The 115,343-nt window shown below is 46.3% G+C and carries 91 protein-coding genes, 3 pseudogenes and 1 riboswitch (2 of these 95 running past the window's edge); of the genes and pseudogenes, 51 read left to right on the top strand and 43 right to left on the bottom strand.

Features of this window, described 5'->3' with window-relative positions:
* Together SO_RS18835 and metF are read left to right on the top strand one after the other, a co-directional pair.
* Positions 1-917 carry the 3' portion of a bifunctional aspartate kinase/homoserine dehydrogenase II gene (locus tag SO_RS18835; protein ID WP_011073768.1) on the top strand. It extends 1,477 nt beyond the left edge of the window, so only the last 917 of its 2,394 coding nucleotides appear in the window; its start codon lies off the left edge, out of view; its stop codon occupies positions 915-917.
* Between the two features lie 236 nt (positions 918-1,153).
* Positions 1,154-2,047, top strand: coding sequence for a methylenetetrahydrofolate reductase (gene metF, locus SO_RS18830; protein WP_011073767.1), 894 nt, complete (start codon positions 1,154-1,156; stop codon positions 2,045-2,047).
* A gap of 48 nt (positions 2,048-2,095) precedes the next feature.
* Here metF and SO_RS18825 read toward each other — a convergent pair whose 3' ends face one another.
* Positions 2,096-4,000: a methyl-accepting chemotaxis protein gene (locus tag SO_RS18825; protein ID WP_011073766.1), complete on the bottom strand. Its 1,905-nt coding sequence runs from the start codon at positions 3,998-4,000 to the stop codon at positions 2,096-2,098.
* 219 nt (positions 4,001-4,219) lie between these two features.
* Here SO_RS18825 and slyA point away from each other — a divergent pair, with 219 nt between their 5' ends.
* The 5 genes from slyA (at position 4,220) to SO_RS18800 (ending at position 8,984) form a co-directional block, all read left to right on the top strand.
* The gene (gene slyA, locus SO_RS18820) at positions 4,220-4,693 is read left to right on the top strand and encodes a transcriptional regulator SlyA (RefSeq protein ID WP_011073765.1); all 474 of its coding nucleotides are present in this window, start codon (positions 4,220-4,222) and stop codon (positions 4,691-4,693) included.
* 8 nt (positions 4,694-4,701) lie between these two features.
* Positions 4,702-5,775: an HlyD family secretion protein gene (locus tag SO_RS18815; protein WP_011073764.1), complete on the top strand. Its 1,074-nt coding sequence runs from the start codon at positions 4,702-4,704 to the stop codon at positions 5,773-5,775.
* Between the two features lie 16 nt (positions 5,776-5,791).
* A complete protein-coding gene (locus SO_RS18810) occupies positions 5,792-6,820 on the top strand; it encodes a DUF2955 domain-containing protein (RefSeq protein ID WP_011073763.1) in 1,029 nt (342 codons plus the stop codon).
* A 471-nt stretch (positions 6,821-7,291) separates the two neighbouring features.
* Entirely contained in the window at positions 7,292-7,918 is a 627-nt protein-coding gene (locus tag SO_RS18805; RefSeq protein ID WP_011073762.1) for a c-type cytochrome, read from the top strand.
* 10 nt (positions 7,919-7,928) lie between these two features.
* Positions 7,929-8,984, top strand: a complete 1,056-nt coding sequence (locus SO_RS18800) for a c-type cytochrome (protein ID WP_011073761.1) — start codon at positions 7,929-7,931, stop codon at positions 8,982-8,984.
* A 725-nt stretch (positions 8,985-9,709) separates the two neighbouring features.
* On the opposite strand, the gene SO_RS18795 is transcribed toward SO_RS18800, so the two are convergent.
* Together SO_RS18795 and SO_RS18790 are read right to left on the bottom strand one after the other, a co-directional pair.
* Entirely contained in the window at positions 9,710-10,216 is a 507-nt protein-coding gene (locus tag SO_RS18795) for a hypothetical protein (RefSeq protein ID WP_011073760.1), read from the bottom strand.
* Positions 10,217-10,361: 145 nt separating this feature from the next.
* Entirely contained in the window at positions 10,362-10,733 is a 372-nt protein-coding gene (locus tag SO_RS18790; protein WP_011073759.1) for a hypothetical protein, read from the bottom strand.
* Between the two features lie 740 nt (positions 10,734-11,473).
* Here SO_RS18790 and SO_RS18785 point away from each other — a divergent pair.
* A complete protein-coding gene (locus tag SO_RS18785; protein ID WP_011073758.1) occupies positions 11,474-11,833 on the top strand; it encodes a cysteine-rich CWC family protein in 360 nt (119 codons plus the stop codon).
* A 7-nt stretch (positions 11,834-11,840) separates the two neighbouring features.
* On the opposite strand, the gene SO_RS18780 is transcribed toward SO_RS18785, so the two are convergent.
* On the bottom strand, positions 11,841-12,950 hold the full coding sequence (locus tag SO_RS18780) for an energy transducer TonB (protein ID WP_011073757.1): 1,110 nt from the start codon (positions 12,948-12,950) through the stop codon (positions 11,841-11,843).
* 159 nt (positions 12,951-13,109) lie between these two features.
* The gene (locus SO_RS18775; protein WP_011073756.1) at positions 13,110-13,934 is read right to left on the bottom strand and encodes a hydratase; all 825 of its coding nucleotides are present in this window, start codon (positions 13,932-13,934) and stop codon (positions 13,110-13,112) included.
* 318 nt (positions 13,935-14,252) lie between these two features.
* On the opposite strand from SO_RS18775, the gene SO_RS18770 reads away from it, so the two are divergent.
* Positions 14,253-15,227: a DMT family transporter gene (locus tag SO_RS18770; RefSeq protein ID WP_011073755.1), complete on the top strand. Its 975-nt coding sequence runs from the start codon at positions 14,253-14,255 to the stop codon at positions 15,225-15,227.
* A gap of 23 nt (positions 15,228-15,250) precedes the next feature.
* Complete coding sequence (locus SO_RS18765) at positions 15,251-15,859, top strand: HAD family hydrolase (protein ID WP_011073754.1); 609 nt, start codon at positions 15,251-15,253, stop codon at positions 15,857-15,859.
* Positions 15,860-15,915: 56 nt separating this feature from the next.
* Here the strand turns inward: SO_RS18765 and SO_RS18760 are convergent, their stop codons facing one another.
* The 8 genes from SO_RS18760 to uvrA form a co-directional block, all read right to left on the bottom strand.
* Positions 15,916-16,440, bottom strand: a complete 525-nt coding sequence (locus SO_RS18760) for a hypothetical protein (protein ID WP_238560507.1) — start codon at positions 16,438-16,440, stop codon at positions 15,916-15,918.
* 162 nt (positions 16,441-16,602) lie between these two features.
* Positions 16,603-17,082 carry a hypothetical protein gene (locus tag SO_RS18755; RefSeq protein WP_164925778.1) on the bottom strand — a complete coding sequence of 160 codons (480 nt, stop codon included), beginning with the start codon at positions 17,080-17,082 and terminating at the stop codon, positions 16,603-16,605.
* A gap of 4 nt (positions 17,083-17,086) precedes the next feature.
* Positions 17,087-17,629: a hypothetical protein gene (locus SO_RS18750; protein ID WP_238560506.1), complete on the bottom strand. Its 543-nt coding sequence runs from the start codon at positions 17,627-17,629 to the stop codon at positions 17,087-17,089.
* A gap of 129 nt (positions 17,630-17,758) precedes the next feature.
* A complete protein-coding gene (locus SO_RS18745; protein WP_011073750.1) occupies positions 17,759-18,118 on the bottom strand; it encodes a hypothetical protein in 360 nt (119 codons plus the stop codon).
* 186 nt (positions 18,119-18,304) lie between these two features.
* The gene (locus SO_RS18740; RefSeq protein ID WP_011073749.1) at positions 18,305-20,176 is read right to left on the bottom strand and encodes a DEAD/DEAH box helicase; all 1,872 of its coding nucleotides are present in this window, start codon (positions 20,174-20,176) and stop codon (positions 18,305-18,307) included.
* A gap of 196 nt (positions 20,177-20,372) precedes the next feature.
* Positions 20,373-21,416 (bottom strand): M28 family peptidase, encoded by a 1,044-nt coding sequence (locus SO_RS18735; RefSeq protein WP_011073748.1) that lies wholly within the window; start codon positions 21,414-21,416, stop codon positions 20,373-20,375.
* 61 nt (positions 21,417-21,477) lie between these two features.
* Complete coding sequence (locus tag SO_RS18730; RefSeq protein WP_011073747.1) at positions 21,478-21,819, bottom strand: hypothetical protein; 342 nt, start codon at positions 21,817-21,819, stop codon at positions 21,478-21,480.
* Between the two features lie 74 nt (positions 21,820-21,893).
* Positions 21,894-24,746, bottom strand: a complete 2,853-nt coding sequence (uvrA, locus tag SO_RS18725; protein WP_011073746.1) for an excinuclease ABC subunit UvrA — start codon at positions 24,744-24,746, stop codon at positions 21,894-21,896.
* Positions 24,747-25,140: 394 nt separating this feature from the next.
* Between uvrA and SO_RS18720 the strand changes: the two genes are divergently transcribed.
* The 3 genes from SO_RS18720 to SO_RS18710 all read left to right on the top strand — a co-directional run bounded on the left by SO_RS18720 (position 25,141) and on the right by SO_RS18710 (position 27,859).
* Positions 25,141-26,508: an MFS transporter gene (locus tag SO_RS18720; RefSeq protein ID WP_011073745.1), complete on the top strand. Its 1,368-nt coding sequence runs from the start codon at positions 25,141-25,143 to the stop codon at positions 26,506-26,508.
* Between the two features lie 108 nt (positions 26,509-26,616).
* On the top strand, positions 26,617-27,333 hold the full coding sequence (ssb, locus tag SO_RS18715; protein WP_011073744.1) for a single-stranded DNA-binding protein: 717 nt from the start codon (positions 26,617-26,619) through the stop codon (positions 27,331-27,333).
* Positions 27,334-27,454: 121 nt separating this feature from the next.
* Entirely contained in the window at positions 27,455-27,859 is a 405-nt protein-coding gene (locus tag SO_RS18710; RefSeq protein WP_164925777.1) for a hypothetical protein, read from the top strand.
* 192 nt (positions 27,860-28,051) lie between these two features.
* Here SO_RS18710 and SO_RS18705 read toward each other — a convergent pair whose 3' ends face one another.
* Positions 28,052-32,494, bottom strand: a complete 4,443-nt coding sequence (locus SO_RS18705) for a choice-of-anchor U domain-containing protein (RefSeq protein ID WP_164925776.1) — start codon at positions 32,492-32,494, stop codon at positions 28,052-28,054.
* A 21-nt stretch (positions 32,495-32,515) separates the two neighbouring features.
* Positions 32,516-33,718 carry an IS256-like element ISSod4 family transposase gene (locus SO_RS18700; protein ID WP_005054087.1) on the bottom strand — a complete coding sequence of 401 codons (1,203 nt, stop codon included), beginning with the start codon at positions 33,716-33,718 and terminating at the stop codon, positions 32,516-32,518.
* Positions 33,719-35,053: 1,335 nt separating this feature from the next.
* Between SO_RS18700 and SO_RS18695 the strand changes: the two genes are divergently transcribed.
* The 3 genes from SO_RS18695 to yidZ all read left to right on the top strand — a co-directional run bounded on the left by SO_RS18695 (position 35,054) and on the right by yidZ (position 40,234).
* Positions 35,054-37,885: a M16 family metallopeptidase gene (locus tag SO_RS18695; RefSeq protein WP_011073743.1), complete on the top strand. Its 2,832-nt coding sequence runs from the start codon at positions 35,054-35,056 to the stop codon at positions 37,883-37,885.
* A gap of 218 nt (positions 37,886-38,103) precedes the next feature.
* Positions 38,104-39,294: an MFS transporter gene (locus SO_RS18690; RefSeq protein WP_011073742.1), complete on the top strand. Its 1,191-nt coding sequence runs from the start codon at positions 38,104-38,106 to the stop codon at positions 39,292-39,294.
* Entirely contained in the window at positions 39,269-40,234 is a 966-nt protein-coding gene (yidZ, locus tag SO_RS18685) for an HTH-type transcriptional regulator YidZ (protein WP_011073741.1), read from the top strand. The genes SO_RS18690 and yidZ overlap by 26 nt, the downstream gene beginning before the upstream one ends.
* Positions 40,235-40,251: 17 nt before the next feature.
* On the opposite strand, the gene SO_RS18680 is transcribed toward yidZ, so the two are convergent.
* A complete protein-coding gene (locus tag SO_RS18680) occupies positions 40,252-42,975 on the bottom strand; it encodes a DEAD/DEAH box helicase (protein ID WP_011073740.1) in 2,724 nt (907 codons plus the stop codon).
* A gap of 369 nt (positions 42,976-43,344) precedes the next feature.
* On the opposite strand from SO_RS18680, the gene SO_RS18675 reads away from it, so the two are divergent.
* Positions 43,345-44,715: a DUF4397 domain-containing protein gene (locus SO_RS18675; RefSeq protein ID WP_011073739.1), complete on the top strand. Its 1,371-nt coding sequence runs from the start codon at positions 43,345-43,347 to the stop codon at positions 44,713-44,715.
* Positions 44,716-44,964: 249 nt separating this feature from the next.
* On the opposite strand, the gene SO_RS18670 is transcribed toward SO_RS18675, so the two are convergent.
* Positions 44,965-46,398: a LysM peptidoglycan-binding domain-containing protein gene (locus SO_RS18670; RefSeq protein WP_011073738.1), complete on the bottom strand. Its 1,434-nt coding sequence runs from the start codon at positions 46,396-46,398 to the stop codon at positions 44,965-44,967.
* 348 nt (positions 46,399-46,746) lie between these two features.
* Here SO_RS18670 and SO_RS18665 point away from each other — a divergent pair, with 348 nt between their 5' ends.
* The 6 genes from SO_RS18665 (at position 46,747) to SO_RS18640 (ending at position 55,861) form a co-directional block, all read left to right on the top strand.
* Complete coding sequence (locus tag SO_RS18665; protein ID WP_011073737.1) at positions 46,747-48,090, top strand: leucine-rich repeat-containing protein kinase family protein; 1,344 nt, start codon at positions 46,747-46,749, stop codon at positions 48,088-48,090.
* Positions 48,091-48,363: 273 nt separating this feature from the next.
* Entirely contained in the window at positions 48,364-49,671 is a 1,308-nt protein-coding gene (locus SO_RS18660) for an efflux RND transporter periplasmic adaptor subunit (protein ID WP_011073736.1), read from the top strand.
* Positions 49,671-52,742, top strand: a complete 3,072-nt coding sequence (locus tag SO_RS18655; RefSeq protein ID WP_011073735.1) for an efflux RND transporter permease subunit — start codon at positions 49,671-49,673, stop codon at positions 52,740-52,742. The genes SO_RS18660 and SO_RS18655 overlap by 1 nt, the downstream gene beginning before the upstream one ends.
* 114 nt (positions 52,743-52,856) lie before the next feature.
* Complete coding sequence (locus SO_RS18650) at positions 52,857-54,680, top strand: tetratricopeptide repeat protein (RefSeq protein WP_011073734.1); 1,824 nt, start codon at positions 52,857-52,859, stop codon at positions 54,678-54,680.
* A 118-nt stretch (positions 54,681-54,798) separates the two neighbouring features.
* Entirely contained in the window at positions 54,799-55,029 is a 231-nt protein-coding gene (locus tag SO_RS18645; protein ID WP_011073733.1) for a hypothetical protein, read from the top strand.
* A gap of 130 nt (positions 55,030-55,159) precedes the next feature.
* Complete coding sequence (locus SO_RS18640) at positions 55,160-55,861, top strand: DUF3581 domain-containing protein (protein WP_011073732.1); 702 nt, start codon at positions 55,160-55,162, stop codon at positions 55,859-55,861.
* An 83-nt stretch (positions 55,862-55,944) separates the two neighbouring features.
* On the opposite strand, the gene SO_RS23050 is transcribed toward SO_RS18640, so the two are convergent.
* A complete protein-coding gene (locus SO_RS23050; protein ID WP_238560505.1) occupies positions 55,945-56,088 on the bottom strand; it encodes a hypothetical protein in 144 nt (47 codons plus the stop codon).
* Between the two features lie 293 nt (positions 56,089-56,381).
* On the opposite strand from SO_RS23050, the gene SO_RS18635 reads away from it, so the two are divergent.
* The 5 genes from SO_RS18635 to SO_RS18615 all read left to right on the top strand — a co-directional run bounded on the left by SO_RS18635 (position 56,382) and on the right by SO_RS18615 (position 64,455).
* Complete coding sequence (locus tag SO_RS18635) at positions 56,382-60,053, top strand: ATP-binding protein (RefSeq protein WP_011073731.1); 3,672 nt, start codon at positions 56,382-56,384, stop codon at positions 60,051-60,053.
* 8 nt (positions 60,054-60,061) lie between these two features.
* The gene (locus SO_RS18630; RefSeq protein WP_037422308.1) at positions 60,062-60,715 is read left to right on the top strand and encodes a condensin complex protein MksE; all 654 of its coding nucleotides are present in this window, start codon (positions 60,062-60,064) and stop codon (positions 60,713-60,715) included.
* Between the two features lie 42 nt (positions 60,716-60,757).
* Positions 60,758-61,978 carry a hypothetical protein gene (locus tag SO_RS18625; RefSeq protein WP_011073729.1) on the top strand — a complete coding sequence of 407 codons (1,221 nt, stop codon included), beginning with the start codon at positions 60,758-60,760 and terminating at the stop codon, positions 61,976-61,978.
* Positions 61,966-62,838 carry a DUF7281 domain-containing protein gene (locus SO_RS18620; protein WP_011073728.1) on the top strand — a complete coding sequence of 291 codons (873 nt, stop codon included), beginning with the start codon at positions 61,966-61,968 and terminating at the stop codon, positions 62,836-62,838. Before SO_RS18625 ends, SO_RS18620 begins: the two co-directional genes overlap by 13 nt.
* A 390-nt stretch (positions 62,839-63,228) precedes the next feature.
* On the top strand, positions 63,229-64,455 hold the full coding sequence (locus SO_RS18615) for a dicarboxylate/amino acid:cation symporter (RefSeq protein ID WP_011073727.1): 1,227 nt from the start codon (positions 63,229-63,231) through the stop codon (positions 64,453-64,455).
* A 244-nt stretch (positions 64,456-64,699) separates the two neighbouring features.
* Here the strand turns inward: SO_RS18615 and SO_RS18610 are convergent, their stop codons facing one another.
* On the bottom strand, positions 64,700-65,773 hold the full coding sequence (locus SO_RS18610) for an HD-GYP domain-containing protein (RefSeq protein ID WP_011073726.1): 1,074 nt from the start codon (positions 65,771-65,773) through the stop codon (positions 64,700-64,702).
* A gap of 308 nt (positions 65,774-66,081) precedes the next feature.
* Between SO_RS18610 and SO_RS18605 the strand changes: the two genes are divergently transcribed.
* Both SO_RS18605 and SO_RS18600 read left to right on the top strand, forming a co-directional pair.
* Positions 66,082-71,070: an ATP-binding protein gene (locus SO_RS18605; protein WP_164925775.1), complete on the top strand. Its 4,989-nt coding sequence runs from the start codon at positions 66,082-66,084 to the stop codon at positions 71,068-71,070.
* 3 nt (positions 71,071-71,073) lie between these two features.
* Entirely contained in the window at positions 71,074-71,763 is a 690-nt protein-coding gene (locus tag SO_RS18600) for a response regulator (protein ID WP_164925774.1), read from the top strand.
* Here the strand turns inward: SO_RS18600 and SO_RS18595 are convergent.
* Positions 71,758-72,972, bottom strand: a complete 1,215-nt coding sequence (locus tag SO_RS18595; RefSeq protein WP_011070548.1) for an IS4-like element ISSod3 family transposase — start codon at positions 72,970-72,972, stop codon at positions 71,758-71,760. The genes SO_RS18600 and SO_RS18595 overlap by 6 nt on opposite strands.
* A gap of 75 nt (positions 72,973-73,047) precedes the next feature.
* Between SO_RS18595 and SO_RS18590 the strand changes: the two genes are divergently transcribed.
* The gene (locus SO_RS18590) at positions 73,048-73,980 is read left to right on the top strand and encodes a hybrid sensor histidine kinase/response regulator (RefSeq protein ID WP_164925773.1); all 933 of its coding nucleotides are present in this window, start codon (positions 73,048-73,050) and stop codon (positions 73,978-73,980) included.
* A gap of 130 nt (positions 73,981-74,110) precedes the next feature.
* Here the strand turns inward: SO_RS18590 and SO_RS18585 are convergent, their stop codons facing one another.
* Positions 74,111-74,599, bottom strand: coding sequence for a TIGR00645 family protein (locus tag SO_RS18585; RefSeq protein ID WP_011073724.1), 489 nt, complete (start codon positions 74,597-74,599; stop codon positions 74,111-74,113).
* Positions 74,600-75,125: 526 nt separating this feature from the next.
* Between SO_RS18585 and SO_RS18580 the strand changes: the two genes are divergently transcribed.
* From SO_RS18580 to SO_RS18570, 3 genes are all read left to right on the top strand, one after another.
* Complete coding sequence (locus tag SO_RS18580) at positions 75,126-75,695, top strand: DUF7010 family protein (RefSeq protein ID WP_011073723.1); 570 nt, start codon at positions 75,126-75,128, stop codon at positions 75,693-75,695.
* Positions 75,696-76,333: 638 nt separating this feature from the next.
* Positions 76,334-77,479 (top strand): hypothetical protein, encoded by a 1,146-nt coding sequence (locus SO_RS18575; protein ID WP_164925772.1) that lies wholly within the window; start codon positions 76,334-76,336, stop codon positions 77,477-77,479.
* Positions 77,479-78,528 carry a hypothetical protein gene (locus SO_RS18570; RefSeq protein ID WP_011073721.1) on the top strand — a complete coding sequence of 350 codons (1,050 nt, stop codon included), beginning with the start codon at positions 77,479-77,481 and terminating at the stop codon, positions 78,526-78,528. The genes SO_RS18575 and SO_RS18570 overlap by 1 nt, the downstream gene beginning before the upstream one ends.
* A gap of 628 nt (positions 78,529-79,156) precedes the next feature.
* Here SO_RS18570 and SO_RS18565 read toward each other — a convergent pair.
* A complete protein-coding gene (locus tag SO_RS18565) occupies positions 79,157-80,134 on the bottom strand; it encodes a class 1 fructose-bisphosphatase (RefSeq protein WP_011073720.1) in 978 nt (325 codons plus the stop codon).
* A 297-nt stretch (positions 80,135-80,431) separates the two neighbouring features.
* On the opposite strand from SO_RS18565, the gene SO_RS18560 reads away from it, so the two are divergent.
* Positions 80,432-82,723: a S9 family peptidase gene (locus tag SO_RS18560; RefSeq protein WP_011073719.1), complete on the top strand. Its 2,292-nt coding sequence runs from the start codon at positions 80,432-80,434 to the stop codon at positions 82,721-82,723.
* A gap of 312 nt (positions 82,724-83,035) precedes the next feature.
* On the opposite strand, the gene arcA is transcribed toward SO_RS18560, so the two are convergent.
* Positions 83,036-83,752, bottom strand: a complete 717-nt coding sequence (gene arcA / locus SO_RS18555; protein ID WP_007644695.1) for a two-component system response regulator ArcA — start codon at positions 83,750-83,752, stop codon at positions 83,036-83,038.
* Positions 83,753-84,334: 582 nt separating this feature from the next.
* Here arcA and SO_RS18550 point away from each other — a divergent pair.
* The 3 genes from SO_RS18550 to SO_RS18540 all read left to right on the top strand — a co-directional run bounded on the left by SO_RS18550 (position 84,335) and on the right by SO_RS18540 (position 87,810).
* Entirely contained in the window at positions 84,335-84,769 is a 435-nt protein-coding gene (locus tag SO_RS18550; protein WP_011073718.1) for a DUF3293 domain-containing protein, read from the top strand.
* A gap of 250 nt (positions 84,770-85,019) precedes the next feature.
* Positions 85,020-85,194: riboswitch (Lysine riboswitch) on the top strand.
* Positions 85,195-85,337: 143 nt separating this feature from the next.
* Complete coding sequence (gene lysC, locus SO_RS18545; RefSeq protein WP_011073717.1) at positions 85,338-86,693, top strand: lysine-sensitive aspartokinase 3; 1,356 nt, start codon at positions 85,338-85,340, stop codon at positions 86,691-86,693.
* Position 86,694: 1 nt separating this feature from the next.
* Entirely contained in the window at positions 86,695-87,810 is a 1,116-nt protein-coding gene (locus tag SO_RS18540; protein ID WP_011073716.1) for a succinylglutamate desuccinylase/aspartoacylase family protein, read from the top strand.
* A gap of 68 nt (positions 87,811-87,878) precedes the next feature.
* On the opposite strand, the gene SO_RS18535 is transcribed toward SO_RS18540, so the two are convergent.
* Complete coding sequence (locus tag SO_RS18535) at positions 87,879-88,844, bottom strand: zinc transporter ZntB (protein WP_011073715.1); 966 nt, start codon at positions 88,842-88,844, stop codon at positions 87,879-87,881.
* Positions 88,845-89,023: 179 nt separating this feature from the next.
* On the opposite strand from SO_RS18535, the gene SO_RS18530 reads away from it, so the two are divergent.
* Positions 89,024-89,398 carry a YacL family protein gene (locus tag SO_RS18530; protein WP_011073714.1) on the top strand — a complete coding sequence of 125 codons (375 nt, stop codon included), beginning with the start codon at positions 89,024-89,026 and terminating at the stop codon, positions 89,396-89,398.
* A gap of 89 nt (positions 89,399-89,487) precedes the next feature.
* Here SO_RS18530 and SO_RS18525 read toward each other — a convergent pair whose 3' ends face one another.
* Entirely contained in the window at positions 89,488-90,117 is a 630-nt protein-coding gene (locus tag SO_RS18525; RefSeq protein ID WP_011073713.1) for a response regulator, read from the bottom strand.
* Positions 90,110-91,906, bottom strand: coding sequence for a nitrate/nitrite two-component system sensor histidine kinase NarQ (narQ, locus tag SO_RS18520; RefSeq protein WP_011073712.1), 1,797 nt, complete (start codon positions 91,904-91,906; stop codon positions 90,110-90,112). The genes SO_RS18525 and narQ overlap by 8 nt, the downstream gene beginning before the upstream one ends.
* Positions 91,907-92,145: 239 nt before the next feature.
* On the opposite strand from narQ, the gene nrfA reads away from it, so the two are divergent.
* On the top strand, positions 92,146-93,549 hold the full coding sequence (gene nrfA, locus SO_RS18515; RefSeq protein ID WP_011073711.1) for an ammonia-forming nitrite reductase cytochrome c552 subunit: 1,404 nt from the start codon (positions 92,146-92,148) through the stop codon (positions 93,547-93,549).
* A gap of 165 nt (positions 93,550-93,714) precedes the next feature.
* Here the strand turns inward: nrfA and SO_RS18510 are convergent.
* The 3 pseudogenes from SO_RS18510 to SO_RS18500 form a co-directional block, all read right to left on the bottom strand.
* Positions 93,715-93,921, bottom strand: a pseudogene (locus SO_RS18510) (EAL domain-containing protein); the annotation flags it as partial.
* A 281-nt stretch (positions 93,922-94,202) separates the two neighbouring features.
* A pseudogene (locus SO_RS18505) lies at positions 94,203-95,156 on the bottom strand (putative bifunctional diguanylate cyclase/phosphodiesterase); the annotation flags it as partial.
* A 281-nt stretch (positions 95,157-95,437) separates the two neighbouring features.
* A pseudogene (locus SO_RS18500) lies at positions 95,438-96,178 on the bottom strand (GAF domain-containing protein); the annotation flags it as partial.
* A gap of 510 nt (positions 96,179-96,688) precedes the next feature.
* Between SO_RS18500 and SO_RS18495 the strand changes: the two are divergent.
* Positions 96,689-97,453: a phosphatase PAP2 family protein gene (locus SO_RS18495; RefSeq protein WP_011073710.1), complete on the top strand. Its 765-nt coding sequence runs from the start codon at positions 96,689-96,691 to the stop codon at positions 97,451-97,453.
* A 22-nt stretch (positions 97,454-97,475) separates the two neighbouring features.
* Here the strand turns inward: SO_RS18495 and SO_RS18490 are convergent, their stop codons facing one another.
* Complete coding sequence (locus SO_RS18490; protein WP_011073709.1) at positions 97,476-98,024, bottom strand: DUF2799 domain-containing protein; 549 nt, start codon at positions 98,022-98,024, stop codon at positions 97,476-97,478.
* 486 nt (positions 98,025-98,510) lie between these two features.
* Between SO_RS18490 and SO_RS18485 the strand changes: the two genes are divergently transcribed.
* The gene (locus tag SO_RS18485; RefSeq protein ID WP_011073708.1) at positions 98,511-99,368 is read left to right on the top strand and encodes a PA4780 family RIO1-like protein kinase; all 858 of its coding nucleotides are present in this window, start codon (positions 98,511-98,513) and stop codon (positions 99,366-99,368) included.
* A gap of 646 nt (positions 99,369-100,014) precedes the next feature.
* Here the strand turns inward: SO_RS18485 and SO_RS18480 are convergent.
* Positions 100,015-100,248 carry a transposase gene (locus SO_RS18480; RefSeq protein ID WP_011073707.1) on the bottom strand — a complete coding sequence of 78 codons (234 nt, stop codon included), beginning with the start codon at positions 100,246-100,248 and terminating at the stop codon, positions 100,015-100,017.
* 669 nt (positions 100,249-100,917) lie between these two features.
* Between SO_RS18480 and SO_RS18475 the strand changes: the two genes are divergently transcribed.
* Both SO_RS18475 and SO_RS18470 read left to right on the top strand, forming a co-directional pair.
* Positions 100,918-101,604 carry a YiaD family glycine zipper/OmpA-like lipoprotein gene (locus SO_RS18475; protein ID WP_011073706.1) on the top strand — a complete coding sequence of 229 codons (687 nt, stop codon included), beginning with the start codon at positions 100,918-100,920 and terminating at the stop codon, positions 101,602-101,604.
* Positions 101,605-101,825: 221 nt separating this feature from the next.
* Positions 101,826-102,656: a molybdate ABC transporter substrate-binding protein gene (locus tag SO_RS18470; RefSeq protein WP_011073705.1), complete on the top strand. Its 831-nt coding sequence runs from the start codon at positions 101,826-101,828 to the stop codon at positions 102,654-102,656.
* 82 nt (positions 102,657-102,738) lie between these two features.
* On the opposite strand, the gene mgtE is transcribed toward SO_RS18470, so the two are convergent.
* The 12 genes from mgtE to SO_RS18410 all read right to left on the bottom strand — a co-directional run bounded on the left by mgtE (position 102,739) and on the right by SO_RS18410 (position 111,433).
* Complete coding sequence (gene mgtE, locus SO_RS18465) at positions 102,739-104,103, bottom strand: magnesium transporter (RefSeq protein ID WP_011073704.1); 1,365 nt, start codon at positions 104,101-104,103, stop codon at positions 102,739-102,741.
* Positions 104,104-104,299: 196 nt separating this feature from the next.
* Positions 104,300-104,575: an HPr family phosphocarrier protein gene (locus SO_RS18460; RefSeq protein ID WP_011073703.1), complete on the bottom strand. Its 276-nt coding sequence runs from the start codon at positions 104,573-104,575 to the stop codon at positions 104,300-104,302.
* On the bottom strand, positions 104,562-105,416 hold the full coding sequence (rapZ, locus tag SO_RS18455; RefSeq protein WP_011073702.1) for an RNase adapter RapZ: 855 nt from the start codon (positions 105,414-105,416) through the stop codon (positions 104,562-104,564). The genes SO_RS18460 and rapZ overlap by 14 nt, the downstream gene beginning before the upstream one ends.
* Complete coding sequence (gene ptsN, locus SO_RS18450) at positions 105,413-105,856, bottom strand: PTS IIA-like nitrogen regulatory protein PtsN (protein ID WP_011073701.1); 444 nt, start codon at positions 105,854-105,856, stop codon at positions 105,413-105,415. Before ptsN ends, rapZ begins: the two co-directional genes overlap by 4 nt.
* A gap of 2 nt (positions 105,857-105,858) precedes the next feature.
* Positions 105,859-106,146: a ribosome hibernation promoting factor gene (hpf, locus tag SO_RS18445; RefSeq protein ID WP_011073700.1), complete on the bottom strand. Its 288-nt coding sequence runs from the start codon at positions 106,144-106,146 to the stop codon at positions 105,859-105,861.
* Between the two features lie 28 nt (positions 106,147-106,174).
* Positions 106,175-107,650, bottom strand: coding sequence for an RNA polymerase factor sigma-54 (locus SO_RS18440; RefSeq protein ID WP_011073699.1), 1,476 nt, complete (start codon positions 107,648-107,650; stop codon positions 106,175-106,177).
* Positions 107,651-107,756: 106 nt separating this feature from the next.
* The gene (lptB, locus tag SO_RS18435; protein WP_011073698.1) at positions 107,757-108,488 is read right to left on the bottom strand and encodes an LPS export ABC transporter ATP-binding protein; all 732 of its coding nucleotides are present in this window, start codon (positions 108,486-108,488) and stop codon (positions 107,757-107,759) included.
* Positions 108,485-109,036, bottom strand: coding sequence for a lipopolysaccharide transport periplasmic protein LptA (gene lptA, locus SO_RS18430; protein WP_011073697.1), 552 nt, complete (start codon positions 109,034-109,036; stop codon positions 108,485-108,487). The genes lptB and lptA overlap by 4 nt, the downstream gene beginning before the upstream one ends.
* Positions 109,023-109,583 (bottom strand): LPS export ABC transporter periplasmic protein LptC, encoded by a 561-nt coding sequence (gene lptC, locus SO_RS18425; RefSeq protein ID WP_011073696.1) that lies wholly within the window; start codon positions 109,581-109,583, stop codon positions 109,023-109,025. Before lptC ends, lptA begins: the two co-directional genes overlap by 14 nt.
* Positions 109,580-110,131: a 3-deoxy-manno-octulosonate-8-phosphatase KdsC gene (gene kdsC / locus SO_RS18420; RefSeq protein ID WP_011073695.1), complete on the bottom strand. Its 552-nt coding sequence runs from the start codon at positions 110,129-110,131 to the stop codon at positions 109,580-109,582. The genes lptC and kdsC overlap by 4 nt, the downstream gene beginning before the upstream one ends.
* On the bottom strand, positions 110,131-111,108 hold the full coding sequence (locus SO_RS18415) for a KpsF/GutQ family sugar-phosphate isomerase (RefSeq protein ID WP_011073694.1): 978 nt from the start codon (positions 111,106-111,108) through the stop codon (positions 110,131-110,133). Before SO_RS18415 ends, kdsC begins: the two co-directional genes overlap by 1 nt.
* Positions 111,109-111,232: 124 nt before the next feature.
* The gene (locus SO_RS18410; protein ID WP_164925771.1) at positions 111,233-111,433 is read right to left on the bottom strand and encodes a hypothetical protein; all 201 of its coding nucleotides are present in this window, start codon (positions 111,431-111,433) and stop codon (positions 111,233-111,235) included.
* Positions 111,434-111,687: 254 nt separating this feature from the next.
* Between SO_RS18410 and mlaF the strand changes: the two genes are divergently transcribed.
* The 7 genes in view from mlaF to murA are tightly spaced (at most 56 nt apart) and all read left to right on the top strand, a layout consistent with a single transcriptional unit that may run on beyond the window.
* Positions 111,688-112,506, top strand: a complete 819-nt coding sequence (gene mlaF / locus SO_RS18405) for a phospholipid ABC transporter ATP-binding protein MlaF (RefSeq protein WP_011073693.1) — start codon at positions 111,688-111,690, stop codon at positions 112,504-112,506.
* Positions 112,503-113,288 carry a lipid asymmetry maintenance ABC transporter permease subunit MlaE gene (mlaE, locus tag SO_RS18400; protein WP_011073692.1) on the top strand — a complete coding sequence of 262 codons (786 nt, stop codon included), beginning with the start codon at positions 112,503-112,505 and terminating at the stop codon, positions 113,286-113,288. Before mlaF ends, mlaE begins: the two co-directional genes overlap by 4 nt.
* 56 nt (positions 113,289-113,344) lie before the next feature.
* On the top strand, positions 113,345-113,818 hold the full coding sequence (gene mlaD, locus SO_RS18395; protein WP_011073691.1) for an outer membrane lipid asymmetry maintenance protein MlaD: 474 nt from the start codon (positions 113,345-113,347) through the stop codon (positions 113,816-113,818).
* Positions 113,819-113,829: 11 nt separating this feature from the next.
* Positions 113,830-114,483: an MlaC/ttg2D family ABC transporter substrate-binding protein gene (locus SO_RS18390; protein ID WP_011073690.1), complete on the top strand. Its 654-nt coding sequence runs from the start codon at positions 113,830-113,832 to the stop codon at positions 114,481-114,483.
* 5 nt (positions 114,484-114,488) lie between these two features.
* Positions 114,489-114,773 carry an STAS domain-containing protein gene (locus tag SO_RS18385; RefSeq protein WP_011073689.1) on the top strand — a complete coding sequence of 95 codons (285 nt, stop codon included), beginning with the start codon at positions 114,489-114,491 and terminating at the stop codon, positions 114,771-114,773.
* Positions 114,774-114,789: 16 nt separating this feature from the next.
* Positions 114,790-115,041 (top strand): BolA family protein, encoded by a 252-nt coding sequence (locus SO_RS18380; RefSeq protein WP_011073688.1) that lies wholly within the window; start codon positions 114,790-114,792, stop codon positions 115,039-115,041.
* Between the two features lie 12 nt (positions 115,042-115,053).
* Positions 115,054-115,343 carry the start of a UDP-N-acetylglucosamine 1-carboxyvinyltransferase gene (murA, locus tag SO_RS18375; RefSeq protein ID WP_011073687.1) on the top strand. The gene runs 970 nt beyond the window's last position, so only the first 290 of its 1,260 coding nucleotides appear in the window; its start codon is at positions 115,054-115,056; its stop codon lies off the right edge, out of view.

Genomic DNA, 115,343 nt, shown 5'->3' with positions numbered 1-115,343 from the left:
TACAAAGCTGGCAGCAAGAATTCGATAACGAAGCAACACCTTGGCAGTATGAGCATCTATTTGAACAGTTAGAACAACTTAACTGTGATGAACTGATTGCATTAGATATCAGCGCCAGCGCCAGTTTAACTCTGCAATACCCAGAGTTTTTCGAGCGTGGCATCCATATGGTCAGCGCGAACAAACTGGCGGGTTCAGGCCCACTGCCGTTCTACCGCGAGCTGAAGGAACAACTCGGTTATCGCCGTTTATTCTGGCGCTATAACGCCAGTTGCGGCGCGGGCTTACCTATTCAGCACGCCTTAAACGATCTGCGTAACAGTGGCGATAGTGTTGAAGCTGTTGGCGGGATTTTCTCTGGCACTCTTTGCTGGTTGTTTGAGAAATACGATACCAGCAAACCCTTCTCGGAATTAGTGATTGAAGCGCGTGGTTTAGGGATTACCGAACCCGATCCTCGCGACGATCTTTCTGGCCGCGATATGCAGCGCAAGTTGCTGATTTTAGCCCGTGAAATCGGCCTAGAAATCGAGCTTGAGGATATTGAGCTGCGCTCCTTAGTGCCTGCTCATTTAGCGGATATTCCGCTGGAGCAATTCCTTGCCCGTATCGGTGAGCTGGATGATGAATTATTGCAGCAATATGGCGCAGCGGCGGAACAAAACAAGGTGCTGAGATATGTCGCTTCCTTGGATAATAGCGGCGCAGTCCTCAAAGCCGAGGTGGGATTACAGTGGATTGATGCGAGCCACCCCTACGCCAACCTCACGCCCGGAGACAATGTGTTTGTGATCCGCTCAGCCTTCTATCAAGGTAATCCTTTGATCATTCGTGGGCCGGGTGCGGGCCGTGAAGTGACGGCAGCAGCGGTACAATCGGATCTAACACAGATCTGCCGCGATCTTCTGCAAGAATAGATTTAAATTCAAAAGCTTAAAGGACTCATTTGAGTCCTTTTTTATTGTCTAGAATAAATAGACTCATCTATGGGGCAGAAATTACCACAAATGGGGATTTTTTGGCTTGACTTAACGGCCAGTTTCTCTAGTATATGGACATATAGACGTCCAAACGTCCATATGGGTTAAACTACTGCATTAATAGTCGTACCAGTCGCGATAAGTGTCGCACTCGGGCGGTTGAGGAAATACACATGGCTTTTCATCACGCACAACATTCGCATTCGCTAAACCAAAGTTTGTCTGAACTTAATGGCGATATTAATGTTTCTTTTGAGTTTTTCCCGCCATCAACCCCTGAAATGGAACAGATCCTGTGGAACTCTATCCGTCGTTTAGAGCCGCTAAACCCTAAATTTGTCTCAGTAACCTATGGGGCAAACTCGGGCGTTCGTGACCGCACCCACGGCGTGATTGAGCGTATTCAACAAGAGACTAACTTAGTCGCCGCGCCGCATTTAACCTTAGTTGATGCGAGTGATGAAGAGTTGTTAGAGCTGGCAAAGCATTACTGGAAATCGGGTATTCGCGACATAGTGGCGCTGCGTGGTGACTTACCTGCGGGTAGCCCAAAACCGACTCGCTTTGCGGTGGATTTAGTGCGCCTGCTGCGCTCTGTGGCTGACTTTGATATTTCGGTAGCCGCTTACCCAGAAGTGCACCCAGATGCGGCTAACGCTCAGGCGGATTTGATTAACCTCAAGCGTAAAATCGATGCTGGTGCGAGCCGCGCCATTACCCAGTTTTTCTTCGATGTGGAATCTTACCTGCGTTTTCGCGACCGCTGCGTTGCGGCGGGGATTGATGTCGAAATCGTTCCCGGCATTCTGCCCGTGACTAACTTTACCCAGTTAAAGCGTTTTGCGGGTATGACCAATGTGAGCTTACCAAGCTGGTTACATAAGCAGTTTGATGGCCTTGAAAATGATGCCGGAACCCGTCAGCTGGTGGGCGCTAACGTGGCGATTGATATGGTGAAAGTGTTGTCCCGCGAAGGGGTGAAGGATTTCCACTTTTACACTTTAAACCGTGCGGAATTGACCTATGCGATTTGCCATACCCTAGGGGTTCGTCCAAAGGCGGTATAACGTTAACAGCATAAAAAAACGCCGCTATTTAGCGGCGTTTTGTTTTGCTTAAATCCTAAACTGAGCGAGGAGTGTGGTTAAGCGCATCGACAGCTGTGCTAACTCGTCTCCCGCCCGCGCCGTTTGCACGGCACTCTCGGTGGCATTGATCGTAATATCATTAATATTATTGACGTTTTTATTGATTTCCGCCGACACAGCACATTGCTCGTTGGCGGCGCTAGCGATTTGAATGTTCATTTGGCTAATGGTGGACACTGCTTGGGTAATGGCTTCGAGCGCTTCACCCGCCTCGTGTACCAGCGAAACACAGTTTTGCGTGGTGGCGGTACTGGTATTCATGGTGCTGACGGTCGATTTGGCGCTATGTTGCAAGGCTTCAATCATTTGCTGAATTTCGCTGGTTGAAGCTTGAGTGCGGCTGGCGAGCGTACGTACTTCATCTGCCACCACCGCAAAACCGCGGCCTTGTTCACCCGCACGGGCAGCTTCAATGGCGGCATTGAGGGCGAGCAAATTGGTTTGATCGGCAATATTACGGATAACGACTAATACCGAGTCAATCTGCGCGGTATTGCGTTCAAGTTCGTTGATGGCTTTAGCTGCATGGGCTATTTCATCCGCCAGCAGACTAATGGTCGAAATGACCTTTTCAACCAGCAACTTACCATGTTCAGTTGACTCGCTGGCGTGGGTTGCAGCGTCAGCGGCATCAGTCGCATTGTGGGCAACTTCTTGTACTGTTGCCGCCATTTCATTCATCGCGGTGGCGACTTGTTCGGTCTCAAGGTGTTGCCGTTTCGCCATTTGCTGAGTTTCATTCGTAATGGCGGACATTTCTTCGGCCGATGTCGCCAGTAAGCTGGTGGAGTCAGAGACTTGAGCAACAGTCGCGTGGATCTTTTCTGCAAAACGGTTAAAGGCGAGTGCAAGCTGCGCGATTTCGTCTTTACTCTTCACTTCAATCCGGCGCGTTAAATCGCCTTCACCTTCGGCAATGTCATTGAGCGCATTGGTTGTTTCGGCAATCGGGCGGGTAATGCTCTTGGCGATAAACCAAGCAATGGCGGTGCCAATTAAGAAGGCAATAAAGCCTATCATGATGAGTTTAAAGCGAATATCGGACATAGCTTGTTCAGAGTGGCTTCTGTCCAGTGCAATATCCAGCACACCAAAGGTTTTGCCCGAGTAGTCTTGCATCCCATGGCGATATAGGGCGTAGCTCTTGCCGTCTAAATCGATGGTGCGAATCACTTCAGTACCTTGCATCACCTTGTTGAGTTCGCTTGAGGCGCTGGTGTCGGTGGTAAAGGTGCCACCAAAGGGGACAAAGTTACCGTCCTTAGGCAGCAAAAGGGTTATTTCTGCTTGGTAAGCATTTTTAAAGTTGTCGAAGAAGGGCTGGCCAAATGACATGCCAAACTCGACCGAACCCGTATGTTGCCCTTGGTAATTCATCGGCACGAGACCGCGGATGCCTAAGCCTTCAACCCCGTATTCTAAGCCGCTGAGTGGTTGTTTTTGGGTGTTGGTTTCGACAATGGTTTTACGGATCGCGGTGAGGTCATCGCCAAATTTTTCAGGGCGATGTAAGCGCAAAAATGAGGTGGCGGGCGGGGTGTGAAACTGAAATTGCTGCACCGCAAAATCTTGTTTAAGGCGCATAAATAGTGGTTGAGTGCGTTGTAAGAGGGCTTCACGGTCGCGCTCGGCAAAATTGCTTTGGATCTCAGGTGTGAGTGAGATTAAAGTTGCCATCGCCTGTGCTCTTTGTCCCGATGAGACGATATTCGCTACGGCGGTTTCGTATAGCTTATGTAATTCCCGTTGTTCAGACTCCCTTATTTGGCGACTGAATTCCGATAGCACCAGCGGCATGATAAAGCTCATCACCGCAAATAGCAGTAGGCTGATGCCTAACACTATCCGAGTGCTAATGTTTAAATTCTTCACAGTAAACCTCCCAGTATCCGTATGTCTGTCTGAATATCTTTTTGAATATTATAGAGATACCAGTTTTTATATTTGCGAGCGGGTGAACCTTTTTCAGTTGTTTTTCGGCTTTTTGCGGATTTCGTGGCAGCGTGCACAGATCTTTTGGGAGCAGAAAATATTTACTTAGCCTGCTAACTATGTATAATGCTTAGCAGGCTAAGTAAATGGATAAGCATCATGTATAAAGAACTCGAGCGGTTAAAGGAGTTATCCCTTGCGGAACACTTAGGCCGCCTGCACCGATTGTGGCGTACCGTGGCAGATGTTGAATTAGCCCCACTTGGGTTAACCCATCCTCGCTGGACCGCATTGTGGAAGTTATTGCGTCTGGGCGATAACGTGAGCCAAAAGGTGTTGGCGGATGCGCTGGAAATTGAATTGGCTTCTTTAATGCGCACCTTAGGGCAGTTAGAGGAACAAGGTTTAGTCGAGCGTCATTGTTGCACTAAAGACAAGCGCGCCAGAATCGTCTCGCTAACGCCCGCGGGAAAGGATGTATTAAAGCAAGTCGAAGCGCGGATTATCCGTGTGCGCGGTGAATTATTAGCGGGCATTAGCGCCACTGAGCTTGGCGAGTTTGAACGCATCATTAGCCTAATTAGTGAAAACGCCTTGGCCAAGTTGGCCAACAGCACAGATATTCTTGAGTGAGAAATAAGATGACACCGGATCAACAATTTGCCCGTTTGGTCAAAATCGCCATGCTCGGTTTTGTGGCCGTATTTGGCTATTTTATGTTTGCCGACACTATGATGCCATTAACCCCGCAGGCTATGGCCACCCGCGTAGTGACTAAGGTGACTCCGCAGATCAGCGGCAAGATCCAAAGCATTAATGTGAACAATAACCAAGTGGTCGCCAAAGGCGATTTACTGTTTCAAGTCGACCCAGCGCCCTTTGAATTAGCCGTATCGCATGCCAAATTGGCCCTAGAACAAGTGCGCCAAGATAATGCGGAGCTTGATGCTTCTCTTTTAGCCGCTAAGGCAGAAGTCAATGCGAGTGCGACGACTGCCCAGCAAAAACGCCGTGAGGCCAAACGTTTAGATGCACTTTATGTGACTCATGGGGTTTCGCAGCAACTGCGCGATCAAGCCGATAGTGATGCGGCCGCCGCCGAGGCGAATTTGTTAGCTGCGAATGCTCGCCTTGAAAAGCTTAAAGTGAGCCGTGGTTTCTATGGCGAAGATAACCTTAGAGTTCGCCAAGCGATGAATGCGTTAGCGCAAGCTGAGCTGAATCTGTCTTACACCCAAATCCGTGCCGACCAAGATGGGGTGGTGACCAACCTGCAACTTGAAGTGGGCAGTTTTGCCGCTGTGGGCCAACCACTACTCGCTTTAGTTTCTGATAAATTGGATATTATTGCCGATTTTCGCGAAAAAACCTTACGGGGTGTGAATGCCGCTTATCCCGCATTAATCGCCTTCGATGGTGAGCCGGGCCGCTTGTATCACGCCCAAGTGAGTAGTGTCGATGCAGGGGTGAGTGCGGGGCAGTTTGATGCCAATGGCCGTTTAGCCGCGCCGCAGGAGTCAGATCGCTGGGTGCGTGATGCGCAGCGCTTAAGACTGCACTTAGTGTTAGATGACAGCAAGTCAGGCAACAGTGCAATGAATAACCTACCCGCAGGGGCACGCGCCACAGTGCAATTACTGCCTGACAATACCCTGTTTAATCTGCTTGCCAAGGTGCAGATTAAGGTTATCAGCCTGCTTCACTATATCTATTAATATCAAGGCAATTTGCATGTTGTTACGCCACAATCCATTAACTGCCAATGATTTACGCCAGTGCTTACGCATTGCCACAGGCGGTACCATTGGCTTTACCCTCTGTAAGCTATTTGGTTGGAGTAATGGGGTATTTTTTACCGTAACCCCAATGTTATTACTGGGTTTAGTCCCTGTGATAAGTGGCCATGCGGTAAGGCAATTATTGGCGTCATCGGCCATGGCGGGGCTAGAGGTTGGTCTACTTGGCGGCTTTTTTGGTAGCCACCCAGGCTTGATGACACCGCTGGTCTTTCTATTGTTTTTGTATCGTTTTGCGGCGATGTCCCGCGGCAGTCTGTTCCTCTTTGGTGCCAATGGCGTGCTGAGTTTAAGCATTATGCTGCACTTTGCCAGCTATCCGGGCACAGATCTGAATGATCTGATTTTTAGTAACTTTTGGGCGACAGGGCTATCAGTCATCATCGCCTATTTAATGACTGCACTTTGGCCGGATGTGGAGCCTCGCGCTGCCTATCAACCCGGCCCCAAAGCGCCGCACCGTATGCGCCACGAGGCCTTGCTCGGCGCCAGCATTGCGACTCTCTCCTTTTTAGTGTTTCAGATTTTCGATCTGCGCGATTCGATGTCGGCGCAGGCAACCACCTTGCTACTCCTATTCCCCATGCATTGGAATGGGGCACTGGATTATGCCCGTAAACGTGCTGTTGGCACCTTGCTTGGGGTGTCGTTTGGGGTGATGGTGCAACTCTTCCTCTACGATTGGTCGGGTTTATTGATCCTTATCGTGCCGCTGCTATGGCTTGGCTTAATGTTATTTGCGCAGGCCCATGTGAAGGAGGCGAGCGGCTCAGGTGTCGGCTTTGGTGCCATGACCACCTTAGGCATTTTGTTTGGCCAGTATTTAACCCCAGGTAACGACTTAATTTTTAGTGCCCTGTATCGGGTGAGCAGTATTTTTGTGGCGATAGTCGCGACTTTATTCCTCTGTTATCTGCTACATAAATTATTGAATAGCTTTGAAGCGACTCGATTTGGTTACTAGGGCGTGTTGACGTTTCGAGATTAAATTTTGTTCGTTCTGGCAAGCACGTGCTCGCGAAACGAGGAATGATGTGTCGTTATTCTACTCAAATGACGAGCTGCTCTTATGACATAAAGTAAGAGCAAGGGCTTGCCAGACGAACCCTTCGGGCAGCATTTGGCTGACGTTTCTGCTGCGTTATCGTCCGTTTATGTAGAATAACTACACAGCACGGACTTTGCCTTGCATAAACGCCCGCCAAATTGCTGCAAAAATAACCCTGAAACGTCAACACGCCCTAAAGTGTTAATGCTAGATTTTTTCAATGCTTGTCGCTCTTTCTCTCGAGGAGTATGGTGTTTTGATGCGTTTAGTGTGGGCTAAACGTGGAACGCAGCACTCAATTATCTCTTTTTTAACGACCTTGTTTTAGCCGTTAACGCGGTTTTTCAACCGTTTTCGTGTGACTCAAGGTTTGTTCAAGGATAGAAAATGAATAATAAAATTAAAACATTAGCCAAAGGCATCGCGCTCATTAGCGGCTGTGCCTTGACCTCTGTCGCCATGGCAAATACCTCTGTAATCCCGCCTGCGGGACAAATCTGTGTCAGTTGTCATGGCGTTGAAGGTGAGGGCGTAGAGCCACTTGGCCCGCGCTTAGCCGGACTCTCGAAAGAATACATCACCACCCAATTGCAGCATTTTCAGGCGGGAGTGCGCCAAAACGCGACCATGATGCCGATGGCGATGACTCTGCAAGGTGATGGCATCGAGCAAGTGGCGAGTTATTTCTCCGCTAAATCACCTAAAACCGAGGTTAAGCCAGTGCTCCGCGGTACGCATGTCACCTTTAGTGATGATACCGCACGCTTAGCTTACCAAGGCGATTGGTCACGTGGCTTACCCGCTTGTGTGACTTGCCATGGCCCCTCTGGATTAGGTGGCGATTTGTTCCCGCGTTTAGCGGGTCAGCAGGCCAGCTATATCAAGACGCAACTGTTGGCGTGGCAAGCAGGCACTCGTAAAGGAGATGTGGACGGCATGATGGCCAATGTGGCTAACAAGCTAACCGCCGCCGAGGTGGATGCCTTAGCGAATTACTTTGCGAATATAAAATAAGGAGCCGGCCATGAAATCTTCTGCAATCTTATTATTGGTCGCCATGGGAGTGCTTACCGCTCAAGTACAAGCGGCGCAAGAGTTACCCGACAAACAAGCGCCATTGCCCTCAGTCCCTAAAAATCCGGAACAAGCCTATCTTACGCCAAGACCGTTAAGCGCGATTCCCGAAGGTGCCTTTGGTGATAAAGTTCGCTTAGGTTATCAGCTATTTGTGAATACCCAGCAGCTTCGGGATAAGTATGTAGGTAACGAGCTTAACTGCGCCAACTGCCATATGGATGCGGGCCGCAAGGCCAATGCGTCACCGGTTTGGGGCGCTTATTTTGCGTATCCTGCTTATCGTAAAAAAGACGACAAAGTAAATACCTTTCAAGAGCGGATACAAGGCTGCTTTAACTATTCCATGAACGGCAAAGCTCCTGCAGCAGGTAGCCCTGAGCTTGTTGCGCTATCGGCCTATGCCTATTGGTTGGGGATGGGTGGCTTAATGGATGCGGCTAATCTTGATGGTCCTGTACCAGAGTTAAGTGATGCCGAATTGCTGAAAGGTGCTAAACGCGAGGACTTCCCACTGCCAGAAGCGCTCGCTAAAGCCATGACAGTGGAGCAACGCGCGAATCTGCCCGGCCGTGGTTATCCTGAGATCCCAAAACCAGAACTGGCGTTCTCACCCGAACGTGGCAAAGCCGTGTATGTCGCCCATTGCCAAGCGTGCCATGGCGCCGATGGTCAAGGCCAAGCGATTGCCGGTGTTTACTCTCTGCCACCATTATGGGGCCCTCAAAGTTATAACTGGGGAGCGGGGATGCATAGGGTCAATACTGCCGCATTTTTCATTTATGAAAACATGCCCTTTGGTAAGAGTATGCAGCTAACGAACCAACAGGCTTGGGATGTAGCGGCTTACATCAACTCCCACGAGCGTCCACAGGACCCACGTAACAAGGGGGATGTGAAGCAGGCGCAGGAGAAATACCATAACGACAACGACTATTACGGTGTCGACGTCGATGGCAAAGTGCTTGGCACCGCTTCTTATCCGGTGTTTCCGAAAAAGTCCTAGTTGAGCAGCTCTGATTCACTGTTCGCGCGGTGAAATGAAGCGAGTGAATTAGTTAAGCAAAAAAGCCAGCAAGCTTAAAGTTTGCTGGCTTTTTTATAGGGTAAAATGTGTTGGGGAATTTTACTTAAAGTTATTTAATATCAGATTGTTATAGTTTGGTGATTTAGCTTGCGCAAAAGAGTTACGCTTGTCCCATATTTCTGATTAAGTAAGGTGAGTAACTGGATGGGAGGCTTATTAAATCGCCTAAGTATGTGAGTTATTGCGGCCTAACGGCCGAGGTGAATCAAAGTCGTGGGGCTTCACCCCACACCCGACCAAGAGGGGATCAACAGCAATTCCCTCTTGGATCTCCCTTGCCGCCCCTAGCGAAGTTACATGCATTGGTTACTAGCCTTGGTCTTATGGATAAATTGCTATCGCTTCCGAAGGCAACGTCCCTGTACCTACGAAAGCTAGCCGGACATCCATGTCCGGACTCACGCAATTTATTCCAACGCCCCGCGGCAACTTCGCAGGGGAAGGTGAACTTCTGTTGCCTTGGTGTTAGCTGTTAGTCCTAAAGATTTGTGCCTGTCCCATCTTACTCTTAATATATGTCCCATCTTATCTTCATTCTTCTACACCTCGATTAGAGTGTCGCAGCTATTATCTGAATTCTGGAAGAAATGACACAGAAATTTGAACACTACCTGGTGGCTGGATTTATCTTATTTAAATACTCTCTAAAATCCAAGACTTTGTTTGTCAGGAATAGTTGCTTCTAGATTTGCATATCCAATTGAGAAAACGGTATCTATACCAAAACCAGAAGGTGCAGAAGAAAGAGTAAGAGTGATCCCATTGTCACTTTTCCACTGAATATACGGGACGGCATTAGTCGAATGCTTTGACCACTCGCCAAATAAAGTTTCAAGCTTTATCAAAAGAGCACCATATTGTGAGTCATCAAAGTGAACAGCCACACCATTCAGCCGATCTTTGTCATCGAATGAGAAGTGAATATTCATATTTTTACGTTGAAACCCCAACACCTCTTTTGAGTTTTTTACTTCGAACCACATGATATTATTCAAAGACTTTTTATTTCCCATGGGATACGCTTCTTGAATTTGCTCGATTGAATTGCCCCACTTAATATCGAATACACCTTCTCCAAAAACATCTGTAATTGGGTCTGCAAGGACAGTCTGCGTAAACAGCAGTATCATAATAGTCATTAAATACTTCATTATTACTCCTTTATACTTACAACTAGTTTTATTTGGTCTTATTTTTTAGCACCGTAACCTACGGTACTGATTTGTCGATCATAAACATGGTATACGATGCTGTAATAGGTCCATAAATCTTATCCATTGACCCTAAGCGACTTTGTTATTTTTTTAATTTACGCGTTAGCCAACGATATGCAGCATTTAGGTTTACACCAATTCCAGCAATATTAGGCTTAAGCTCAATAATATCCTCTTGAAAAGATAGTGCGTTGTTCATTACCTCTGGTGAGAGAATAAATTGCTCACCTTTAAAGGTTATTCCACCCTGCACAATGAGGTGATCTACTAGTCGTCCTGGATGCTGAAAATTGTTTTGCGATTTCACGTCGTGAACGTAACCTTTAGATTTCGCGTAGAGAATGTGTTTCGCTGTATCTTGAAATTGTAAAAGCGACTCGTAGCTATCTTTCTCTGGTCGGTAGCTTGTTTTTCCCGATTGAATTTGAATCAAAATTTCCTTTAGCATATTCATGCTATTTCCTTGAAAGTAAGTTGTTTTATATGAAATTATTGCTAGGCTCGATCAAGAAAACATTGGATATTATCTTCTATGGCATAATTATCCAATCATGGTAGAAATTACCACCGCAATTACATTGTGATCAATAAGTTAATACATAAATAAACAATTTGTTTAACGTGCTGCCTATTGTTAAATATTTCTAATAGCGATGGTAGGAATCACTCTGGTTGTTTTGCATGGCGAGCAGACAAAACAAAAGCTGAAGGAGTTCACCTTCCCCTGCGAAGTTGCTGAAGGGCGTTGAAGAAAATCGCGTGAGCGAGGCATGGATGCCTCGCTAGCTTTCGAGGTACAGGATGTACCATCGGAAGCGTTAGCAATTTTCGAATAAGCACGAAGCCAGTAATCAATGCATGTAACTTCGCTAGGGGCGGCAAGGGAGATCCAAGAGGGAATTGCTGTTGATCCCCTCTTGGTCGGGTGTGGGTTGAAGACCCACGACTTTGACTTATCTCGGCCGTAAGGCCGCAATGATTCACATACTTACAGCGATAACCTTGCCAATTCAAACGCTAAAAAAACCAGCATTATTATCGGGTGTGGGGTAAAGCCCCACGACTTGTAAACTAAAGCATTCAAACGTAGTTTGGAAAGCTTTAAAGTCTAACCTTGGTGCAAATCAACTCAGCTTGAGTTGCAAAAAACCATTATTATTTCTGCGTTATAACTCCGATGCCATAAGGATTACCGTGCCTGAGCACTTACCAGAACCTCATTTAGATGCAGCGCAGCTTTGCCCTTTATGCCAAGGGGCGAATCAGTGTGCCATGACTCTTGGCGAAGATATCAGTGACTGTTGGTGTGCTAAGCAGGCGTTTCCTAAGTTGACTCAATTACTATCTGGCGGTTTGGCGGCGGGGTTATCGACAGGCGATGCATCAGGGCTAAGTTCTGATAAGTTAGCGCAACTATTATCGCAGCCTGCGACGGCTTGTATTTGTGAGGCTTGTTTAAGCCGGATAAAGCTGGAGCTAAATTCATTCGGTGTTGCAGAAGATAAAAACAGCCCATCGGTATTAGACGATGGGCTGGGATATGAGGTGAGATAACGGGCTATTAATTTATGGTGTAATCCATTTGCACGCTAGTTTGTGCCTCTACGGCTTTACCATTTTCAAATTTGGGTGCGTAACGCCATTTATTTAAGGCTTCAATGCTCTCTTTTTCAAATAAAGCACCACCCTTAGAGGCTAAAATTTCAGTATTTTTCACAAAGCCATGTTCATCAACGGTAAATTTAAGCTGAACCCAGCCATTTTTAGCTTGCCGAGCATAGGACATGGGATAGTCTGGTGCGGTACGAAACAGCGGTTGTTGCTCCTGCGTGTCAGCCCAAGGTCGCATTTTGCCGATGGCGATACAGTGGGCGGTGGACTCGTCACGCTTTCCTTGGCGCTCATACAGTTCGACTAGATAAGCATGGGCGCTTAAGGCATAGGGATGGCTAAAGTTAAGGGCGTCAAACTGCTTAACCACTTCTAAAAGCAACGGAATTGCCTTGTCATCATGCTTTTCGGCATATTCAACGGCACCGACTACATAGGTGGCTTTGACTCTGTCGAGGGCATTTTCGGGCAGGATCTCTTTGTAAGTTTCATAGGCATCGAAGGCATAGTCTCTTACCTTAGCAGTGTACAATTCTGTGTTGCTGAGGCGAGCAAAGGCTGCCATTTTTATATCAGCCAACAGCTTTTTATCTTTTGTTTTTTCTGCAATTTTCAGCGTGTCATCTAAAAGCCCTTTAGCCAAAACCAGCTTAGGTGCCGTTTCTGCTGCGCCGAGTAGCGGGTCGATAAGCTCAGCTGCATGCTCGCCGTAATGCTTTTTATAATTGCTTAATGCGAGTTGATATAACTCATTCGCCTTAGCTGTTTTTGGCAAATTCTTTTCTTCAAACGGGTAAGGGGCGACTTGCTTCTCTATCACACCAGCCCAGTTCATGGCGAGGTTCGCTAAGTCGACACTGTCCTTGGTATATTGAGCTTCGCCCAATTCAAAGGCCCTTTTGGCGCTAGCTTCAATCTTCGCGTTATCGCCCTGTTTAATGGCTGCTTGGTAGTCACTGTAGGCTTGGGAAAAGCTGTTTTCCGAGGCGTTTAAGGGTAACGATGTGCTTAAGGTGAAGGCCAATAGACTGGCTAAAGGTAATGTTTTTCCATATAACATCTTGTATATCCTTATATTTGGTTCTCTTGGATAGTACAAATGTTTCCGCCATGATACAAGCTTGTCTGCGACAATGGGTCACTTGGCTAGTGTTAGAGATAAGCCAAGAGAAACTTATCTCTAAGTTGTCGATTGATTTAACAGGATTTATTGCGCGACTTATTTCATTACTTTCTCTACAAACTGCAAACTAAATTGGCCTAAATCACCGTAGTGGAACTGGCAGGTTTGATTGAGTGGCAAATCTAATACACCGGCATAGGAGCCTGTGATCACATATTGTCCTCGGGTTAAGCCAATCCCTTGGGCGGATAAAAAGTTGACTAACCAGTAGAGTCCGGCCTTAGGGAAACCATTTGGATGAACCGCCGCTTTTTTCAGTGTTTCAGTCTGTTGCTGGTCGTTATGGGCAATTGCAACGCTTAGAGCAAAATGGCCTGTTTCTATCTCGGCTGGTGTAGATAGTTCTGGCCCTAACCATAAACCTTGATTGACTAATCCATCGGCGAGGGCATCGAAGTGATTGGCTTCGCTGGGGTTTTGATAACGACTTTTGATGAGCTCTAAGGCGAGGCGAGTTTTACCTAGGGCGGCGTCGATTTCTGCCTCTGAATAGGGCGTGGCTCGTGGCGGTAAATCGTTGCCGATTTCAAAGGCGAGCTCGGGTTCGACACGGGCAAGTCCTTTGCTTGAAGGATAAAGCGGACACTCGGCGGTTTGCAGATACACATCTTGTTGATAGATAGGCGCCACTACAGTTTTTTCTGCTGTTGGGAGTAGGCACTTCCAACCCGCAATCGGATTACCTTGGGCGCTAAATTGCTGCGCAATGGTTTGCTGGATGGCAAAAGCCTGAGAGAAATCCTTGGGTCTTAACGCTTCTTGCAACAGGGCGCCCGCTTCACCTTTGGCGCGTCTTTGTGCGAGTTCTTGTGCCGCGGCATTAATGGACTCAAGCTGTGCTTTAGTGTCTATTGGTGACATTTATTATCCTAACTGACTTATTTTAAAAGACTTATACAGAGTGGTTTATACCGCAATAAATGAGCACATAAGGAATAAATAAGCTCTGCAAATCCAATCTGGCCAAAAGAGAAATTGTGCTCAATATACCTTTTTGTACTTACAAAGGCTTGATAAAACTTACCTCCAAAAGCTTTACCTGTATCGCGGATGTGAACTCAGGCTTGTCAGCGAAAGTATCCAATCCACCTCAGGGTTAAATCGTTGCTTACGCTAGATCTTAGCGCGGTGCGGTGCCAGAATGGCGTTCCTTTCCTGCGGTATTATTGGAACTTACCCGTGAATCAAAGCCATTCAGGCCCCTTGGCAAATAACCATGCTCAATTGGGATTATTGTTTATTTCTGTCGCCGTGCTGTTTTGGGGCATGTTACCCATAGCGCTTAAGCTATCGGGGAGTTTTATCGATCCGGTGACCTTGACTTGGTTCCGGTTTTTAGTGGCGCTCATCGTCAGTATTTTGGTGCAGTGGAGCGCGGGCAGTTTAAAGCAGTTTGCGGCACTCGATGCCAAGGTTTGGCTCAGGCTTATCCTCGCCGGACTGTTTTTAATGCTTAACTATGTGTCATTCGTCTATTCCCTCGACTATTTAGCCCCGGGCGCGGCGCAGCTTAATTTTCAAACCTCGCCGTTTTTTCTCGCCTTTGGCGGCGTGTTGTTTTTTAAAGAACGCTTGAATGCGATACAGCTGAGTTGTTTTGCTTCCTTAGCTTTAGGGATGTTAATGTTTTTCCATCCCTTTTTAGATTTTTCGGCAACTGATAATCATGAGATCTGGCTTGGGGTGATGATAGTGCAGTTTTCGGCACTGTCATGGACCACATACGCACTGCTGCAAAAGTCACTGTTGAACCGTTTGTCCCCTGCCAACGTACTCTTGGTTATCTATGCCTTAGGTATTTTTGCGATGGCGCCCTTTAGCGACTTTAGCCAATTTGCGCAAATGAATAGCTTTGACTGGCAAGTGGCGCTGTTTTGCGCCGCGAATACCTTGATTGCCTATGGCTGTTTTGGGCAATCAATGAAGTATTGGCCGACGGCGCAGGTGAGCGCCATGTTGGCGTTAACGCCAGTATTTAGCTTTAGCGCCACGGCGTTAGTGGTGAGTATCGGTTGGTGGCCTGAAGTGTTTAGGGCCGATGAGTTAGATGCTTTATCGCTCTTTGGCATAGGTGTGATTATTGTCTCTGTGATGGTGGTGCAGTTGCTGCCCCTGTATCGCCAGCGCCGCGCGAGACGTTTACAACCCATTTAACTGGCAGCTGAATAGGTATCCTAGTGATCACACGCCTGACCGATATTGAATTAGAACAGATCCGCGGGGTGATTTTCGATCTCGACGGTACGCTTGCCCATTCAAACCCTGACTTTAAAGGCTTAAGGGCGGCATTAGGTATCGGATCGGGTACCGATATTCTCGAGCATATACATAGCCTTGAGACCACAGTGGCCAAGATGCAGGCGCTCGAGATTGTCCATGACTATGAGCTTGAAAGCTCGCGCCAAGCGAGCTGGATTGAAGGGGCACAGGCGCTGATTGCGTTTTTAAAGACAAGGCAACTGCCGCTGGCGATTTTGACCCGCAATATGCCCGAGGCGGCCAAAATTACCATTGAAAAACTCGGTATTGATATCCCCTTAGTACTGACCCGTTACGATGCCGAGCCTAAACCTCACCCGCAGGGGATCTACTTGATTTGCGAGCAATGGCAGTTGAATCCGGCGGATATCTTGTATGTGGGGGATTACCTATTCGATCTGCAAACCGCGCAAAACGCCGGTAGCCGCTGCGCCCTCTACTGCCCAGAAGACGTGCCCGACTATGCCCAAGCGGCGGATTTACTGGTCTCTTGCTACCACAGCCTGATTCAAGCATGGCCTAAATAATTTATGCCCTGGCGGTTAACCTGTTTAGCCGCCTATATCTCAATTAATTCAAGTGACTATTTGGGTAATTGCTTACAAAGGTCATCAAATAGTGCAAAACTTTCGGTTAGCGCCGTCTGTAATTGATCTTCGTTATAGCACCATGGGGAGTTTGGTACATTCCAGTCTTTGTCCCAGTCAATCTCTTCACCTCGCGCTAATCGCTCTGCTACGGCAATCTGTTGGTAAGAGCCGCCACCGATGCGCTTATCTTCACGCCATAGGTTAAAACGGAAGGTAACCCACTGCCGCATCTCCATCATAAGCCTCATATGTGGGTATGAGAACTTTTGCGCATTTAGCTTGTAATATCCCCCCTCACTTGTGTAAAAGCGGATCGGATAAGGGAACTGGGCAACCAGTTCTTGTTGACGCTCCGTCGGTACCTTAGGATTAAAATCGCCTGGTAGCTTGGGAAAGCGGGTCAACATGGAGGCATAGCGCGCGGCAAAATTGACCTCGCGAGCAATGCTAATCACGGGTTGTGACACTTTGTTTAAAATAAAATCGCGTTCTTCATTGTCTAACATATCGTTACTCATCTTGACTGTTTATGGTGTTATTACCGCAGCCGTTAAAAGCTAATATCCAATATTTCAATTGATTAAAAATGTTCGGTCAATATCAATATCGCTTTTGTCGCTGCGGCTTCGCTAAGAGTAAGAAGATATCTAGCGGTTGCTTTGTGTATCCAGCTTATCTTGTTATTTTTTAGTTTGCCCATCTGCCTTACAGATACCTTTACTTTCCCAGATTTCGACGGCTAACTTCATAAATGAGGGATCATTGATTGAAGCTTGAGGCCTTTTAAAGCTAACAGGAGTTTCATTCAACAATCCAGCTTGTACTGTATGACACTTAATTACACCGTATATAATGCGGGTTTGCGTACCTAATGTAGTATCTATTCCATTCACTGGACTACGTATACTCCCACGCCTGATATCTTTTTCCTTTAGAACAGTATCAAATCCTGTAGGGCACCATTCTTGAGCCCGTTGCAGCCATGCGTTTTCGAGCATCGAAAAAGTTGCAAAACTGTTGCCTACATAATCAAGTACAATACAACCACCAGGTAATGGCATATCATGATAGCCAGGTTTAACACCATCAGAAGCCTGATATGGTAATAAGCTGCAACCAGTTAGATTTAAACCAATGAATGCCAATAAGCTTGCCTGCAAACAGTTAACCCGCATCAAATGAATACTCTGGTAATTGTTTACAAAGGTCATCAAATAGTGAAAAGCTTTCTGTTAGCACCGTTTGTAATTGATCTTCGTTATAGCACCATGGCTGGTGTTGTGTACGCCAGTCGTTATCCCAGTCAATCTCTTCACCTCGCGCTAATCGCTCTGCAACAGCAATCTGTTGGTAAGAGCCGCCACCGATGCGCTTATCTTCACGCCATAGGTTAAAACGGAAGGTAACCCACTGCCGCATCTCCATCATCAGCGTCATATGCGGGTAGGCGAACTTTTTCTCATTTAGCATGTAATATCCCCCCTCACTTTTGAAAAAGCGGATCGGATAAGGGAACTGGGCAACCAGTTCTTGTTGACGCTCCGTCGGTACCTTAGGATTAAAATCGCCAGGGAGCTTGGGAAAGCGGGCCAACATGGAGGCATAGCGCGCGGCAAAATTGACCTCGCGGGCAATGGTAATCACGGGTTGCGACACTTCACTTAGGATAAAATTGTGTTGTTGCTCAGTTAACATATCGTCACTCATCTTGACTGTTTATGGTGTTATTTCCGCAGCCGTTAAAAGCTAATATCCAATATTTCAATTGATTAAAAATGTTCGGTCAATATCAATATCGCTTTTGTCGCTGCGGCTTCGCTAAGAGTAAGAAGATATCTAGCGGTTGCTTTGTGTATCCAGCTTATCTTGTTTAAGCCCAAGCCGAATACTGTCGAGTAATGCCACTAACCAGCAGAGTAAAAAGCCATAGAGCAGCTCATTGGCATTGGCAATTGTGGTCTGGGTTTGTTGGGTGATTTCGGCAGAAATCACGCCGATATCAAGCGGTAAGGTGCCGTTTTGAATATCTAAGGCGATGACTTGCGCCACTTGATAAATTTGCATGAGTAGCAGCACAAGGCTCACGACCGCTAAGCTAAAAAAGACCAGCGCAGTGCGTTTATGTTTTAGGTAAAAATGGCCGCTGCCGGGGGCGACAAAGGCGGATAACAGTCCGGCGTTAAAGGCTTTTTTCATCGAAATACACTAGATGCGTTGTTAAAGTCTACGCCGACACTAATAGAGATGTTGGCTTAAGTGCAAGTTAATTTGGGCCAAGTATGAGTTAATTTGGAAAATATTGGATAACAAAAAAGGAGCCGAGGCTCCTTTTTTTAATGCGTTTGTTTTAATGCGCTTGACCTAAGGGTTTAGGTTTGCGGATTACTCTTCGCGTGGTTTACGTGGTCTACGCTCGCCTGCTGGCTTGTCTGAACGTGGTTTGCGGTCTGCAAACGGTTTGTCACCAGACGCTGCACGTGGCTTGCGATCACCCGCTGGGCGGTCGCTACGTGGACGACGGTCGCTACGGGCGCCACGGCCAGAGTCAACAAAGACTTGGTCGCCAGCTTCACGGATATTCAATGGCTTACCACACACACGCACTTTCTTGAGGTGTTGTAGTACATCTTTTGGCATGCCGTCTGGCAGGTCAACAGTTGTCACTGAATCATAAAGTTGGATTGCACCGATATAACGGCTGTCGATATTGGCTTCGTTTGCGATGGCGCCAACGATATTGCCTACACCTACGCCATTTTCACGACCTACGTCGATCACATAACGGCACATTTTCAGGTCTGGATTGTCTTTTAACGCTTCAGCGCTGCCTAAGCTTGCTGGCATTGGACGTGATTCACGGCTACGGCGTTCACCACGCTCAGCGCCACGGTCTGAACCACGTTCGCTGCGCTCACTGCGTTCATCGCGAACACGCTCTTGAATCGCAGGTAATTGCAATGGACGTTCCTGCTGAACTTGGTGCAGCAGGGCAGCCGCGAGCAGATCCGTATCTACTTCAAGTTGCTGGCATAACTGGGCAACCGCTTCACGCATAAATTCGAGATCGTTATTCATGGTTTGAGCGAGCTGCTCACCTAAGCGAGACAGACGACGTTCTGCAACCGTCTCTGGGCTTGGCACTTTCATTGGCGAAATACGGCTGTTGGTTGCGCGCTCGATGGTGCGCAGCATACGCATTTCACGGCTGGTGACGAACAGAATCGCCATACCGGTACGACCCGCACGGCCAGTACGACCAATACGGTGTACGTAAGCTTCAGTATCGTAAGGGATATCGTAGTTAACTACGTGGCCGATACGCTCAACGTCCAGACCTCGGGCCGCAACGTCAGTTGCGATCAGAATGTCTAGCTTGCCGTTTTTAAGCTGCTCAACCGCGCGCTCACGGGCTTGCTGGTTCATATCACCGTGTAGTGGTGATGAGGCATAGCCACGGGCTTCAAGTTTTTCAGCTAATTCAACGCATGAGTTACGGGTACGAACGAAGATGATAATACCTTCAGTATTTTCAACTTCTAATACGCGTACTAAGGCTTCTAATTTATTGTGCTGTGACACCTGCACAAAACGTTGCTCGATTGAGTCAACTGTGGTGTGACTTGCAGCGATGCTGATATTAGTCGCATTTTTTAAATGCTTGTTAGCAACCCGCTTAATTTGCTCTGGCATGGTTGCCGAGAACAAGGCAAGTTGGCGTTGTGGTGGAGTGTGTTCCAGAATCCATTCGATATCATCGATAAAGCCCATTTTTAACATTTCGTCGGCTTCATCGAGAACGAGGGCTTGCAAGGTTTCCAGTTTCAGAGTGCCACGGCGCATATGGTCCATAACACGACCCGGTGTACCCACGATCACTTGCGGGCCACGCTTAAGGGCATTCAACTGTTGTTGCATGCTTTGACCGCCGTAAATTGGCAGTACATGGAAATTCTTCATAAATTTGGCATAGCTACTGAATGCTTCAGCAACCTGAACCGCTAGTTCACGCGTTGGTGCGAGTACTAAAATTTGCGGTGTTGTTTGGCTGGTGACTTTGTTTAGTAGCGGCAGCGCGAAGGCGCCAGTTTTACCTGTACCTGTTTGCGCTTGACCTAAAATATCTTTGCCAGCCATAAGTGGATCAATACTGGCTGATTGGATTGGCGTTGGTTTTTCGTAACCTAGCTCGTCAAGAGCACGCAACAAATTCTCGGATAGGCCGAGTTCACGGAAAGTTCTTTCATCGGATGACATTGGGTTGTAGCCTTGTGGATGCGCCCGGATTGGCGCTTAAGTTTCACAGACAGAAAATCAACCCCGTGTCGATTTCCCGCGCCGAAAACGCCAGATTATAACAGCATTTGAGCCACTTTACCAATCTGGATAAGGATAAATCCTCTGTTTTACGTGCATTTTTTGCCAAAGCTGAGCAAGAAACGCGCCACTTCGGCTAGTTTTTCAAAAAGTTGCTATTGAGTTTAATGAGTTCAAAAGCAGATTCTGTTACTGCTGCGAGAAAAACATAGTCCAAGGTTTCTGGCGTATCCTCTGGCGTATGATATTGCGGATGGGTGGGGACGCCAAAATAAAGCCAAGGGATCTTAGCCTTATGGAAGGCGTAATGATCAGATGCTCTGAGCCAATCTGTGCTCTGGATACTTCTGCCCACGGGTTTGGGGTGGCTGAGTTTAATACAAAGGCCATTGTGTTGGTTTAGCATTGGCCTAAATTGGGGAAATTGATAAAAGTAGCGGCTGCCCTCAAGGTAAATGGCGTAAGGGCGACTCGGATGGCCAATCATATCGAGATTGAGCATAAGTTCAAATTCCGCTTCAGGCATTCGCTGCTTGAGTTGCTCCACTAAGGCCGTACTGCCAAACAGTCCGGGCTCTTCGGCATCGGTCGCGACAAACATTAAGTTGATGTTGGGGAGCGAGTTTGGGGCGGCAATTTGTTGTTCTTGCCAGTGGGCGGCAAGTGCCAATAATGCGGCAACCCCAGAGGCATTATCGTCGGCGCCGTGGTAAATCTTGCTACCCGTCATACCCAGGTGATCATAATGAGCGACAACAATACGCCATTGATTGCTTGGGGTGAGCGCAGGGGCTAGGGCGACCATATTTATCCCCGCTTCTTGTGTCAATAAAGTCGAATATTTGAAGGGCACCTCGAAGGTCTTTCCCCAAGGTTTAAGCCCTAGTTGCTGAAACTGGTTGTTCAAATAGTCGCGAGTTTTAGCTGCCCCTTCCGTTTGGGTTTTACGCCCCATCAATTGTGCTGAGCTGAGTGTTTGTACTGTTTGCTCAAGTTCTGCTGACGCGGCCCAATTCAGTCGAATCGACTCAGAAGAGCAAGTGTATTCAGCGGGGTGAGTGGCACAGGCCGTTAGTCCCACGCACATGCCCATCGCTAAAATGCGCAATAAGCTCCTGTGTATGCTTTGATAAACAGCTGTGACGAGCTGATGGGGAGGCGCTAGCGCTACATTGTCCATGGCTATCCTTAAGGCTGGCAGAACCTAAGCCTAACAGGGATTTAGCTTGGGTGCATAGGCCCTAATCTAAGATGTGGATCTCGGGGGAGAGTGTCGCCTCTTGATGGGGACTTAAATTAAAATGCTCCAATCCCGAGACTAAATGCGTGCGCGAGCACAGGGTGATCTGAGTATTTTTGGTAAGTCCACCTTGGGCAAGCGTGGTGACTCGGCCATCGGGTAATGCCAGTAGGCTATTTTCTGCCGTACTGTCTAACACCGTAACTTGTAAGCGCGTGGGCTGACCGATAATCGGATCAATAGCCGCGATAGCGAGTGCTAATAGCATCAGTCCTAAACTGGTGATCAGTATAATATTGGCGCGACTTAAGCTGCTTAAGTTGGGGTGATGTTTTGACAACATATCCTCCTCGATGGAGTGCGCCTTGGGCGTGTTCCCCAAGGCGCCATTTTTGGTTGCGAGCCTTATCTTGTTCGCTACTGCTGTTTGGTTAGCTGTGCATCACGCTCCAGCAGCGGCTTTAAGAAACGGGCCGTGTGTGAGGTAGGATGTAGAGCGACGTCTTCTGGCGTACCTGTGGCGAGGATTGTGCCGCCGCCACCGCCGCCCTCTGGGCCTAAGTCGATAATCCAATCTGCGGTTTTAATCACGTCCAGATTATGCTCAATTACCACAATCGTGTTGCCGTGGGATTTGAGTCGATGCAGTACATCCAGTAGCAATTGGATATCAGCAAAGTGCAAGCCCGTGGTCGGTTCATCCAAGATATACAAGGTTTTACCCGTATCGCGTTTGGATAGTTCCTTGGCCAGTTTTACCCTTTGGGCCTCACCGCCTGACAGCGTCGTTGCGCTCTGACCTAACCGCACGTAAGACAAGCCCACATCCATTAGGGTTTGCAGTTTACGGGCAATCGCAGGTACAGCATCGAAAAATTCGCGTGCATCTTCTACCGTCATTTGCAGTACTTCGTGGATATTCTTGCCTTTATAACGCACTTCTAAGGTTTCGCGGTTATAACGTTTGCCCTTACAGGCATCGCAGGGCACATACACATCGGGTAGGAAGTGCATTTCGACTTTAATTAAACCATCGCCTTGGCAGGCCTCGCAGCGGCCACCCTTAACGTTAAAGGAAAAGCGCCCGACCTGATAACCACGGGTACGGGATTCCTGCGTTCCGGCAAAAATCTCCCGAATTGGGGTAAAGATGCCAGTATAAGTGGCGGGGTTTGATCGCGGAGTCCGGCCAATCGGGCTTTGGTCGATATCGACCACTTTATCGCATTGTTCCATGCCGACAATCCGATCGTAAGGCGCTGGTTCGTCAACGGTGGCGCCGTTTAACATTTTATGGGCGATCTTGAAGAAGGTGTCGTTTATCAGGGTTGATTTGCCTGAGCCCGATACCCCTGTCACGCAGGTGAATAAGCCTATTGGAATGGTTAAATCGACATTACGCAGGTTATTACCGCGGGCACCATAGAGCTCAATTACCTGTTTGGGATCGAACGGCGTGCGTGGGGTACTGATATGAATATTGCGTTTACCCGAAATGTACTGGCCAGTGACGGACTCGTCACAGGCGATGATTTTCTCAATGGGACCATCACAAATCACTTCGCCGCCGTGCACGCCAGCGCCTGGGCCGATATCGATAATATGATCCGCCATGCGAATCGCATCTTCATCGTGCTCCACCACAATCACTGTGTTGCCTAAATCCCGCAGGTGGATCAGGGTTTGCAGCAGACGCTCATTATCCCTTTGATGCAAACCGATGGATGGCTCATCGAGGACATACATCACGCCGACAAGCCCTGCACCAATTTGACTGGCTAAGCGAATACGCTGCGCTTCACCGCCCGAGAGGGTTTCGGCTGAGCGCGATAGGCTTAAATAGTTGAGGCCAACATTGACGAGGAAACCTAAACGGTCGCGCACTTCCTTGAGGATTTTTTCAGCAATTTGGGCTTTTTGGCCAGTGAACTCGAGTTTGTCGAAATAATCTAGGGCTTCGCCAATTGACCACACAGTCAGTTTCGGCAGGTTAAGATCGCCTATAAACACGTGGCGGGCTTCTTCACGCAGACGCGAGCCGCCACAGCTTTGGCAAGCTTGGGTGTTGATAAACTTGGCTAACTCATCGCGCACCGCGTTACTTTCGGTTTCGCGGTAACGCCTGTCCATATTATTTAAAATGCCTTCAAAGGGATGATTACGCACCACGACGTCGCCACGGTCGTTGATGTATTTGAAGGCGATGCTGTCTTTACCTGAACCGTAGAGGACGATTTTTCTCACTTTATCCGATAGCTGTTCGAAGGGGGCTTCGACATCGAACTTATAGTGGTCGGCGAGCGAACTTAACATCTGGAAGTAATAGAAGTTACGTCTATCCCAGCCGCGAATCGCGCCGCCAGCCAGGGATAACTCAGGATTGGTGATCACTCTGTCTGGGTCGAAAAACTGTTGTACCCCTAACCCATCACAGGTTGGGCAAGCACCGGCTGGGTTGTTAAAGGAGAAAATCCGTGGCTCGAGCTCGGCCATCGAATAGCCGCAGTGCGGACAGGCGAAGTTGGCGGAGAAGATTAATTCTTCCGTTGTCCCTTCATCCATACTAGCGACCACAGCAATCCCACCCGAGAGTTCGAGTGCGGTTTCAAAGGATTCAGCAAGGCGCTGCTGGATATCGCTGCGAACTTTAAAGCGATCGACTACTACTTCGATGGTGTGTTTAACGTGTAAATCTAGGGTTGGCGGATCGGTTAAGTCGCAGACTTCACCGTCGATACGGGCGCGGATATAACCCTGCGCCGATAAGCCCTCGAGTAATTTAACGTGCTCACCCTTACGACCGTTAACCACGGGGGCTAGCAGCATTAAGCGGCTATCCTCGGGCATTTCTAATACTTTATCCACCATCTGACTCACGGTTTGAGCCGCTAAAGGTTGGCCGTGGGTGGGGCAGCGGGGTTCGCCCACACGGGCAAACAGTAGTCGTAGATAGTCGTAAATCTCAGTGATTGTGCCCACGGTTGAGCGCGGGTTATGTGACGTCGATTTTTGTTCGATGGAAATCGCCGGGCTTAAGCCTTCGATATGATCGACATCGGGTTTTTCCATCAAGCTTAAGAATTGGCGGGCGTAGGCAGATAGAGACTCAACGTAACGTCGTTGGCCTTCGGCATATAAGGTATCAAATGCTAAGGAAGATTTGCCTGATCCCGATAATCCTGTGATAACGATTAACTTATCCCTTGGGATAGTCAGGTTGATATTTTTGAGATTGTGGGTTCGTGCACCGCGTATTTCAATCTTATCCATCTATCGCTCAAGTCTTATGCTTAAAAAAATGAGCCTAAGTATCGCACAGTTCGGCGGCTGAGTTTAGTCGATTCTGTGATCTCCGTTTCTCCGCCAGTGTACCTATCACTGTGATGGGGATGGGAGCGTTGTGGATTAACTAAGATTCATCCGTGGAAGGGGAATAGCGTGGCTGAAACTGTAAGGCTCAAGTTAACTGTTTGTTGCTAATCGACTTTTAGATAAGTCTTTAAAACAAAGACCTAAGGGCATGACAACGGCTTTTTTAACCGTGCTGCGATGGGGGAATACCGCCTATTTAACATGAGTGCTTAGGGCGGTTTTTCCTTTTGAGCAAATGCTTGGGGGTGTGTTAACATGCGCCCCCTAAAAGACTTCAATCCAAGGCAAAATCATGGGTAACAACGGACTTTCAGGAACCGAGAAAAAAGTCGCGTTTTCTTTAGCCAGTGTATTTGGTTTACGCATGATGGGCTTGTTTATGATCATGCCCGTCTTTGCACTTTATGGTCAGCATCTAGAAGGTTTTTCACCCCTTTGGGTGGGTATCGCCATCGGTGCCTATGGCTTAACTCAGGCGGTTTTGCAGATCCCCATGGGGATTTTATCCGATAAATATGGTCGTAAGCCTGTCATTCTCGCTGGGTTAGTGGTGTTTGCTATCGGCAGTGTCATTGCCGCCAATGCTGAAACCATCTATGGCGTTGTATTTGGCCGGGCTGTACAAGGAATGGGCGCGATTGCCGCAGCCGTATTAGCTCTTGCGGCGGACTTAACGCGGGATGAGCAGCGCACTAAAGTCATGGCGATTATCGGCATGTGTATCGGGCTTTCTTTTGCGCTCTCATTGTTAATGGGACCTATCGTCGCGCAGCATCTTGGGTTGACTGGATTATTTTGGTTAACGGCGTTATTGGCGATTTTGGGAATGTTGCTGATCCAGTTTTTAGTGCCTAATCCAATTACTCAGGCACCCAAAGGGGATACTTTAGCGACTCCAGCAAAGCTCAAACGTATGTTTTTTGAGCCGCAACTATTTAGGCTTAACGCAGGCATTTTTATTCTGCATTTAGTGTTAACCGCAGTGTTTGTGGCCTTGCCACTCGATTTAGTCGATGCAGGTTTAGTCAAAGAAAAACACTGGATGCTGTATTTCCCTGCGTTTGTGGGCGCTTTCTTTTTGATGGTGCCATTAATTATTATCGGGGTTAAGCGTAAGAATACTAAAGCGATGTTCCAAATTGCCTTAGTCATTATGATGTTTGCTCTTGCGGCGATGGCGATTTTCGCCAGCAACCTTTGGGTATTGAGTGTGGCCGTGCTGCTGTTTTTTACTGGTTTTAACTACCTTGAGGCTTCATTACCGAGCTTAATTGCCAAATTTTGCCCTGTCGGTGAAAAGGGCTCAGCGATGGGCGTTTATTCAACTAGCCAATTTTTAGGGGCTTTTTGTGGCGGCATGCTCGGTGGCGGTGCGTTCCAATTAGTCGGTGCCGTTGGGGTGTTTATTGTGGCGCTGGTACTGATGGGCATTTGGTTATTACTTACCTTGGGGATGAAAAATCCTGTACTGCTTAAGAGTTACACCCTAGAGGCAGCGGTAAAAGATAAAAACCAAGCCCGTGATATGGCGGCGCAGTTGTCGCAATTAATGGGCGTGGTCGAAGCGATTGTGGTGCTCGATGAGAAAGTCGCTTATCTCAAGGTTGACGAGCATTTCGATTTAAGAGAAGCCCGAGCTGTGTTAGGCTCTGCTCAATAATATGTGTGCCTGCCAATAGTATTTGGGGAAGCAGATTTTCCTCTATGGCGACACAGATAAACAACATACTGAATTAATAGATTATTTAAAGAATCGCAGGAGATTTCAATGGCCAGTCGTGGTGTTAACAAGGTAATTTTGGTTGGCAATTTGGGACAAGATCCAGAAGTACGTTACATGCCAAACGGTAACGCAGTCGCTAACATTACAGTGGCGACCAGCGAATCGTGGAAGGACCAACAAGGTCAACAGCAAGAACGTACTGAATGGCACCGTGTGGTTCTGTTTGGAAAATTAGCTGAAATCACTGGTGAGTACCTGCGTAAAGGTTCGCAGGTTTACCTCGAAGGTAAATTGCAAACCCGTAAGTGGAAAGACCAAAGTGGCCAAGACCGTTACTCAACGGAAGTGGTGATTGATCAAAGCGGTAGCATGCAAATGCTAGGTAGCCGCAACCAAGGTGGTCAAGGTGCCCCAATGGGGGGGATGCCACAAAACGGCGGTTACCAATCAGCCCCACAACAAGCTGCTCCTGCGCAAAACCAATACGCGCCAGCACCGCAAGCGGCTCCGGCTTATCAAGCACCAGCGCCACAACCTCAATCTGGCTACAATCAGCCTCCAGCTCAGCAAAGCTATGGTCAGCAACAGGCGCAACCCCATGTTCAGCCTCACGCTCAGCCACAGCAGGGCGGTTATGCACCTAAGCCTGCAGCTCCGGCGTATCAAGCGCCAGCGGCTCCTGCACAGCGCCCTGCGCCACAGCCACAGCAAAACTTTACTCCAGATTTGGATGACGGTTGGGACGACGATATCCCGTTCTAGCCATTACTTTAGAATCATTTTGAGATTCAAAAACACAGCCCCGTTTACGGGGCTTTGTTTTAGCCTCACTTCGCAAATGAGGGCAACATACTTGATTTAGCTGGATTTACAGGATGTAAAGATGGAACGATTTTATAAGTTGCAGAGTTTTTACCATCGAGATGTGTATTTTGTGTATGGTGAGCGAAATGTACAGTCCTATGCTGATGCCTTGACTCAACCCTCGAATGGCGTTGGCCCCTTTTACTATGAAGTGGACGTCCTTGATGATGAGATAACGCAATACGACATTTTACCCACTCTTGGACCTGAGCTGGTAAGCGCAGCATTTGTTGAGCAATTTCGAGATGTTATAGGTCAAGCGGTTCAATTTATTCCCGCCGAAATTTGTGATGCACAGGGGAATATCAATCGGCAGTTTTATGGGATGCAAGTGCTTAATCGTTATGCCTGCTTGGATTTAATTCGATCGCAGATAAGCTATCCACCTATGGACAACACCGCTTTTTGGAGATCCATTCCTTAGTGATTGACGCCAGTAAAGTGATTGAACCATCGATATTTTCTTTACAGGAAAAGCTGGGCTATATCCTAGTGAACCAAGCTTGCTATCCTTGTGTCAGTGCTGCGGGGCGTGGAGAGTGTTGCGCTGGGTTAAGGAATCAATAAAAAAGCCCAGCAATAGTCAAATTGCTGGGCTTACATGAGTTAGCTTAATTTAAAAATCAAAGCCCACGGATAAGGCAACTACATCGGTATGATAGCCGTCCAAGCGGTAGCTGCGCAGTGCTAGGCCGATGGCCCAGTGTTCAGCGGGGAGATAATCAAGTCCCATACCGACATACAAATCGGTACCGTTTTGGCTTTGGTGTTGATAGCTAAAGGCACCCTCTTTGATTTTGAGTAGTGTGCTGTAATCACCTTCCCAAAAGAATGCACCCGCTCTGCCACTGAGTACTAACTTGTCCATGAGTGGATAGAAGTAACTCATACCAATACTGGCACCCGATGCACTATCAGGATGACTCAGGCTCACTTTATCCAAGTAAGATTCCACTTCGAGTTGATCGACTTGGCCTGTAAAACTCACCGAGACATTGCCAAGGTCGACATAGCCCAGCTCAATCCCCCAGTTAGGATGGATTTTGTAGCCTAGCTCGAACCAGTAACTCTTTGATGTGTCATCAAAGTCAGTCACCTTGATGGTATCAGAAATTTTGGTGAGTTCTGCTGCAATATCACTGCGCTCGACACTGGAATGGCCTTGTCCGGCACCTAGCTGCAGATACAGATTGTCAGCATTAAACTCTACCGCGTTAGCGCCAAAACTGAGTCCCAGTAATGCAAGTAAGCCAGTGATTCGACGACCAAAGCGTCTTACGCCCGCCATGAATCCCATTAACAACACCATACCTAAGCCCATGCTACCACTACCATTTGTTGTCACTTCAACCTCATGCATTATGGGTTGTCCAATACCGCCCGGATCTTTGACCGTACCGTTCACTTTACTATCGCTATCGTTCGGTCCACCATCTTTGATGGTAAGCTGCACGCACCAATCACCTTCTTTTAAGCCCGGTTTAAAGGCGTCAGATCCTGGCGCAGGGCAGTAACCCTGTTCTCCTTTCGCTGAGCTTAAATGGTTATTGGTGTCTTCAACAAAGTTAAACCAACCTTTGCCTTCGACATATTTACGGTAAACTGCACGGCTTGGAATGGCTTCTCGCTGAGGCAGAACCACATTCACCGATTGACCCATTTCTGGAAGGTTACTGACGATAAAATCAAAATATCCTCCCTTATTCGGCACGTCATCCACAGTCAGTTTTGAGATTTTAAAGTCATTTGGTGTGACTTCAGCACCGTCAAAGGCGCTGCTCATCGAGACTTGACCTAGGGTAAGTTTTACGCCGGCGTCAGCTTCAATGATATAGGCATTAGTGGATAAGCCACGCTCAGGCAGCAGATGGGTTTCGTCGATGTTATCCAAATAGTCTGGAATACCATCCTGATCCGTATCTGTTAACCCTTCTTCGCGATCGCTTAAGCCATCACTGTCGGTATCGCGTTCCGCTAATTCGGGTGTTGTTGCTAACACCTTGAGCAGGATATTGATCTCAGCAGTTTGGGCGGGTGAGCCATTATCGATCACAGTGGCAGACAGGCTAAGCATGTTTGCCTTTAACTGTGAAGGATCGAAGCTTAGCAGTTGTTTAGTTTCACTGATGTCCGCGGTGACGCCTTCTGGTAACAGCCAGCGAATATCGTGCTTGCTATTATCATCAAGGATGCTCAGTGCCAGTTCGACTAGGCCTGCATCTTTTGCAATACTGGTGACTTGCTGATGATTTTGCTTCGCGATAAGCGTGAGTTCTGGTGCAACATTGGTTTCGACGATGCGGGTCTTGTGGGTGTTTTTAACCCCCCAGTTTTGTTCACCAACAAAGCTCAGTTCAATTAGCTCTTCCGCTTCTTTTACCTGATCTGCCAGAATGCTAAAGGGTACCTGTACTTCTACACCAGATTCAATAATGACCGAACCACTGCTTAAATTGTGATCTTCACTATCGGCACTGCCCCCTACCGTGTAGTCAACGACAACCGGATAAGTGGGTGAATCGCCATTGAGCACCACTTTAAAGCGGCTGTCTCTACCTTCTGACACAGTGGCATCTTTACCGAACGAAATGGTGGGGTAAATATCCACAATTTGTTCAGCGCTACCTATGTTTCCTGCGGCATCCTGTGCTTTCCAAGTGATAATGTGACGTCCCGGACGTAGCATTAACCCCTCTTCAACCATGCCTACCGCGGTGACGGCACAACAAGCCTCATTGCCCGCATCGCTTGCAGTGACCGTTCCTTGAGTCTGTAACAGCTGAGCATCCACTTTAGTAAACAAGGTGGTGGCATTGAGACTGACGTTGGCAGGGACATTCACTACTGGAGCGACATCGTCCTTTTTAGGATTGGTATTTTGTAAAAACTCATCAAGGTTAGAGCGACCGTCTTGATCAAGGTCCTTGTTCGCATCGGTTGCATCCAGAGGATTTAGACCGTTTTCAAGCTCCCAAGCATCTGGCATACCATCATTATCATCATCGGCGTCGGCATTGTTACCGATACCGTCTTTGTCGGTATCAACAGACTCGTTAGGGTCTAGTGGGAAAGCATCCTGTGCATCATTGACACTATCACCGTCATCATCTGGATCGGCGTTATTACCGATACCATCTTTGTCAGTGTCGACCGTTTCATTTGGATCGAGTGGGAAGGCATCCTGCGCATCATTGACGCCGTCATTGTCATCGTCTGGATCGGTATTGTTGCCGATACCGTCTTTGTCGGTATCGACAGATTCAGCCGGATCAAACGGGAAGGCATCCTGCGCATCATTGACACTATCACCGTCATCATCTGGATCGCCATTGTTACCGATACCGTCTTTGTCAGTGTCGACAGTTTCATTTGGATCGAGCGGGAACACATCCTGTGCATCATTGACGCTGTCATTGTCATCATCTGGATCGGCATTGTTACCGATACCGTCTTTGTCGGTATCAATAGATTCAGCTAGATCCAGTGGGAAGGCATCTTGTGCATCTTTGACGCCGTCATTGTCATCGTCAGGATCGGCATTGTTACCTATACCATCTTTGTCAGTGTCGACCGTTTCATTTGGGTCGAGCGGGAAGGCATCCTGCGCATCATTGACACTATCTCCGTCATCATCAGGATCGGCATTGTTACCAATACCATCTTTGTCGGTATCAACTGACTCGTTAGGGTCTAGTGGGAAGGCATCTTGTGCGTCAATCACACCGTCGTTGTCATCGTCGGTGTCGGCATTGTTACCGATACCGTCGTTGTCATCGTCGGTGTCGGCATTGTTACCGATACCGTCGTTGTCGGTATCTACCCATTCAGTTGAGTCGAGTGGGAACACATCCTGTGCATCATTGACACCATCACCATCGTCATCAGGGTCGACGTTGTTACCAATACCATCGTTATCAGTATCCTCTTCAACGGTAATGTCCATAGAGGAAGGGGCATTGATGTAAGCATTGCCCACAAAGGCTTGCCAGCTAAAGCGGTCTTGGCCGAAGAAACCTGCATTAGGGGTATAGATTAAATTGTCAAAATCAGCACTGATAATTTCTTGGTTGACTGTGACTTCTGTGCCATTCAGCGTTAAGCTGCCATTAGTGGGCAATGATTCAATTTTTATTTTGGCAAGGGTAATGCCGTTAATGTCTACGAAATCAATGGCTTGAAAATGAATAGTATTATTTTCTACCATGATTTTGGTGATAGCGGCCGCTTGAGCAACATTTTTGGCGATATTGGCTAATTCAGAGGTTTTACCTGCGGCATAGTGCCAGGTGAAACTTTCACTCTGCCCAGGTCGTAGATCTGCCATTCGTACATAAAACGCGTAGGAGCCATCATTTGTTGCGTCGATTGCTGAAGTCGCAGGATCTTGATTGATTACATTTTCAAATTGACAGCAACGTTGTTGCACTACGTTTGCCTTTGTTGACGGGGAGAAAAACAACACTCCGCTATTGCCGCCAATAATTTGCAGTGCCTTGCCTTTTTCAGAGGTGGCTGCTAATTGGGTAAAAACGCCATTGACTAAGTTGCCGCGGTTTTTTGTTGGACGATCCAGAGTCCCAACATAATCATCCCGTGTACCAACCCACATACGTAGGTTGGTGGCATTCACCGTTGAACGGTTGGTGATTTGGGTGGTGATATTAATAAAGGCGGAATTTTGTGGCAGGGTATAGCTGGTTTTATATTCTAGCTCCAATCCATCGATGCTAAACGTACCAACCGAGACAATCGTACCGTAACCCTTATCACCGTTATATTTAGTAAAGCCTGAGTAATCAAGCGCTTGGTTGGTTAAGACAGGATTAGTTACTATGGTACCAGTATTGTTCCATTCATTTGTACCGTCACCACCGACGCCAATAGCGCTATCTAATGGATAGTTTGAAAACGTAAGTTGATACCATTGATTTGCGCTTTGATCGAAGTAGAAGGGTTGTTGTAGGTTACCATTAGTATTGACGGAGTTTTCAGCTCCTGTACCAAAACGGATTTGGCCGCTATCTAGTACTTCCGCTGCGTAAACAGTGAGGGCGTTCAAAATTCTGTGTCAGGCTAATTTTTAAATTTCTAGCACGCTATCTAAACGTCCTTCAAAATAAATCGCTAACTGAGATAAACAAAGGCTCCAATTGTGGATTGGCATGGTCCATTTATCTGAGGCGTTTAATATGCCTGCGTAAAGTAGCTTCAACAAGCTATTTTCATTAGGAAAAGCACCTTTGGTTTTGGTGAGCTTTCTAAATTGGCGATGTACAGCCTCAACTGCATTGGTCGTGTAAATCACTTTCCTGATATGTTCTGGGTACTTAAAATAATGAGACAAATTATGCCATTTGCGACGCCAAGAGTTGATTACCAACGGATAAGCATCACCCCATTTGGCCTCCAGTTCGTCCAATGCCATCTCTGCGGCTTCTTTACTCACGGCTCGATACACAGGCTTTAAATCAGCCATAAACGCTTTCTGATTTTTTGAGGCGACATACTTCATTGAGTTACGGATCTGGTGGATAACGCATAGCTGTGTTTCCGTATGAGGAAAGATACTGGCTATGGCCTCAGGGAAACCGGTCAAGCCGTCAACACAGGCGATAAGAATATCTTTTACACCACGATTATTAAGATCGGTCAGTACGGATAGCCAGTAATTAGCGCCTTCATTTTCGGATAAGTGAAGCCCTAAAATTTCCTTTTTTCCTTTCATATTAAGCGCTAACAATGTGTAAACGGCTTTACTGACGTAACGCCCATCCTCTTTGACTTTATAATGTATCGCATCAAGCCAAACGATAGGATAATGGCTATCTAATGGGCGCTGCTGCCACGCTTTAAGTTCGGGGATGAGTTTGTCAGTGATAGCACTGACTGTTGCGTTAGACACATTGAGCCCATACATATCTTCAACATGTTGATTAATATCGCGATAGCTCATACCTATACTGAACATCGATAACACTTTACGTTCGATTTCATCGGTTAGTGTAGTTTGATTTTTCTTAATCAACTGAGGCTCAAAGGTGCCATTGCGGTCTCTAGGCGCGTCTAACTCAAAGTTACCGGACGGATGCTTAATGGTCTTAGGGGTTTTGCCATTTTTACGATTAGGCTGAGGATCATGCGCTAAATGCTGCTCAAGCTCAGCCTGGAGAGCCGCTTCAGTGAGTTGCTTGATCAGTGGGCCAAGAATGCTGTCTTTACCTGTGAGGCTTTTACCTGATTGCAGATCTTTAAGGGCTTGTTCGAAGTTAAAAGGTTGGGTCATGTGTCATTCCTGTTTTTGAATATTTTACTGAAATGACACAGAATTATGAACACTACCTAAACAGTATACGAACCTATTGTGCAGCATCCTGCTATTGTTAAAGAAAGTAATTTACTACTCATTTATTGCCCTATGCGTTTTATTTTATTAAATATATTTTTGCATTAGATCTACCAAGCTCGTTTCAGTTAACCTGAGCATAACCTCCTAAAATATCTATAAAACCTTTTGTTTTTTGAGCATGTTTTTAGTTAATGCTGAAAAAAAGTGTTAACGTAGGTGAATACTCTAAATGTGTATAAAAAGTCAGTTATCAATATATTTTGTCTAAAGTTGATTTTATACACTGTTTCAAATGCTCTCATTTGGTGTGAAAGGTAAATTAATTAGCTATGATGTTAAATATATTAATCTTTTAATGTATTAGTGGATATGGGGAGTTGATTTATTTTTTTGCATTTATATAAAAATTTAAATGGTTTTTGTTGTTTTTTACTGGTAATGAGCGTTACTAAGTTGGCTAATAATGGCTATATAGTGTTTTTTGTACATAATTTACAATTTATGAAATAAAAATAATGAAAAACAAGTTGTTAAATTAATTTTAATTAATCTTTAAGGTGGGATGTCGTTCGTTTCATGAGCAGAGCTGTAATAGGTCGTTTTTTGTGTGGGAGGCGGTTCAATTGTGACGCCCTAAATTGCAGTCAACTGCCCGCAAATACACTCTTTCCGCCATGCTCATGTAATCCTCATTACTAGGGCGTGTTGACGTTTCAGGGTTATTTTTGCAGCAATTTGGCTGGCTTTTATGCAAGGCAAAGTCCGTGCAGTGTAGTTATTCTACATAAACGGACGATAACGCGGCAGAAAATCCAGCCAAATGCTGCCCGAAGGGTTCGTCTGGCAAGCCCTTGCTCTTTGTCACTCGTCATTTGAGTAGAATAACTACACATCATTCCTCGTTTCGCGAGCACGAACTTGCCAGAACGAACAAAATTTAATCTCGAAACGTCAACACGCCCTAGAGCCCTAGGTTTTATGCGAACCAAGCAAGCTTACCTACCTGTTACTTATGTTATTCGCTGTTGAGCGAGGAGTTTTTTACCCTTGGGTTAATGCTTCTAACTCGATAAAAAAGTCATTGCCGTTGTTAAATTTTTTTGAAGATATTTGATGAATTATCAAGGTGACAATCGCTTTTGGTATGGTGTAAGGTATTGATTTTGTGACTTAAAGCATTTTAATGGCTATAGTGAAAAGTTAATTTATCAATATTGAGGTAAGCATTTTCTCCGGTTAATAAACCTATTCTTGGGGAGAAAATAAACTTTTATGACTAATTTAAAACAAATCCAGTTTAAACGCCTGTGGCTATTGCTGCTCTTCATCAGCATGGCCTTACCATTAAGCGCGACCGAAGCGCCTTTGTGGCCTGAGTCGGCCAATTTACCCTTAAGCGAGCGCGTTCACAGCGGTGAACTTGCCAATGGTATGCGTTATTTATTGGTTAGCAATAAGACGCCGGAGCAGGCAGTCATAGTGCGGATGCGGGTGGATGTAGGCTCTTTGGTTGAGTCGGATTCCGAGCAAGGATTAGTGCACTTTCTTGAGCATATGGCTTTTAATGGCTCCACGGGACTCGCAGCGGGGGAGATGATGCCGACATTGCAGCGCCTTGGCCTGAGTTTTGGTGCTGATACCAATGCGGTGACTGAATTTCAGCAAACGGTTTATCAGTTGAACTTACCGAGCAATAGCCAAGATAAAGTCGATACCGCCTTGTTTTTAATGCGCGAAATCGCCAGTAATCTGTTGCTTGACCCCGCCATTATCGAGCGCGAAAAAGCGGTGGTCTTGTCTGAACTACGTGAGCGCAGTAGCACTGATTTAGAAAACTATCGCCACCAGTTAGCCTTTTTAATGCCGCAAACCTTGCTGTCGCAGCGCTTTCCCGTAGGAGAGGCGACGAGCATTCAAAATGCGAATCGTGAAACGTTATTGTCCCTCTATCAGCGTTTTTATACGCCATCCCGTACGACCTTAATCGTGGTGGGCGATATCGATGTCGGCAGCATCGAGCAAAAAATCACCCAGCAATTTGCTAATTGGCAAGCGGCGCCGCAGGCCGCTGGGGTGAAGGCGCAATCGATAGGCATGGTGCAGGCTAACGCCTCCGTTGAGGCGGCGGCATTTTTTGATCCAAGTCTGCAACCCTCTGTTTCTTTGGGTATGTTAACTCCTCAAACGCCAAGGCCAGATTCGCCCGCACTACGTGAGCAGGAGATGTTATTAGAGATTGCCCACGGCATTTTGTATCGTCGTTTAGAGTCACAGTTGCTACATAGCCAAGGTTTGTATGGCGTGAGTCTACAAATTGGGCCGCAATATGATATTGCCTACGGCACGCAAATGACGCTGGGAACGCAGGAAAACAACTGGCAGCAAGGGCTTGCGTTGTTGGAACAAACACTACGTCAGGCGCTGGAATTTGGCTTTAGCCAACAGGAAATCGACCAACAGCTAAAAAGAATGCACAAGAGCTATCAGCTTAATACAGCGGGGAGTAGCACTATCCACAGTGTGAACATTGCCGAAAGCTTAGTGAGTGCGGTAGCGAGCAGGCGCGTGCCTGTGGAGCCTGAGTGGCAACTCGCATTGTTTGAAAAGCTGATGCCAAGTGTTACACCGCAAAAACTGCAACAGCTGTTTAAACAGACTTGGGAAGGGACGCCTTATCTGTATCTAACCAATAATAAACTCATTGAAAATATTGAAAAAAAGCTGATAGATGTCTATCGCGCGAGTCAAAAGCAAGCGGTTAAGACGCCAGAAACCAAAGCAATTGCAGAATTTGGCTATAGCCAATTTGGTGAGCTTGGGCAGATTGTTGCCGATCAGCGTGATGCTGCAACAGGGATACGCAAGGTACAGTTTGCTAATGGTGTGCGCCTTAATCTAAAGCCGACAACCTTCAATAAGGGGGTCACGCTCGTCAGTTTGAATATCGGTTTTGGTGAGATAGCTTTCCCTGAGTTAGATGGCTTGTCCTATCTGTTTAACCGTGCGTTTGTCGAGGGCGGTTTGGGACTTCACGATTTAGATAGCTTGCAGGAGATTTTTGCTGGCCAAGATATCTCAGTCAGTTTGAGTTTGCGTGAGCAGAGTTTTGGCGGTGAGATTAGTGCCAATGCGGCCGAGCTTCGCACTCAATTAGGCGTGCTAACGGCTTACCTAGTCGATCCCGGTATGGATAAGCAGGCAGAGCAGTTATTCCGTGAACAAGTAATTGCCGAGCAGCAGAGCATTCATAGTAATCCGCAGTTGGAGTTTTCGAATCAGTTTGCCCGTATTGCCCATAATGGCGATAAACGTTATGGCTATGGCAACCCTGATGAAATCCTTAAACGTCAGTTTGCTGAACTCGCGCCTAGTTTCCATTCTGCGGTACAGCAGGGGGCGATAGAGCTGGCTATCGTTGGTGATTTTGATGAGGACAAAGCCATTGCTGAGGTTGCGCAAACCTTAGGGGCGATTTCCCGTCAGCCGATCCCTAAAGGCCAAACGATTGTGCCAGTATTTCCAAACGTGCCAGCGCAAATCAAGCTGACGCATTATGGTCAAGTTGATATGGCGGCACTGGCGCAGGTGTGGCCGACAACGGATATGACGAACCTAAGTGAACATGCAGGTTTAGGGTTACTCGAACAGGTTCTGAGTATTTTACTTACCGAGAATGTACGCGAAAAAGCGGGTGCGAGTTATTCACCCTCTGCATTTTCATATAATGACTTAAATCCAACGGGATATGGTTATCTCGGCCTATTTAGTGTGACGACTCAGGCTATGTTGCCTGAGGTGGCTAAGTATTACGCCGCCGCAGTTAAGCAGGTTAAAGCGCCATCGGGGATCAGTGAGGATTTGCTCAATCGCGCCCGCCAACCGGTGCTGGAGTGGATGCAGATGGCACCGCAAAGTAATAATTTTTGGTTAGATTTGGCCTCAACCGCCCAAAGCCAACCAGAGCGTTTTGCGGCCTTTAACCAACGCTTGGCGCTGGTGCAACACATCACGCCCGCCGAGTTAAGCCAATTGGCGCAGAAATACTTAAAGGATGATAAAAGCTTAATCATTCAAACCCTTCCTGCACTGGTTGCATCTCAGTAATCTATCAACCCACAAGAAAACCAATAACCCCTGCGATAGCATTTCGCAGGGGGGTTGATGCTTTTATCTGTCATTGCGGAGCATTTTTAGGGCTAGCTTTAATTGTGTCGGTCGCAATTGGAAATTACGGTTGTCGAAAATGCCACTCACGTTTAAGTGAAACCCACATTAGGCTAAGCGCCATATTCTTGTAGAGTGGTGATATGAGTGGTGATGTGATGTTTCGATATCTTTTATGTAGTTTTGGCTTAGTCCTAATGTACCCGACGGGGATCGATATGTACTTAGTTGGGTTGCCGCAAATTGCGAGTCAACTAGGGGCGAGTGAGGCGCAGCTGCACATTGCTTTTTCTGTGTATCTTGCTGGCATGGCGACGACTATGCTGTTTGCGGGCAGTTTAGCCGATAGGATTGGGCGTAAACCCATTACACTTTTTGGCGCCTTATTGTTCGCGCTAGCCTCCTACTTTGCGGCGGGCTCACAAACCAGCGATCTGTTTTTAATCGCGCGCTTTGCGCAAGGTATTGGTGCGGGTTGTTGTTATGTCGTCGCGTTCGCGATTTTGCGTGATGTCTTAGACGATAAGCGCCGAGCCAAGGTGCTCTCAATGGTGAATGGCGTGACCTGTATTATCCCTGTGATCGCGCCTGTGATTGGCCATTTAATCATGCTTAAGTTTCCATGGCCTAGCTTGTTTTACACTATGGCGGCGATGGGGTTACTGGTATTCGCCCTGTGCCTATTGGTATTGCGTGAAACCCATTCTAAAGCAGCATTTCACACTCAAGCTTTGCCAGGTGTGCAAAGGGAATCCTTTAAACAAGGCTTTTTTATCAGTCGCCTAGTCATAACAACCTTAGGTGTGACCACGATTTTAAGCTATGTGAATGTGTCTCCCATGCTGATTATGGGGCAGATGGGGTTTGACCGTGGCCAATATTCCAATACCATGGCAATGATGGCATTGGTGAGTATGTTAGCCTCATTTTCGACGCCCTTTTTGCTTAACCGGTTTAAAGAAAAATCATTAATTTTGTTCTCCCAAGGGTTATTCGTTGCGGCCGCCTTAGTGTTTATCTTGACTCAATTGGGCGGGGTTAGTCATTCATTTAACCTGTTAGGTTTTGCTTTTGTTTGTTCCGGTTTTTCAATTGGATTTGGGGTGACCATGAGTCAGGCGCTTAGCCCATTTGTGGCTCGGGCAGGAGTGGCCAGCTCATTACTGGGGATTGCCCAAGTGTGTACTTCAGCTTTGTATATTTGGGTGATGGGTCTGCTCGAAGTGAGCGCGATTAATATATTATTACTTATCCTCAGCGTTGGTGCGCTGGTAAGTATCACGCTAATGTTAGCGGTGCCTAAAATGTCGGAAATGGTAGTTAATGAGCAAATCCCTGAGTCGGCTTGACCTCAATTTGTTGTTTACTTTTCAGCTGCTATCGCAGGAGCGGAGCGTGTCTAAGGCCGCTAAAAAGCTCAATGTTACGCCATCGACTGTGAGTAAATCCTTGGCGAAATTGCGCGATTGGTTTGACGACCCACTATTTATTAAAACACCCCAGGGATTGCAGCTCACGCCATTAGCCCAAAGCATGGAGCATGACTTAGCCGATTGGTTACAAATGGGCAAACAGCTTATGGGCAAGCGCGGGGATGATATGACGAAAGGGCTCAGTTTTGAGCTGATGCTTGAGTCACCTTTGTCGCTCATTATGCTTAATCAATTAACGCAGGCGATTTATCAACACTACCCTGATGCAAAAGTGAAAGTACGAAATTGGGATTATGATTCGCTGGAGGCCATTATTCGCGGTGAGGCTGACATAGGTTTTACTGGCCGAGAAAGTCATCCTCGCTCCAAGGAGTCCCTTGATTTATTGCCTTATTTTATCGATTTTGAGGTTTTATTTACCGATCTTCCCCAGGTGTATTTGCGCCGCAATCATCCCGCCTTACAGGAAGAGTGGAGCATAGACACCTTTCTTAAATATCCGCATATCAATATCTTGTGGGAAAAGAGCGAAACCTGGGCCTTAGATGATGTGCTTATTGAGCTTGGCCTGAGTCGTAATATTGTGCTGACCTTGGCCAGTTTTGAGCAGTCACTGTTTGTCGCGGCAGAGCCTCACCACAGCATGATGGCAATTGCGCCGCAATATTGTGAGCAATATGCCCGCCAATTACACCCTGACTTAGTCACTCGCCCGATCCCGATAAGTGGCGAATATCTTAATAAACTCGCCATTCCTTTTACCTTGATTTGGCATAAGAGAAACAGCCATAACCCCAAAATCACTTGGCTGCGAAGCAAGATAAAAGCGATTTATCAGCCGCGTGCGCGTGATTAAGGCTGTTATTTACTGTATTAACTTTGTTGGGGGGTACCCAATTGCTGGCAAATATATTGGATGCACAATTCTTGCTGCTGACACCATAGCCCGTAGCTGACGGGGATAAGTTTAATGCCCGCGCGCTGTAAGAGTTTATACAGTTCAATATCGAAAAAGTCCGCCCATGGCCCTGGGTAACCAATTAAATCTATTGCTAAATATTGGTTACCATAGCGGCACAGAATATCCAGTTCTAGCCCTGCCATATGGTAGGCGCGCCAGACTGTTATGCCTTTTGCTTCAATCGCCTGTGCCACTGACTGACCGAAGCTATCGAGGGCATCGACATAATTGTGTGCCGCTTGAAATTGGCCCGCCGATGCTAAGTAAGTTGCCAGTAAATTATTATTGGGGAGTTCATGCGCTTGTACCGATAAAAATAGCCACTGCATTTGTTTAGCGCGGGTGATGGCGACATTGAACATATCTTCGCGATTTAAATACACGGCGGCGCGGCTGTCGTTGGCCGTAATGCTAAACGACAGCAGCATTATATCGCGCTCTTCCCCTTGAAAACCAAAGGGCGTGGCAATCCGTAATTGGTGACGCTCTAGTTGTTGTGCGCTAAAGCGCGCGAGGATCTGCTGGGATAAATACTCTGCCTGATTGCGAAAACAGGAGAGCACACCAATGCTGGAGGGCACTAATGCATTCTCTTGTTCATCAATCAGTTGAGACAGTTTTTGAATTAATGCCTCCGCTTCTATGGCGTTAATGCCCTTGCTATCACGGCTGCCAGTCACGTGGACTCGGTGTAAGTGTCCAGAGCTTGTGCAGGGTCTGTGCTGCATAATCTTCAGCATACCTTGATAAAACTGCTGATTACTAAATTGGATCAGCTCAGGTTTACTCCGAAAATGCTCATTTAAAAATACCACTTGGGATTGGCTCGCAAGGGATTGCGATACTAAGTCGAGCATACTGGCATCACGGTAGCTCATTAGGCCGCGACAATCTGGGGCAAGTCCGAGTTGCGTTTGGATTTGGGTTTGTTTTGCACGGGATAAAAACGAGAAATGGCGCAGTTGTTTGCTATCTCCCACCACCAGTGCCGCCTTTGCTCGCTGCAAGGCCGGTAAACAGGCGGCAATATTGGCTTGGGTGGCTTCATCAATAATCACTAGATCAAACATTTGCTGCTCCATGGGCAGCACTTTATGCAAGCTGGCAAGGCTCGATAACCAAATGGGAAAGGTTTGCTTTAAGGCATCAAAATCCGTCTTGTAGAAACCATCGAGTTGCTTAGCGGATTGTCGAGCGCGAAGTGCACTGGCAAAACTCACCAGCGTACTGCGCTTATGTTTGAGTAATTGGTTTAATCGATAGTGAGTGGCCAATTGTAAGTATTTGAGGCTTAAGTCTTCTTTTTGCGCGATGAGGGCCGTTAATTTATCGAGTTCATGCCATTGCTGGGCAAACCTTTTGATACCTGCACGGTAAGCCCAGTTGTAAAATCCTAAGCGCCAGCGCGATTGTCCTTGTTGTAAGGTCGCCAGTTTTTGGCCGCGACGTATGGCGTGGCGGCAATGATGTATAAAGCCCGCTTCCATTTTGGTTTGCTGACGAGTCACAGTATTAAGTTGCTGTTTTGCATTGAGTAGTCGGATATCCGAGATGGCTTCATCAGTCGCTGGATGCTGACCATGGAGCATTTCATCTATCTGGTTTTTAAGGACTTTAATAAACTGCGGCGAGCCAGCTCGAATAAGACTGCTCCCAAGCTGGAATTGTTGCTGCAACTTATCGGCAATCACATCAACGGCAACATCGGTGTGGGCGACGATAAGTACCGATTTGCCCCTTAATACCTGCTCCGCCGCCACTGTGGCTATGGTGTAACTTTTACCCGTTCCCGGTGGGCCCGATATCTGTCCCAAAGTATGATTGGCCGCCACCTTTAAGGCTTGAATTTGCGCGCGGCTTAATAGCCCAGGAAGATAAGCCTCTTGTGTGTCTACACTGGCGCTAATGTTATTGATGCCAGTTGGGGGCGTGTCCGCAAAGAGTGCTTGAAGCGGCGCAGAGAAGGCGAGGGCGGTGCTGAGTTTGTCGAGTTCGTGCAAAATGCCCCTACTCGCGATCGAACGTTCTGCCAAAATGATTTGGCTGCGACTAACCATAAACTGCCCACGTTTACGGCATAAGCTCGTGAATTCAGCCTCATCGATCAGCTTGGGAAAATGCAATAAATGACTGGTATCGACATCGGCTTGGCCCGCCCGCAGCCAAGCTATCCAGCCACTGACATCCGTTGGATTGTCGCGTAACTCTTGGCTTAGGCTATGTCCTTCAACGACTAATTTTTCTAACAGGGCTTCATTGATGGTGAATGGCCCGCCGCTAGAGAAGCTGTTATTAGATTCGAGGTAAATGTTTTCGCCATCGGCCTGTAACTGGCATTCGCGGTACAGCAGTGGCGTCACGACTTTACGTTTTTCGCCATTAAGGTCGACTGTGCCGCAGAAAAACAGACAACAGTGCAATAATACCTTTTCACGTAGATACAAAGCACTACGTGCTAGTAATGCACTGGCGGGGGCAAATGGCACGGGTAAACGGGGGAGAAAGCCACTGCTTAACTCGTCTTCACCTTGGAGTAATAGCTTTTCTTGCTCGGCAAGCTTGTGGCTAGACCAGAGATTGATTTCGGCACTATCGTGTTGAAAACAGAGTTTGTAGTAGTTAAGAATCCCTTGCAAATCCTATCCATCCCAGAGGTTTCATTGGCGATGCGAGAGTAACCCAATCGTATAAGACGAACAAGGTTGTCGCGTGTCTTGGGATGGAGCCAAAGCAGGTTAAAGTCCGAACGCCTGTGCTTAAAGCCAAATAATTTTTAGCGTAAAAGAAGTTATTTGAGTTGTAAGTAAACGTATCTCAAAAGGTATTTGTATCAATTCAGTGCCCCAGAAATGTGATTTGTATCAATATCGGCCAGGTTACTGAGATGTTTGTTAAGTGTTTGAGTTTGTAAAATATTTGTTTTTATTTTAGGTGGAAATTGCCGTTGTTGTCATTGTATAACTGCGTAGACTGAACTGAAATTTTGCCTGCAAATGAGGGATACAATGCTTAACAATAAACTCAAAGGATTCGCGGTGATGACTTTCGCCTGTTTAGGCGTTACCGCTTGTGGTGGTTCTGATAATAAAGATGAGGATACCTCTAAAACCGATACTTATGTGCAATTCTACAATGCCACCGCAGGCAGCACTACTACTGCGCTGAAGATTGGCGATAAAACCTATGAAAGTGTGAGCTTCGCCGATGCGATGCCACGCTTTACGTCAACTCCCGGTGTGAGTGCGGTAGAAGTGATGGGTAAGGATGCGGCAAATAAAGATATTTCGCTCTACAAAGAGAATATCGATTTAAAAACGGCAACCGACCATTTCTTTGTCTTGCATGGGGATTTTTCCTCGCCAGCCCTTTTGAATATCAATTACTCGCGCACCGAGCTCGATAAACAAAACGCCGAAGCAGACAAGAGCAAAATGCAGTTGTTGATTGCACATACAGCGACCAAGGCGCCAGCGTACGATGCGTATATTGCCAAAGCGGATAAAGGCTTTGCCGATGCGGTGATGCTTGGCAGCGTCTCCTATGGCGAGGTTTCAGCGCCGCAAATTATGGATACCGGCGACTATAAAATTTATTTGACCGCGGCGGGTACGACCAATATCAGCTACACCACGGCGAGCATTAACTTTAAAACCAAGGTGCCCTATAAATTAATTTTGAGGGAAAGCTTTGGCGCATCAGCGGCCAAAATCAGTTTAGACAGCGTCGACTCAACCACCAATGTGCGTAACCATGTCGCCCTCGAGAGCAGTGTTGATTTCAGGGTATTCAATGGCTTGGCTACACATAATGTTGATGTGAAAGTGGTGAGTAGTAAACAAGAAGCGCTATTTAGTAATGTGGCTCCCTTTGGTGTAACGGCCTATAAAGGTGCCGAGTTTAATGACTTTGGCGTGAGCGTATTTGACCATACTAGCCAAGCTAAATTACTCGACAATGTGCTGATCACCCTTAATCAAGATGATATTAAAACCATCTTTATTTATGAGCAGACCACAGCTCAGGGCAGTCAAGTGAAGGCGATGGAGATGAAACAAACTCAAACGCCAAGTCCCTACAGCTTCAAGTTCGATATCGTGAGTTTTGCCGATAAGAGTAATCTTACCTTGTACTTTTTAAAGGCGAACGACACAATTGATACGGCAGCCTATAAAATCAGTGCGGTTAATCCAACGGTGCCGCAATCGTTAGTGGTGCCCAAAGGTGAGTATTCTATCAAGGTTATCTCTGTAGAAAATGGCTCAAAAACAGTGGTTTACGCCTCTGATATGATTGATTTTAATAATCAAGATAACGTCACTATGGTGCTGAACAAGGACGATTCAACCAGTTTTGGCTACAACTTGGTTAAGATCTAACTGTTAAGATGAGTGTCTCTAATACCACAGCGCTACTTAGGTAGCGCTTTTTTTTGCTTGTCGTTGTGAGGTTCAAGTGGGCTAATTGGGAAAAATAGAGCCAGTAATTGCTACTTCGTTGTGGTGTTGAGCGCCGTTAGCCACACTTTATCAGCAATACTTCACAAGCAAGGCGGGGATAAATTAAAGCCCAACATAGCGTGTTAACTTTGCGCTGTGTTGGGCTTTTGGCTGTTCAAACAGTAAGCGTTATTCGCTTATTTTGAGTTCTTGACCTGGCTTGATGATGCTCTTGGCATTTAGCTGGTTCCACTTCATTAAATCGGCGAGCTTCACTTTGCTTTTACGCGCGATTTTATCTAGTGAATCCCCTGATTTTACTTTGTAGGTTTTGGCTTTTGCCACTGGCTTATCGGTCGATTTTGAGCTGGTAGCTTTAGTGCTACTCGCATTCGCTTTGGTCGATGATTTATCGGTATTAGCCTTGGTCTTTACTGGTTCTGGCTCATTATCATTGGCCGCCATTGGGGTTAAAAGTGTAAGCTCTTGGCCGATTTTAAGGCGATCTGAGGTCAGATTATTCGCCTGTTTTAACTCTTTGACTGATAAATCAAATTTAGCCGCAATAGTGCCTAAGCTATCACCTGATTTCACAATATAGGTTTGGCTGTCGTAACGTTTTTGTGCATATAGCTTGTGCTGGTTTTCTTGATAGTGGCCAATGTTTTCAATCGGCAGGGCAATTTGGTATTTGCCTTTACTGGGGATCACGCTTTGGCGGTATCCTGGGTTATAGGTTTTGAACTCCGCTTTAGTGAGTCCCGCAGCATTGGCGATTTGGCTTATCTCAACGCCATTGGGAGCGGGTAAGCGTTCTAAAAAGGGACGGTTTGCAATCGGCATCACTTTAAGATTGTAATGGCTGGGTTCGCGGATAATTTGGATAAACGCTAGCCATTTAGGTACGGTTTGCACTTGGCGAGCCGGAATATTGAGCGACCAAAAATCCGTGGGTTTGCCCTTGGCTTTATTTCTATCAATGGCAGCTTTGATGACCAGTTCGCCACTGTTGTAACCCGCTACGGCGTTAATCCAGTCATTGCCTAGGGTATTGTATAAATGTTGGAGATAGTCGAGTACCGCATCGGTTGAGGCCAGAGCATCTTTGCGGCCATCGTAGGCTGAGTTGATGGTTAGGCCAAAGTTACGCCCCGTGGCGGGGATCATTTGCCAAAGTCCGGCGGGGCCATTTGCCTGAGCGAGCGGATTGTAACCACTCTCTACAATTGGCAGGAGTGCCAGTTCAAGCGGCATATTGCGAGCCTCAAGTTGGCTGACAATATAATATAAAAATGGCTCGGCGCGCTGTGTCACCTGAGTCATAAATTTTTGTTTATCATCGAAAAAGTTACGTTGTTTGCGTACTTCTGCATCGTCATGTACATCAATAGTGCGGGCGTGTTGGATTTTCTCCCACACATCGGCATAACGCTCGTCGATAACCTCAGCTTCAACTGATTGAGGTTCTGCTGATTCGCTATGATCTTCGGCTTCTGGTAAACCAGCACCAAATTCCGTTGGCGATGTCTGTGCCGAGGTTGTTGCGCAGCCACTTAGCTGGGCCATCAGCATGGCAATAACCATCGCAGCTAATGCATGGGGTTGACGAAAGGTTTTCCGCATGATTGTCCTGTAATTTTTGATGACTTGGCGTTTTACCCAAACAAGCATAACTAGATGCAGGATCCTGCGTTAAATCCACCGAAACGGCGTGTTTGGGTACTACATTTACGTGTTGCAGCAATTCAAAATGTAGTCGACATTTCTTATTGATGCGCCTTAAACGAGAGCACTCTAGGCGCTCTGAAACCTATATTTTTAGGTTACTTGGGTAGAGATAATGTTGCACATGCTAATCTGTTTTGCGGTTTCTGGATAGCTTTGCTGATAATTTGACCACCTAGGTCACATTTAGATTTACCCCTAAATAGGCTAACATAGCGGCGATTTTTCATTGCAGTGGGTTAGAGAGTGCAGACGTTAGCGCAGTTAAAAGCAGGACAATTACAAGGGATTACCCGTTTACAATTGGTTGAAAACCTCACTGAGTTCCCTCGGGAGATCTTTGATTTAGCCGATACGCTCGAGATCCTCGATTTATCCAATAACCAGTTAAGCTCGTTGCCCGAAGATTTGCATCGCTTAACCCATTTGAAGATTTTGTTTGCGTCTAATAACCGTTTTGAAACCTTGCCAGAGGTGTTAGGTCAGTGTCCCAAATTGGAGATGATTGGTTTTAAGGCCAATCAAATTCGCACTGTGCCAGCGGCATCCTTGCCCGCACAAACCCGTTGGTTGATTTTAACAGACAACCAAATCACCACCTTACCCGAGCGTATGGGGCAGTTGCAGCGTTTGCAAAAACTCGCATTAGCGGGCAACCGTTTAACGGCGTTGCCGGCGTCGATGGCCCATTGCCGCAATTTAGAATTAATACGTCTGTCGGCCAATTCATTAGAAAAACTGCCTAGTTGGTTACTTCGACTACCTAAACTCACTTGGCTGGCTTTTGCGGGCAATCCTTTTAGCCATACCTTGGTTGATCCCCACGCCGATGTAGCCAGTGTGCCAAATGTGACATTAGCGGACATTGAACTGGGTAAAAAACTGGGTGAAGGGGCTTCTGGCATTATTTACCAAGGTCGTTGGTTAAATCCTGCAATGGTGGCTGCCACAGGGAGCGAGCATATTGCAGTTAAGTTATTTAAAGGTGAGGTGACCAGTGATGGTTATCCTGCTGACGAGTTAGATTGCTGCCTGACCACGGGCGAGCATCCCAATCTTATTAAGGTGTTAGCGCATATCAGCCAAAAGGATCAACTTGGATTAGTGATGGCATTAATTCCTGCTGGTTTTGCTAACTTAGGCTTACCGCCGTCCCTCGATACCTGTACCCGCGATACCTTTAAGCCAGGGACGCAGTTTAGCCTTGAGCAAGTTGCCACTATTGCCCATCAGTTAGCGGACACACTCGCGCATATGCACGCTAAACAAGTAAGCCACGGTGATGTTTATGCCCACAATATGATGGTTAATAAGCAGATGAATTTATTGTTTGGTGATTTTGGGGCGGCATCCAATTTAGGCAATCTCTCGACGCTTGAGCAATTGGCAATGGAGGCGATTGAGGTGCGCGCACTTGGTTGTTTGATTGAGGATTTGCTGGCCTATGTGGATGAATCGGTTAACGCTGAGCATTATGCCCAGTTGAGTGCGATTAAAGCGGCGTGCATGCAGTCGGATGTGGCTCTACGCCCTCGTTTTATTGAGGTAAAGCAGGCTATCGCGAGTTTGCTAATTTCAACAAGCGCCTGATGTTGGTTGCTAAATTGTTGCCTTTTTATCAGCTCTGTGTGATTTGAGTGCCATCTATTAAACTTAGTGTTAACTCATTGTTTTGTTTGAATCTGTAACCTGATTTTTACTGGTGTAAATAGGGATTATTCCTATAGGCTATGTCTCCAAATAGCCTCAAATTGTTGAAACAGCATTTTGAGGCGACTTAGGGATTAATCTTGGGTTCAATCCGGTTTGCTGTTGTCGGATAGGATGTCCGTTGAGTAGTAAAGACGATAGGTTTGCATACTTATGTTTAAACAAAGAGTGACTAAACAAGCACGCAGCGCATGCGATATTTCATTTACAAGCCATCACTCTCATTTCTCCAAGGCGCCTTTATTCGCGCCTTTGCCATTTTTATGGGTGAGCCTGCTCGCGTGCACCGCTTTCTCTTCGTTGGCGGCAGATAAGATCGACATTATCCCTGTCACAGTGGAGGCTGTTAAAGAAGCCTCCTTTGCCGATGTTGTTAAAGAGGTCGGTAAAATTAACGCCATTGACTCAGCGATACTGAGTTTTAATGCCAGCGAAAAAATTAGCGCCATTCATTTTAGTAATGGCGACAAAGTGACCAAAGGCCAAGTGATTGCCGAACAAGACAACACCAAAGCCAAGGCCGATTTAGACAAGGCAAAAAGTACCTTAGCACTGGCGAAAACCAAGCTGGAGCGTATCGAAGACTTGCTGATTAAAGAGCCGTTTGCTCTGGCTAAGCAAGATGTGGATGAGCTGCGGGAAAATGTGAACCTCGCCGATGCCGATTTTCGCCAAAAACAAGCCACCATGAATGATTACCTGATTAAGGCGCCCTTTGATGGCCAGTTAACGAGCTTTAGTCAGTCTATCGGCAGTCAAATTGCTGCGGGTACGGCTTTAGTGACCCTCTATAGTTTAAATCCTGTTGAAGTCCGTTATGCCATCAGTCAACACGATTTTGGTAAGGCGCAAAAGGGCCAAGGGGTGAATGTTACCGTTGAGGCTTACGCTAATAAGGTGTTCAAAGGGACGGTTAATTATGTGGCCCCAGCGGTGGATGAAAGCTCGGGTCGAGTTGAGGTACACGCCGCCCTCGACAACTCTGAGTTTAAGCTGGCTCCCGGAATGTTTGCCAACATCAAGCAGTTTTATAGCCAAGGGGTTGCATGTTTATTGGTGCCGCAAAATTCGATTATTGCCAATAACGATGAGCGTTTTGTCTGGTTAGTGCGCGGCAATAATGCCGTAAAACAAATCATTAAACTCGCGCAAAACACCAACGACGGTTATACGGTGGTGACCGAAGGTTTAGCCAAGGGCGATCTTGTGGTTAAGACGGGCATGCAAAACCTTAAGTCCGATAGCCAAATTAACGTCATTGACGATAAAAGTACGCAAGATAAGCCTGTCACTTCAAACGCTGGCGCAAGCACCGGCTCAAGCTCAGCGCCAAGTACCGATTCAACTTCATCGCCAAGCACCGATTTAACTTCATCGCCAAGCACCGATCCAAGCTCAGTGCCAAACACTGGCTCAAGCTCAGCGTCAAACACTGCACCAAACGCGAAGGGAGCCCAATAATGCGCTTACCCGAAGTCTGTATTCGTCATCCTATCTTTGCCAGCGTACTCAGCATAATGGCTGTGTTACTGGGATTGATTGCCTTTCAAAAACTCGATATCCAATATTTTCCTGAGCATACGACTCACTCGGCCTCAGTAAATGCCTCGATTGCTGGGGCGAGCGCGGACTTTATGTCGAGCAATGTGGCTGATAAGTTGATTGCGGCAGCTTCGGGCATAGATAAAGTCGATACCATGTCGACCGACTGTAGCGAGGGGCGCTGCTCATTAACGATTAAGTTCAATGACGACACCAGCGATATTGAATACACCAACTTAATGAACAAGTTGCGCAGTAGCATTGAAGGAATTAACGACTTTCCCCAGAGCATGATAGATAAGCCGACGGTCACCGACGATACCTCGGCCACGGATTCGGCCAGTAATATCATCACCTTTGTGAACTCGGGCGGCATGGAAAAGCAGGCCATGTATGACTACATTAGCCAGCAGTTGGTGCCGCAACTTAAACAAGTGCAAGGCGTTGGTGCGGTTTGGGGGCCCTATGGCGGCTCACAAAAGGCGGTTAGAGTCTGGCTTAATCCTGAACAAATGAAGGCGTTAAATATTAAGGCCGCCGATGTGGTGGGGACGTTAGGTTCCTACAATGCCAGTTTTACCTCGGGGGCGATTAAAGGTAAATCACGGGACTTTTCGATTAATCCTTTGAATCAAGTTGAAACCCTTGAGGATGTGAAGGATCTGGTGATTAAAGTCAGCGAGGGCAAAATCATCCGCATCGCTGATGTTGCTCAGGTGGTCATGGGTGAGGAAAGCCTATCACCGAGCATGCTGTCTATCAGTAGACATAGTGCAATGTCACTGCAGATTTTACCGCTGAGTAACGCCAATCCGGTGAAAGTGGCTTCAAACATTAAAGCCGAAATTGCGCGGATGCAAAAACACTTACCCCAAGGCTTAGAAATGCACTTGGCGTACAATCAGGCAGATTTTATTGAAGCGGCCATTCATGAAGGCTTTGCTGCCTTGATTGAAGCGGTGATCTTGGTCTCGCTGATTGTGGTGCTGTTTTTAGGGAGTTTACGGGCGGCATCTATTCCGATTATTACCATTCCTGTGTGCGTGGTTGGGGTGTTTGCGGTGATGTCGGCGCTCGGTTTTAGTATCAATGTGCTCACCATCTTGGCGATTATTTTGGCTATTGGCCTGGTGGTCGACGATGCCATTGTGGTGGTCGAGAACTGCTATCGCCATATCGAAAACGGTGAAACGCCATTTAATGCGGCGATTAAGGGCTGTCAGGAGATCATCTTCCCGATTATTGCCATGACCTTAACGCTCGCCGCCGTTTATTTGCCGATTGGCTTAATGTCGGGCTTAACCGCCGATCTGTTTCGGCAATTCTCCTTTACCTTAGCCGCAGCCGTGATGATCTCCGGTGTGGTGGCGTTGACCTTATCGCCGATGATGAGTGCGTATCTTATCAATACCACTGAACAACATCCTCGCTGGTTTAGCCGAGTAGAGGTGCAACTTCAGCAGTTAAATCATTTGTATATTAATGAGCTGAATAAATGGTTTGTGCGTAAACGTTTGATGTTTGGCGTGGCAGTTGTGCTGGTTGGCCTTGCGGGGATTGCGTATTGGCAGTTGCCGAAAATACTTTTGCCTGCGGAGGATTCAGGCTTTATCGACGTGACGGCCAATGGCCCAACAGGCGTGGGGCGCCAGTATCATTTGGACCATAATCGCGAGCTAAACAGTGTGATTGACGGCCATCCTGCGGTTGGGGCAAACCTATCTTATATCGAGGGAGAGCCAATCAACCATGTGCTGCTCAAGCCTTGGGGCGAGCGTAGTGAAGGGATTGATGAGGTGATCGAAGATTTGATCGCTAAATCGAAGCAGAGCGTCTCTGCTTATAATATGTCCTTTAGTATCCGCTCGGCGGATAACCTTAATATTGCCAATAATTTACGTTTAGAGCTGACGACCTTAGATCGCAATAAGGATGAGCTGAGCCAAACCGCTGCTAAAGTGCAAAAATTACTCGAGGATTATCCCGGCCTGACCAATGTGGGTAACTCAGTGCTGAGGGACCAACTGCGCTACGATCTGTCTATCGATCGCAATGCCATTATCCTTTCTGGTGTGAGTTATGGTGATGTGACTAATGCCCTGTCGACCTTCCTTGGCTCTGTGAAAGCGGCCGACTTACATGCTACCGATGGCTTTACTTATCCGATTCAAGTGCAAGTAAATTTAGATAAGCTCAGTGATTTCAAAGTATTGAATAAATTGTATGTTACTTCTGAATCAGGGCAAGCACTGCCGTTATCGCAATTTGTGTCGATTAAGCAGACCACGGCGGAATCTAATATTAAAACCTTTATGGGGCTTGATAGCGCGGAGCTAACGGCAGATCTGATGCCCGGTTATTCCACCGATGAAATCAAAGCCTACTTAGACGAGCAACTGCCGAGCCTGCTAAATGATGCCCAAGGCTTTAAATATAATGGCGTTGTCAAAGAGTTAATGGATTCGCAGGCGGGTACTCAATCATTATTTTTGCTGGCGTTGGTGTTTATCTATTTGATTTTAGCTGCGCAGTTTGAAAGTTTTGTCGATCCTCTCATCATCTTACTCACCGTACCTTTGTGTATTGTTGGCGCGCTGCTGACCTTAGCGGTATTTGGGCAAAGTATAAATATCTACTCACAGATCGGCTTATTAACCTTAGTGGGGCTAGTGACTAAGCACGGTATCTTGCTGGTGGAGTTTGCCAATAAGCAGCAGGCTCAGGGGATGAGTGCGATTGAGGCGGCGCTGAGCAGTGCCAAATGGCGGTTAAGACCGATCCTTATGACCTCGTTAACCATGATTTTAAGTGCTATTCCGTTGGCGCTAGCGACTGGGCCTGGCTCGTTAGGCTTAGCCAATATTGGTTTAGTGTTAGTCGGCGGTTTGCTCGCGGGAACCTTTTTCTCGTTATTTGTGGTACCAGTTGCCTATGTGGCAATGTCAGAGTTAAAGGCAAGGGATGTAGTTGCGCATTTGCGCTCGGCGTGATTGCAGTTGGGGCGTTCGCGGCCCTGTTTTGAATTGAGTCTGCACTTGTGTAGACTCCGCTAGGTTTATGGCGTGAATGGCGCAAAGACTCATCAGCAAGGGAGGACTGGTTTTATGGGTGTCAGATTAGTACTTAGATTAGTACCCAGATTAGTAACGAGATTTACGCCACTAGGCTTGGGTATGGTAGCGCTTGGGTGCGCCTTAGTGGCGAGCTTTTATTCTCCTCCCTCCTTTGCCTCTATTTGGGATTTATTGACCAATAAGCGAGGAGTGAGTCAGGCAAGTGTCTCCAAGGACAGCCCTCGTATTGAGCTCGTCGGTACGCTTCCCGCAGATACTGAGCTAGAGCTTATCGGTTTTTATTATTCTTCGATTTGCACCGAAAAAGAGATGTATTTCCCAAGCGGAGATATTGCCAATCCCCAGTGGCGCACCAAGGGTACGACTTCTCAATTGCGGCAAGTAGTCACCAGTTTGCACAATGCCAGTCATTTTACCCAATCCGTTGCGTTGCAGGGCGGAGGGGCATGTGAGTGGCAGCTGACTAACATTCAATTGAATATGTCACTTCTGCCTAGTCATCGCCTGTGGCAGGAAGCGCAATCCTTGAAAAAGCAATATTTGGCTGAGTTACCTGTCGCCAAGGTGAAAGATGAAGCCCTTGAAAAAGATGCTTTTAAGCAGTCTTTTGACTTGATACCTACCGCAAAGGAAGCTGATGCGGCCAGCGCGGATAGCAATGACGCCACCATCACCTTTTCACCAATTTATTATCCTATTTACAGTTATGCCCCCGAGGATAAGCAGCCCTTTGATGTTGGGCTGAAAAGCAGTTTGCAGCGCGAGGTTTCTGATCGGTGGAGTTTACAACACTCGAGGCGTATCCGTTTAGCCGATGAACGGGTAACGCGGGTGAATTTTACCCCTCAGATTGCTGAAGATTATGCTGTGAATATCCATATCTTGGACAGAAAATCCAAGGTAAGTTATCCCGATGGCACCGAGTTTACCTACATTAAGGCCGGTTTACGGCTTTATCCTTACGGTTCCGCAGAATCCCGCTTCAACAGCTTACAGCGCAGTGCGCGTCTTGAAGATAAAAGACAGTTAGCCAAGATTTACGATTCAGGCATTGAGCATGTGTTTGAAGGGGATAAAGCCAAGGCTGAAGTCCTGTATCGCGAGTTGGGTGAGGCAGGGGATATGGAATCAATCAACTGGCTGCGAGAACGGGCTCGTTGGGGCTACATTAAAGATGGCCAGTACTGGTTAGCGCGCGCTGCTAAGCTTGGCGATATTCAAGCCCAACTGGAATTAATTAATCAACCCTTATCCGTCATTCCTCAGGGTAAAGTGAATACTGGCCAAGCAAAAATCCGTGAGCAGCAAGCATGGCAAACGTTAACCGAACTGACCAAGCAGGGAATACCTCAAGCCGTCAGCACGATGGCGTATTATCAAGTATTTTCTTGCTCGCCCTATTTTAATACCACCGCAGCGCTGGATAATTATCGTAAAAGTGTTAAAGCTCAACCTGATTTAGCGCGAGATGCTGCCGAAACCTATTACTATTTTAAAGAGGATCTCGCCCAAGCTAGGGAGTTTTTTGAGATTGCTGCCGAGCGTGAGATAGATGTCGCCGCCGAATATGCGGGCATTTTATTGGCGGCTGAGCAGCGCGATCCTAAGCGGGCTCGATATTGGCTCGAAAAAGTCGTCACCGCCGGAGACAAACAATACATTCAGCAAGATGTGCTTGGCTATGCGTATTTTCGCTTAGCAAGCTTGCTTGATGCGGGCGAGGGGGGCGATGCCGATCCAAAGCGTGCTATCACCCTATACCAGCAAAGTATTGAATTGGGTGAGGGGTTCTCAAATGATTACCAAGCGAAGGCCAAGGAAAGGCTGCAATCCCTACAGGAGCGTCATTTGTAGTCATACACTGAAGCGGTGAATAGTTTACCGCTTTCGATATCATGACTTTTGTCACTGGTGGATTTAGGCTATGTTGCTCATACTGGAACCCAATAGATCGATTATAAAAGGACGCAATATGAATGCCTCAACGCTTGCTCTACTCATCCCCATCATTGCCATTGTGGGTGGATACACCCTCGCCATTATGAAAATGCGCCAGAAAAATTATTCGGCCAGTAATGCTCAACAGGCCGAAAATCAAGCGTTGCGGGCAGAGTTAGATAACCTGCGCAACAGGGTTGAAGTGCTTGAGCAGTTGGTCACCGATGATAGTTTTCAGTTAAAACGTGAATTTAAGCGGGTGTAGCTGGGGCGAGTATCTTCTCAGTCCGATGATTTGTTGTCCAAGTCATCGGGTGAGTGAAATGCTTAAACTAAGGTAAACTCGCGACACATTTGTTATTCGCCCTATCTGAGCCATTAAAGAACGAGTTAATATGTTTCTATCGCCTTATTTTTTAAAGCAAAATCAATCCATTTCTGTTTCTGCACAACAAGCCAGTGACTTCGCTAAAAAAATCGCTCAAGACTTTAATCCAATCCACGATGTGGGTGCGAAACGCTTTTGTGTACCTGGCGATTTGTTATTTGCCTTAGTCTTAACCCAGTATGGGCTAAGCCAAAGCATGAAGTTTACCTTTGCTGGCATGGTAGGTGATGGGGTTGAACTGCAATTTCCTGAGCAAGTGAACGACAGTTTTTCAATTTGCGATAACCGCGATAAAACCTATTTAAACGTGAGTCGTCTAGGCGATATTAGCCGCTGCGATGCCCAAACTGAATCCTTTATTCGTCACTATGTTGCATTTTCTGGGCATAATTTTATCGATATCTTGATGCCCTTGATGAAGCAGCATCAAGTAATGATCAATCCAGATCGTCCATTGGTGATCTACGAAAGCATGTCATTCGACTTAACGACACTCGATTTTGTTGAAGTTCAGTTATCCCTTGTACAACAAGAGCTTAAAATTGATGGCAAGCGCGGTGATGTGACGCTGCACTTTGAGCTACACAGTGGTGATACCTTAGTCGGCACAGGGATTAAGACCTTAGTCATGAGTGGACTTCGCGCCTATGAGGAAGACCAAGTACAACAAATGTGTGCGGCTTACGAAGGGCGCAAAACTGATTTTTAAATTGGGATTCGTTTAGGGCGTAACACCACGAGTGGGATAACGATTGTATAAGCTTGAGTAATCGTTACCCAAATTAGCCGTGGTTAAGTATGCGATTTATCAATAGAGAGCTGAGATACCGTATTGGCGACATTTTCCGCACCAGTACGGATGTTGCTCATCACAATTGTCACTTCGACTAACTGCTGTTTTCCTTGTTCAGCAATTCGTTCCACCTCGTTCATCATTGTCGGCTCGCTCGCCGAGATGATGTTAATCTATGGCCGAATAGCGGATCGTCTTCCATCCGCATGAAACTCACCTTTATGGCGGCGAATTGGCGTATCCTTGGCCGTTTGATGTGAGCTAACGCATTCAGCCCTAGGTGCTGAATTGCCAAGGCTCGACGATTGCCTTATTTTAGGGGCTTACTTTTAAGGCCAAGACTTTTAACATCACGTTTTTTGAAGTCGAATGCCGCTTTGGGATGACCTTGTTGTTTGTTTTTACAGAAGGAGCTCCCGTTTGGATAAGGAAAGAAATGCCAAGCTTGATTCGTATTGTGCTGATTGATACGCACCTTCCGGGCGTTGTGGAACTCGCCCTCAATGGCCATACCAATATTTGTGGTACTAACGCTTCGGGTAAAACCACGCTGCAACGTTTAGTGCCAGTATTTTATGGCGAATATCCTAGCCGCGTGGTGCCTTCAACCCGCGATAGTTTCGAGCGTTGGTACTTGCCACACGATTCAAGCTACATCATTTACGAATACCAAAAGGCCGATGGCTTGCTCTATCAAGCCGTGCTGGCGTCGGCGGGCGATGGCAAAGGCGTGAACTACCGCTTTATCGCTAAAGGTTTTGAGTTAAGCGATTATATTAAATCGCAAAATGGTGACACTATTTTGTGCCACACCATGGCGGAACTGGGCCGCGATTTAAAACGTCAAGGTATTGCCACCACCAACTTGCTCAACACCCGCGAATACCGCGCCATTATCCAAAACGATCGCACCCTGTTAAGCACGGGTAGCAACCGCAGCGAACTGCGAGCCTATGCGCGCCAATTTGCCCTGTGTGACGGCGAGCATTCACTGCGCCATATCGAGAAACTCGCTAAAGCCGTCCACTCCAAAGAAGGCAAAATGGAAACGGTCAAATCGATGATCGCCGCCATTTTGGAAGAAGATGGAGTAAATCCCCCCAGCTCGCGCTTAAACCCACAACGTGTTGAGGCGTGGATCCGCGAAAGCCAGCTTATCCAAGGCTTTGAAGTCATCCGCCCCGAGTTTGAAAAACTCGAACAGGAATTTAACCAACTGCTCAGCGCCGAAATGCGCCTATCGAGTCTGTCCCGTGGTTATCGCAATGACGAAAGCCTAGAGGCCGACCGTTTAGAGATCCAACAAACCCTATCTAAGGAGCTGAATTTAAAGCTTCGAATGTTGGACGACGAATGGAAAGAAGTGCGTGACGAGCTTAACCTCGACTTATCCGCCGCCAAGGGTGACGTAGCTAAGTGCGAGTACGAGTTAGATGCCATTGAAGATCAGCACGGCGCCTTTTTAGATGCCAATATCGAGCAAGCTAAGGCCGATTTGGACATGCTGCCAAACTGGCGCGCGGACATGGAAAACCTCAGCGAGCGCCATAAGTTACAAACTGAAAAACACCAAGATATTGAAGCGGCTTACAATGCCCGTCGCAGCAAAATTGGCGAGCAGTTAAACCGCGAGCTTGAAGGTTTACATAGCGAACAGGATAAACAGCGCGAAGCGCGCGATAAGCAACGCGAAGTCGCCCGTGGCGATCTCGATGCCCTTGAAGCCCAATGGCGCAGCCAAATGGATGCGGGTAAGGCCAGCTTTAGCGAGCAGGAATACCAATTCAAACTTAATGCTGCCGAGCTTAAGTTACGTGTCGATGGCGTAACCTACACCGAGGAAGAAAAGTTAAACCTCGCGATCTTCGATGAGCGCATTCACCGCGCCGACGAAGAGCAGGAAAGCTGCAATGCCAAGGTTGAGCGCTTAACTAGCGATGAGCGTAAGCTGCGCGCCAAACGCGACCAAGCCAACGAAGCACTGCGTATCGCCAGCCTGCGGGTTAACGAGCGGCAAACGGCGCTCGATGAACTGCACCATATGCTGTTCCCGCAGTCCCATACCTTGCTCGAGTTCCTGCGTAAAGAAGCCCAAGGTTGGGAGCAGAGTCTGGGTAAAGTGATTGCGCCAGAGTTACTGCATCGCACCGATTTACACCCAAGTGTCACAGGTGAGAGCGACACTGTGTTTGGGGTGAATTTAGATCTCAAAGCCATTGATGTGCCTGAATATGCCGCCTCCGAGCAGGAGCTGCGTATTCGCTTGAGCAAGGCCGAAGAAGCGCTGCAAAGCGCGCAGGAATTACAGGCCGAGGCCGAATCACAGCTGGTGGCGATTAACGGTGAGCTGGATAAACTCAGCCGTGAACTGACCTTTGCCCGCACGGCTTACAAGAATAGCCGCGATGATTTACGTCGTCTGTTCGATGAAAAACGCAGTGAGCAGGACAAGATCAACAAGGCGCTGGCCGAGCGTAAAGCCTTTGCCCAGCAGCGCTTAACTCAACTCGATGGCGAGTTAAAGCAGCTTAAACATCAACATCAGCTCTGGCTCGAAGAGCAAAAAGAGCAGGCGCTCGAAGCGCGGATGGAAAAACAAGCCTACTGGCAGGAAGTGATTGGCGCGCTCGACAATCAACTCGGGCAAATCAAGGCGACTATCGATGCCCGCCGCGAAAGTGCTAAGGCCGAGCAAAAAGCCTGTGAAACCTGGTACAAAAACGAGCTTAAATCCCGCGGTGTGGATGAGGACAATATCCTTAAACTCAAGCAACAAATCCGTGAGCTTGAGACCAAGATCAGCCGCGCCGAGCAGCGCCGCAGCGAAGTATTGCGCTTCGACGATTGGTATCAACACACTTGGCTTATCCGTAAGCCTAAGTTGCAAACCCAGTTAAGCGACGTTAAACGCGCCGCCTCGGAAATCGATCAGCAGCTTAAAGCCAAGACCCAAGAGGTGAAGACTCGTCGTCAACAACTCGAGACCGAGCGTAAGGCCTCGGATGCGGCGCAAATTGAAGCCTCTGAAAACTTAACCAAACTGCGCGCAGTGATGCGTAAGTTGGCCGAGCTGAAATTGCCCGCCAACAATGAAGAAGCCCAAGGTAGCCTCGGCGAGCGTTTGCGTCAGGGCGAAGATTTACTACTAAAACGCGATTATCTGATGGGCTCGGTTAAGCAATATGTGGAGCATTTCGACTCTGTGATTGCCAGCAAGTCAGGTTCAGGCTTAGCCGAAACCTGGGAGCGTGCCCGCGAAGAGTCGAGCTTTATCAACGACAAAGGAATTCGCCTGCTGGATTACCGCAAGCTAGTGCCGCAGCTTGAACAGCTACTCAATGTGATTGTGCCGCAATCGATTATGGCGCTGCGTGAGCAGGGGCGGATCTTCGGTGTCGATTTAACCGCCTTCTACGATGTGCTTGCCGATATAGATCGTCGTATCGCTTCGCAAAGTGCGCGTATTACCCGCGAAGTGGGCGAGGAGTTATTCCTCGATGGCGTATCGGAATCTGCGGTCCGCATTCGCTCTAAGATCAGCGAATTAGAGTTTTGGCCCGAGCTTGAGCAGTTTGTTAAAGCCTTCAAAAATTGGAAAGCCGACGGCTTTAATGGCCTGCCCGATGAGGAATACACCAACAGCATGCGCCGCGCCTTAGACATTATTGGCCGCGCGGCCTTAACTGGCGGCATTTCTAAGCTGCTTGAAATCGAGCTGCGCCTCAAAGAGGGTAACAGCGACCTGATTATCCGCACCGACAGACAGCTAAACGAATCATCAAGCCACGGTATGGCTTACCTGATTTTATGTAAGTTTCTGTTGGCATTCACGCGCTTGCTACGTGGCCGCGCCGATGTAACCATCCACTGGCCAATTGACGAGCTGGGTACGCTGCACCACACCAACGTGAAGAAGATTTTCGATGCTTGTGGCAATAACAATATCAGCGTGTTAGGCGCCTTCCCGAACCCAGAGTCAGAAGTGCTGAACCTGTTCGTGAACCGTTACATTATTAATAAACAAACTAAGAAGTTGCAGGTAGTGAAGCCCAAAGCCAATCCGATCGCCGATTTGTTGAGTAAACGCCTGAGCAAGGAGGCCATCTAATGAGTGCCATGAACGAATCTAACCAAACCGTCTTAGTCGGCACGGGCGCCATTATCGAACTCTTGCTCAAGGGCGAATTTATTTGCCGCACCACCAATGAAGATGGCTGGCGCGCATTGAAAAATAACAGCACCCGCGAGCGGGTTGAGGCGTATCTAAACCAAATCAACCGCACCGTGGCCTCGGCCGCCGAGGGTGACGTGTTTTTCTGCGGTTATTTGCAGTTAGGCGAGAGCGAACGTAAGGTGATTTCATCGCAGTTTAAGGATATTTGTCAGGCACTTATCCCTATGGTGGAGTGGCTGGTATTAGTGCAGGAAGCCAGCGGCCAAGATGCGCCCTTAAGCGAAGGTGCGCCAGTACGGTTAACCGAGCTGCAAAGCCGGATTGAAGATACGCCCGCGTTTCGTGAGCAGTTAGCCAAACTCAGCCAATATCGTTTATTTGGCTCAACCAGTACCAATAGTGATGCGCAAATTAAGTTAGTGTTCAAACGCTTAGTTGAGCTTGGTTATCTGGTGCGCCCCAACGTTGAAAAGCAAATTTATATCGCTACGGGCAAGCTGGATTATCTGTACGAAGTGATCCGCTTTATTGACGAAACCGAAGGCTTAAGCCTTGAGGCGCAGGCGGAAACGGCGACCCAGCGGGATTTACTATGATGCTTTGGACAATCATCCGCGGTGTAAACCAAGGAGGCCGTGATGAGCAGTAACTTACATCAGGCTGGGGTTAAGCTACTCAAGCAGTTAGGCCGCCATGCTGACATCATTATGGACGCTTATTTAGCGGGCTCGCTCAATGAGGATGCCCATGATCCCGCCGTGGTTGAAAAACTCAAACAGGCGGGGATTTTATGGCGCCCAGAGCCAGATCAAGAGCTGCGCCTTAAACGCTCGGTACGCGCCTTGCTCGAAGAAGGCTTAAGTGATGAGCGTAATCGTCAAATCGACTCCAACGTCGGCTCGGCGCTCGCCACCATTAAAACCTTGGCGGACCATTATAAAGAGGCGCGCCATAGCTCAGACTACAGCGCCGCCGAGGCGTATCTGTCTGATTTAAGTGAGCATGTGTATAGCTTTGCCGACAGTTTGCGCTATTCGATCCGCGTGTTGTGGGGGCGGATCAATAACGAGTTCGGTTATGTCGGTACCATTAACGCTAAGATCCGCGAAAACGAATTAGCTCAAAGCCAAGTGTCTGAATTACTCAATGGTTTGGAGATGTTCCAGTTTAGCGAATTAGGCGAAATCGCCGGTGATATTCGTGAACTGCGTAAACTGCTAGTCACCACCTTACAGGAAACCATGAGCGAGTGTGCCCAGGAACTCAGTGTGGTGCAGGGCAGGTTGTTGGAACTTCTCGGCCGCTTTAGGCAAATTCGCGGCCGTACCCGCTTGCTTAAAGGTTGGTTGCTGTACACCGACTTGCATCCGGATTATCGCCCTGCGGATCATGTGTCCCATAAGGAAATCCCAAGCCTTTTCAATCGCGCTGAAGTTCTGTTAGCGCCAGCTTCTGTGGATGTGCATAACGCCAGCCAAGAGCTTGAGTTGATGAATATCGTCGCCCATATCAAGGCGATTAGCCGTCAGGGCGTGATCGAAACTGTGCGTGAGCAGGATGTCAGTGTATCGCTCACCCAGAGTGAAGACTTTGATATTCCTGATAATCCACTCAAGCAAGCCGTAGATGCCTATTTTGTTGATGTGATTGAGTCGGGCTTACGTCAGTCGGCGCTCGACTACTTAGCCGAAAAAGCCCTCCCATGGGATGCTGAAAGCTGGATTTATCAAGTGATTGGCGGCTATGACGGCTTACCCGATGAGCATAAAGCCTATTTTGAGTTAGAACCTTTAGGCGAGCCTCACCCCATCTACAGCGGTAACTTTATTATCCGCGATGTGGAATTATGGCTCGCCTAGGTCGGCAGCAGTTGCAACTCTTGGAGGGCGTTTACCTTAATCGCTCTCCAAGGGTAAAACTCAATGCTAACTGGCGAACGATTTACCGCGAGTTAGAAGTGGGCGAGCTGGATGGTGCGGAAAAATATTTATGCTTTGCGCCCCGTGATTTTGAACTGTTAAGGCAGGGCGTATTAGCGCTAATGGGGCTCGATCTTAGGGATCTGGATTTCAATGTCGATCGCATGGCTATGTCCAGCAAAAGTCATAATGAGAAACTCGCTAAGATCCGCCCAGAAGCCGAATATCTGTTACTCAAGTTTCTAGGCTTTCAATCACCCCCTTTTGCAGTATCTGCTTTATCCTCGCTACGAATGCCATTGGCGACGGCACAAATGCTCTGCGATGAACAACATGTTAACGCCATCTTAGTGGTTGAAAACCTAGATGTATTTGATGCTATCCACCAAGCGCTTTTACCTGAGGATTTAACTAATGTGATGGTTATCTACCGAGGTAGTGGTCATCATTCCCCCATAGGTGTGCGCCAGTTTTTACAGGCGATGGTAGGTAAAATGCCGATTATTGCCTTTACCGATCTTGACCCCGCAGGGCTGCAAATTGCCCATACCTTAACGGGCATGAGCCATTGTATCGTGCCGCAGTTAGCACTTTTCGCGCCCTGCGAGTTACTCGCTATTCCGCAGATTAATTCCCTCGATGATTTTGCTAAGCAAGCACCTCAGGCTAAGTATTTACAGTCAGCCGATTTAAAAAATTGGCAGCAATTAAGCTTTTGGTTAACTCAGCAGCGAATTAGCATTAAACAGCAACACCTGCTAGCGCATCGGCTTGAGCTAGTGCTACTGGCATACTGTTAAGCTTTTTTCTTCACAATCTCTCTATGTAATGTGCTTTTACTAGATTTAAATTCTGATAAAAACACTTATTTGGATTTTAAATCTAGTATTGTCCAAATAAATCTCACTTATTGTGATAATTTAGTGTGGGTATTGTTTGTTTTTTGGTTTTTTAATTCTGCAATTAATCGAAACTTTATTATTCGCTTATTTTTATTTCATTTAAAATCATATAAATAAGAAAATTTTGTGATGTGCTTAGCTTAATTAAAAATGAAATAAGTAAATTTATTCATTGAATTTGCAGCTAGCATGTTTCACTATCCCCGCCTAAATCAAAAAGGGAATGACGATGTTACTCATTATGGAAGATGAATAACAAAAGATGAGCTATTTGGGGAAACCACAAGCATGATGAAATCACTTTCCACACGGATCTTTATCGGTCTGTTTACGGGACTTATTCTTGGCACCTTAGTGCAGTATTTTTTAAACGATATTGGCTTTTTTTCAGGCAATTTAGTTGAACTGGCAAGCGGTGTTGGCACCATGTTCGTCAATATGATCATGATGTTGGTCGTGCCGCTGGTCTTCGTCAGCATTGTTTGCGGCGTGTGCGAGCTGCAGGATCTGAAAAGCTTTGGTCGCTTAGGTGGCAAAACCTTTGGTTTTTATATTGTTAATACTGTTGTTGCTATCTCGACGGCCTTGTTAGTGGTGCTATTACTCGATCCCGGTAAAGGTGTCGATATGAGTAGCGCGGATGGTGTCGCCATTACCGCGACCGAACTCCCCAGCTTAATAGCTTTGCTTATTGATATCGTACCGCGTAATCCGGTGGCGGCTTTTATGTCGGGTAATATGCTGCAAGTGATCTTTATGGCGCTGATGCTCGGTGGGGTGATGAAATCCCTCGGTGAGCATGTCGCTGGCGCGGTACAAGGCTTTCAAACCGCCAATAAAATCATGATGAAACTGATTTCTGTGGTGATGAGTCTTGCGCCTTTCGGGGTGTTTGCGCTGATGTTTAAGTTAGGCGCTACCTTAGATGCCGCGGTATTTATGAGTGTTCTCGAATACCTAGTGATCATTCTGGCCCTGCTGTTGTTGTGGATTTTTGTGGTCTATCCGTTGTCGGTCGGTATGTTTACACCTATTTCGGCCAAGACCTTTCGGGCGAAGACACAGGAGCAAGTGCTGTTTTCACTGTCTACCGCCAGCTCCAATGCCACGATTCCTGTAACTATGCGTACCTTGACTGAAAAGCTCGGAGTTAACCGCGCTGTGGCTGGCTTTGGCGTTCCGCTCGGGGCGACCATGAATATGGGCGGGGTGGCGATTTATATCACCATTGCGATTTTCTTTGTCGCCAATGCCTTTGGTATGCCAATCACCAGCGAGCAATTGCCTTCGTTACTGTTCAGTATCTTTTTATTATCGGTTGGCGCCGGTGGTGTGCCCGGTGGCGGTATGGTGATGATTGGCGTGTTAATCCATCAAATGGGTTTGCCGATTGAAGCCTTTGCGATAGTGGCGGCGCTGGATCGTATCATCGATATGGTGCTGACCTCTTGCAATGTGGTGGGCGATACCGCGGTATTGACCATAGTCGACCAAACTGAAAAAGCGGTTAAATAACCTCAGGTTGGGATAATAAATGCATACCAAACAGCGCCTAGGGCAGCACTTCTGTGTTGTATCAATTCAAAAGGCTGGCAACATTTTGCCATTCACGTGCTTTGAATTAGCGTCCCTTAGGCGCTCTTAAACTCATCTTTTCAGGTTTGTTTGGTTAGAGTAAGTCGCGCAATTCCATATCTTTGGTTTTTGAGGACTCGGGCGTTAGTGACTCACTAACTCATTCACTAACTCAATGGCAAAATCAGTCATTCAACTCTACAGCGGTCACGGCTGCAAGCCTTGATGTCGGCTCTGCAAATTGGGTACAAATATCGATAATTTCCGCTTTGCATTCGAGAAATGCGGTAACGAGTAATGGGTCAAACTGCGAGCCTGCTCCATCGCGCAAATAATTAAATGCATCGTCGATACTCCAAGCGGTCTTATAAGTGCGTGGGGTCGTCAAGGCGTCAAATACATCTGCGATCGTGGCGATACGAGCGCAGAGGGGGATTTGATCTTGACTGAGGCCGTTAGGGTATCCAGTGCCATCCCAACGTTCATGGTGATAGAGGGCGATTTCCTTGGCCATCACTAATAGCGGATCATCATCATCGCCAATAATCTTCGCACCTATTGCTGGATGTGTTTGAATAATAATATATTCTTCAGCGGTAAGTTTGCCTGGTTTGAGTAAAACGGCATCGGGTATGCCGATTTTCCCAATATCATGCATTGGTGCGGCGCTGAGAAATAATTGGCACCAATGGGCTGGCTGGTCAATTTTTCGAGCTAATAAATAGCCATACTGACTCATTCTGATGATATGCAGGCCAGTTTCATTATCCCGAAACTCGGCGGCACGCCCAAGCTTATGGATAATTTTGTACCTTGCGGACTCCAGCTCTTGGGTGCGTAGTTGTACTAAGCTTTCGAGCTGATTAGCCCTCGACGCTAGTGTTAAGTGCGTCTTTACTCTTGCCTCTAGAATCGCAGGTTTAACTGGTTTAGAAATATAGTCCACAGCGCCTAACTCAAAACCAGTGCGTTCATCTACGATGTCTGTTTTGGCTGTGACGAAAATGATAGGGATGTGGCGAGTGAGCGGATTATGTTTAAGGCGAATACAGGTTTGAAATCCGTCCATCTCAGGCATCATTACGTCTAACAGTATGAGATCTGGCATAGGCTCTATTGCCGCTAAGGCAAGGGCTTTCGCGCCGGAAGTAGCCGCTCTAATACTGTATTTATCACTGAGCAAGCCATGCAGGATTTGAATATTGTCTGCTGAGTCATCAACGACAAGTACTATAGGTTTGGTCACTGCCTGTGTCATAACAAATTCCTTATTACCTCTTTTTGCTTTAGGTTTTAGTCAAAATCTTAAAGCGTGTGCCGCACGTAAGTCGCTATACTATATGCTAAAATGGCCATTTTGTTTCAACCACAGTATATAGTAGGTTGGAATGAATAGGTGTATATTTTGCGCAGTCTCACCTTATTTTATACGGAGAAAAATAATCAATGGTAAAGGGCGCTAGGTTAAGCCAATTGGGTGTGATTATGGCAGGATATGGCCTAATCAGCCTAGCCATTTTGATGATTTTGAGTGCCTTTAAGCTTGTGAACATGAGGACAAGGTATTTGGCTCAGTTACCGCTGCAAAGCAACGTGCTATGGCGTTTATTTCCTATTCTATTTGCTTTTCTTTTTAGTAGCTTATCTGTTTTAGCCTCACCAGGGGGACAAATACCGCTGACAACGGCGGTCATTGATCGTGTTAGCGCACCGACTCCCGTTTTACGCGTCAGCATGATTTTGTCTGTAGATACGCCTTTTAATCGACAAATAGGAGCGCGAGCGCAGGCTGCTGCGGTGGATTTAAATATCCAATTACAGGTGTTGTACGCCGATGGCACCCATGATGGGTTAATGACCCTAGGTCGCGAGGTCATGAACCAAGGGATCGATGGCTTGATATTTTCCCCCGTTGACGATTTTGGTGAGGCGTTAATCCGTGAAGCACAAAAGCTTAAGATCCCCGTAGTGACCTTAAGGGCTAAATTAGACATGCTCAGTTCAGCAGCGTTAGCCGAACTGCCCAATTTCATTGCTAATGTGAATATCAATGACCAAAAATCTGGGCAATTATTGATGCACTACTTGCTTTCTGTCGATCAACTTAATCGAGATGTGCCAGCTGTTTTGTTAATTGCAGGTCCTCAGGGATATCCCAATGTTGAGCGAGGAGTCGAGGATGTTCAGCGTTTTATGAATTCCTTGTCAACGAGGGGAACGCTGAAAATCGCATACACCGATTGGAGTGTTGAGCAAGCGTTAGCGCAGTTTGACAGTGCTATCGCAGCGCAACCAGCATTGACTACCGTAGTCACTATGAACGCTTCGGCGGCGGTAGCTGTGGCCGCAAAAGCACATCAGCAGTTAGGGGCGAATGCCCCCGCTATTGGTTCAATGATATGGTCTGAGTCGCTTGTGCAGGACATCAAACAGGGGAAAATTCAGGCGGCAATTACGGGGAGTGAATTTTCTGGAGCGATTGCGTTATCGATTTTGTTTGATCATTTATCTGCCCGTGGTGGCCCGTCCAGAAAAGGCAGTTTTGTCGCCCCCTTGGTGGTGATCACGCCTAATAATTATCAAGACTATGAATCAATTCTTGATTTTGACCCACTGCGCCTCAATTTTCGGCAAATCTCGCAGCACTTTAATCCTGATCTGTCGATCAACGAATTACGCCTTGCGGATCTATTGACCAGTGAGGCGCGAGTTAATTTTTTGAAAACTTTGACAGAGCCTGAGTTGAATTTTCTAAGGCAACATCCGTCGATCCGGGTGGGGATTGAGCCCGACGGCGCACCAATCGATTATGTTGACCAAGCAGGTAAGCATACAGGCTTGATTGCCAGTTATTTATCGGAAATTGCCAAACTTATTCCCGTCAGGTTTGAGGTTCAACCGACCCAATCTTGGGGGCAAACGCTTAAAGATTTTGCTGCGGATAAACTCGATATGATTTCGCTGATCTCGGCCAGTGAAGATCGCAAGCAGCGTATATTGTTCACCGATGCAATCGGGCATTTCCCCGCCGTGATTGTGATGAGAAAAGATGCTGAATTAGTCGATGGGATAGAAGGATTATTCGGTAAAACGGTAGCTGTAACCCGCGGTGATATTACCGAAGAATTGTTACGTAAAAAGTATCCGGAAATCAATATCATCGCTTTTGATCGGTTAGAAGATGTGCTGTCGACCACCTTAGCGTCACAGGTGGATGCTGCGGTGATGCTATTGCCCAAGGCCGGGCAATCGCTGTTATCTCCTGCCAACAAAGAACTCACTATTGTTGCGCCACTGGACGATGAATTTGAACACTCTATTGGGGTTCGCAGGGATTGGCCAGAATTACAAAGCATTCTGAATAAAGCGTTAGCGCAAATCCCTAGCAGCACTCGCGCTGAATTGGATAGTCGTTGGTTTACAGTCAAATATGATTTTGGCATGGACCCTCAGCAGATAAAACGCTGGGCCATTAGCTCGGCAATGGTCATTTTAGGATTGTTTGCTTGTTTTATCTTATGGAATTACGGACTTAAGCGTGAGTTGCTGAGGCGGAGTCGAATGGCTGCTCAGCTCGAATCAAGCATGAATAAGTTTCATGCGTTGTTTGATTCCGTGATGGATGCCTGTGTGATTATTGATAAACGCGGGGTGATTAAGGAATGTAATGCGGCTTTGCAAACCTTGCTAGGGGTGGAAGATAAGACCGCTTTGGTGGGCACCTCTCTGACACAATTTCATCTCGCAGATACCTTTATGGGCTCTGCTGTGCAAATAGCACAGAGCGTAGAAGATGTACTCAAACAAGGGTTGCTTAAATTTGAGGCGGATATTACCGACAGTCAGGGTCAATCCATTCCCGCTGAAGTGACACTCAAGTCGATAGAATTAAACACCGAGCGGTTTGTGCTCGCCACTTATCACAATTTGGCCGAGCGCCGCTTGGTGGATCGCCTCATTCGCCATGAGCGAAACCTGCTCAAGAATGTGTTGGGGATGAGCCCTATTGGGGTCTGGGTTTGTGTTAATGGCACTTGCCGTTATGTGAATGCGCAAATGACATTGATGACTGGCCTAGAAGTTGAGCATGCTGTAGCTGACATTTTTCTCCAGCCTAAGGATTATTGGCACTATATTCGAGAGCTCGCCCCTGAGCAGGAATGTATTACATTTGAGTCCAAACTAAAGGGATATCATGGCCAGATACTCGATGTATTGTTTACCGCGTATCCGACATTCTATGATGGCCAGCACGCTAATTTGTGCTGGGCCTTAGATATTACTCAAGAGAAGGCCATTCAAGCTGAGTTGGCTAGCGCTAAGTTACAGGCGGATGCGGCAAATCGCGCAAAGTCAGACTTTTTAGCGAATATGTCCCACGAAATCCGCACGCCAATGAATGCCATTATCGGTATGTCTTATCTGGCATTGCAAACGGATTTAGCTGAAAAAAGAAAGGATTATATTGCTAAGGTGCATCAGGCCGCTGGCTCACTGCTCAATATCATTAACGATATTTTGGATTTTTCGAAAATCGAAGCCAATAAACTCACTGTAGAACACATCGAGTTTGACCTTGATGAGGTGTTGACTCAGTTGAACAATGTGATTGGTTTTAAGGTTGAAGAAAATAGCATGCGCTTAATTTATGACATCGCTACCGATTGTCCCCGCTATTTTATTGGTGATCCGCAGCGCCTAGGGCAGATTTTACTGAACTACTGCAACAATGCGGTGAAATTCTCTCCCAAGGGCAGTGATATTTTACTCAGTTGCCAAGCTGAGCTTGATAAGCAAGGCGCTACGCTGACCTTTTGTGTGGCTGATGATGGCATCGGTATTCCCCTAGATAAACAGGCACGACTATTCCACTCGTTTGAACAAGGCGATACATCGACTTCCCGCAAATATGGTGGAACGGGTTTAGGGTTAGCAATCTGTAAACGCCTGAGTGAATTAATGCAAGGGGAGGTATGGTGTGAAAGTGAGTTAGGGCAAGGGTCGCGTTTTTATTTGCGCCTGCATTTGCCCTTGGTCAAGCCCTATGATTTGTCGACACAATTTGCCGCGCTTCAAGGAGAAAGCCTTTCTATAGTCGGGTTTATGCCGGACTTGAGCGCGATTTATAGTCGCTTTGCTGCTCGCGTCGGCATGCAGGCGCGGACGCTAGAGATGCATATGGCGTTGGCCGAGTTAAGCGCCTGTACAAGTCAGCATCTGATTATGTGTGAGACTAACGCATTTGAGCCGGAATTATTGAGCGTGGTACTGGCTAACGACAAGCTGGGTTTGTTGTTAATTGGTAATGGTAGTGAGCCTGTGGCCATACAATCTTTAGTGGACAAGCACCCACAAATCATTGCTAAACAGCATCCGATATTGCTGCGCACCTTAGGCGAGTCTTTATTATTGTTGCTCAACAGGGATAGAGCTCCTTTTGGGCAACACCTTGAGCATCAATCTATTACAACCTTAAAAAATCAATTAGCGGGCGTAGAATTGTTGCTCGTTGAAGATAATTATCTGAATCAAGAATTAGCCGTTGAGTTATTGCGTCAAGCTGGGGCGCGAGTCACCGTCGCCCAGCACGGTCAAGAAGCGTTAACACTGCTGGCTCAGCAATCCTTCGATTGTGTGTTGATGGATGGACAAATGCCCGTAATGGATGGTTATGAAGCAACACGGCTTATTCGAGCACAGCCACAGTTTGCCGATTTACCCATCATTGCAATGACCGCCAATGCGATGGACTCTGATAGGGAAAGGGCCTTGGCGGCTGGTATGAATGCCCAGATTAATAAACCTTTCCAAGTGCAACAATTGTATTCCACCATCGCACAGCATGTATCGGTGCATAGTGTGCAATCTTTACCAGAGAGTCCTGAGGCCCATGATCTTGATAAGGCACAGCTTAAACAGGGTTTACCTTTGGTTGAAGAGCTGGATATTGATGCAGGGTTGGCGCTGTGTAACTACAACGCAGATTTGTATCGACATTTATTAACATTATTTGTGCAGACTGGCGCGAAGCTTCTGCAGAATCAGCAAAATGAATTTTCACAGGATAATCTTTCAGCCTTGAGATTAAGCTTACATACTCTTAAAGGGGTGGCAGGCAATATTGGCGCCGTTTCCCTCAAAGAGGACTCAGGCCGATTAGAGGCAAGTCTTACCGATATCAGCAGCCTGCAGCAGCTTGATGCAAATATCCAGGAAACCGTTAGCCAAGAGATCCACTTACTGCACGCCAAGCTCCAGCAGCTATTAACCTTATTAGCTGAGTGGCAGACGGTAAATCAACCCGATGAGGCGTCGCAGTCTATTTCTATGACAGAATTGATGAGGTTATTTGCCCAATTAACTCAAAACCTTAAAGAATATAATACTGACGCATTGTCTTTAGTTGAGCGGTTAAGCCAATTAACGGTATTGCAACCACAACGACAACTCATTGCTGAATTAAAGCAAGCCACAGGACAATTCGATTTTTCCCAAGGGCTTGAGTTAGCGATTCAGCTCCAAGAGTGGGCGCAGCAGCAGTTGGCGAAGGAATAACCTATGTTATTAAGACAGCAACAGGCACTTATCGTTGAAGACATGGACGTCATGCGCAAAATTTTAGTCGAGCAATTGCGCAAAATGGGTTTTGGCCAAGTTTATCAAGCAGAAAATGGTCGCCGTGCCCTCGAGTTGTTAGAAGAAGTGTCTATCGATATCGTGCTGATGGATTGGAACATGCCCAATGGCAGTGGCACCGATTTACTCAAGGCCATACGTTCGCAGGAAAAATGGCAATATTTGCCTGTGATGATAGTGACAGCCAACACCCACAGAAACATGATCCAAGAAGCGATCAAGTATGGTGTCGTCGACATTATTGCCAAACCCTTCACCACCAAAACCCTGCAAGATAGAGTATTGCAAGTGCTGCAGGATGAACCACAAATATTAAGCTTTGCGCCCGCCGAATCGCTATCCGCGCCCAGTATGACCGAACTGAGTATTGAGGCGTCCAATGAGCGGGTTAAAAACACGGTATTAGTTGTTGATGACACCGCGGATAATTTAGCGGTGATGGTCGGTTTGTTGAAAGACACTTATAAGATATTAGTGGCAAAGGATGGCCAAACGGCACTCAATCTCTGCCAGTCGGCGAATGCGCCTGACATCGTGTTGCTCGACATTATGATGCCAGATATGGATGGCTACCAAGTTCTCAACGCTCTGCGCTGTAGGATCCCCTCATAATTCATAGCCCCAACAACCATGAGTTAATGAGAGTTGGGCTAGTTTCTTCGCAGCACAAAGCAAATCATCTGCTGATATGGGGTAGTCATGCCGTCGCCGCAGCAGTTCTTTGCCCATCCTGATTGTTGATAGCACATTCCTTTTCTTTACCGTGTTGGCTTGGAAGTGCCGCTGTAATTGCTGTGTTTCTCCGTATAATCCTACCCACCAAAATGCCAGTTGTACCAATAATGCTATCAATAGCAGTATGTCCATCCTCGCCGCATAACGTGTTCTGCTATGACGTAAACCAAAGCCATAAGCGGGGCTTTTTAAATCTCTAAAGGTTTCTTCTATTTGCATCCGTTTTTGGTAAATATTAACCAGTTTTTGAGGCGACATGGCTTCTATGGTCAAGTTGGTCACCAGTGCCCAAGGCTCTTTGGCGGTCAGTTCATACGTCCATTGCGCCGTATGGTGACAGTCTGTTGTCGTACTTCGCTGACCTTTTCTGCCTTTACTTGGAGCCCTGAACAATACCATCTCGCATAACAAGGGTTTCTTTACCGATAACGCCACTCGCCCAACATGTTTTGCGCGACGACTGGCTTTGGGATAAAGCGCTTTTAGCGAAAATTGGCGACCGAAGGGGTGCAGCCGATAGACACTTAATCCTCTGACACGACCCAGCCAATACCAACCGAGCTGCTCGACTTTTCGAAACCATGGATTACGGAAGCCCGCGTCAGTGACTATCAGCGGGGTAATATTGTCAGGTAACACTTTATGGAGTTCATTCAGAAACTGATTATGGGCAGTTTGTGTGCCTTGTAGTACTAACGGAAATGTTCGCTCGTAGAGCGTGATAGAGCGGCCCTTAATCGCAATAGAGGCGCGTAGTGCAATCAGTTCACGACCTTCACGCATATCAGACCAATCCACCAGTATGGTCGGCATCGTATGTGCTGTTAGCAGCCACTTTGCATGCCACTGATAAACAGCCAGTCTTTCATGGTGAAGGTGCGGGTTGCCCAATAATCTATCCATGCGTTTTATTGAGTGTTTAGTATGAGTGCTGGTGCCATCAATGTGCCGCCCTAAATGCGTGAGGGTGAGACAATCCGCGTTGATGAGGGCTTTGCAGGCGACCATGAGTGTATTCAGTCGCTTTTGATGGATTTCTGGACAATGTTGATAGAGAGATTGATGTAAGATAGTTAACACTTGCACCTTGATGCCCTGTGATTGATGTTTGTTCGCACTTCCATCTGATCACACTTCAAGGTGCAAGTTCACTCTAATTTAATGATTTATCTGAAAATCATCAGGGGATTCTTCAGCGCTCTGCGGGAGCATCCACAGTCGCAGTCAATACCGGTTATTTTTGTCAGCGCATTAGATGAAACGGCGAATCAGATCCAAGGTCTGCAGGGCGGAGCCATTGATTATTTAGTCAAACCCGTGCAACCCGATATTTTAAAACTTCGGCTGGCTAACCTATTGGCAACGGTCAATTTACAGCGCGATTTACAAGCCAATTATGACAACATGTTGGAGTTATCCCGTTTAAGAGATTGTGTCGATGAGTTAATTCACCATGATCTAAAGAGCCCCCTATCGGCGATCAGTGCGATGTTGCAGCGTTTGTCCCAAGACAAAAGTTGCCCTAAGGGCTGGCGTAGTAAGTTAACCGCTATCCATGATCTCACCATGCAATCGATTAACACCGTTAACCTGTCCTCGGAGATTTTTAAAATTGAAACGGGACGATTTATCCTCAAACCCGAGCGATTTTCTGCCCATGGATTGGTCAAGCAAGTATTGCACTCCATGCATGTGACCTTTCATCACAAACAATTGATTGCCTTTCAATTTCCGGATGAAGACCCTAATGGTCAGTTTGATGTGTTAGCGGATGAAACCTTAACTTACTCATTACTGCTGAACTTGATTAAAAATGCCTTCGAAGCCTCAACCATGCGCACTAAAGTGGCGATCCATTTATCGATTGAGCAAGGCAATGTCGTGATCCAGATTGAGAATTCCGGTGTGGTTCCGGAACATATTCGTCCGCGGTTTTGGGATAAATATGTCACGAGTCAAAAAGAGGAGGGTGCCGGTCTAGGGACTTATTCTGCGTGCTTATTGGCCAAGGCTCAGGGCGGCACAACACAATTGCAGGTCGATGATTTACAGAATAAAACCATAGTCACAGTGTGTTTACCCGCAGCAACTTAAGCCAATCAGCTTACAGATTCTGTGTGGGGTTGTTTTACGCTATCGTTTTACGTTTGTATTGGTGTGAAGCCAGCAGCAATACTGCTGGCGAGTTGCAAATCGAGTCGTGATTGAATTGCTGGCGCGACGATTATTTGCGGGTCATTTTATCCAAATAGCCCATGGCAAAGGCTGATAACACAAAGGTGATGTGGATTAACAGATACCACATGATTTTGTCGTTATCGATATTCTTCACATCCATAAAGATTTTCAGTAGGTGAATAGACGAAATCGCCACAATCGACGCCGCCACTTTGTTTTTCAGTGAGCCAGAATCTAATTTACCCAGCCAACTTAGCTTCTCACTGTCTTCGCCCACATCCAGCTGCGAGACAAAATTCTCGTAGCCAGAAAACATCACCATCACAATCAGGCCGCCCACGAGGGTGATATCAATCAAAGACAGGGTCACCAGCACTAAATCCACTTCAGTCATCTCAAAAATGATCGGCAGAATATGGAAGATTTCTTGGAAGAATTTAATGCCTAAGCCCAATAACACCAGACTCAGCCCCAAGTAGATGGGTGCCATAATCCAGCGTGATGCATACATTAGTCTTTCAAATATTTTTTCCATTTGGAGTAAACCCTTAGTGGTTAAAGCACAAAAATCGAATCTATGATGCTAAAACAATAACATACTGAGTTAACGCCGCGCTATCGGCCAATCGCAAAGGCGTGAGGTATATGCCGTTAAGCTCAAGGAGCGGCTTAACTGGGCTGGTTTTGCGGTCTTACCGCCGAGATGAGTTAGGTTCGTGGGTTTTCACTTATCCCATCTTCTCCCTTGTGGCTTATGGCTAAAGTATTAACCCATTGCCTGCCGCAGGCTTTCGCACTGTTACACCAGTGACTCGCTGTAAATACGTCCCTGTAAGCTCTACTAAAACATCCCTGTTTTAGAAGGTCACTGGTGCAACAATGCCAGTTTTGGTGTAACCATTGAGTGAAAAGTTATGCCTGTGCCTTCTTTACTTTCCTTCTCATTTTCCGAAGAAATTTGCCATTGATGACATTTGTCATCCGTAATTACTGACAACTCACACTGCCGTGATTTAGCGGATGCAGGGATACTTAAGCCATACCAACAAGGAGGCTTAATCATGCAACATAAATCACTGGATCAACAACTCATCGAATACCGCCAAAAGCGTGCTTTAGCTATGCCTCTATCCGGCATGATGGTATGGACGCTATTGTTTATCTTGAGTTTTGTATTGCCAGCATCGCAACTGGTGATGGCAACATTTATCGGCACGGGTTCTATTGTCTACCTTGCTATGGGAGTCTCGCGTCTAACGGGTGAGAATATCTCCTTTAAGAAAAGCACTGATCGTAATTGGTTTGAGACTGTGTTTCTCGCTGGTGTGGGCATGAGTTTTTTAACCTTTAGCATCAGTATTCCATTTTTTATGGAAAACTATTTAGCCTTGCCCTTCGCCCTTGCGGTACAAACAGGATTAATGTGGTTGATTTATGGTGTGTTAGCGGCACAAAAGGTGGCGATTGTGCATGCAATAGTGCGCACTGTGGCTTGTGTGGCTGCCTTTATGTTGTGGCCTGAGTTGAGTTTTCAGCTTCAACCTTTGATTGTGGTGGTATGTTATGGGTTTTCGATTTCACTCATGGAACGTCGTTGGAAGATTCAGCAAAATCTTTGTGTTGCAAGTTAGTTGTTAGTCGGTTTTGCGGCCTTACGGCCGAGGTCGGTAAAAGTCTTGGGGCTTCACCCCACACCCGATAATAATGCTGGTTTGTTTGGCGTTTGAATTGGTAAGGTTATCGCTGTAAGTATGTGAGTCATTGCGGCCTTCGGCCGAGGTCGGTTAAAGTCGTGGGGCTTCACCCCACACCCGACCAAGAGGGGATCAACAGCAATTCCCTCTTGGATCTCCCTTGCCGCCCCTAGCGAAGTTACATGCATTGGTTACTAGCCTTGGTCTTATGGATAAATAGCTATCGCTTCCGAAGGCTCCGCTTTACATCCATATAAAGCACTCCAGTTCGGCAGTCCCTGCCTCTCGCTCATAAGCGCGAAAATCACCGATTTTCATTCGCCCCTTCCCCGAAAGCTACGCAGACTTCCTGTCTGCGTCACGCGATTTTCTTCAACGCCCTTCAGCAACTTCGCAGGGGAAGGTGAACTTCTGTTGCCTTGGTGTTAGCTGTTAGTCCTAAAGATTTGTGCCTGTTCCATCTTCCATAATTTGTTCTTGCAAGTATGCAGAGCACTTAATGCACAAATAATTATTTAAAAAAATTAATTGATATGAGATAGTTAGAAGAAATTTACGAAATGCGAGACCAGAAAATGAACAACATCCTTGAAGATAAAAAATCCAACTGTTTGTCTATTTTAGAAACATTAACCGTAGATAAATACTTAAGTCTCATTGATGAGGCATATAGAAATAAAGGAGGTATCAATGGCCAACGTATGCCCCTTAAAACAAAAACGGCTCAAAAAATCAGATCAAGGATGGTTGATGATATTTCACTAGGAGCTATTTTGCCACCAATGGTTGTTGGGTTAATAGTTACACAAGCTGAATATGAGAGATTATCAAGTGGTGAAGAAAAAATTACTAATTTAATTAATCATAATATATCTCTAATAGATGGAATGCAACGAACAACAGCAATAAAGGAGTCTCTTGAAAAAAATCGTGAAATAATAAATAGCAAAGTTAGAGTTGAATTTTGGATCTCTCACTCCATGAATAGTTTAATATATAGAATGTTAGTTTTAAATACTGGACAGGTTCCTTGGGATATAAAGAGACAATTAGATACAATATATGAACCTATTGCTCAAAAACTAAAAGATGATATGCCAACACTTGACCTTAGAGTTTTAGATGATCCCAAAAAACGCACATCATCTAGCCAGTATCAAAGTAGTAAATTAATAGAATATTACCTTTGTTTTACTACTAGAAAGGTCGATGTAGATTTAAAAGACAAAGTTTCTGAGGATTTTGCACGATTGGATACAATAGCCGCTGCTTCAGAAAGTCAATCTCTAGATATATTTAGCCTTGTCATTAAAAGAATGTTGGAAATAGATGATGAAATCTCCAGACTTAAAGATATAAGCTCTGGGAGATTTAAATCAGGAAAAGACCTATTTACTAGCATTCCTGTCGGTGCAGGATTTGTCTCTGCAGCAGCAGAATATATTTATGGTGTTAAGGGATTAGATTGTAATGAGATCAATGTTTCTGATAACTTAACTGATTTTGATGGAAGGTTAGTTAACTTTGTCGCCAAGTTAAAAGAAATGGATGATTCTCAACTTGAAGAATTCTTAGAGTTTGACCTTTTAAATGAAAAGTTAAGTGTAAAATCTTCAAAAATAGGAACATTTGAGAGAGAGTTTTTCTATAAATCATTTGAAGCACTATTTAAGTATTCAGATCAAATGCCAAACTTTCAGGTATGTTGGTTGGCAAGATAATGGCAGATCTTAAAAATGATATAGGTTATATTTTTGAAACGCTGCTTTTATACGCGGGCCATCGTACTAGAAAGGAGTTATTTCGCTTTGAACTAACTGCTAACTCAAAGGATGAGTTCAAATTTTATAAGGCTCTTAGCGGTGGGAATGATAAAATCAATATTTTATATTCCGTTTCTGGAATAAAATACAGTGATAGTGAAAACTCTTACATATGCATTTCTGGAGTTGAAGAATCAGACTTCTACTTACCTGATGATTTTGACTTTGTTGAGATTAACTGCCCCCACTTTATCTATTCGGCAAGTAGAATAGGACTGGAGGTTAAAAGTCAGCTAAATCGTTCTGAATTGGAGAATAATTTTATTGGACAGCCAGATGATAATAGTTATCAAGGAACTTCACTGTCAGATATTCAATCATACTTTAATGATATCGTCATAATTAGGTTTGATAAAAACTCGATTTATGACAGTTTTAATTTTGATAGGCTACTGTATTTTATCTTGTCATTTAATAAGAAAATTATGGCATTAGAAAATTCTAATTTGAAATGTTTATATCAAAGCTTATTTTTGGATTTTGACAATATATCTCACTCAAATATTTTCATTTCCATGACATGCTTTCATAAAAAACATGCATTTTTAGAGGCTTATAGATGTATTGAATGGCTCTATCCTATTCCACGGGTTCATAATTTAAAACGGTCAATTTCTTATGGAGGTAAAGCTATAGAGCTAGCAAGAAAATGTGCAAGTGATCTATCTTGGCGACGGAAGGAAGAGGATTCATTATCTTTACTTGTCAAGTATGCGTTTTCTTTGGATGCTGAGCTTAAGGAGACTGTAAGCTGGTCTACATTTATGAAAGACCTTGATGAGGATAAAGCTGCAACGAAACTATATGCATATCGAAATCAACTTGTTCATCAATTTAGTCCAGAGTACGAACTTGCGATAAATAATGATATATTAGAAGAGTTAATATTTTTTGTCTTGAAGTTAATAAAAGTCCTTTATACTGAATATAAACTGGATCTATCATAAATCAAACAGTTTTATTGGGACATATATGGTCACCTCGGGTTTAGCAAGGCCAATGCCCTTTACTTTATTCAAACTAATTTGTGCTAATCGATAATTCACCTTTCATTGAAAGATCGGACTGGCACAGATTTTTGGGGATTAATAGTTCGTACTGTAGCTACAGAAGTTCACCTTCCCCTGTGAAGTTGCCGCGGGGCGTTGGAATAAATTGCGTGAGTTCGGTCATGGATGACCGGCTAGCTTTCGCAGGTGCAGGGACGCATCCTTCGGAAGCGATAGCAATTTATCCATAAGACCAAGGCCAGTCTCTAATGCATGTAACTTCGCTAGGGGCGTCTTGGAGCATCCAAGGAGGATAGGACGAGCAGTCCTCCTTGGTCGGGTGTGGGGTGAAGACCCACGACTTTGATTAATCTCGGCCGTAAGGCCGCAATCAATATAGCATTGTGCTAAACAGCACCAATATTAGGCAGGGTGAAACCCCACGACTTTCTCGGCCGTAAGGCCGCATATAAAAATGAATGTCGCATTACGCGACAATAAAAAAGCCACTGTGGTCAGTGGCTTTCATCATCAAAATCAAAATCTAAGCGATTCGGCTTAGTCTAAATCAGGTTCTTCACGCTCTTTATTTACGAGAATCGATACCATGGTAGCTTAGGCAAGCGTCCACTTCATTGGCGCTACCAAGGATAACCGCTACACGTTGGTGAATTTGTGTTGGCTGAATATCCAAAATGGTTTCATAACCGGTAGAGGCTTTACCACCGGCTTGCTCGACCAAGAAGGCCATTGGGTTGGCTTCGTACATTAAACGTAGCTTGTATGGCTTTTTCGGATCTTTATTGTCGGTTGGGTAAGTAAAAATACCGCCGCGAGAAAGTACGCGGTGCACGTCACCGACCATGGCGGCAATCCAGCGCATGTTGAAGGATTTTTCGCGCGGGCCAATTTTACCGAGCAGTAAATCGGCGATATAGGTCTGCATTGGCGCTTCCCAAAAACGTTGGTTCGACATGTTAATGGCGAATTCGCTGGTGTCAGGGCTGATGCTCATGGTGGCGTTGGTCAGTAAAAATTCGTTGGTTTCTGGGTGCAGGGTAAAGAGTTGCACGCCTTGGCCTGTGGTGAGCGCGAGCATGGTCGATGGGCCGTAGAGTACATAACCTGCTGCTAACTGATTGCGGCCAGATTGCAGGAAGCTCGCCTCGGTTAATTCACCCTGCGGTGCGGGTAAAACGGAGAAAATCGTGCCGACCAGCGAGTTGATATCGATATTCGATGAACCATCTAAAGGGTCGAAACACACTAGATATTGACCATTGGCGCTGACTTCAACCACATGATCTTCTTCTTCAGAGGCGAGGCCGCGCACTGTTCCGTCGGCTTTGAGCGCATCTTTAAGCATATCGTTGGTGATGATATCCAGTTTTTTCTGGGTTTCACCTTGCACGTTTTCCTGTTCGGTCGCGCCTAACACGCCGGCTAAGGCTCCGTGGCGTACGGCATGGCTAATGGCTTTAGAGGTGTCGGCTAAGGTCAAAATCAGTTGCGCGAGGGATTCGTTCACTGCCTTTGAGGTTAAGTGTTGGGCAAGAGTCTGCATGTTAGGTCCTTTAGGGGTTCAACATTGAGGTCAATTTCATTATTTGCCGCGAATAATAACTCAGTTAGTCGACAATTTCAGCGATGTTGCTGTGGGTTTTACGCAATTTAGGCCGTTACCGTTATCTGTTATCGCAAGGCGGTGTTGGTTATCTTGATAATTAAGCTAAGTAATAGAGTTTGCCTGCTAATTTGTATCTGTATATTGCCCGTGCTTTTTATTTAGGCTTGGCCTCTGGCACAATGGCGGCAGTTTTTTAATCGCCACCTAAGGCGAATATGCTTCCAAGGAATAATAATGACTAAAAATGGGTTAGCTTCCTCCCTGCGCGCCGTGAAGTTGGGCGCTTCATCCCTATTGATTGCGAGTCAACTGGCCATGATTTCTACCCTTACCACAGCTTCTGCCTATGCGCTTGAGGGCGGTATGACGCCACTCACTATCGAGCGGATGAATGCTTCTCCCGCCTTGGCGGGCACCAGTCCGCGCGGATTAAAGCTATCCCCCGATGGCCAAAAGGTGACCTATCTAGCGGGGCGTAAAGATAACCAAAACTTTTACGATCTTTGGCAAATGGATGTTAAAACAGGAAAATCTAGCCTGTTGCTGAATGCCGATAAACTGGCGAGTAATGAACTGTCCGATGAAGAAAAGGCCCGCCGCGAACGCCAACGGATTTATGGCGAAGGCATTATGGAATATTTCTGGGCCGACGATAGCAAAGCGCTGTTGATCCCCGCTGCGGGCAATTTGTATTACTTCTCCTTGGCGGATAACAGCGTCAGCCTATTGCCGATTGGTGAAGGTTTTGCCACTGATGCCCGCCTATCGCCCAAGGGTAACTTTGTATCCTTCGTTCGTGATCAAAATCTGTATGTACTTAATCTTGCAACTAAAAAGCTTGAGGCCATGACCACCGATGGTGGCGGCGTGATTAAAAATGCCATGGCAGAATTTGTGGCGCAGGAAGAAATGGATCGCATGACAGGTTACTGGTGGGCGCCCGATGAGTCGGCCATTGCCTTTACTCGTATTGATGAATCCGCTGTTGAGTTAGTCACCCGCAATGAAATCTATGCCGATGGCATTAAACTCACCGAGCAGCGTTATCCGGCGGCAGGTAAAAACAATGTCGAGATCCAACTCGGTGTAGTAACGCTGAAAAATAAAGCCATCGATTGGGTAACCTTAAGCGATGATAAAAATAAGGATATTTACCTGCCTCGCGTCGATTGGTTGCCGGATAGCAAGCATTTATCCTTTCAATGGCAGAGCCGCGATCAACAAAAGTTAGACCTGCAACTGGTTGCCTTAGATTCGCTGACCAAGCCGAAAACCTTAGTCAAAGAGCGCAGCGATGCTTGGGTGAATCTTAACAACGACTTGCACTTCTTAAAGCAACAATCGGCTTTTATTTGGGCCTCGGAGCGTGATGGCTTTAATCATCTCTATTTGTTTGACCTAAAAGGTAAGCTGAAGACGCAACTGACCAAGGGCAATTGGGCTGTCGATGAGCTGGAATTTATCGATGAAACCGCAGGTTGGGTGTATTTCACTGGCCGCAAAGATACCCCAATCGAAAAACACCTTTACCGTGTGCCGTTAGCGGGCGGAAATATTGAGCGCGTGAGCAGTGAGGCGGGGATGCACGATCCGGTATTTGCCGATAATCAAAGCGTGTATCTCGATTATTTCAATAGCTTATCTCAACCGCCGCAGGTCAGTTTGCATGGCGATAAGGGCCAGCATTTGGCCTGGGTTGAGCAGAACCAAGTCAAAGCGGGTCATCCTCTGTATGACTATGCTGGACTCTGGCAACTACCTGAGTTTAAAGAGCTTAAAGCCGAAGATGGCCAAATCTTACAAACGCGTTTATTTAAACCCGTGCCCTTCGATGCGGGGAAAAAGTACCCCGCGGTCGTGCGGGTTTATGGCGGCCCACATGCGCAGTTGGTGACCAATAGCTGGAGTGAGCAAGATTACTTTACCCAATACTTAGTTCAGCAAGGTTATGTGGTATTTCAATTGGATAACCGCGGCAGTGCCCACAGGGGTACCAAGTTTGAGCAAGTGATTTACCGTCATTTGGGCGAAGCGGAAGTCAATGATCAAAAGGTTGGGGTGGATTATCTGCGCAGCTTGCCCTTTGTCGATAGCAATAATGTGGCGATTTATGGCCACAGCTACGGCGGTTATATGGCTTTGATGAGTCTATTTAAGGCGCCGGATTACTTTAAGGCGGCGATTTCGGGTGCACCTGTCACCGATTGGCGTTTGTATGACACCCATTATACCGAGCGTTATTTAGCCCATCCCGCAAGCAATGAGCAAGGTTATGAAGCCAGTAGCCTGTTCCCCTATGTGAAAAACTACCAGTCGGGGCTGTTGATGTACCACGGCATGGCCGACGATAACGTGTTGTTTGAAAACAGTACTCGCGTCTATAAGGCGTTGCAGGACGAAGGCAAGTTGTTTCAAATGATTGATTATCCAGGTTCTAAGCATTCAATGCGTGGCGAAAAGGTGCGTAACCATTTATATCGCTCGCTGGCGGATTTCCTCGATAGACAGCTTAAAAACGGCAAATAACTCAGCGTTAGGTTGGCATTTATATCAGACTGGCATTTATAAAGAGTGATGTTTTTAAAAGAGTGGGGCAACGTTCTCACTCTTTTTTATTTTGTATGATTCTGAGTTAAGCCTACTTATTTAACAGTACGCTGCTTAGTTTAATCACAACACACTCGATATTTATCTGGCGCTCAATATTCAAGTTCACTGAGTTGTTATTTGGGTCTCAAGTTTGCTTTATTTCGTACTGCTAAAACCTATTTTGCAGAGATAAAAAAACCAGATCCTAAGATCTGGTTTTTTATAGGTGTTAAAACGGTAAACTGAAGATTAGTCTTCTAAGTTACCGCAGAAACGGTAGCCTTCACCGTGAATGGTGGCGATGATTTCTGGCGTATCTGGCAAGCTTTCAAAGTGCTTACGGATACGACGGATAGTCACGTCAACAGTACGGTCGTGTGGCTTTAACTCCCGGCCAGTCATCTTCATCAGTAGATCGGCACGAGTTAAGATTTTGCCTGGGTTTTCAACAAAGTGCAGCATAGCGCGGAATTCGCTACGTGGCAGTTTGTAAGATTCACCCTGTGGGCTTACGAGAGAACGGCTGTTGATCTCTAAGCTCCAATCGTTGAAACGATAGTATTCGACAGAACTCTTTTCTTCGACTTCGTTACCAGCGCTATTCACACGAGTCAGAAGATTACGAGCACGAATCGTCAATTCACGCGGGTTGAACGGCTTGGTAATATAATCGTCCGCGCCAATTTCAAGTCCAAGGATTTTGTCGACTTCGTTGTCACGGCCTGTAAGGAATATCAGACCGATGTTGTTGATTTCACGTAATTCACGTGCCAACAACAGACCGTTTTTACCTGGTAGGTTAATGTCCATAACCACGAGGTTAATTTTGTTTTCCTGCATAGCCTTATGCATTTCTGCGCCATCATTGGCCTCAGTTACCACATACCCTTCTGCCTCGAAAATACTTCTTAGCGTGTTACGGGTAACGGCTTCATCTTCAACGATCAGAATGTGCGGATTTTGCATATTAAGTACCTAAATTTTAACCAATATTCTAACCATAAGAATCACTTACATCGGATTCTTATATTCATAAATTGTTGATACTTCCACTCACTGCTCTGTGCTTCAAAGGGAAGATCTTTACGGCTACACGTCAGGATGTATATAAGTGAACGTTTAAAGTGTAATACGATAAAACGTAACCAGTATCAACTTCGATAAGCAATAGTTAAGAATAGTTCCTTAACTATTGTTTTTTTTAAAATGTTTAAATGATAAATCAAATGTAGAACACATTTTAAAAGATGTCCGGCCAGCATAAGGTGATTTCGCAGAGGAATCTAACAAACCCTTGTCAAGATTAAGCAAACTTAATGTTATCTGCTTAACTGGCCAATGACGACATTGTACTCGTTTTAGGCATTTGTTAACAAATGAAATGTTAACAAATTTCTGGATTAGGCGTTAATTTACCATGATATTTACTTTAGTCATTGATTAGTATAACTAATGTATTTCTAATTCTTGTGAGCGAGTTCACGCCTCTTTGGATTTTTGAGACGCTCTGCTAAACTAAGTCGGGTTCATTTTTCGACTAGACTACCGATGGACAACATGACTCAAGATTTGTGGCAGCATTATCAAACGCCGTTGTTTTTGCTTACTCAAGCATTATCCTGTAATTTTTCTTTTGCTGTAATTACCGCCCATAACCCCGCTTCAACCCTCCTTAGTTCCAGCCAAAACCGTTTACTCGACCGTCAATTACTTCGTGAAATTGAATTATTAGGCAGTCCCTATCGCGCACTTATCGGTGCATCGCCTGATTTATCCCATATGGAGAAGAGTTGGGCCGTGTTTATCGACAGAAGCATGGCATTACAATTAGGGAAAAAGTTTAATCAATATGCCATCTACATGGTGGAAAGGGGTGAGGTGAGTTTAGTGCCTTGCACTTTAGCCGGATATAACGAAGTGTGTTTAGGCCGATTTAACGATTATGTCCGCTTAGTTTATGAGCTGCCAGACTTGGTCACCTAACTACAGCTTACTCTTTTTTAGCTATTTTTTCTGACTAGGCTTTGCTCTCTCACAGCAAGGCTTGGTGAGTGTTTTTTTAAATCCATTGAATTCCACATCAAGCCTATACTGTTTTCTCGTTTCTTTTTGCTTTGGTCCATAAATCCCCATTGTTTTTAAAAGCGTTTATTGAATTTGTTTATCAGGTGTGAAATTAGCATTGACTTCATTAGGGGTTTATTGCTACTTTTTTCGTCCCTTTCCGGCGGAAAGGAACAGAAGAGGAGCGTTAACTAGGTAGTCAATCAGAGGAGCACAAACTCCAGCGATGATTGATGAGGGAGATTAGCGCCGAGGCATAGATGTGGTTGCTGCATGTTTATGTCGGTCGCTTAGGCTGAATCCTAACGATTGTCACCTGTAATTGGTGGAGAGCTTCTGGTGACGATTGCTGTTTCCCTTCTTTTGGGGTGCGTATCATTGAGCACCAGGCTCTTCGAACGAAGTTAGTTCGGAGCGTAATCATGTTAGTTAATCAATCTGTTATTGAAGTTTGTATCGTATCTCTTGCTTTTGCGGAGGTGCGCTAATGTCTCTTGTTGTCGCTAAATTTGGTGGAACCTCAGTTGCCGACTACGGCGCAATGAATCGCTGTGCCGAGATTGTGCTGGGTAATCCCGATTGCCGTTTAGTGGTGGTTAGCGCCTCAAGTGGCGTGACCAATCTTTTGGTTGAACTCACTCAAGAGTCGATTAACGACGATGGTCGTTTGCAACGATTAAAACAAATTGCGCAAATTCAATACGCTATCTTAGATAAACTCGGTCGCCCCAATGATGTTGCGGCCGCGTTAGATAAGCTGCTCAGCCGCATGGCGGTCCTGAGCGAAGCCTTAGTCTCAGCACGCAGCAAGGCGACTATGGATGAGTTATTGTCCCTTGGTGAACAATGTTCATCAGCATTATTTGCGGCAGTGTTACGGGAAAAAGGCGCGAACTCGAGCGCATTCGATGTGCGCCGAGTACTGCGTACCGACAGCCATTTTGGCCGTGCCGAGCCACAAGTTGAACAGATTGCCTTGTTATCCCGTGAACACTTATTGCCGCTGTTGTCTGAACAAGTGATTGTAACTCAAGGTTTTATTGGTGCAGATGAGGCGGGGCAAACCACTACGCTTGGCCGCGGTGGTAGCGACTATTCCGCGGCATTGTTAGCTGAAGCCTTAACAGCCTCTGCGGTTGAGATTTGGACCGATGTGGCGGGGATTTATACGACTGATCCACGGCTTGCACCAAATGCCCATCCTATTGCCGAAATCAGCTTTAACGAAGCTGCTGAAATGGCAACCTTTGGTGCCAAAGTGCTGCATCCTGCGACGATTCTTCCAGCTGTGCGTCAACAAATTCAAGTGTTTGTGGGTTCAAGCAAGGAGCCAGAAAAAGGCGGGACTTGGATCCGCCACCAGGTTGAAGATGCGCCTGTGTTTCGTGCTGTGGCGCTGCGCCGTGATCAAACCCTGCTGAATTTACACAGCCTACAAATGCTACATGCGCAGGGCTTTTTGGCCGAGACCTTTGCGACCTTAGCAAGACATAAGATCAGTGTGGATTTAATTACCACCTCTGAAGTTAACGTATCACTCACGCTTGATAAAACTGGCTCCGACTCCAGTGGCCAAGGTCTGTTAAGTGAAGCGTTGCTGCAAGAGTTATCACAACACTGCCGTGTGCGCGTGGAGGATGGTTTAGCCCTAGTTGCGATTATCGGTAATCGCATAGCCACCACAGCCGGTATTTGCCGCCGCGTGTTTGAAGTGCTGGAACCCCATAATGTGCGCATGATCTGCCAGGGTGCGAGCCCGCATAACTTGTGTGTGTTAGTGGCCGAATCTGAAGCGGCGCAGGTGGTTAAAGCGTTGCACGAAAATCTGTTTGAAGGCGCTTAATATGTTGCCGACAACATCGTCTCTGCAAATTGGGGAGCTTGCCGCAGGGCAGGCGCTGACGTTGCCGATTTATCATTTCAAGCCAAGCGGTAAGCATTCTGGCCCGAAAGTCTATATTCAAGCCAATGTCCATGGCGCTGAAGTGCAAGGTAATGCGGTGATTTATCAATTGATGAAGCAGCTCGAACGCTGCGATATCTTAGGTGAGATTACCTTGGTGCCGTTAGCTAATCCGCTGGGGATTAATCAAAAAAGCGGTGAGTTTACACTTGGGCGTTTTGATCCGATAACTGGCGTAAACTGGAACCGAGAGTATTTGAATCACGCGATAGATTTGCCAACTTGGTATAAGGAACATGCTGAGCTAAGTGATAGCGAGCTTATTCAAGCTTATCGCAGCACCTTGGTTGAAGCTTGCCAGCGGCGATTACGCAACGATTGGGGGGTGACCACGGGTCATAGACTGGCGGTTAACCTGCAGGCCATGGCCCATGAAGCGGATATTGTATTAGATCTCCATACCGGCCCGAAATCCTGTAAGCATTTGTATTGCCCTGAATATGATATTGCTTCGGCGCAGTTTTTTGCGATTCCTTACACCTTAGTGATCCCCAATAGTTTTGGTGGTGCGATGGATGAGGCGGCATTTTGTCCTTGGTGGCAATTGAGTGAAGTGGCTAAAGTGATGGGGCGGGATCTCGAGATTGCCGTTTCAGCATTCACCTTAGAACTTGCGAGCCAAGAACGTATTTGCCTTGAGGATGCACTCGTCGATGCTAAGGGGATTTTGGCCTATTTAAGCCATCGTGGAGTGATCGCCGAGCAAGTGGAACCCGCTAAGATGCGGCGTTTTGGCTGTTATCTTAAGGACTATAAAAAGTATCATGCGCCGATGGCTGGCTTGGTTGAGTATGTGGCTCCTGTCGGCGAACCGCTTGCGGCGGGTGAGACGTTAGTGAACCTGCTGCGGCTTGATTTATATGGCAGTGAACAGGAACTGACGGCGCTAAGCTTGCCACAGGACTGTGTACCTATTTTGCACTTTGCCTCGGCGTCTGTACATCAAGGTACTGAGTTATATAAGGTGATGACCAATCTGTTTGAGTTGCCGCATTAAACGCGAGATCCCCAAACAAAACGCCAATCCAATAGCATTGGCGTTTGTCTTACATTTTCAGCTACTTGTTATAGCCACTTAAATCGATAGAGAATGACCATTTGTAGGGCAACAAGCGAGACTAAAATGATGCAAAAGCTGGTAAAGGCAAAATTGTTATCCGCGCCAGGAATACCGCCAATGTTTACCCCAAGTAATCCAGTTAAAAAGCCCAATGGAAGAAAGATTACCGATACTAATGACAAAAAATACAACCGTTTATTTAACTGCTCTGATTGTTGACTGAGTAATTCTTCTTGAGTCACATTGGCCCTGTCGCGTAGTGCGTCTAAGTCTTCAATAGTACGGATAAGATTGTTGGTTGTTTCACGCATTTTGAGTTTTTCGGGCTCGTTAAAGAGCACAAATTGCTCCGATAGCATCTTAGCGAAAGCTTCTTTCTGGGGGCCTAAATAGCGGCGCAGCGCTACGGTTTGCCGACGCAGCTCGGCGATATCTGTGCGTAAATCTTTAACATTGCCAGAGACAACTTGTTCTTCTAATTCTAAAAGCTGTTCCTCAAGCGTATCGATAAAATCCACTTTTCGTATGGTGAGCCTTTCACAAATGGCAACGATAAAGTCGCCAGTGGTAGTGGGGCCTGTTCCTGCCATAATCGAACCCGCGACATCCTTAACTGACTGAAGCTCGCGCTCGCAGGTAGATATTATGCGCTGGTTATCAGCATAAATACGAACGGCCACCATGTCTTCAGGGGCCGAATCTGGGTTTAAGTTAACGCCGCGCAGGGCGAGCAGTACCCCTTCACCAGCCAGCACGGTTCGAGGGCGGGTATCTTCGGCGAGTAGTGCATCAGATTCGACTTTGTTGAGACCGCAGTGTAATACCCAATGGCGGGCTTTTTTGTGGCGATAACGCAGGTGTATCCAAACCAGCCCATCTTTAGGGTCCCAGTTGTCAAGTTGTTCAGGACTTAAGGTTGAGCCTGCCTGTTCGCCACTTAGGACTAGGCTGTAAATAAATCCATCGTGCATATCGCATTCCATCTCTTGCTAAATTGTGGGTTCAAGCTAACTGATTTCGTTGTGCAAATGAAGTCTGATAGCCCTTAATTCTAACAATTGATCCTGTGATTGGGCTAAGCAGCTGGTCAAGCAAGTTATGATGAAATGCATTAAAATTAGGTTCAGTTGTCATGTATTGAGAAGAAAAAATGGAATATGAATTTCGGCGTAACAGTTTGACAGGCACGTTTTTAGCCAGCTTTAGTATGGACCATGAAGTGCTGGGTCAATGGTTTTCAGAAGAGTTAGGGCCAGAGTTAGCCAAAATTCAGCAAGTGCTCGATATTATCAAAGAAATTCAATCGGGTAAGCGTGATTCTTGGCGTTTGATCGGTAAAGATTTTTCCTTAGATCTGGATGAAGAGCAGGCGCGAATTTACGCCAATGCGTTGGGATTTGAGCAGGATTATGAACTCGAAGAGGCTATGTCACTTTATGATGCCGAATCTGAAGCCTATTGTGGGCTGGAAGATTTAGAAGAAGCCCTACTCAGTTGGTATAAATTTGTGCAAAAAGGGCTATAGCATCTCGCCGTTAAGATCGAGATATAATAAAGGCAATCCATTGATTGCCTTTATTATTTTTAACTGTTAAATCGTTAACGTATTAAGCATTAATTGTTTAGATACCTTACCGCCATCTCGGTTCTCGATTTGGCATTGGCCTTACGCAGCAGATTTTTCACATGCACTTTCACTGTACCTTCACTGATGTGTAAGTGTTCTGAAATCATTCTATTGCTTAAGCCTTCCGCCAGTTGTTGCAGGATTTGCAACTCCCTTGGTGTCAAGCTTGAAACCCATTCTTGCTCATCGGCGGCATTTTTAAGTTCATAGAGGTATTCTGCAACTTCTTCACTGATCACCCTGTGGCCTGACATGGTATTTTTAAGTTTATCAAGGAGGAGGTCTGGTTCAGTATCTTTAAGTAAATAACCGTCCGCCCCAGCACGTAAAAGGCGAATAACATCTTGTTTTGCATCCGAAACTGTAAGGATGACAATTCGTGAAGTCACGCCTTCTTGGCGCATGGCATTGAGGGTATCTAGGCCCGTCATTCCCTTCATATTCAAATCGAGTAAGACGATGTCTGGTTCATCTGTTGCAACGCTGCTTAAGGCATCTAAACCGCTGCCTACTTCACCGAAGAGACTAAAGTCGGGGTCGGAGGTGATTAGTTGGCAAATGCCTTTACGAAGGAGTGGGTGGTCGTCCACCACAAGAACTGAATAAGGTTTACCCATGTGTAGGCTCCTGTTGGGAAGGGAAGATTAAAGTGACTATGGTTCCCTGTGACAAATTTGATGTGTTGTGGGACTCAAGGGGCGAGTCTGGATTTTCTTGATGACGTTGTTCAGTCGTGGCAGTGCTATTAGTGTGCGTATCATTGCTACTAAATACAACCTCACCGTCTAATTTGCTGGCACGCTCATGCATGATGCCGATACCGAAGTGTTGATCCCGCTCTTTAATATGGCCAATGCCGACGCCATTATCACTCACACTGATATTGACCATGCCCCTGTCATCCTTGTAACAGCGGATATTGATATGACTTGCATTGGCATGTTTGATGGCATTGAGGGTTGCTTCACGGGTGATCTGCAAAATATGGATATGCTGTTTTGCCTCAAGCCATTGAGGAGAGAGTTTATAATCGAGATGGATCTTGATATCAGTATTTGCCCTAAGTTGCTCAAGCATTGCTTCCATCGCATTCTTCAGATTGGGTTCCTTGATGGTTAATCTAAAGGTGGATAACAACTCCCTTAGCTGTACATAGGCGGTGCTGACTCCTTCATTGATTTCGGTGAGTTGCACCTCTACCGCAGGGCTGCGGCAACTATGATCTAAGTTCTTACGCAGCAGGCTAATTTGAATTTTTAGGAAGGAAAGTACTTGCCCTAGCGAGTCATGTAATTCCCTTGCGATGACGCCACGCTCTTCCATTAGGGCTAACTGTTGTCTTTGCTCAGTGGCGTTATGGATCACGATGGAACGAGTTAGCATGATGGCAAAGTTTTTAAACAGTGGAGTATTAATATCCTGCGCAGAGATAAGTTCTAAATAACCTAAATTAGCCTGTTCAAATTGCAGCGGAAAACGCGTGCTGTTGTCAGCGCTTTCTGGCCAGCCACCATTGGCCTCAATCATTTCGAGTTCCTGCTCTGGATACTGGATAATCAGTCTTAAATAGTCGATAGACTCATAATCTTTTAGCTGATTTAACGCTGCTTTGAGTGCTTTATAGTCCAACTTCTTGGCATTGAGTGTTAACAAGGTGTCGTATAAAAATGCTAACTCATTATTGGCTCGGGTTAGTGCCAAGGTTTTTTCAGCCACTTGGGATTCTAAGTTGCCATACAGAGTGGCCAGTTCGCGCGCCGTTTTTTGCAGTGCATCGGTCAGTGCGGTGAGTTCTATGTATTCGGTTTCGGGCATTTCGATCTCAAAGTTGCCCTTAGAAATCGTATTGGCAGACTCCATTAATTGTTGCAAGGGCACAACCACTTTACGTTTGGTAAAGCGTACCGCTAAAAAGGCAATGGAGAGCATAAGCCCAAGCCCAAAAATTTGGCTCGCGGCGAGGAGTCGCAACTTAAAGGCGGCATGATGCTCCATTTCCAATACCAATAAATCAATGGTATCGACAAAGTCCTTGAGCGAGGCGGCGTAGTCGCGGGAGTTCTCTTGCTCTATGTAGTACTTCATCACCAGCCATTTATCGATAACAAGCTGATATTGTGCGGCTATTTTTTTAGGGCTTAACCAACTCTTGGAGGGGTGTAGTGCTTCAGAATGCAGCGTGTTTTCAAACTCGGTGATTTTTTCTTGGGCGGCTTCACTACCAGAATTGGCGTAAAACATCAGCCGATAGCTTTGCATCCGCAGTGAACCCGAAGCGTTGATGGCTTTCGCATCGCCTAAGCTGTATGACAAATTGATGATTGCGAAAATCGCTAGGCTGCTAGAAAGCAAAATCAGTACTAACATTAAACCCAGAATTTTTGAGGTAAGACTGCCTCGTTTCATATGTCGAATACCTTGTGGCGCTTGAGCTAATGGTACTTTAGCCGTGTTTTTTACATTAGAAAATAATGTATTACATTAACAAAAGCATAGAAGTGTGAACAACAACACTATTACATTTTGATCTAGCGCAAACTTCGTTTCAGATACCCCCTAAGAGGTATATTTTTAGCGGTATTTAGCTACTAACTTTGGCGCTGGAGATGTCGTGTTTTACAACAAAAATGCAACGCGGAGATGAGATGATGAAGAAGATGACAGGTAAGACTTTTGCATTAAGTGCATTGGTTGCCGCCAGCTTTATGGCTGCGGGGGCTATGGCGAGTGATAAAACTGAGCCTCGCAACGAAGTTTATAAAGATAAATTTAAAAATCAATACAATAGCTGGCATGACACCGCAAAGAGTGAAGAGCTTGTTGATGCGCTAGAGCAGGACCCTAATATGGTTATCCTGTGGGCAGGCTATGCATTTGCCAAAGATTATAAAGCCCCTCGTGGCCACATGTATGCCGTGACTGACGTACGTAATACCTTGCGTACTGGCGCGCCAAAAAATGCGGAAGATGGTCCATTACCTATGGCTTGCTGGAGCTGTAAAAGTCCTGACGTGCCTCGCTTAATTGAAGAGCAAGGTGAAGACGGTTACTTCAAAGGTAAGTGGGCGAAAGGTGGCCCAGAAGTGACTAACACTATTGGCTGTAGCGATTGCCACGAAAAAGGTTCACCAAAATTACGTATTTCTCGTCCTTATGTTGACCGCGCATTAGATGCAATTGGTACTCCATTTAGCAAAGCTTCTAAGCAAGACAAAGAGTCAATGGTATGCGCCCAGTGTCACGTTGAATACTACTTTGAGAAAAAAGAAGATAAGAAAGGTTTCGTCAAATTCCCTTGGGATATGGGCGTAACTGTAGATCAAATGGAAGTTTACTATGATGGCATTGAGTTCTCTGATTGGACTCACGCACTGTCTAAAACGCCAATGTTAAAAGCCCAGCATCCCGAGTATGAAACGTGGAAAATGGGTATCCATGGTAAAAATAATGTCAGTTGCGTTGACTGTCATATGCCTAAAGTGACTAGCCCTGAAGGTAAGAAGTTTACTGACCATAAAGTGGGTAACCCATTTGATCGTTTCGAAGAAACCTGTGCAACTTGCCACAGCCAAACCAAAGAGTTCTTAGTTGGCGTCACTAATGAGCGCAAAGCTAAAGTGAAAGAAATGAAACTCAAAGCGGAAGAGCAATTAGTGAAAGCGCACTTCGAAGCGGCGAAAGCATGGGAATTAGGTGCCACTGAAGCCGAAATGAAGCCAATTCTGACTGATATCCGCCATGCTCAATGGCGCTGGGATTTAGCCATTGCCTCACATGGCGTTGCAGCTCATGCTCCAGAAGAAGCACTACGCGTGTTGGGCACCTCTGTTAATAAAGCGGCCGATGCCCGTGTTAAGTTAGCACAGTTGTTAGCGAAAAAAGGCTTAACAGACCCTGTTGCCATCCCTGATATTTCGACTAAAGCTAAGGCTCAAGCAGTACTCGGAATGGACATGGAAAAGATGAATGCAGAGAAAGAAGCATTCAAGAAAGACATGTTACCTAAGTGGGATGCTGAAGCGAAAAAACGCGAAGCGACTTACAAGTAATCATCCTTGAAGATGAGCTAACCCTTCATCGCAAAGCCCCCGCAATTTAGGTTGCGGGGGCTTTTTATTGCAGATTGAATTAGAGCTAAGAACATTGAAATGATCTCTATGAATCACACAATTCATGCGAAGCTCACATGATTAAAACCATTTTGTTTTGTTGAACTACTTGGACGCGAGATTGATAAAGTCCCGCTCGAACTGTTCTGGCGTAACCGGTTTGCCATACAGGTAGCCCTGGCCGTAATTGCAGTCCTCATTGCAGATAAAGGCATCCTGATAGGGATTTTCTACCCCTTCAGCTATCACCTTAAGTTTGAGCTTTTTTCCTATCGCAATAATGGCTTTAGTGAGTTCTCGGCCCTGTTCACTATTTTCGAGTTTACTAGGGCGTGTTGACGTTTCAGGGTTATTTTTGCAGCAATTTGGCTAGCTTTTATGCAAGGCAAAGTCCGTGCAGTGTAGTTATTCTACATAAACGGACGATAACGCGGCAGAAAAGCCAGCCAAATGCTGCCAGAAGGGTTCGTCTGGCAAGCCCTTGCTCTTTGTCACTCGTCATTTGAGTAGAATAACTACACATCATTCCTCGTTTCGCGAGCACGAGCTTGCCAGAACGAACAAAATTTAATCTCGAAACGTCAACACGCCCTAATAAAACAGCGGTCAATTTTCAAAGTATCGAAGGCATACTTTTGTAGATAACTTAAGGAGGAGTAGCCCGTACCAAAGTCATCAAGTGAAATACTGACGCCGAGTTCCCGTAGTTGGTGAATTGCGTTATGGGCTAAATGTTCATCTTGCAGCAGCATACCTTCGGTTATTTCTAGCTCAAGGGCGGTTGCGGGTAACTGATAGAGAGTTAATAGTTCGGCAATATGTTCGGCAAAGCGAGGGTTACGCATTTGGATAGGGGAGATATTGATGGCGATTTTAAATTCTCGCTGCAACATATTGCACCAGTTCGCGGTTTGTTGAATGGTCGAGTGGAGTACAAAGTTACCTATTTCCATGATTTGACCATTGCGCTCTGCTAATGGAATAAATTGATCCGGCGTAACAGAGCCTAAAACCGGATTATGCCAGCGTAAGAGGGCTTCGGCGCCGATAACGTTACGGGTGTTGAGTTCGATAATGGGTTGGTAATGTAGGCTAAACTCATTCCTTTTGAGGGCTTCGATTAAATGAGATTCCAGCAGATAGCGCTGACTCAGTGCCCTTTGTGTCTGCTGATCAAAATGCGTATAAGCTAAGCCTTCCGCTTTACTGATGTTCATGGCAGCGCCCGCTTTTTGCAGCAGTGTCGCGGCGTCAATGCCATCGTTTGGTGCTTGTGCTATGCCAATTGAGCAGTGAAGACTAATCAATGTATTGGCGATGCCAACAGGAGAGTGGCAGCAGTTGATGATTTGATTAATAAGCTTATTTGTCTCAATTTCTGAGGGTTGATAGGCTTGGACTAACACAAACTCAGCGCCTGCCATTCGGGCGATAAAGGTGTCATTGTGAGTGTTATGCTGTAATCGTTGCCCAAGAATGGCGAGGACTTTATCACCGATCAAATAGCCGTAACTATCATTAATGGACTTAAAGTTACGTAAGCCTAGGGCGTGTTGACGTTTCGAGATTAGATTTTGTTCGTTCTGGCAAGCACGTGCTCGCGAAACGAGGAATGATGTGTAGTTATTCTACTCAAATGACGAGCTGCTCTTATGACAGAAAGTAAGAGCAAGGGCTTGCCAGACGAACCCTTCGGGCAGCATTTGGCTGGCTTTTCTGCCGCGTTATCGTCCGTTTATGTAGAATAACTACACTGCACGGACTTTGACTTGCATAAAAGCCAGCCAAATTGCTGCAAAAATAACCCTGAAACGTTAACACGCCCTAGATAAAGGACTGAAATTTTTTCTTTACGATTAATGTCTTCCAGCATGCGCGCTAAGGTATTAATCAAATTGGGTCTATTAGGTAACCCTGTCAGGGGATCGTAGCTCTTGTGGTATTCCAATGTGTTTTCGGTTGTTGTGCGCGTTTCGATTTCTCGGATTAATTTTGCACTGAGTTCAGCCAGTTCGTGGGTACGTTGCTGTACTTTTTGTTCAAGTTGCTGATTATGTAGTTGCAGTTTTGCCTGCTGAAATAGGGTGATAAGGTTGGTTTCAATAGCATTTTGAAACCGCGCCAGCAAATTACGAAACTGTTGACTATAGCTATGTTCTTTACTATCGAGCATGCAAATAGTGCCAAACGTGCTGCCATCTGGCCAATGCAAGGGCAGGCCACAGTAGGCTATCATACCCAGCTTAATGTCGGGATTGTTATCCCAATCAGCATCTTTCAGCGCGTTGGAGATATGGAGTTCTCGGCATTCTTTCATCACTGTCTCACAGTAGAGTCCATGGCCTAAATGCTCTTTATCCTTTGGTTTATAGGGATTCCCTTGGCTGTGACTTGAAGCAAATACTTCGATTTCAGTGGGGTGAACTCGCATAATCAGTACAGCGGGGGTATCCACAATCTCCGACAACAAATCTAAGGTTTGTTGCCAGCTCTCCAGCATTTCTGACGGCACCATGATCTTACTAGGGCGTGTTGACGTTTCGAGATTAAATTTTGTTCGTTCTGGCAAGCTCGTGCTCGCGAAACGAGGAATGATGTGTAGTTATTCTACTCAAATGACGAGTGACAAAGAGCATGGGCTTGCCAGACGAACCCTTCGGGCAGCATTTGGCTGACGTTTCTGCTGCGTTATCGTCCGTTTATGTAGAATAACTACACAGCACGGACTTTGCCTTGCATAAATGCCAGCCAAATTGCTGCAAAAATAACCCTGAAACGTCAACACGCCCTAGTATCGATAGCCATATCTGCGAATAACCGATCTTTTTGCGACTGTTGGAGTGCGAAGTTATAGGGCATTGGAGGCTCATCCATAAAGCACATTACTATTAATTCACTATAGTCTTTTTATTTCTTTTGGTTTTTAATCCCAACGCCGCTTTTTAAAGTGTGTAAAATATTTGTTATTTTCAGGCGTTAAATTACTTAAGTTTTTGATAAGAATTTATCCTTAATCTCGAACCGAGGTGTTTGGTTATGGGATAAATAAGTGCGGCATAATATAGAAAGCAATAAGAGGGTGACATTCTTTAGCTTTGCAAAGGGACACTTGCTTGTACCATGGCTTATGTTTGCGGTACTGATTTTTGGGCTTGAATGGACTGATGCAGATATGCGCTTTGCCAGCTTATTATTTAACTGGCAGGGTGGGGTGGATTCATGGCCCTTAAGGGGACATTGGATCACTGAAAGCCTATTGCATGTGACAGGCCGTAATCTGGTCATCCTGTTTACAGTGGTTGTCGTGGTGGCTATTGGTCTGAGTTTTCGCGTTGATAAGTTACGTTTGTACCGCAAAGGTTTTATCTATTTATTCACCAGTTTACTAGCCAGCGTGTTGTTGGTGCGCATGGGGAAAAGTATTTCTCATATGACTTGTCCTTGGGATGTGATTGAATTTGGTGGTCGTATGATTCACTCCTCTCTGTTTGAACGCTTGCCTGAGGGGGCGGAGTTTGGGCAGTGTTTTCCTGGCGGACATTCGAGCGGAGGTTTTGCTTGGGTGGCGAGTTATTATGTGCTCAAGCAATGTCATCGCCGTTATGCAAAGTTTGGCTTACTCTTTGGGATTGGTTTAGGCGCGATTTTTGGGTTAGCTCAAGAGTTGCGTGGTGCACATTTCATCAGTCATGATTTATGGAGTTTGGCGATTGCTTGGACGTCGGCAAGTCTGCTGTACTATGGTTTTTTCCTTTACGTACCTAAGGTTAAAAGGATCAGTGTTGCGAATAAAGTGAGTATTATTAATGCCAACGTTTGCGATAAAGCCATCTATAAGCTGTGAGATGGCTTCAGCCTTGTATGGATTAGAACCTAAACTCAAAACGGAAATCGCCATGGCGCAGGCGCAATCTTTCGTCCAGAAGATGATTCTTCTCATTTAGCAGGATATTTTTTTGCCTTAGCAACTTGGCTTTATCGGTGAGATTGTTTAGCTTGTTGTTGATACTGCTAATTTCGATATCGATAGCATTTAAGCGTTCTGTGATTTCAGCTAACCGTTTATTGACAAGATATTGCTCGTGTCCTTGGTTATAGCGTTCAACAAACTGATTATTGCTACATACGCCATAGTAGCTTTCTCCTGCTAAACCTATACGGTAGCCATTTTCAGGCAAACAATAGCTGATTAATCCTTGCTGATATCCCTGTTGCCATTGTGCTGCATTCACCTTGAGATTAAATTCTCGGCAGTCCTGCTGATATTGGTTAAGCTTGCTCGCTGTGGTACCGCGGTTACCATCGGCCAAGCCTGTAGCGTACCAGTCATTATCACGGCATTCTTCGAGTGAAAGACTCGTGCATTGAGTAAGGGAAAGAGCGGTCAGTGCTAACGCAAAATTAAGATATCGCATTTAATCATCAAAAAAGTCACCAAAGAGGCGTCAGCATAAAGCTTAGAACATGGGAGATCTAGCGCTATATTTCGCCCCTTGTGCGGTTATTTGAGTTGCCCAAAGGTGAATAAGTTATTTTCTGTGGAACGAACAAAATGTAATCTCGAAACATCAATATGCCCTAATACTTATGGTTTATAATGTTTTGATTTTTAAATGCTTTATTTTTAATTCATGGCGTGACAGATTTACGATGTTGCTTAGGAGGCGATGAAATCGTTATTTAGGGGCGATAAAGGAGATAAGGGTTAATTTTCAGCAAGTTTACTGACTTTAAATCCTGCAGTTTTTGCTATTGTGTTCCTACGCTAGGTGCTTTAGTTTTTACTGAACTCGGGTATTCTTACAATTGTTTTGTTATTCATTACTAGTAGAAGGCTGCTTTATATATGAAGATTTGCCCCGCACATTCCATCTTAGGCCTAACTAAGGTATAAGGTCGGTATGAAAACTCCTAAACGAATCCAACCTCTGGTTGATGAAGGACTGGTTGACGAAGTCATTAGCCAGTTAATGAGCGGTAAAGAAGCTACTGTGTACATCGTACGCTGTGGCGATGATTTTCGCTGCGCTAAAGTTTACAAGGAAGCGGACAAACGTAGTTTCAAGCAGGCAGTGGTTTACCAAGAGGGCCGCAAAGTCCGAAATAGTCGTCGTGCTCGGGCTATGGAGAAAGGCTCTAAGTTTGGCCGTGAACAAATGGAAGAAGTCTGGCAAAACGCTGAGGTGGATGCGCTGTTTCGTTTGGCAGATGCCGGAGTGCGAGTTCCGACGCCTTACGGCTGCTACGATGGGGTGTTACTAATGGAATTAGTAACGGATAGTGAAGGTCATGTTGCGCCCCGCCTTAATGATGTGAGCCTTAGCGCCGAGAAAGCCCTCCATGATCACGCCTTAGTGATGACCTATGTCAAACGTATGCTATGCGCTGGCCTAGTTCATGGTGATTTATCCGAATTTAACGTCTTAGTCGATGACAATGGTCCAGTCATTATTGATTTACCCCAAGCTGTCGATGCCGCAGCCAATAATCACGCTAAATGGATGCTAGAGCGGGATGTGAATAATATGACTGAATATTATGGTCAGTACGCCCCTGAGCTACTTAAGACGCAATATGCCAAAGAAATGTGGGCGTTATTTGAGTCGGGTCAGCTAAAGCCCGATACCCTATTAACGGGCAACTTTACCGAAGTATTAGCCGATGCCGATGTCAACTCGGTATTGGATGAAATTCAAGCCGCCTATGAAGAGGCGCTGGAGCGCAAACAGCGACTTCAAGAAGCAAATGAAGGTTATTAATTAACATTCATGCCATAAAAACTGACGCTCGATGAACGTCTTTTTTATGGGGCGATTATGTAACTAACTAATTTTTTATTCCAATCCATCGTGTAGGCATCATTGCTCGTTCTTCATCATTGCGATAATGAATCATGCTAGGTCGCAAGCTGCACTGCCATCCATGGCGCACTACCCGTGTAGCGCGAGATCGTCACTGATCTGTGAATAAAAGGACAAGACCCCAGAGGGCAATATGTTGGTGACTTGGGGGAGTACAATTCACATATTTGATCTTTGGGGGAGATGACTCCCTCTAAAGTCTTGCCAAAATCTTCCTCGCTCCCGTCATTAACCAGAGGGATACAAAGTGACAGAGCCGGATAGTCAATTGCACAGTTATTATTGTTATTTGTACGATTTTTATCTTAGGTCGTTGGGGAGCGATAATAGATACCCATCCGACTCTGTCTAAACTGTTACATTTCCCCTGAATCCTGCATCTTCATGTTGTTTGGGGATATGCCTAATTTCAATCATTGATGACAAGGCCGGACATAAAAGGGCGCTGTTATTATCGTTATTTGCACATCTCTCATGGCGCTTGCAGACCTCAAGACGCTATGTGTTGGCGTCCGACCTTGTCAAACCATGCACTTAGGATGGTCTAGCCTATGGTGCGTAATTCATGATTAAGTTGCTTAATGCGCTTTTGTAGCTGCGCAATTTCACTCATTAATGCACATTCCCGCTGCGAAGGTTGCTGCTCGCTTTCTCTGACCCATTGGTAGACGGATTTAGCTGAAAGACCATACTGTCGAGCAACATCAGAGAGTAATCTGCCTTTGACTTTTACTTCAAAAATAACGTCAGGTTTTAGACTATGATTGGCGATTCCCATGGATTATTCCTCTTCACTCATTGTTATCAGTATTGGTTTTTCTTGGTTCCTTTAAGGTTGTTTCGTAGCGTTAGTGGCGCTGTTCAATATCCCACTGACTATGTCCTACATGGCGTAAGATCAATAACTCGTGGCGACAATGGGTAATTAATTTCATCAGATGTTTCATCTTTTCCTCCTCAATCCCATTTGGGGATTGTGCGTCGATTTACATGCCGACTAACGGGCATTCAGATTAACGTCCTTCAGTGTCAAACAGCTTGCATTAGGTAGAGAGTTACACGACTTGGTCGACCCAGCTCACCTACCTACCTATTTATTATTATGTAAAAATCATGCCAATATTTTTATCGTAGCATTTTTATTAATAATCAATATCTTAGTTTGTGGTTTTAAACGGTCTATATTTTTATTGGTATCTGAAACGGTGCAGGCTGCACTATTTCAGTGCTTTTACTCTAAATGTTAACGGGATGGTTTGAAGATGTATTGAGTTGGTATTGTTTTGGCCTACATCACAGATAAACAATGCTTCGCGACGATTAAAGATTGTCTCGAAAAAGAATGCTTATATACTGCGATTTTTTTCATGGTGTCTTCTGGCGACTTACCACGCCCTTTGCCTTTTCGTAGGTAAATAGCATCATCAATCATGTTATGAGGTCATAAATGATGAAGCCTTCAATTAAATCATTGCCAGCATCTAAGCTTGCGATAGTCGTGATCACCAGCGCCTTGATTGCGTCTGGTTGTACAACCGTCAACCCCTATACCAATGAACAACAAACTGCGAAAGCGACCACGGGTGCACTCATTGGTGCCGTTGCTGGGGCTGCCGTTGGTGTGGCGTCGTCAAGTAAGAGTGACCGCGGTAAAGGGGCCTTAATTGGTGCGGCCTCTGGGGCCGCCTTGGGTGGCGGCATTGGTTACTATATGGATGTTCAAGAAACCAAATTACGCCAACAACTGGCATCAACAGGCGTAAGCGTGACTCGCAGCGGTGACAATATTATTCTCAACATGCCAAATGAAGTGACTTTTGGTGTGGATCAAACTGAGCTAAGCGATGGTGCTAAGCGGGTACTTAACTCTGTTGCGCTGGTGGCGAAGGAATACAGCAAGACCCAACTGAATGTATTAGGTTACACCGATAGCAGCGGATCTGATTCTTACAACTTACGTTTGTCGCAGGTTCGCGCCAGTGAAGTAGGCAACTACTTGATGAGTAAAGGCGTGGCTTCCGCTCGCGTTAAGTCTAAAGGCATGGGGGAGGCGAGTCCTATCGCATCCAATGCCAATGCCGAAGGGCGCGCCCAAAACCGTCGTGTGGAAATAGTCTTAACTCCAACGGGTTAGTAATAATTCATCACGGTAAAAGTCGCCTGCGGGCGACTTTTTGCTTTATCGTAAGGGACAAATTGTCCTTCTGTTGTTATATCTTCAGTGATCTTGTCCGCAATCATCTCTATTAGATCTTACCTTAAGATTGTTCTACTTGATCCTGCTGGTGTTTTCCCGTTTTGTATGTCGTTACTTGAATTAGGATAACTATTTTGCAGAGCCAAAGGAGATATAGCATGGCAAAACAGGGCTTAGTACTGGCATTCAGTTTAGGAGCTACATTGATGGCGGGTATGGTTCAAGGGGCGCCAACACACACGGAGGCGACAACAGCCCCCATAGAGCTAAGGGCTGCGGGCAGTTTAAAAGCCGCAATGAACGATATTATTGCTGCTTATCAAGTGAAATCCCAAGCCAATGTGGTGGCGCAGTATGCGCCTTCTGGTTTATTGCTTAAGCGGATCCAAGAGGGTGAGCGAGTCGATATTTTTGCCTCAGCGAATATGAAACATCCGCAGGCATTAGTGGATGCTGGAGCAGGTGAAAAGGTGCAAATGTTTGCCCGTAACCAGCTCTGCGCGATTGCTCAAGCGGATGTGCCACTCACTAGCGCGAATTTATTAGACACCCTGCTCGCACCGCAAACTAAACTCGGGACTTCGACGCCAAAAGCTGATCCTGCTGGCGATTACGCTTGGGCAGTATTTGCTAAAGCTGAGGCAATAAAGACCAATGCCAAATCGATACTCGAGGCTAAAGCATTACAGCTGACGGGTGGTCCAGAGAGTGCTAAACCGCCTAAGGATCGCAATCCCTATGGTTGGGTGATGGAAAACAAGCAGGCAGACGTATTTTTAACCTATTGCACTAATGCGGTACTGGCTCAAAAAGAAGTGCCGAGCCTTAAGATTGTGGCGTTACCACCAGAATTAGCTGTTGGTGCAGACTATGGCTTATTGGTATTAAAGGATGCCAATAGCGCTACTACAGCGTTAGCCGAGTTCATTTTGTCTCCTGAGGGGCAAGCCATCTTAACGGGTTATGGTTTTCAACCACCTAAAAAATAATGGGTAAACGATTCTTAAAAAATGGCGCTCAATCGCGCCATTTTTGTTGCTCGCTTTAGCTTTAGCAAGGCTTGGGCCAGTGCTAGTGCATTAAATACAAGGTCGCTAACCCTAGGAAGGCAAACAGACCTATCACATCGGTGACTGTGGTGAGTACCATACCGCCCGCTAACGCCGGATCTACTTTTAAGCGTTTTAAAATCAAGGGAATACTTGCGCCAGCCAGCCCAGCGACCGTCATATTGATGAGCATTGCACCACCTATCAGGCTGGCAAGGGCAATATCATCTTTCCACACCAAGACCGCGATAAAGACTAAAATCGACCACATCAAGCCGTTCAAAAAGCCAATGGCGAGTTCTTTGCCGATCAGCCAACGGGCGTTACTTTGGCCAATATGACCTAAGGCAATTCCGCGGATCACCAGGGCCAAGGTTTGATTACCCGCTACACCACCCATGCTTGGTACTATCGTCATTAAAATCGCAATAGTGGCAAATTGCTCGATAGTGCCTTCAAACATATTGCTTACGGAAGCAGCCAGCAGAGCCGCAAACAGATTTATGGTGAGCCAGAGCGAACGGCGTAAGGTACTCTTCACCACGGGGGCAAAGGTGTCTTCATCATCGTCCATACCCGCCATTCCCATCATAGAATGTTCCGCGTCCTCACGAATAACATCCACCACATCGTCGATGGTGATCCGGCCGAGTAATTTGCCCTCACTGTCGACCACGGGTGCGGATACCCAGTCATGGCGCTCGAATAGCTGTGCTACTTCACTGTCGGACATGCCCACGGGAATACTCTCGATATCAGTATCGATAATGCTGCTGATAGGGGTGTTGGGATCGCAGGTGAGCAGATCGGCAAGTTTTACCCCTCCCAAGACTTTATCTTGCTTATCAACCACGTATAAGGTGTCAGTGGTGTCAGGGAGATTTCCCCGCTGGCGCAGATAGCGCAGCACCACATCGATATTCACATCAGGCCTTAAAGTCACTGTATCGGTGTTCATTAAGCTGCCCGCGGTTTCATCGGGGTAGGAGAGCGCTTGCTCGACCCGCTGACGGTTTTGCAGGCTCATAGACTGCAATACTTGTTTGTAAACCGTATCAGGTAGGCTTCGCAGAATATAAGCCAGATCGTCCGTATCCATGCTGGCGGTGGCTTTAGCGACACGTTCAGGGCTCATGGCGCGGATCAGCGGATCTTTTAACTCTTCGCTGAGTTCATCGAGAATATCCCCGAGCTGATCTTGATCGATTAGCTGCCATAGTACTTGTCGTGCCTTGGGCGGTGAAGATTCTAAAATCAATGCAATATCCGATGACGCCATGTTTTGCAGCATTTGCCTGACATGCACAAACATACCACTGTTGAGAGCTTGGCTCAGTTGGTCAAGACGATGTTCGACTTGTAAGCTGTCTGAGACTTGTACAGGCATGTTTCCTCCAGGGTGGCTGCGGTGGAGCATAGGTTGGCGATTAAGGATTTAAGCCAAAGCGCGGCAGCATATTGTAATTGAACGGACAGGAAAGCGTCGAGCCACAAATGCGTTTTAGTGAGTTAACGTTCTGAAAATAAAAATAAACTATACGGTGTCTTGAATAGCAGCAGGCGTTGATAAGTTCAAGCCTTAGTTAGCTGGCTTCGTCGAACTTAGCGTCTATCAGTGCGCAAATGGCATTGAGGGCGGGTTCTGCATCCGGGCCTTCGGCAATCAAGGTGATGGTTTTACCCATACCCGTCTCAAGCATTAATAGCCCTAATACACTGGCGGCAGAGGCCTGTTTTTCACCTTGGATCAGGGTAATGCTGGCATCAAACTCAGAAGCAAGCACCACGAGCTTTGTGGCGGCGCGGGCATGCAAGCCGAGTTTATTGCAAATGGTGACTTGGCGTTCAAGCTTTGGCATGGCTCAACTCTCGATGGCGTGCATTGACTTTGTGCTTGCCATTACTAAAACGCTTTGCCAGTTGCTCGGCGACATAAACGGAGCGATGTTGGCCACCCGTGCAACCAATCGCAATCGTGAGATAGCTACGATTATTGCGCTCTAAATGGGGCAACCAGGTTTCGAGTAGATTCTCAATTTGCCAGATGAACTTATTCACCAGTGGCTGGCGATTTAAAAACTCGGCAACGGGTTCATCTAAACCGGTAAGTGGTCGCAGCTCTGGCTCCCAGTGCGGATTTGGCAAAAAGCGCACATCAAACATAAAGTCAGCTTCGGTCGGCATACCATGCTTAAAACCGAAGGACTCGAAGTTGATCACTAGTTCCTTATCGACACTGCCAAGCAGAATTTGCCGCACTTGGTCACTGAGTTCATAGATATTTAGATTGGAGGTATCTATGTAGTGATCCATTTGTTGTGACAGCGGCTCTAGCAGCTTGCCTTCGAGTTTAATGGCTTCTTGCAGTGAAACACGACTCTTAGACAAGGGATGTAAACGGCGGGTTTCGCTATAGCGCTTGAGCAGGACTTTATCGCTGGAATTTAGAAAAAAGCTAGTGAGCTCAGTGCCCTCAGGTAGGCTTGCAAGCTGTTTGACCAGGACTTTGTCTTGCTCCGGCAGGTTACGCACGTCGACACTGATGGCGACGAGATCGTTACTGCCTTTGAGCTGTTCAAGCAAACTGCCGATTAACGGCAAAGGCAAATTATCGACACAATAGTAGCCGAGATCTTCAAGCACTCTAAGTGCGACCGATTTGCCTGAGCCTGAACGCCCTGACACTATGACCAGTTTCATCCAATGATTACCTGATAGAGTTCCGTTTCATCATGCGTCTTACGCAATTGTTTCAATACTTGCTTGTCGCTCAGCTTTTCAGCCATGCAGGACAAGGTGCTTAAGTGCTGCTGACATTGATTGGCAGGCACGAGTAGCGCAAATAAAATATCGACAGGTTGTTTATCGATAGCATCAAAGGCTATCGGCTCCTCACATTTTATCAATATCGCTATGGGTTGTGTTATATCGGTTAATCGACCATGTGGAATGGCGATACCGTTACCTATACCTGTGCTACCCATCTTTTCGCGCGCCACAAGGCTTTCGAAGATCGCTTGAGATGATAGGGTGGGGTACTGGGCAGCGGCTAAGTCGCTGATAAGTTCCAGTACCTTTTTCTTACTGCCTGGAGTGGCGCAGGTTGTGCACTCCGGCCGCAGTATGGTACGAAGTTCCATTGCTAGTGTTTTGTTAACTTCTCTTTGTGTTTAATAACCTGACGATCAAGTTTATCAATCAGGACGTCTATGGCAGCATACATATCTGCATGCTCTGAAGTCGCGAAGACTTCACCACCGGTGAGGTTGATTCTCGCTTCGGCAATTTGTTGCATTTTTTCAACATTGAGCACAACGTGCACATTATTGATCTGTTCGAAATGACGTTCAAGTTTTGAAAACTTTTCCTCAACATATGCCCGTAACGATTCAGTAATCTCGATATGGTGTCCACTTAGGTGTATTTGCATAGAAACGTCCTCCGATATCCATAATAGGCTATAAACTTTTACGCTGATTGGAAGGGGGAATAAGCATCGCTTCTCGATACTTCGCAATGGTTCTGCGCGCAACGTTAATTCCCTGTTCTGCCAGAAGTTGAGCCATCTTGCTGTCGCTCAATGGTTTTTTCTGGTTTTCCGCTGCAACCAGTTTCTTAATGAAAGCCCTGATTGCCGTGGATGAGCACTCACCGCCATCATCTGTCCCGACGTGGCTTGAGAAGAAGTATTTTAGTTCAAAAAGTCCTTTTGGGGTATGCATGTATTTTTGAGTGGTCACCCGTGAAATGGTGGACTCATGCATTTCTACCGCTTCGGCGATATCGTTTAGGACCATGGGTTTCATGGCTTCTTCACCGTATTCGAAGAAACCTTGTTGGTATTGCACTATGCAGTTTGCCACCTTGAGCAGTGTTTCGTTGCGGCTTTCAAGGCTTTTGATAAACCATTTGGCTTCCTGCAAATGGCCACGAATAAATTGGCTGTCTGCTTGATTTTTTGAACTACGAGCCATTGCTGCATATTGCTGATTGACATTGATTTTGGGCATGCAATCGGGGTTAAGCTCAACGACCCAGCGGCCATTTTTTTTCGAAACTGAGACATCTGGGACCACATATTCTTCATCGACTGCAGTGATGAGTAAGCCAGGACGAGGATTCAAGGTTTGGATAAGCGCAATGCTATCCCTTAACTCGTCTTCTTTGAGTTTGGTCTTACGCATTAACAGTCTAAAGTCGCGGGCAGCGATCAGATCAAGATGATCTTTGATCAACATGCGGGCATTTTCGAGATGCGGAGTATCAGGAGAAAAATGGGATAGCTGGATCAGTAAACATTCGCTTAAATCCCTTGCCGCAACGCCAACGGGATCGAAGTGTTGAATACGTTTAAGTACCGCTTCAACTTCATCCAGTTCTATCTCGGGGTTGCCCATGGCTTCGAGAATATCTTCAGTGCTTTGAGTGAGATAGCCTTGATCATCTATGGCATCAATAATGGCAGTGGCTATGGCTAAGTCAGTTTCTGAGAATGGTGTGAGGTTTTTTTGCCATTCTAAATGTTCGTATAGCCCCTCGCTGGTTTCCCCTTGGAACGGCATATCATCTTCACGGCTAGCGCCCGAGCCAGAATTGGGCGATGCGGTAAAGACTTCATCCCAAGTGGTGTCCATGGGGAGCTCTTCGGGCAGGGATTCTTTGGTCAGTGACTCGGCAATATCCACGGTGGAGTTGTCTTGCTCCTGTGGCTGGGCGCTGGTTTCACTAAAATCGGTATCAGCGAGATCTTGTTTACGTTCGCTAGGCGCATCGAATTGCTCCTCTTCCAGCTCGAGAAGAGGATTAGAGTCTAAGGCTTGCTGGATCTCTTGCTGCAGTTCTAATGACGACAATTGCAACAGACGAATGGCCTGCTGTAGTTGTGGCGTCATGGTTAACTGTTGACCCAGTTTGAGCTGGAGTGACGCTTTCATGTTACCGCTGATCCCTACGTTATTATTGTGAGTTTAGGTCGCTTGATATCATACTGATGGCGCTTTGCGCTGCCAAATTCAAGGCTGATTAGCTCAGTTTTAGTAACTATAGCCTGAATTGTTCACCTAAGTACACAGCCCTAACTTGCTGATTGTCTAAGATCTCTGCAGGAGTTCCTTCGGCGATAAGACTGCCGTGACTGACAATGTAAGCATGTTCACAGACATCTAAGGTCTCGCGCACATTGTGGTCAGTAATCAATACTCCAAGACCTCGACTTTTGAGTTGCTCGATAATTTTCTTGATATCGATAACCGAGATTGGATCAACGCCCGCAAAGGGTTCATCGAGCAAAATAAACTTTGGGTTAGCCGCTAATGCGCGGGCAATTTCGACACGACGACGTTCGCCGCCCGATAAGGACATGCCTTGGCTGTCACGAATATGGGTGATATGGAACTCTTCTAATAGCTGCTCTAGTGCTTCTTCGCGCTGGTCGCTATTGAGTTCTTTACGGGTTTGCAGTACCGCCATGATATTGTCGTGCACGGTTAATTTGCGAAAGATACTGGCTTCCTGTGGCAGGTAACCAATACCTTTGCGAGCACGCAGATGCATAGGGTCGGCAGTTAAATCATCATCGTCGATAAAGATATGACCTTTATCGCTTTTTACTAAGCCCACTACCATGTAAAAGGTGGTAGTTTTACCTGCGCCGTTTGGGCCAAGCAGGCCAACAACTTGACCCGTTTTAACCGTGAGGCTGACATCTTTAACAACCTGACGGCTTTTATAACTCTTGGCCAGATTCTGTGCTTTTAAGGTGATTTGGGTCATTTAGAGTCCTGTTTTTTCACAGGTTTATCCGCAGGTGCGTTTTTCAGTTCTTCCTGATAGTTATCAGGTTGAATAATGGTAATCACACGATCGTCACCATTGCCGGTACTTTCGGCGATCAGTTTTTGCTGAATGATATTGTAACGAATTAGATTGCCTGTGACTTGGCTACCCGCTTGGTCAAGGGTGGCGGTGCCTGTTAGCGTCAAGGTCCTCGTGGCCATTTCATAGCGAATTTCTTTGGCGCTAGCAGATGCTGGGCGGCCATCGTCGAGGATCTGGCTATAGGTTGCTGGATTACCTGTCGCCACTAGAATCTTGCTGTTTTCGCCTTCGGCTGAAAATGCACGGAGTTGATCCGCATTGATTTTGATTGAACCTTGTACGACTTCAACTGGGCCGAAGAAAATGATCTGATTGTTTTTAATATCAGCAGTTTGGCTGACCGCTTTAATCTTAACTTCTTGCTGTAAGTCACCGACTTTGGCGAAGGTGCTCATGCTTGTCATGAGCATTAGGCTGGCAAGTAATATGTTATTTTGCTTCATAGGTTCCTACTACCTGACTGGTCAATTGCACTTCCTGCGCGTTAAGGTCGGCATAAAGGCCTTGCCCTTGAATATTAAAATCTTTCCCTGTGACGTAAATGATGCGGTCAGAGGTCATTATCATAGTGTTGAGATCGAGTTCTAAAAAACTGGTGGACAAGGTTTGTATCGGTTCACCTGGGTTGATGGCATCGATAATAACATTATTTTCTAATACAACCTTGCCAGTTTCTTTGTTGAGCCGACCAAGATCTGCTCGGATCTGCCATTTTGCTTTACCTTGGTCGGGATAGACAAGATAGACTGGTTGAGTAAAGTCGGTTTGATTTTTCAGCTCATAGTGTTCCATGTGCTTTGCCGTCACCCGACTATTGACTTGCCCTTGCTCGTTAAACTCGATACTGCGCAGATCTTCGATAATGTAATCGGGTCTGTCAGAGTTGTTCAAGCTGTCATCCGTATCGCCACCGCGTTTTTGCTGCACTTGCCAATACAGCACCAGCGCAGTACCAAAAAAGGCGATAATGGCGAGGGTCACACGACTCATATGCTCATCCCATGGGCTGAGGTGAATTTGTTTTGACTCAGTAATAGCAGATCCGTCAGCTCCCTGAGCGCGCCATGGCCGCCATTTAACTGAGTTACAAAATGGGCATGTTGGCGTACATAGGGATGACCATCGGCGACGCAGACGGCTAGGCCGACCACATTCATCACCGGCAGATCAACAATATCGTCACCGATATAGGCGACTTCTTCCGCGGTGACATTGTAGATCGATAGCAGTTCTTCATAGGGAACAAATTTATTATCCACGCCCTGATAAATATGGGTGACCCCAAGGGCAGTCATGCGGTTTTCAACAATTCTTGATTGGCGGCCAGTAATCACGGCAAGATGAAAACCGCTGGTCAATAGTGAACGTACACCATAACCATCGCGGGTGTGGAAGGCTTTTAATTCTTCACCCGAGTTGCTCAAATAAATGCGGCCGTCAGAGAATACTCCATCCACATCGCAGATCAGCAGTTTAATTTTTTGGGCACGTTGCCACACATCGTCGCTGACGGGGCCGTAAAATCCTTGCTGTGGCATTAAATGACTCCCGCTTTAACCATATCGAGCATATTGAGTGCGCCGACAGGATGATTTTCTTTATCTATCACTATTAGGCCGTTGATATTTCTAGAGTCCATCACTTGCAGCGCCTGCGCTGCTAATACGTTTTCAGTAATAGTGACACAGTTTCGCGTCATCACATCGGCGATCGGTGTGGTGCGCAGGTTGACTTGGGCATCGATGACGCGGCGTAAGTCGCCATCGGTAAAAATACCCACGAGTTTGTTTTGCTCATCGATAATCGCGGTCATGCCGAGGCCTTTTTTGGAGATTTCATACAGGGCATCGGTAATGCAGATATCGTGTTTGACCAGCGGTAAGTCATCGCCGCAGTGCATCACATTACTGACTTTTAACAGTAGTTTACGACCCAAGGCGCCGCCTGGGTGAGACATAGCGAAATCGTCTCGGGTGAAGCCTTTAGCTTGCAGCAGTGCAATCGCCATCGCATCACCCATCACTAAGGTTGCGGTGGTGCTTGACGTGGGGGCGAGCCCGAGCGGGCAGGCTTCTTCTGGTACTTCAATGCATAAATGAATTTTGGCCAAACGTGCCATAGTGGACTCAGGTTTGCCCGTCATGGCTATCACCGGAATGGCTTTACGCTGGATAACGGGCATCAGTGCGAGGATTTCACTTGATTCGCCCGAGTTCGAAATGGCGAGAATAATATCGTTGTCAGAGAGTACGCCTAAGTCGCCATGGCTGGCTTCGCCTGGATGCACAAAGAAGGCCGGAGTGCCTGTACTGGCGAGGGTGGCTGAGATTTTATTGCCAATATGGCCGGATTTCCCCATCCCCATCACGATGACTTTGCCGCTACAGTTGAGAATTAATTCACAGGCTTGGGCGAATTCAGCGGAATCGACGTACTGATAAAGGTTGTCGAGGGCCGATTTTTCAATATCGATGACTTTACAGCCCCATTGGCGCAATTGTGATTGGTCTACCATGTCTATCTCTCTTCTTGCATTGTCTTTGTCGCCCCGTCTGGGATTGGAATAGCACAATTTGGTACGCGATAAAGATGATAAAATTAACGGCTTCTTTCTCTGAGTCGCATTTTATTGTTAAAGCTCAGTGCCCATAAGCTGCCAAAGCAAAAGGGCAGATTAACTTGTTTAGCCTTTGAATGCTTTGAGCAATATCATCGTCTTTGGTGTTACCCTTTTGCCGCCCATATTGAGCATGGCGACTCTGATGCTCACTTTGACGTTTAATGCCGGCACTCGATAGTGCTTTTGACTTAAGTTGTACTGGCGTTATGTCAGTGTACATTCACTTATGCTATGACTGTTAAGCAAACAATTTTGCTTATCTACCAACATAGACGAAAACATTAAGTAACACTTTAGCTTCACTGAGCGGAAACTTAGGGCGCATTCTCGCTGGAAATGAGGCAAATTGAAAGTATCGCAGGACGATAGTGTCGATTCTGTTGTAGGTTAAAGCGCAATTACGTACAATTTGCGGCTCTTCGATTGGTCTAGGCTGGAAGCGTAGGCCACCTCTTTCAAATATCGGAATCAAACATGACTCAAGAACAAACGCCGTTGGTTGAGATCCGTCATTTGGGCTTTCGCCGTGGTCAGCGTGTCATATACGAAGATATTAGCCTGTCTATCCCTAGGGGCAAAGTTACCGCCATTATGGGACCCAGTGGCATAGGTAAAACCACCTTGCTGAAGCTTATCGGTGGACAATTAACACCCGACAGCGGACAAGTGTTGTTTGATGGACAGGATGTGCACGCCGCGAGTCGTAACGAATTATTCGAACTGCGTAAACGCATGAGCATGTTGTTTCAAAGTGGCGCCTTATTCACTGATATTAATGTTTTCGATAATGTTGCCTTTGCGCTGCGTGAACATTCAGGCCTGCCCGAAGAGATTATTCGCACTATCGTGCTGATGAAACTTGAGGCCGTTGGGCTGCGGGGGGCTGCGCAGTTGATGCCAAGCGAATTATCCGGAGGGATGCAGCGCCGTGCAGCTTTGGCTCGGGCGATAGCCCTTGAGCCTGAAATGGTCATGTACGATGAGCCTTTTGCTGGGCAAGATCCGATCTCCATGGGAGTGTTGGTTAAGCTTATCCGCGAACTGTCCGATGCCCTTAATTTAACCTCGGTTGTAGTGTCCCACGATGTGGATGAGGTGCTCGGGATTGCGGATTATGTATATGTGGTTGCTGATAAAAAAGTCATTGCCCATGGCACGCCGGAGGAGTTAAAGCATGCGGATAATCCGCAGCTAAAACAGTTCATCGAAGGTGCGCCTGACGGTCCTGTACCTTTCCATTATCCGGCAAAGGATTATCAGCAAGAATTGTTGGCAAAAGGAGTTGGCAAGTGAAGTTATTAGACAATATTGCCGACCTTGGCCGCAGCGCTATCGAGTTAGTGCTCGGTTTTGGCCGTGCGGGCCTGATGCTGTGGGGCGCGATTGTTCGTTGGCCTCGGGTGCGTAAAGGCTTTCCATTATTAGTGCGCCAAATCTATGTGGTCGGCGTACAATCTATGGTTATTATTGTTGTTTCCGGCCTGTTTATTGGCATGGTGTTAGCCCTTCAGGGTTACAACATTTTGGTGGGGTTTGGGACGGAAGAAAGTTTAGGCCCCATGGTAGCCTTAAGTTTACTGCGTGAGCTCGGTCCGGTGGTCACGGCATTGTTATTTGCTGGCCGCGCAGGTTCTGCACTCACTGCTGAAATCGGTCTGATGAAGAGTACCGAGCAGTTATCAAGCTTAGAAATGATGGCGATTGACCCGCTCAGGCAAATCATTGCGCCACGATTTTGGGCTGGGGTGATCAGCATGCCTTTATTGGCGTTGATGTTTACTGCTGTTGGGATTTATGGCGGCCATTTAGTGGGAGTAGAGTGGAAGGGTATCGATAGCGGTGCTTTCTGGTCAATTTTGCAGGCCTCGGTAGAATGGCGCCAAGACATAGTTAACTGCTTGATTAAAAGTGGGGTCTTTGCCGTCGTGGTGACTTGGATTGCTCTCTACCGTGGTTATCAAGTGATCCCTAATCCAGAGGGGATCAGCCGTGCAACCACCTCAACCGTGGTGCAATCAAGCCTCGCCGTATTGGCATTGGACTTTTTACTGACAGCCCTGATGTTTGGCCGCTAATGGATTGCAGCGCCAAGGATACAGATAGAGACGGATTAACAGAGTGGTAACTGAGCATGTTGACACGAAAAATTGAATTATTAGTGGGTGTGTTTCTTTTAACGGGTTTAGCGGCTTTTTTAGTATTGGTGTTTAAAGTCGCCAATATTGAAGTGCAAACCAGCGACAGCAGCTATACCCTCAGCGCCAACTTTACCAATATTGGTGGCCTTAAAGTACGCTCTCCCGTCAAAGTGGGCGGTGTGGTGGTAGGCCGAGTGAGCAAGATTGACTTAGACCCAGTAAAACTGGTGGCTGTAGTCACGATTGTGATGGATAAACGTTACGATAAATTCCCTGAAACCAGTAGCTTAGCTATTTTAACTTCAGGTTTGCTCGGTGAGCAGTTCCTCGGACTAACACCGGGCTTTGTCGATGATGATGTGAGTATGCTCAAGGATGGCGACAAGATTGACGATACTCGCTCAGCATTAGTGTTAGAAGATCTGATTGGTCAGTTCTTATATAGTATGGGTTCAAAGGATAAATAGGGGTTACCGCTATGTTTAAACGCTTATCGCGCTTTTTACTGCCGTTAGTATGGATATTTACAGCAACGACCGCATTGGCGGATGATACTCAGATTAACACTATGGACCCGTACTCCATGGTGAAGTCCGTTGCGAACAAAACCTTCGATCGTTTCCACAAAGACAAGGCGTTGATTGACGCGGATGCAGACCATCTCAAGGTGATTGTGCGTGAAGAACTCATGCCCTACATCGACTATAAATACGCTTCTTACAAAGTGTTAGGGCAGTATTTAAAAGAGTCGACTGAAGATCAACGCAATCGTTTCGTCGATGCCTTCCAAGGCTATTTAGTCACAACCTATGCTCAAGCCTTTACCGAATACACTAACCAAAAAGTGGAGTTTTCGCCTGGTAGTGATTTCAGCAATGAGAAAATTGTCGATGTAAACGTCCAGATTATCGAAGCGGGTCGTCCGCCGATTAAGCTGTTGTTTAAAGCTCGCCGCCTCAAGGATGACTCTTGGAAGGCGTTTGACTTAGTTGCTGAAGGCGTCAGTTTACTGTCTTCTAAGCAATCTGAAATCTCGAATCTTATCCGCCAACAGGGGATTGAACCGGTGATCAAGATGCTTGAAGAGCGCACTAAAGACAAAGTGACTAAACAGCCAAAAGCAGGGAAGTAAGCGCCGTGGTTGAATTTGTGCAACAGGGTAACATTTGCCATCTCAAAGGGCGTTTATCACAGGATCAAGTGATCGCGCTTTGGCCACAAAGGCAAAGCCTGTTAAGCCAAGATACCCAAATCTTGTCGCTATCAGAGCTTGAGTACAGCGATAGCGCTGGCGTGGCGTTTTTGCTGGCGTTAGTTCGTCAGCATGCTACGCCACTACAGTTGTGCTCAGCGTCAGCGCAGTTAAAAAAATTAATCGATTTATATGATTTACAGTCCTTCTTCAGTGAAGAAGCGAATTGAAAAGGTACCGAATTTCATGGAATGCAGCTTAATAGAACAGATTTTACGTGACGCGTTAGCACTCGATGAAGTGCACGCCAGTTCAGATGGTAGTCACTATAAAGTGATCGCCGTCGGCGAATGTTTTGACGGCATGAGTCGTGTTAAACAACAACAAACCATTTATGCACCGCTGATGAGCTATATCGCCAGCGGTGAGTTACATGCATTAACGATTAAAACTTTCACGCCGACTCAATGGAAACGCGAGAAAATTTTCAACAGCTAGTAGTGAGGAAAAGTGGATAAATTAGCAATTCAGGCAAGCCCTCCGCTTGCTGGTGATGTGATTATTTCGGGTGCTAAAAACGCTGCTCTGCCCATTCTAATGGCAGGTGTGTTAGCCGAAACTGATTTTGTGGTCTCAAACGTTCCCAATTTGCGCGATGTCAGCACCAGTTGTAAATTGCTGCGCTGCCTTGGCGCCGATGTGGATGAGTTGGGCGAAGGTAAGATCCGTATTTCTACCAAGAATCTCAATGAATTCTGCGCACCTTACGATTTAGTTAAGACTATGCGTGCCTCGATTCT

It is taken from the genome of Shewanella oneidensis MR-1 (assembly GCF_000146165.2).
In the GTDB taxonomy this organism is placed as follows: domain Bacteria; phylum Pseudomonadota; class Gammaproteobacteria; order Enterobacterales; family Shewanellaceae; genus Shewanella; species Shewanella oneidensis.
The sequence above is the reverse complement of the archived record's forward strand: the minus strand, read 5'-3'. Positions and strand labels throughout refer to the sequence as shown.

Excerpts from the sequence above, each read along its gene's own strand:
- SO_RS18745 (WP_011073750.1), bottom strand. The coding sequence starts at position 18,118 with ATGAAAAAAGCCTTTAACGCCGGACTGTTATCCGCCTTTGTCGCCCCC.
- SO_RS18815 (WP_011073764.1), top strand. The coding sequence starts at position 4,702 with ATGACACCGGATCAACAATTTGCCCGTTTGGTCAAAATCGCCATGCTC.
- SO_RS18535 (WP_011073715.1), bottom strand. The coding sequence starts at position 88,844 with ATGCACGATGGATTTATTTACAGCCTAGTCCTAAGTGGCGAACAGGCA.
- SO_RS18780 (WP_011073757.1), bottom strand. The coding sequence starts at position 12,950 with ATGTTATATGGAAAAACATTACCTTTAGCCAGTCTATTGGCCTTCACC.
- SO_RS18645 (WP_011073733.1), top strand. The coding sequence starts at position 54,799 with ATGAATGCCTCAACGCTTGCTCTACTCATCCCCATCATTGCCATTGTG.
- SO_RS18380 (WP_011073688.1), top strand. The coding sequence starts at position 114,790 with ATGGAATGCAGCTTAATAGAACAGATTTTACGTGACGCGTTAGCACTC.
- SO_RS18610 (WP_011073726.1), bottom strand. The coding sequence starts at position 65,773 with ATGACACAGGCAGTGACCAAACCTATAGTACTTGTCGTTGATGACTCA.
- SO_RS18695 (WP_011073743.1), top strand. The coding sequence starts at position 35,054 with ATGACTAATTTAAAACAAATCCAGTTTAAACGCCTGTGGCTATTGCTG.
- SO_RS18720 (WP_011073745.1), top strand. The coding sequence starts at position 25,141 with ATGGGTAACAACGGACTTTCAGGAACCGAGAAAAAAGTCGCGTTTTCT.
- SO_RS18795 (WP_011073760.1), bottom strand. The coding sequence starts at position 10,216 with ATGAAGTATTTAATGACTATTATGATACTGCTGTTTACGCAGACTGTC.
- SO_RS18565 (WP_011073720.1), bottom strand. The coding sequence starts at position 80,134 with ATGCAGACTCTTGCCCAACACTTAACCTCAAAGGCAGTGAACGAATCC.
- SO_RS18415 (WP_011073694.1), bottom strand. The coding sequence starts at position 111,108 with ATGGTAGACCAATCACAATTGCGCCAATGGGGCTGTAAAGTCATCGAT.
- SO_RS18585 (WP_011073724.1), bottom strand. The coding sequence starts at position 74,599 with ATGGAAAAAATATTTGAAAGACTAATGTATGCATCACGCTGGATTATG.
- SO_RS18670 (WP_011073738.1), bottom strand. The coding sequence starts at position 46,398 with ATGCGGAAAACCTTTCGTCAACCCCATGCATTAGCTGCGATGGTTATT.
- kdsC (WP_011073695.1), bottom strand. The coding sequence starts at position 110,131 with ATGCCACAGCAAGGATTTTACGGCCCCGTCAGCGACGATGTGTGGCAA.
- SO_RS18540 (WP_011073716.1), top strand. The coding sequence starts at position 86,695 with ATGTTGCCGACAACATCGTCTCTGCAAATTGGGGAGCTTGCCGCAGGG.
- lptC (WP_011073696.1), bottom strand. The coding sequence starts at position 109,583 with ATGAGTCGTGTGACCCTCGCCATTATCGCCTTTTTTGGTACTGCGCTG.
- SO_RS18810 (WP_011073763.1), top strand. The coding sequence starts at position 5,792 with ATGTTGTTACGCCACAATCCATTAACTGCCAATGATTTACGCCAGTGC.
- SO_RS18630 (WP_037422308.1), top strand. The coding sequence starts at position 60,062 with ATGAACGAATCTAACCAAACCGTCTTAGTCGGCACGGGCGCCATTATC.
- SO_RS18570 (WP_011073721.1), top strand. The coding sequence starts at position 77,479 with ATGGCAGATCTTAAAAATGATATAGGTTATATTTTTGAAACGCTGCTT.
- rapZ (WP_011073702.1), bottom strand. The coding sequence starts at position 105,416 with ATGAAACTGGTCATAGTGTCAGGGCGTTCAGGCTCAGGCAAATCGGTC.
- yidZ (WP_011073741.1), top strand. The coding sequence starts at position 39,269 with ATGAGCAAATCCCTGAGTCGGCTTGACCTCAATTTGTTGTTTACTTTT.
- narQ (WP_011073712.1), bottom strand. The coding sequence starts at position 91,906 with ATGAAACGAGGCAGTCTTACCTCAAAAATTCTGGGTTTAATGTTAGTA.
- SO_RS18735 (WP_011073748.1), bottom strand. The coding sequence starts at position 21,416 with ATGGACAATGTAGCGCTAGCGCCTCCCCATCAGCTCGTCACAGCTGTT.
- SO_RS18690 (WP_011073742.1), top strand. The coding sequence starts at position 38,104 with ATGTTTCGATATCTTTTATGTAGTTTTGGCTTAGTCCTAATGTACCCG.
- SO_RS18530 (WP_011073714.1), top strand. The coding sequence starts at position 89,024 with ATGGAATATGAATTTCGGCGTAACAGTTTGACAGGCACGTTTTTAGCC.
- SO_RS18615 (WP_011073727.1), top strand. The coding sequence starts at position 63,229 with ATGATGAAATCACTTTCCACACGGATCTTTATCGGTCTGTTTACGGGA.
- SO_RS18590 (WP_164925773.1), top strand. The coding sequence starts at position 73,048 with ATGATTTATCTGAAAATCATCAGGGGATTCTTCAGCGCTCTGCGGGAG.
- SO_RS18390 (WP_011073690.1), top strand. The coding sequence starts at position 113,830 with ATGTTTAAACGCTTATCGCGCTTTTTACTGCCGTTAGTATGGATATTT.
- SO_RS18620 (WP_011073728.1), top strand. The coding sequence starts at position 61,966 with ATGGCTCGCCTAGGTCGGCAGCAGTTGCAACTCTTGGAGGGCGTTTAC.
- SO_RS18560 (WP_011073719.1), top strand. The coding sequence starts at position 80,432 with ATGACTAAAAATGGGTTAGCTTCCTCCCTGCGCGCCGTGAAGTTGGGC.
- SO_RS18760 (WP_238560507.1), bottom strand. The coding sequence starts at position 16,440 with ATGAGTAACGATATGTTAGACAATGAAGAACGCGATTTTATTTTAAAC.
- SO_RS18800 (WP_011073761.1), top strand. The coding sequence starts at position 7,929 with ATGAAATCTTCTGCAATCTTATTATTGGTCGCCATGGGAGTGCTTACC.
- lptB (WP_011073698.1), bottom strand. The coding sequence starts at position 108,488 with ATGACCCAAATCACCTTAAAAGCACAGAATCTGGCCAAGAGTTATAAA.
- ssb (WP_011073744.1), top strand. The coding sequence starts at position 26,617 with ATGGCCAGTCGTGGTGTTAACAAGGTAATTTTGGTTGGCAATTTGGGA.
- uvrA (WP_011073746.1), bottom strand. The coding sequence starts at position 24,746 with ATGGATAAGATTGAAATACGCGGTGCACGAACCCACAATCTCAAAAAT.
- SO_RS23050 (WP_238560505.1), bottom strand. The coding sequence starts at position 56,088 with ATGATGAACGAGGTGGAACGAATTGCTGAACAAGGAAAACAGCAGTTA.
- SO_RS18490 (WP_011073709.1), bottom strand. The coding sequence starts at position 98,024 with ATGCGATATCTTAATTTTGCGTTAGCACTGACCGCTCTTTCCCTTACT.
- SO_RS18740 (WP_011073749.1), bottom strand. The coding sequence starts at position 20,176 with ATGTCATCCGATGAAAGAACTTTCCGTGAACTCGGCCTATCCGAGAAT.
- mlaD (WP_011073691.1), top strand. The coding sequence starts at position 113,345 with ATGTTGACACGAAAAATTGAATTATTAGTGGGTGTGTTTCTTTTAACG.
- nrfA (WP_011073711.1), top strand. The coding sequence starts at position 92,146 with ATGATGAAGAAGATGACAGGTAAGACTTTTGCATTAAGTGCATTGGTT.
- SO_RS18660 (WP_011073736.1), top strand. The coding sequence starts at position 48,364 with ATGTTTAAACAAAGAGTGACTAAACAAGCACGCAGCGCATGCGATATT.
- SO_RS18580 (WP_011073723.1), top strand. The coding sequence starts at position 75,126 with ATGCAACATAAATCACTGGATCAACAACTCATCGAATACCGCCAAAAG.
- ptsN (WP_011073701.1), bottom strand. The coding sequence starts at position 105,856 with ATGGAACTTCGTACCATACTGCGGCCGGAGTGCACAACCTGCGCCACT.
- SO_RS18485 (WP_011073708.1), top strand. The coding sequence starts at position 98,511 with ATGAAAACTCCTAAACGAATCCAACCTCTGGTTGATGAAGGACTGGTT.
- mgtE (WP_011073704.1), bottom strand. The coding sequence starts at position 104,103 with ATGCCTGTACAAGTCTCAGACAGCTTACAAGTCGAACATCGTCTTGAC.
- lysC (WP_011073717.1), top strand. The coding sequence starts at position 85,338 with ATGTCTCTTGTTGTCGCTAAATTTGGTGGAACCTCAGTTGCCGACTAC.
- slyA (WP_011073765.1), top strand. The coding sequence starts at position 4,220 with ATGTATAAAGAACTCGAGCGGTTAAAGGAGTTATCCCTTGCGGAACAC.
- SO_RS18805 (WP_011073762.1), top strand. The coding sequence starts at position 7,292 with ATGAATAATAAAATTAAAACATTAGCCAAAGGCATCGCGCTCATTAGC.
- SO_RS18470 (WP_011073705.1), top strand. The coding sequence starts at position 101,826 with ATGGCAAAACAGGGCTTAGTACTGGCATTCAGTTTAGGAGCTACATTG.
- hpf (WP_011073700.1), bottom strand. The coding sequence starts at position 106,146 with ATGCAAATACACCTAAGTGGACACCATATCGAGATTACTGAATCGTTA.
- SO_RS18750 (WP_238560506.1), bottom strand. The coding sequence starts at position 17,629 with ATGAGTGACGATATGTTAACTGAGCAACAACACAATTTTATCCTAAGT.
- SO_RS18550 (WP_011073718.1), top strand. The coding sequence starts at position 84,335 with ATGGACAACATGACTCAAGATTTGTGGCAGCATTATCAAACGCCGTTG.
- SO_RS18700 (WP_005054087.1), bottom strand. The coding sequence starts at position 33,718 with ATGACCCAACCTTTTAACTTCGAACAAGCCCTTAAAGATCTGCAATCA.
- SO_RS18775 (WP_011073756.1), bottom strand. The coding sequence starts at position 13,934 with ATGTCACCAATAGACACTAAAGCACAGCTTGAGTCCATTAATGCCGCG.
- SO_RS18460 (WP_011073703.1), bottom strand. The coding sequence starts at position 104,575 with ATGCCAAAGCTTGAACGCCAAGTCACCATTTGCAATAAACTCGGCTTG.
- SO_RS18790 (WP_011073759.1), bottom strand. The coding sequence starts at position 10,733 with ATGAATATGCTAAAGGAAATTTTGATTCAAATTCAATCGGGAAAAACA.
- SO_RS18650 (WP_011073734.1), top strand. The coding sequence starts at position 52,857 with ATGGGTGTCAGATTAGTACTTAGATTAGTACCCAGATTAGTAACGAGA.
- SO_RS18575 (WP_164925772.1), top strand. The coding sequence starts at position 76,334 with ATGAACAACATCCTTGAAGATAAAAAATCCAACTGTTTGTCTATTTTA.
- SO_RS18675 (WP_011073739.1), top strand. The coding sequence starts at position 43,345 with ATGCTTAACAATAAACTCAAAGGATTCGCGGTGATGACTTTCGCCTGT.
- SO_RS18600 (WP_164925774.1), top strand. The coding sequence starts at position 71,074 with ATGTTATTAAGACAGCAACAGGCACTTATCGTTGAAGACATGGACGTC.
- SO_RS18640 (WP_011073732.1), top strand. The coding sequence starts at position 55,160 with ATGTTTCTATCGCCTTATTTTTTAAAGCAAAATCAATCCATTTCTGTT.
- arcA (WP_007644695.1), bottom strand. The coding sequence starts at position 83,752 with ATGCAAAATCCGCACATTCTGATCGTTGAAGATGAAGCCGTTACCCGT.
- SO_RS18625 (WP_011073729.1), top strand. The coding sequence starts at position 60,758 with ATGAGCAGTAACTTACATCAGGCTGGGGTTAAGCTACTCAAGCAGTTA.
- mlaF (WP_011073693.1), top strand. The coding sequence starts at position 111,688 with ATGACTCAAGAACAAACGCCGTTGGTTGAGATCCGTCATTTGGGCTTT.
- SO_RS18710 (WP_164925777.1), top strand. The coding sequence starts at position 27,455 with ATGGAACGATTTTATAAGTTGCAGAGTTTTTACCATCGAGATGTGTAT.
- SO_RS18730 (WP_011073747.1), bottom strand. The coding sequence starts at position 21,819 with ATGTTGTCAAAACATCACCCCAACTTAAGCAGCTTAAGTCGCGCCAAT.
- lptA (WP_011073697.1), bottom strand. The coding sequence starts at position 109,036 with ATGAAGCAAAATAACATATTACTTGCCAGCCTAATGCTCATGACAAGC.
- SO_RS18525 (WP_011073713.1), bottom strand. The coding sequence starts at position 90,117 with ATGGGTAAACCTTATTCAGTTCTTGTGGTGGACGACCACCCACTCCTT.
- SO_RS18440 (WP_011073699.1), bottom strand. The coding sequence starts at position 107,650 with ATGAAAGCGTCACTCCAGCTCAAACTGGGTCAACAGTTAACCATGACG.
- SO_RS18635 (WP_011073731.1), top strand. The coding sequence starts at position 56,382 with ATGCCAAGCTTGATTCGTATTGTGCTGATTGATACGCACCTTCCGGGC.
- SO_RS18475 (WP_011073706.1), top strand. The coding sequence starts at position 100,918 with ATGATGAAGCCTTCAATTAAATCATTGCCAGCATCTAAGCTTGCGATA.
- SO_RS18480 (WP_011073707.1), bottom strand. The coding sequence starts at position 100,248 with ATGGGAATCGCCAATCATAGTCTAAAACCTGACGTTATTTTTGAAGTA.
- metF (WP_011073767.1), top strand. The coding sequence starts at position 1,154 with ATGGCTTTTCATCACGCACAACATTCGCATTCGCTAAACCAAAGTTTG.
- SO_RS18655 (WP_011073735.1), top strand. The coding sequence starts at position 49,671 with ATGCGCTTACCCGAAGTCTGTATTCGTCATCCTATCTTTGCCAGCGTA.
- SO_RS18410 (WP_164925771.1), bottom strand. The coding sequence starts at position 111,433 with ATGTACACTGACATAACGCCAGTACAACTTAAGTCAAAAGCACTATCG.